The organism is Orrella sp. JC864 (assembly GCF_037026685.1).
Classification (GTDB): domain Bacteria; phylum Pseudomonadota; class Gammaproteobacteria; order Burkholderiales; family Burkholderiaceae_B; genus Orrella.
Genome location: NZ_JBANET010000001.1, coordinates 224757 through 335159, shown reverse-complemented (window position 1 = coordinate 335159; position 110403 = coordinate 224757). Strand labels below are relative to the sequence as shown.

Genomic DNA, 110403 nt, shown 5'->3' with positions numbered 1-110403 from the left:
CCGCGCGGTCCCCCACAGCGCCAGCACGTTGGCCAGCGCCAATGCGGCAAAGATCGCCGGCACGCTCAGCCAGCCGAGCCAGACGAGCAGGCCGGTGGCCGCCAGGACCGCCGCGCCATAGCGCAGGTCGATGCCCAGCACCTGCCTGGCTTTTTCGTCGATGAATAGGATGCTGCGCCGGTACTCGCGCATGGCATTGGTCTTGACGTACAGCGCGAAGGCCGCCCCCAGGGCCACGGCCTGCGGCAGCTGCAGCAAATGGACGGCCAGCATGCAGCCCAGGCCGAACAAGGCCGCGATGCCCCAGCTGAGCCGGCCCTGGAAGCGGTCCATGTGGGCGATCATCGCCGCCCGTCGGGCGGGCGTGTATTGCGAGGCCAGCGTGGTCAGCGGATTGGTGATCAGCGCCTCGGCGATGGTGGCGGCAAACAGCCCCGCCGCGTACAGCTGGGCGTAGGTGCCGTAGTCCTGCTTGGCGGTCAGGCGGATCAGGACCAGGCCCACCGCCAGGTTCAAGGCGCTCAGCCATGCCTGGTCGATGATGGACGTGGCGGCGTTCCAAAGCAGGCCGGGACGTCGGGGCGGGGATGCCGGTGCCATCGGGGCTTCCTGGCCGTGCTAGCCGCAGGCCGGCGGCGCCGCGCTGCCGGCCGGCTCGCCGGGCGTCTGCCGGACGATTTCGTACCAGGGGCTCGGCCGCGCGCCGGGGCGGGGCGAAAGATCCAGGGCGAAGCCGCCGTCGGTGGCGCCGACCTGTTCGGCCGGCAAGGCCGGCAGGCGCCGGCCCTGTTCGTCCAGGGGATAGACCGTGATCGCGCCGGGCTCGGCCGTCCAGCGCACGCAAAGCGGCGCGCGCCAGAGCCAGGCCGGGGCCTTGGCGTAGCGCGCGCCCGAGGGCGCATCCGGACGGTCGGGATCGGGCTCCAGGGTCCAGCGGTCCAGGGTGTCCTTGTAGCGTTGCAACTGCTTGGGCCGGGCCGGCACCGAGCCGGGCTGCGTGCCGACGGTGCCGCTGCCCACGCTCAGCAGCAGGCGCGCGGCGCGTGCCAGCGGCGCCTCGTCCAGCGAGGCCAGCAGCAGTTGTGCGCTGCCGTGCGCCGCGGCCGGGCTGCGCGCCTGCAGGCTTGCCCCGCGCCAGGCGGCGTCCAGCGCGCCGAAATAGCCGGCGATGCGCGGCGCATCGATGTCCAGGCGCTGCTGTGCGCGGTCGTACAGCAGCTGCTGGCGCGCCGGGGCGTCCGGGCGCGGCGGCAGGGGGCCGGCCCCGGCGTCCCCGGGCAGCACCCTGGAAGCGAGCTGCCAGCGCAGGCCGTCCTGCGGCGCAATGCCGGCCCGGGCCGCAGTGCGTTCCAGGCCGTCGCCCAGGCCCGAGGCCGCGATGCCGTAACGCATGGCCGGCGTCAGCGGCAGCGCGATCCGGCCGGGCAGGGGCGCGAGCGCGCCGCCGCGGAAGATCTGCGCGCCGGGCCCGGCCATCACGTACTTGCCCCAGTCGCCGCTCAGCGTGAAGTTGCCCGGCGCCTTCAAGCCCTCGGGCTGCGTGGCGTAGTCGAAGAAGAACAGGCCGTCCCAGTCCTGCACCGCGGCCACCGCGGCGACGATGGGCAGGATCTCCGCGCCGTGCGGATTGGGATGGGGCAGGTTGAATTCGCTCAGCACGAAGGGCTTGCCCTCCTGGCGGCGCAGCGACAGCGCCAGCAGCGTGTCGATCTGGCCGCGGCTGGGCGCCAGGGCGCGGATGCTCCAGTCGCGCTGCTCGTCATGGCCGCCGGGAAAGGCGGGATGGTCGATGTACTGGTGCTCGTCGATGTAGTCCATGGCCGCGTGCGAATCGAAGTTCAGCACGCCGCCGTAGCTCATCTGGGTGCCGGTCACCGGGACCCGCGGATCGGTCTCTTCATGGACCACCTGCCGCAGGCGGTCCAGGTAGGCGCGGTCGGTATCGACCAGGAAAGCCAGGAAATCGCGCAGCCGCAGCGACTCGCCGGCGAGCTCGGGCGGTTCGCCGGCGGCCGGCAGCACGGACCTGAGATTGTCCTGCAGCCGCGCCAGCAGCCGTTCGAAGCGGTCGGCGATGCGTCCGCCGTCGCTGCGCGCCAGCAGCGGCAAGGACTGGCCATCGTCGGCCCGGCACGTTCCCCAGGCCTGGCAGGCTTGCCGGGAGCCGCCGTACTTGCGCGCCAGCCAGGCGTTCCAGCGCTCGCGCAGGAAGGGCTCGTAGGCCGACGGCACGGCCTGCTCGTTCCAGCGCATGCGCACCCAGGAGGCCATCAGCGAGGATTCGTTGTTGATCTCGACCATCGCCAGCGCGGGGTTGTCCTTCAGGCCCAGCGCCTGGATCAGCTGCCGGGCGTTCTGCTCTTGCAGCGCGATCATGCGCGGGTGGTACACGTGCACGGCATTGCCGATGGGCATCCGGTTCGAGGGGGCGTCGAAATCTGGCAGGCCGTCGATCTCGGGCCGGAAGCGGTAGCTGACGTACAGGTTCAGGTTGATGTAGATGCCTTCGGCCGCCAGGGCCGCGATCAGCCCTTTAAGGCGGCGCACCGCCTGCGGATTGAAGGTGGGATAGGGCCCTTCGGCAAGGATGCTGCGTGGATCGGGCTGCTGCCCGGGCGCGAAATCCATGTGGTGCAGCCGCACCGCGTTAAAGCCCGCCTTGCTCAGGCGGCGCGCCAGCCGGTGCGCCTGCTGCGCGTCGGGAAAGTTGGCGCCGAAACTCAGGTTCACGCCGTACAGCCGCACGCGCCGGTCGTCCCGGGTGCCGGGCCGCAGGTCCGGCCCCACGCGGTAGAAGTGCCCGTCGCGCACCACCAGGCGGTCGGCCGGCCCCAGCGGGCGGTTCAGCGCCGACTGCTCGGGTGCGCCAGCCAGCGCGTCCTCGTCGATGGTGAAGGGATACCACTGGCCGCCAGCCGGCTCCTGGCCCAGGCCGCAGGCCGGCGCGCCGGCCAGCAGCGCGCCGGCCGCCAGCGCGATGGCAAGGGCCCGCGCGCGGGCGGGACGGCCTGCGCCCCGCGCGCCGCGGTATCGGCCCTGGGGGCGGCCCGGCGGCCTCATGGACGCGCGTCCGCCAGCGCCTGGCGATGCAGCCGCAGGCGCGCGGACACCATCGCCGAGGAGCAGATCAGCCAGAAATACTCGAATTGCACGCCGCGAAACAGGATGCTCTCGGAGATGTTGGCGATCACGATGAGGACGAAGAAGGCCCAGTGGAAGGCACCCTCGGCGCGGTCTATGCGTATGAGCCGCGCCAGCTGCCAGGCATGCCAGGCCAGCATGGCGGCCACCAGCGCCAGGCCGATCAGGCCCAGTTCGTTGAGCACGTCCAGATAGCCGTTGTGCGCCTGCAGGGGAATGTAGTGCAGGATGTCGATGGCGTATTGCGAAGGGCTGCCCACGCCCAGCCAGTAGGCGCCGTAGCCGATGCCCTGCCAGGGGTGCTTGGCGATTTCCAGCGCCACCAGCTGCCAGATGTCCATGCGGCCGGTCAGGTCGGCGCTCTTGTTGAAAAGGCCGGCTATCGGCCCGACCAGCTCTTCCCAGTAGGGCAGGCGGCCCATCACGGAATAGAACAGGTGCAGCCCCAGCATGGCCAGCAGCGCCGCGCCCAGCACGGCGATGGCCGTGACGTGGCGCCCGCGCACATAGTCCCGGGCCAGGAACAGGTACAGCGCCGAGCCGGTCATGGCGATGATCAGCGAGGTGGTGCTCTTGGCCAGCACCAGCATCATCAGGGCGAACAGGCCGCCGGCCAGGCAAACCCGCCAGTCCAGCCGGCTTTCGCGCCATTGGCGCAGCCACAGCAGGACGGTGAAGGCGCTGACGATGCCCATGATGTTCTTGTGCCAGAAGATGCCTCGCCAGGCGCCGCCCAGCTGGTAGTCCACGCCGACCTGCGGGAGGGCCAGCGCGACCAGCAGGCACAGGAACAGCAGCACGGTGAAGGTGCTGAGCACGGTGCCGGCAAAGCGCGCCAGGTTGCCCAGCGGCGGCGCCACGGCCAGGCCGATCAGGATCAGGCCCGCCAGCTGCACGGTGCGCTTGACGGTGGTGACCGGGTAGGGCGACCAGAAGGCCGTGCACGCGCACCAGAGCAGGATCAGGAGCAGGAAAGGATTGAGCGCGCGCAGGTTGCGCAGCGCGGTCTGGCGGTTCATCCACAGGACCCAGGCCGCCAGCATGAAGATGCTGCCGAACACCACGGGCAGCAGGACCGAGCCTTCGGCATAGTTCGTGTCGCGCACGGTCGAGGCCGAAAACAGGTTGGAGGTGCGGATCAGCGGAAAGCCCGCCGCCACGGCCACGACGATCGTCGTGGCCAGCGCCTGCCGGCGCTCGCGCGCCCGCAGCCGCGCATCGTGCCTGAGCGTGCTGGCCGGCGCCAGGTCTATCGCCAGCCTAGCCATTTGCGCCACCCCGATCGCGGCGGCCCGGCCTGCGCGCCGCCGTATCCGTTGTAGACCGCCCCCACCAGCTGGGCGCCGGCCCTGCGCATGCGTTCCTGCGTCTGGAGGTAGTCGCTCAGCAGCGTCATGTCCTGGCGGGCCACCAGCAGGCAGACGTCGGTCTGGCTGGCGATGATCTGCGCGTCGGACGAGCGGTTGGCCGCCGGCGTATCGACCACGATGACGTCGAACTCGTCGCGCAGGCGGTCGATGAAGCGGCGCAGGGCTGGATTGCCCAGGATCTCGGTGGGGTTGGGCGGCTTGGGCCCGGCCTCCAGCACGTGCAGCAGGGGAAAGCCCGAGACCGGCACCCCGGCGGCCGGCGGCGCCAGCCCGGCCAGCATGGCGGACAGGCCCGCCGTGGATTCGAGCTTGAAGAGCTTGCGCGTGTCGGCCGCCCGCAGGTCGGCATCGATCAGCAGCACCCGCTGGCCCGATTGCGAATAGGCCAGCGCCAGGCTGGCGGCCAGGTAGGACTTGCCCTCGCCCTGGTTGGGGCTGACCACCGACAGCGAGAATCGCCGCCGCTCGCCCAGCCGCAGCGAGATCTCGGCGCGCACCTGCCGCACGGCCTCGGCTTCGCGGCCGAAGGGCGCGTGGGCGATCGCCAGGCTGCGGTCCACGCCGCGCTGCGCCTGCAGGGCGTTGGCATAGTTGAACTGTTCGGAGAGCGCCGACTGGATGTCGCGCTCGGTCAGGTAGCCGAGCCGGATCGCCGCCTCGCCAAAGCGCAGGCCCTGGCTTTGCTGCAAGCCGATGATCCGCTCGACCTGCTCGGCATTGAGCAGGCCGGCGCTGACCAGCCGTTCGCCCATCTTGCCCCCGGTGCGCCCGCCCGCCGCATCGCGCGGCATGGCCGGCGCCTCGGACGGCGCGGCCTGCGGGGCGGCGGGCGCCACCGGTTCGGGCGCGAGGGGCGCCACCGGTTCGGTCGTGGGCCGCGCCACGGGCTCCGGCGCGGCCGGCACCACTGGTTCCGGCGCGGCCGGCTCCACCGGTTCCGGCGCGCCGCCAGGAGAGCTGCCGTCGGCGAACAGCGGGGGCAGGCTGCGGTACGGCGGGGCGGGCTTGTCGTCGCGGTCCGTCATGCGCGTGCTCCGGCCGGTTCGGCGCCGCCGGGATGGCCGATCCGCCCGATCAGGGGCGGGCCGTCGGCGCGGTCCATGTCGTCGGGGCAGCGCACGCGCCGCTGGCGCAGCTCGGCCAGCAGCGCCAGCATCAGGCCGGCCACCAGGCCGACGATCGCGCTGGCGACCAGGCTTTGCACCTTGCGCGGCCGGGCCGGCACGGTGGGCAGTTCGGCGGCGCGCAGCACGGTCAGGTTGGGCGTGGTGACGTTGCTGGCCATCAGCAGGCCATCGTATTTCTGCAAGGCGGTGTTGTAGATCTGCTGGACGCTGGCCAACTGGCGCTGATAGGCCGCGATGCGGTCGCGGTGCTGCTTTTCCTCGAGCAGGGCGGTGCGTTCCTTGGCGATGGCCGCCTGCAGCGCGTCCTCCTGGGCCGCGTAGCGGGCCGCCTCGTTGCGGTTGCGCTCGAGCGCCGCGCGCGCCTCGCTGTCGATGCGCGCCTGGATGCCGCTGCGCTCCTGCGCAAGCCCGCGCACGGCGGGATGGTTGCTGCCGTACACGGCCTGCGCGTCGGCCAGGCGCCGGTTGACGTCGCTGAGCTTGGACTTCAGGTCGTTGATGCTGGGCAGCTGCGCGATTTCGGGCAGCTCGTCGATCCGCGCTCCCTGGGCCACCAGCTTGGCGGTGATCTCGTTGTTGGCTTCGGCCTCCTGGCGCCGGTTCTGCAGCAGGGCAAGCTGGGTCGTCAGTTCGTTGAGCTGGCGCAGGCCCAGGTCGTCGCGTTCGCCGATCTCCAGGATGCCGGTCTGGCGCTGGTAGCGGGTCATCTCGTCCTGGATGCGGTCCAGTTCGGCGCGCAGCTGCTCGAGCTGGATGTTGTACTGTTCGCTGCGCGAGCGGGCCGCCTTGAGCGCGATGTCCTGGGTGATGCGGATGTACGATTGCACGATGGCGTTGGCGATGTCGCGGGCTTGCTCGGGGCTGTTGCCCGAATAGGCCACCCGGATGACCCGGCTGCCGCCGGGACGCTCGATCTCGGTGTTGCGGATGATGGATTCGATCATGCGGCTGACGGCGCGGGCCTCGCCTTCGCTGGCGGCCGTGTCGAGATAGGCCTGCTCGCGGCGCAGCCCCTGGCTGTCGAGCACGGCGCTGGCCACGACGTGGCTGCGCAGCATGTCCATCTGCGTCTGCACGTAGCTGTCGTCCAGCGCCGCCGAGAACATGCGGCCCATGATCGGGTCGTTCTCGCGGTAATCGATGTACAGGTCGGAGTAGGCCGTCCAGGTGCGCGGCACTACCAGGACGATGACCAGCGTCAGCAGCACGATGAGGGCGGCGGTGCCCAGCACCAGCCGGCGGCGCGCCAGGATCATGGCGGCGATCTGGTTCAGGGTGAAAAGGCCAGAATCGGCGCGGGGCTGGGTCACGGCAGGGGGGATCTCTACTAGTCCGACACCGGATTTTAGCGGACTTGCGCCCGGGCCGTGGGGCCGCGCGCCGCCGTCCGGGCCAGGATACATTGTGTCATGCGGGCGGCGGCCGGCCGCCCCGCGTGGGCATAATGCAACGATACGAATCCAACGATACCGGCCCCGCGTCCCGTGCGGCGGCCGGATCTCCTGCGAGACAGCCCATGGCCCAAACCCTGTACGACAAGCTCTGGAACGCCCACGTGGTGGACCAGGAATCCGACGGCACCTGCCTGGTGTATATCGACCGGCACCTGCTGCACGAGGTGACCAGCCCGCAAGCGTTCGAAGGCCTGTCGCTGGCCGGGCGCAAGCCCTGGCGCGTGAACGCCAACCTGGCGGTGGCCGACCACAACGTGCCCACCGAGGGCCGCGCCCGGGGCATCAGCGACCCCATTTCCAAGCTGCAGGTCGACACCCTGGATGCCAACTGCGAGAAATACGGGGTGACCGAATTCCGCATGAACGACCTGCGCCAGGGCATCGTGCACGTGATCGGACCCGAGCAGGGCGCCACGCTGCCGGGCATGACCGTGGTATGCGGCGATTCGCACACCAGCACGCACGGCGCGGTCGGCGCGCTGGCCTTCGGCATCGGCACTTCCGAGGTCGAGCACGTGCTGGCCACGCAGACCCTGCTCATGAAAAAGAGCAAGAGCCTGCTGATCAAGGTCGAGGGCGAACTGCCCTTCGGCTGTTCGGCCAAGGACGTGGCGCTGCACATCATCGGCGTGATCGGCACGGCCGGCGGCACCGGCTGCGCCATCGAGTTCGCCGGCAGCACCATCCGGGCCTTGTCCATCGAAGGCCGCATGACGCTTTGCAACATGTCCATCGAGGCCGGCGCGCGCTCGGGCATGGTGGCCGTGGACGACAAGACCATCGACTACTTTCGCGGGCGGCCGTATTCGCCGGTGGGCCCGCTGTGGGACCAGGCGGTGGCGTATTGGCGCACCCTGCACTCGGACGAGGGCGCGCGGTTCGACCGCGTGGTCGAGATCGACGCGCGCCAGATCAAGCCGCAGGTGACCTGGGGCACTTCGCCCGAGATGGTGCTGCCGGTCGATGCCCGCGTGCCCGATCCCGACAAGGAAAAGGACGACGTGCGCCGCAACGGTATGGAGCGCGCCTTGCAATACATGGGCCTGAAGCCCAACACGCCGCTGGTGGACATCAAGGTCGATCGCGTGTTCATCGGCTCGTGCACCAACTCGCGCATCGAGGACCTGCGCGCGGCGGCCGAGGTCGCGCGCGGCAAGCGCGTGGCGCCCAACGTGCGCCAGGCCATGGTGGTGCCCGGTTCGGGCCTGGTCAAGCAGCAGGCCGAGCGCGAGGGCCTGGACCGCATCTTCCGCGAGGCGGGCTTCGAATGGCGCGAGCCGGGCTGTTCGATGTGCCTGGCCATGAACGCCGACCGTCTCGAGCCCGGCGAGCGCTGCGCCTCGACCTCCAACCGCAATTTCGAGGGCCGCCAGGGCCAGGGCGGGCGCACCCACCTGGTCAGCCCGGCCATGGCCGCCGCCGCCGCGGTGGCCGGCCATTTCGTCGACGTGCGCAATTTCCGCTAAGGAGCCGGCCATGCAAGCATTTACCACCCACGAAGGCCTGGTCGTCCCGCTCGACCGCGAGAACGTCGACACCGACCTGATCATTCCCAAGCAGTTCCTCAAGTCGATCAAGCGCACCGGTTTCGGGCCCAACCTGTTCGATGAGCTGCGCTACCTGGACCACGGCGAACCCGGCATGGACAACAGCCGCCGCCCGCTCAATCCCGATTTCGTGCTGAACCAGCCCCGCTACCAGGGCGCGTCCATCCTGCTCGCGCGCAGGAACTTCGGCTGCGGCTCGAGCCGCGAGCACGCTCCCTGGGCCCTGACGCAGTACGGCTTTCGCGCGATCATCGCGCCGTCCTACGCCGACATCTTCTTCAACAACAGCTTCAAGAACGGGCTGCTGCCCATCGTGCTGTCGGAGCTCGAAGTGACCCGCCTGTTCGACGAGGTGCGGGCCTTCGTCGGCTACAAGCTGACGATCGACCTGGACCGCCAGGTGGTGATCACGCCCCAGGGCAGCGCGCTGCCGTTCGACATCGAGCCTTTCCGCAAGTATTGCCTGCTCAACGGCTTTGACGACATCGGCCTGACGCTGCGCCGCGCCGACAAGATCCGCGCCTTCGAGGCCGAGCACCTGGCGCGCTATCCCTGGCTGGATCTCAAGCCGGTGGCCTGAGGCCGCGCCTTCGGCCGGGCCGCCCCCGAGGGGCGGCCGGCGCGCGGCGCATTCTTTTTCTTCATTCATACTTTCAAGCAGGAACACGCTCTGATGGCTCACAAGATCGCGGTATTGCCCGGCGACGGCATCGGCCCGGAAATCATCGAACAGGCGGTAAGGGTGCTCGGCGCCCTGGGCCAGTCCTTCGAGCTGCAGGAGGCCAAGGTGGGCGGGGCGGCTTTCGACGCCTTCGAGCACCCGCTGCCGCCGGCCACGCTGGCGCTGGCCAAGAACGCCTCGGCCGTGCTGTTCGGCGCCGTGGGCGACTGGAAATACGACAGCCTGCCGCGCGAGTTCCGCCCGGAGCAGGCCATCCTGGGCCTGCGGCGCGAGCTGGGCCTGTTCGCCAACTTCCGGCCGGCCATCCTGTATCCCGAACTGGCCAGCGCCTCCAGCTTGCGTCCCGAGATCGTCTCGGGATTGAACATCCTGATCCTGCGCGAGCTGACGGGCGACATCTATTTCGGCAAGCCGCGCGGCGTGCGCACGGCCGAGGACGGCCCCTTCAAGGGCGAGCGCGAAGGCTACGACACCATGCGCTATGCCGAGCCGGAGATCCGCCGCATCGCGCACCTGGGCTTTCAGGCCGCGCAAAAGCGCAGCAAGCGCCTGTGCAGCGTGGACAAGGCCAACGTGCTGGAGACCTCGCAGTTATGGCGCGACATCGTGATCGAGGTCGCGCGCGAGTATCCCGACGTCGAGCTCTCGCACATGTACGTGGATAACGCCGCCATGCAGCTGGTGCGCGCGCCGCGCCAGTTCGACGTGATCGTCACCGGCAACCTGTTCGGCGACATCCTCTCGGACGAGGCCGCCATGCTGACCGGCTCGATCGGCATGCTGCCCTCGGCCTCGCTGAACGCCTCGGGGCAAGGGCTGTACGAACCGAGCCACGGTTCGGCGCCGGATATCGCCGGCAAGGGCCTGGCCAACCCGCTGGCCACCATCCTGTCGGCGGCCATGATGCTGCGCTACTCCCTGGACATGGCGCCGCTGGCCGACCGCATCGAGGCCGCCGTGGGCAAGGTGCTGGCCCAGGGCCTGCGCACCGCCGACATCTACGAGGAAGGCACCACCAAGGTGGGCACCGCGCAGATGGGCGACGCCGTGCTCAAGGCGCTGGCCTGAGGCAGCGCCGCTTCGGGGCGCGCGCCGCTCGCGGCCGCGCCATCGCGCAGGCCACAGGCGGCCGTGCGCCGCAAGCCCCGGGGCGGGCGCTTGCGGCGCACGGCCGTTGCAATAACGCCCCTGGTGCGGGGCCGCCCCCCTGTTTCTGATAAATTGTGGGGTTCCAACGTCACTTTCCGACGGATTCTTTCATCTGGATGCAAGGCAAATAGAAATGGCTCAAGCAGTAGGCTTGGTCGGCTGGCGCGGCATGGTGGGCTCGGTCCTCATGCAGCGCATGCGCGACGAGAACGACTTTTCCCTCATCGAACCGGTTTTTTTCTCGACCAGCAACGCGGGCGGCAAGGCCCCGGCCTGGGCCGAGGGCGCCGGCGCGCTGCAAGACGCCTACGACATCGAAGCCCTCAAGAAACTGCCCATCATCCTGACCGCCCAAGGCGGCGACTACACCACGGCCGTCTACGGCAAGCTGCGCGAGGCCGGCTGGCAAGGCATCTGGATCGATGCGGCCAGCACGCTGCGCATGGCCGATGACGCCATCATCGTGCTCGATCCGGTCAACCGTCCCGTCATCGACGCGGCGCTGGCGCGCGGCGTGCGCAACTTCGTCGGCGGCAACTGCACCGTCAGCTGCATGCTCATGGGCCTGGCGGGCCTGTTCAAGCAGGACTTGGTCCAGTGGATGACCAGCATGACCTACCAGGCCGCCTCGGGCGGCGGCGCGCAGCACATGCGCGAGCTGCTCACCCAGTTCGGCCTGATCAACGCGCAAGTCAAGCCGCTGCTGGACGATCCGGCCTCGGCCATCCTGGAGATCGATCGCGGCGTGCTGGCCTTGCAGCAGGGCGGCACGCTGCCGGTCGAGCATTTCGGCGTGCCCTTGGCCGGCAACCTCATCCCCTGGATCGACAAGGACCTGGGCAACGGCGTCTCGCGCGAGGAATGGAAAGGCGGCGTCGAAACCAACAAGATCCTGGGCCGCGGCCCGGGCTTTGACGCGCCCGCCACGCCCATCGACGGCCTGTGCGTGCGCATCGGCGCCATGCGCTGCCACAGCCAGGCCCTGACGATCAAGCTGCGCCGCGACGTGCCGCTGGACGAGATCGAGGCCATGGTGCGCGAAGGCACGGCCTGGGCCAGGTTCGTGCCCAACGACAAGGAGTCCTCGGTGCGCGCGCTCAGCCCCGTGGCGGTCACCGGTACGCTGGACATCCCCGTGGGCCGCATCCGCAAGCTGGCCATGGGGCCGGAATACATCAGCGCCTTCACGGTCGGCGACCAGCTGCTGTGGGGCGCGGCTGAGCCTTTGCGCCGCATGCTGCGCATCGCGCTGGGTGAACTGTAAAAGGGTATGAGCCAAAACATCCGTCGTGTCGCCCCGCTTGGGGGCAGCCGCGCCCGCGTGCTGGGCGCGTTGCTGGCTGCCGCCAGCTGGAGCCAGCCGCTTGCCGCCGCCGAGGTCGGGCATTCGCGCCTGGTCTCGGGTCCGGGGGCGCCGCTGCAGGCCGTCGTGCCCCTGCGCGGCCTGAGCGCCGAGGAAGCGGCCAGCCTGCGCGCGGCCGTGGCGCCCGAGGCCGCCTGGCAGGAAAGCCGGCTCTCGCCGCCCGTCCCCCTGTCCAGCCTGAACCTGCGCATCGAGCCCGGTCCCACGGCGGCCCAGCGCGTACTGCGCGTCTATGCCGACCGTGCGCCGGCCGAGCCGGTGGTCGACCTGCTGCTGGACGTGTCCACGTCCGCCGGCCAGCGCCGGGTGCAGGTCAGTTTCATGGCGGCGAGCTCGGCCTTGCCCACCACTGCCGCGCCCGTGGCCGGGCCCGCGCCGGCAGGCACGGCGGCGCCCGGCGCCGGTCCCCGGGCTGGCCGGGGCAGTGTCGCGGTGCGGCGCGGCGATACGCTCTGGGGGATCGCCCAGCGTAACGGCGTCGATGGCGCGACGGTGTTCCAGATGCTGGTCGCCCTGTGGCGGGCCAATCCCGATGCCTTCATCCAGAACAACATGAACCTGGTGCGCGCCGGCGCGACCCTGGTGTTGCCCGATGCCGCCACGGTGCGCGCCATCGATCCGCAGCAGGCCCACCGCATCTACCTGCAGCAGGTCGAGGCCTTCAACCGCGGCCGCGGCGGGCGCGCCAGCGCCAGCGCCGGCGCAGCGCTGGGCGCCGCCCAGGGCGGCGACCCTGCTGCGGGCCGCGTGGACCAGGCTCCGGCGCAGGCCGGGCTGGCGCCCACGGCCGGCGGCGACCGCGTCCGGCTGTCCTCGGCGCAGGACGCGCAGCAAGACGAGCAGGCCGCCGTCGATGCGGCCACGCGCGAGGCTGGCGGCCGGGTCAGCCAATTGCAGGGCAACGTGGATGACCTGAACCGCGCCTTGGGCCAGGGCGTCTCGGCCAGGGCGGCCGCGGCAGGGGATACGCCGGCGCAGGCCGGCATATCCGCAAGCCCCGGCGCGGCGCAGGATGGACAGCAGGGCCAGGCCGGCCAGCAAGGCCTGGCGGGCGGGCAGGGCGCCGCAGGCCAGGCAGAGCAAGGCCAGGCAGAGCAAGGCCAGGCGGAGCAAGGCCAGGCGGAGCAAGGCCAGGCGGAGCAGCCCGGCGCGGCGGCGCAGGCAGGCGAAGCCGCCCGCTCCGGCGCTGCGGGTCAAGCCGATGTCGTGTCGGGACAAGCCGGCACGGCGGCACAGCCGGGCGCCGCGGGGCAAGCTGGTGTAACGGGCCAGCCCGGTGCGGCGGGCGAGTCCGGCCCGGCCGGGCAAGCCGGCACGCCCGGCCAGCCTGGGCAACCCGGGGGCGTTCCCGGCCTGGGCGCCGGCCCGGCGGCCACGCCCGGCGCCGGACAGGCCGTTCCCGATCCCGAGGGCGGGACGCAAGACGGCGCATCGGCCGTTTCGTGGCTGAAAGAGAACCTGCTGGTCATCGTCACCGGCATACTGGCCATCATCGCCTTTATCATTGCCTGGGCCATGCGCCGGGCGGGCGCGCGCCGTGACGAGGAAGAACTCTACGACGACGAGATGCCCCGGCCCATGGACCCGGCGCAACAGGCGGCGTTCAACGAGAAGCTCGAGCGCATCGACCTGGACCTGGACGAGGACCGGCGTCCCGACGGACGAGGGCGCTAGGCGCAGCATGTTCCGCTTGGCGCTGGGCATCTCCTACGACGGGTCTGCCTGGCAAGGCTGGCAGACCCAGCCGCACGGACGCACGGTGCAGGATGCCTTGCAGGCGGCGCTGGGCGAGTTCACCGGCCAGGGCCTGCCCGTGCCGGTGGTGTGCGCCGGCCGCACCGACACCGGCGTGCATGCCGCCATGCAGGTGGTGCACCTGGATACGCCGGTTTCGCGCCGCCTGGAGTCCTGGGTGCGCGGGGTCAACCGCTACCTGCCGCCCAGCATCGCGGTGCAATGGGCGCATCCGGTGCCTGGCGATTTCCACGCCCGCTTCTCGGCCCAGGCCCGCAGCTATACCTATCTGCTCTGGAATACGCGCGCGCGCGTGCCGCTGTGGGCGGGCAGGGCGGGCTGGTGCTTCCAGCCGCTGGACGTGGCGCGCATGCGCCTGGCGGCGGACGTGCTGCTGGGCGAGCACGATTTCAGCAGCTTTCGTTCCGCGCAATGCCAGGCCGCGCATCCGGTGCGGGTCATGCATGCATTGCACATCGACCAGCAGGGCGAGCTGATCGTATTCCGGCTGCGCGCCAATGCCTTTTTGCATCACATGGTGCGCAACATCGTCGGCCAGCTCGTCCAGATCGGCCAGGGCCGCCAGCCGGTTTCCTTCATGGCCGAACTGCTCGCGCGGCGCGACCGCACGGTGGCCGCGCCGACCTTCATGGCCGACGGGCTGTACCTTACCGCCATCGACTACCCGCCGGCCTACGGGCTGCCGGAGACGGACGGCTCGCGCCGGCTGCCCTGGCCGGGCATGGCGGCCGGTTAAAATCCGCCCATGCGCACCCGTATCAAGATCTGCGGCCTGACCCGCGAAGAAGACATCCTGGCCGCCGCCGACGCCGGCGCCGATGCCATTGGCATGGTGTTCTATCCCCGCAGCAAGCGCAGCCTGAGTCCGGCCCGCGCGGCCGAACTGCGGCGCGTGGTGCCGCCGCTGGTCAGCGTGGTGGCCCTGTTCGTCAATGCCAGCGAGCAGGAGATCGAGCAGGTGCGCCAGGCCGTCAGGCCCGACTGGCTGCAGTTCCACGGCGACGAGACGCCGCAGCAATGCCGTGCCGCAGGCTTGCCTTATTGGCGCGCCTTCCGGGTCGGCGCGCCCGGCCCGGATACGCCCGCGGCCCTGGCGGCCGCCTGCCAGGCCTACGAGGACGCCGGCGCCTGGCTGTTCGACAGCTATAGCGCCGGCTACGGCGGCAGCGGCCTGGCCTTCGACCACGGGCTGCTGCGGGAACTGCCTGCGCAGCGGCGGCGCCATCTCGTTCTTTCGGGCGGCCTGACCGCGCAGACCGTGCGCCAGGCCATCCTGCGCAGCCGGCCCTGGGCGGTGGACGTAAGCAGTGGCGTCGAAAGCGCGCCGGGCATCAAGTCTGCCGAGAAGATCCAGGCTTTCGTGGCGCAGGTCAGGGCGGCCGACGAAAGCCTGCGCGCCGGCTCGGCACCGGCCTGAACGCGGACGACAGGCCGAAAAAAAGCCGCCAGGTCATGGCTGGCGGCTTTTTTCACCTGGGCCTCATGGCCTGCGGCGTGTCGCAACCGTCGATGGACGATTGCAGGGAATTTGGTAGGCGGTATTGGCATCATACGATGGCCTCCAAATTACGTATTCATGCGGGTGTCCAGGCCCCGACCTTGTCATTCTACCCAAAAGTAATCGGCTGGAGTAAACATTCAGCGATGTAGACCACAGGTCTTGCTTGTCCCTTGGGACAGGTGCGGGACACCCTGGGGAGCGACGCTACCGGAACTGGAACCAGAACCGGATCCAAAAAAAACGAACGGCGATGCGAGCGCGAGACGAGTTTGTTTCCAGCGAAGAACAGCTTAAAAAACTTCCAAAACCAGCGGGTTTCGAGTTGAACGTGCTTGGGACGGCAGACACGGTATTCACACCTGCAACCCTTGAGCACATTTCATGGTCACAATTCTTCAACTGCCCGCCCTGCCTCAACCACTGATTCTGGAAGGTCTGATCCCTCAGTCTGAGCTCCTCAGGCATCTGCGAGTATCGCGTCAGACGCTTTGGCGGGCCGAGCGCAGCGGCGAGTTCCCTTCCCACGTCGTCGTACTTGGCCGGAAGATGTGGCCGGCCCAAGCAATCGCATCTTGGGCGGAAGCACGTGGCATCCCCGTCTTTTGCGCTCCGGGTCTACGCCATACGACAGCCTGAGGGGTGCCATGATGGATGACCCTCCGTACCCGGCCGATACAAGAGCCAAGGGATGGCGTCATAACATGGACTACGAGCGCTTACGCCAATCCGATACCTGGGCATTGGCTACACCTGAGACTCGGCCTTGGCTACGGTACCCACCGCAAGCAGGCCACCTGCATACGCAGCTCCTGCCGCGACCGCTGCCCCCTTACGTATTGAGTCGTTGACCTTGGACGGGTCTTGAATGCTCATGCAATGCTTCAAATTCAATTTCAGTGAATACCGTGGGTTCAAAAAGCCGCAAACTTCCAACTCTGCGTAGCTACAACTTCGGCGCACTTCAATTTGCCTGAATCCTAATGTATTCTACTAGAATACAACAAGAAACATGTTTTCATTACCTAGTACTGAGGGTCGCGGTATGCATGCGTGGGAAAGACGTTTGAGAGATCTATCAGCATTGCTGAAAAACTGCGGCGAAGCTTATTTCTCTCCGGACTTGTTCCGAAGAAATTTGAACCAATTTCTTCAAACCTCCAGAACTGTCACATTCATCATTCAAAAGAACAAGGGCGAGATACGAGATTATGAAAATTGGTACTCCGTCAATGTTCTGAAGCCTTGGGCAGCAGATGAAATAATGACATGGGCTAAAGATGCTAGAAATGTCGTGGAGAAAGAGGGGGATCTAGAAATGCACAGTACCCTCTCTCCCTCTGTTATTTATTCTCATTTTTCAGAAGAAGATTTTGTTATCACGGTTAATCGGCCAATGTTGCTGCGCGCCGACGTGAGCATGATTGCAAAAATGGTGAAAACCTTATTGCCGCCTGGCATCGCCGATGCTGCTGTTCTTTGTATTCGACGTCGATGGGTCGCGAATACATTGCCAAAACACGAGTTGATTTGGGCATTGACTTACATATACGCAAGCCTTTACAGGGTTTGCAATGATCTATCTCGCCATTTGGGAGGGGGGATGGACCCATCTGTACCGAACCCGACTCATCTAGATCCAGACATGAATGACGTGTCCAGGACACGCTACATCAAGCTAGGCAAGCCGCACGTACATAGCATGGCCTCGCATGTAATACGCCGAGACGAAGACTTCGTTCCACCAGCTAGGCTCCTGAGCCTTCGTAACGAGCTTCAAAGGCAAAGTAAACCGACTAATATCGAAGAGACTGTCGAGCTAATAGCCAGAATGGCTGAGGCTAATTTTTTAGAATACGGAAATCATGTTCCGATGACTTTTTTGTATAACGATCAGTGGGATATTATCGATAATCTCACCACTAGCTTCGCTGATCAGTCTGATAAATTCCTTTACGCTCGCTACGTTGCTAGCAGAGCAAGCTATCTCAGAGCATTTGCAGTCGTCTCAGTTGGCGAAGCGTGGATCCGGGATTTAAAAAGCGGTCCAGATCAGCCTATAAGAAATATGAAAATCATTGGGGAACGGCTTACTGTCGTAGGAGCAGCCATTGATGAATCCTCGAAATCTATTGAATGGAACATCGTTAGGCCCGATGACAAAGGGGCTCCAACGTTAGAGCGGATTGGCCAGGCTACCGAGCAGCAAACCCCGTTCTTCATTCAGCCCATCGTGGAAGCTATGCAAAACGCAAGGCTCCCGAAGTCTTAGTCCGTCTGGTCGCATATGTATTGACCCAGTGAAATCCTGCTCACGTCATAATCGAGGAAACGACGTTGAGCACGAAGATGGAAGAGGACATCAAACGCTGGACAGCCAAGCGCAAGAGCGCGCTGGTGCTGGACATCATTCAGGGCAAGACCACCGTGGCCGAGGCGAGCCGGCAGTACGATCTGTCGCCGTCGGAGGTGGAACAGTGGGTCGATGACGGCAAGCGGGGCATGGAGAACGCCCTGCGCGCCAATCCGCAGGACGTGCGCGAACAGTACGAACGCCAGCTCAAGGCGGTAGGCAGCAAGTAAAGAGTAAGTCCAAAGTAAAAAGAACTTTGGAACTCCCGGCAACGCGATGGAACGCGCTGAACCAGTGAGCAACGGCAAATCTACCGTAAGGTACTAAGCAGACTGAATATTTTTGTACTACCAGGGCCGTGTTGAGATCCGTGGGAACGGATCTCAACAGGAAATTGGTAGGCGGTATTGGGTTCGAACCAACGACCTCCACGATGTCAACGTGGCGCTCTAACCAACTGAGCTAACCGCCTGCAGAGAAAAAGATTCTAACACGGTCATTCCGTTCTTGTCAAAAAGCAGATGCTATCCCGCCACCGCCATCGCGATGCCGACTGCTGCGGCCAGCGACAGGACCAGGGCGGCAGCGGCCAGCACGCCGTCGCGGGTGGTCAGCGCCAGGCCGAACAGGGCCAGCGCCCCGCCGCAGGTGGAATTGGCAAGCGGCACCAGCTCCAGCGGCGGCATGGCGATGCAGATCGCCAGGCACAGCGCGGCGATCACGCGGGTGCCGGCTTCGCCTGTCATCCAGCGCATGCGCGAGCGGAAGACCGCCTCGCTGGCGCGGGCCAGCGGACGCATGAAGCGGATGGCCCGGACCATCAGCGCCGGCCGCGCGCAGCGATCGAGCAGCCAGCGCGGCAGCCAGATGTAGCGCCGCCCCGCGAGGATCTGCAGCGAAGCCATGCCCACCAGCACGGCCACCGTGGTGGGAATGCCGGGCATGCCGCCGACCGGGGAAAGCACCAGCAGGCCAGGCACCAGCAGCAGCGGACCGAAGGTGCTGCGGCCGGTGGCGGCCAGCATCTGTTCGACGCGGACCGGGGCGTCGCTGTGGGCCAGGGCCTCGAGCCCGTCCAGCATGTCCGACAGGCTGGGGCTGCCCGGGCCGCCGCGCGGCTTGGCAGCCCCAGGCTGCGGCGCAGGCGTGGCGGAGTCCGGGGCAGCCATGGCTCAGGCCTGGCCGGCACGCTTGGAGCGCTTGGCGGCCGGCTTGGCGGCCTTCTTGGCCGTCGTCCCGCCCGCTGCACGCTTTGCGGCCTTCTTGGCCGGTTGAACGGCCGAGCGCTTGACCGCCCGCTTGGCCGGCCGCGCCGTTGCGGTTTTGGCCGCAACCTTGGCGGGGGCGCGGCTCAGTGCGGCGAATTCCCTGTCTTCCTGGGCCTCGATCTGGGCCAGCCGGGCCTCGAAGCGGGCCACGGCCTCGGCCAGGATCTCTTCCTTCTGTTGCGTACGCAGGTTGGCCTGCTGTCCGCGCGTCCCGCCCTTGGCGCCGGTGGCCGCGCGCAAGTCCAGGCGCTGGCGCCGGTGCAGGTCGCGGTACTTGTCGCGCAGCTTGCGGCTGCGCTCGAGCTTGCTGCGCAGCTCGGCCTTGCTGTGCTTGCGGATCTCGGTGCTGCGTCCCGCATCGAACAGGGCCAGTTCAGAGGCGGTCAACAATTTCTGGGCCTGGGTACGCTGATAAGCCATGCTTGCAATCCTCCTTGTCGTGCGAAAGCGGCCTCAAGCCTAGCAAGCCAAGCCGGGACAAAGGTCTCCAAACATGACCAGGCGCATGCGTGCGCTACGCGGCCCGTCTCGTTCAGAACAGCGACGAGCGGGCGTTCTTGGCATCGGGCTTGGGCTTGACGTTGTCGGCCCAGTTCGAGTCGTGGCCGGTGTCCGCTCGCGGCTTGCCATACTGGGCGGCTTCGTCGGGCGTGCCTTCGGTCGGCGGGGCGGGCATGCGCGGCACTTGCACCGGACTGGAGGGCGGCAAGACCTTGCCGGCATCTTGCGCCTGCGCGGCGTTGCCGCTGCCGGCCGAGCCGCCGGTGGCGGGCTTTTTGACCGGATCGGGACGGGCGCGCGCATCGTCCGGCCGCGCAGGAATCGAAGGCGCCGGCTCGGGCGAAGGGCTGTCGGGACGCTCCGGCTCCTGGTCGTGCGGCGGGATTTGCGAGGTGGCGGTCATGGGTTTCTCCTTGGTCGTGCGAGGACGGGGCAGGGCAGGCGCCTGTCGCGCCCGCCGTGATGCATTTGTTCACTTGACGCTCATCTTCCGGAGCATGGCCTGGGTCAGGGTCACCCGCGCCGCTTCGTAGTCCTTCCAGGGATCGTCGCGGGCGGTGGGCTGCACGGCGTTGCGCACGTTAAAGGCCTTGCCGCGCAGATCGCGCTTTTCATCCAGCACTTCCCAGGGCACGGGCATGGACACGGGCGCGCCTTCTCGTGCGCGGGCCGAGAAGGCGGCCACGGCGGTGGCGCCTTCGCCGTTGCGCAGATAGTCGACGAAGACCACGCCCTTGCGGCTGGATTTGCTGGCCTTGGCGATGAAATGCCCGGGCAGCGTCTCGGCCAGGTGCCGCGCCACCGCGTGGGCGAAGGCCTTGACCGTATCCCAGCCGTGGCGCCCCTTGATCGGCACCACCAGGTGCAGGCCCTTGCCGCCGGTGGTCTTGAGCAGCGGATCCATGCCCAGTTCCTGCAGCAGCGCCCGGGTGATCTGCGCGGCATCGGCCAGCCGCCGCCAACCCAGGCCCGGCCCCGGATCCAGATCGAAGGTGATGCGGTCCGGCGTATCGGACCTGGGGCTGCGCGAGCCCCAGGTATGGAACTCGATGACGCCGCGCTGCACCAGCGCGATCAGCCCTTCCAGGTTCTGGACCACGATCATGCCGCCGTCCAGGGCCAGGCCGGCCGGCGGTTCCTCGCTCAGGTGCTTCTGAAAGAAGCACGCCCCTTGCGTGCCGTCGGGGCAGCGCAGCAGCGCCAGCCTGCGCTGGAGCAGGTGAGGCAGGATCAGTTCGCCGGCCGATTCGTAGTAGCGGGCCAGGTCCAGCTTGGTCAAGGCCGGCCGCACGTAGATGCGCCGCTCCGGATGGGTGATCGATACGCCGGCAACTGCATTGGATTTCTCCGCATCGGCCTGACGCGGCCCGGCCTGCCCGCCGCCGGCCGCGGGCTTGGCGGGCAGCTCGCGCCTGACCTCGCGGGCCTTCTTGTCCTGCCGCAGCCCCAGAAAGGAGGCTTGGCGCAACATATGGTCCCCGGTCCAGTTGGCGAACTGGATCTCCGCGACCAGGGTGGGCGATAGCCAGCGTATGTCGGCCGGGCGCGTGCCCAGCGGGCGCACCGTGCCGGCAAAGGGGCTCTTGTCCTGGCGCAGCGCGTCCATCTGCTGCTTGAGCAGGCCGATGGTGGTGTCGTTAAAGCCGGTGCCGACCTTGCCGGCGTACCGCAGCTTGCCCTTGTCGTCGTACACGCCCAGCAGCAGGGCGCCAAAGCCCTGGCGCGCGCCGCGCGGCAGGGTGTAGCCGCCGATGACCATCTCCTGGCGCGGGCGGCACTTGAGCTTGATCCAGCTGCGTTGCCGGCCCACGCGGTAGGGCGCGTCGCGCCGCTTGCCGATCAGGCCTTCGAGCTGCAGTTCGCAGGCCTGGCGCCAGATGTCGGCGCTGGCCTGCGCGTCCTCGGGAGCCAGCAGTTCGCTTATCTGCAGATAGCGGCGGTCGGCCTGGCGCGTGGGCGCGATGGCTTGCAGCGCGGCGCGGCGCTCGGTCCAGGGCAGTTGGCGCAGGTCGTGGCCGTTCCAGTACGGCAGGTCGAACGCGACGAAGCTGGGCGCGGGAGCCTTGCCGTCCATCGAGGCCTGCAGCAGCTGGAAGTCCGAGCGGCCGTTCTCGTCAAAGACCAGCACTTCGCCGTCGAGCCAGCCGTAGCCCAGCTTCATCGCGGCGATCCGGACGGGCAGCTGGCCCAGCTTGTCCGTCCATTCGCGGCCCGTGCGGCTGAAAAAGCGCGCACCGTCCTTGTCGATGCGGCACATCATCCGGTAGCCGTCGTACTTCAGTTCGTAGACCCAATCGGCGCCCGGCGGCGGCGCATCGACCAGCGTGGCCAGCTGGAACCCCAGGCTCTTGGGGCCGGCCTGGGCCGCCTGGCCGGCGGCGGGCTTGGCCGCCAGCGCGGCAGCAGCCTTCTTGCTGGCGGGCGCGGCATGGGCGGGCCGCGCAGCCTGGGCCGGGGCCTTGCCGGCGCCCCGGCCCAGGGGCTCGTGGTCTTGCGCATCGTGGCCGGGCTGGCTGTAGCCGTCATCGAGCTTGCGCAGCAGCCATTGCTGGCGCTTGTCCTGCTGGCGGGTGCGGATCAGTATCCATTCCCCGCGCAGGTAGCCGCCCTCGAGCCGGAAATGGAAGCGGCCCTGCTTGAGCGCGGTGCGCGCATCGTGCTCGCTGCTCCAGGTGCCGGCGTCCCAGATCCATACCTGGCCGGCGCCGTAGTTGCCAGCGGGGATGGTGCCTTCGAAATTGCCGTAGTCCAGCGGATGGTCTTCCACCTGCATGGCCAGCCGCTTGTTCTGCGGGTCCAGGCTCGGCCCCTTGGGCACGGCCCAGCTCTTGAGCACGCCGTCCACTTCCAGGCGAAAGTCGTAGTGCAGCGCGCGCGCGGCATGGCGCTGCACGACGAAGCTGCCGCCAAGCTGGCCGGCGCGCCCGGCGCGCGCGCGCCCGCCGGCCGGCTCGCTGGTGGCCGAGAAGTCGCGCTTTTGCCGATAGGTCGTCAGGGCATCCTTGGCCATGGGGCTCGCCTTGCGTACGCGTCAAGCCGCCTTGCGGGCGGCGGTCTTGCCGGCGCGCTTGGCGGCGGTTTTCCGGGCGCCCGCGCGTCCGGCGCCGCTGGATTTGGCCGCCTTGGACGGTGCCGGGCTGCGCGTCTTGCGGGCGGTCTTGGCCGGGGCACGCTTGCGCGCAGGCTTGTCGGCCGGCTCGCCGCCGCGCGCCTTCAGGCTTTTCTGCAGCACCGCCACCAGGTCTATCACCTTGGCCGAGCGGCGCGGCGCGCCGTCCTCCTGCGCCTCGGTCAGCTCATGCGTCTTGCCCGAGCGGATCTTCTTGTCGATCATGGCCAGCAGGTCGTCGCGGTAGGTGTCGTGGTATTGCTCGGGATCCCAGGGCTCGCTCATGTCCTCGACCAGGCGCATCGCCATCTCCAGCTCGCGCGCGGTCGGCTTGTCCCGCTTGGCGCCCTGGCCGTCCTCGGCTTGTTCGATGGGCAGCATCTCGTGGGCGTAGCGCATGGTGATCAGCAGCAGCCCCTCGTCCAGCGCCATCAGCGCGGCCAGGTGCTGGCGGGTGTGCAGCACCACGCTGGCGATGCCCACCCGGCCGCTCTTGCGCAGGACCTGGTGCAGCAGGGCGTAGCCCTTGCCGCCGCGCCGGTCCGGCAACAGGTAGTAGGGCGTGTCGTAGTAATAGATGGGCACCTCGGCCGCGTCCACGAAGCTCAGGATGTCCACCGACTGGGTGGCGGCGGTATTGGCCTGGCGGAAATCCTCGTCGCTCAGGAACACGTACTCGCCTTTCTCGTACTGGTAGCCCTTGACGATGTTCTCGCTGTCTATGGGCTTGCCGGTGCGCTTGTTGATGCGCTGGTAGCCGACCGGCGCGTTATCGCGCCTGTCTATCCAGTCGAAGTCCAGGCGCGAGCTGCGCGTGGCCGGGTGCACGACCACGGGCACGTGCACCAGGCCGAAGTTGATGGCGCCTTTCCAGATGACGCGGGGCATGGCGATGTATCCTCGGGTGCTTTGCTGGACCCAGTCTGCGCCTGCGCGCGGCGCTTGCCTGTAAGAAAGTGCCAATAGCTGCAACGCCGCCGGGCGGCGACTGTGACCGGATTTATCCATTCGGTGCTACACTCGGCCTGGATTCCAGTCTCATTCACCCTTGCAACGCCTGCCGACATGACCCCCGCCACGCGAACTACCACGGGAAGCCCCCGCCACTGACCGCGTCGGTTTTGTCTATTCGGCCGCATCCCCGATGGATGCAAGGTGAAATCAGTCAACAGCAAACGCGGCCCGCAACGCCGCGTTTTTTATTTTCAGGATGGCATCAATGGTACAGATCACGCTGCCCGACGGGTCCAAGCGAGAGTTTCCCGGCCCCGTGACGGTGGCCGAGGTGGCGCAGTCCATCGGCGCCGGCCTGGCCCGCGCGGCGCTGGGCGGACGCATCAGCCAGGACGGCGGCGAGCCCCGCCTGGTCGACACCTCGTACCGGATCGAGCGCGATGCGCAGCTGGGCATCGTCACCGCCAAGGATCCCGACGGGCTGGACATGATCCGCCATTCCACCGCGCACCTGCTGGCCTACGCCGTCAAGTCGCTGTTTCCCGAGGCCCAGGTCACCATCGGGCCGGTCATCGACAACGGCTTCTACTACGATTTTTCGTACAAGCGGCCCTTCACGCCCGAGGACCTGGCGGCCATCGAAAAGAAGATGGCCGAGCTGGCCAGGAAGGACGAGCCGGTCACGCGCGAGGAATGGAAGCGCGACGACGCGGTGGCCTTCTTCAACAGCATCGGCGAGAAGTACAAGGCCGAGATCATCGCCTCCATCCCCGGCAACGAAACCATCAGCCTGTACCGCGAGGGCGATTTCATCGACCTGTGCCGCGGCCCGCACGTGCCTTCGACGGGCAAGCTCAAGGTGTTCAAGCTGATGAAGGTGGCCGGCGCCTACTGGCGCGGCGACAGCAACAACGAAATGCTCCAGCGCATCTACGGCACGGCCTGGGCCAGCAAGGAAGACCAGGACGCCTACCTGAAGATGCTGGAGGAGGCCGAAAAGCGCGACCACCGCAAGCTGGGCCGCGAACTGGACCTGTTCCATTTCCAGGACGAGGCGCCCGGGCTCATCTTCTGGCATCCCAAGGGCTGGCAGCTCTGGCAGCAGGTCGAGCAGTACATGCGCCGCGTCTACAACGAGAACGGCTACCAGGAAGTGAAGGCGCCGCAGATCCTGGACCTGTCGCTGTGGAAAAAGACCGGGCACTGGGAAAACTACCGCGAGAACATGTTCACCACCGAATCGGAGAACCGCGTGTATGGCCTCAAGCCCATGAACTGCCCGGGCCATGTGCAGATATTCAATTCGGGCCTGCACTCCTACCGCGACCTGCCGCTGCGCTACGGCGAGTTCGGCCAATGCCACCGCAACGAGCCGTCGGGCTCGCTGCACGGCATGATGCGCGTGCGCGGCTTTACCCAGGACGACGGGCACATCTTCTGTACCGAGGACCAGCTGCAGGACGAATGCGCGGCCTTCACGGCGCTGCTGCAGAAGGTCTATGCCGATTTTGGCTTTACCGAAGTGCTGTACAAGGTGGCCACCCGCCCGGAAAAGCGCATCGGCGATGACGCCATCTGGGACAAGGCCGAAGAGGCGCTGATGGAAAGCCTGCGCCGCACCGGCTGCGAATTCGAGATTTCGCCCGGGGAAGGGGCCTTCTACGGCCCCAAGATCGAGTACACGCTCAAGGACGCCATCGGCCGGCACTGGCAGTGCGGAACCATCCAGGTCGATTTTTCCATGCCGGTGCGCCTGGGCGCCGAATACGTGGACGCCAACGACCAGCGGCGCCCGCCGGTGATGCTGCACCGCGCCATCCTCGGTTCGCTAGAGCGTTTCATCGGCATGTTGATCGAAAACCACGCCGGCGCCATGCCCGCCTGGCTGGCGCCCGTGCAAGCGGTGGTGTGCTGCATTTCCGAACCTTCCGCCGATTATGCGGCACAAATCACGCAAATCCTGAAAAAACAAGGCTTTAGAGCAGAATCGGATTTGCGTGGTGAAAAAATCACTTATAAAATCAGGGAGCACAGCCTGCAAAAGGTGCCGTACATTCTGGTCGTGGGCGAAAAGGAACGCCAGGCCGGGGCGGTCGCCGTGCGCGGGCGCGGCGGGCTGGACCTGGGCGTCATGCCCCTGGACGACTTCACGGCCAGGCTGGCCCAGGAAGTCGCCGAACGCCGCGCCGCCGTGCCAGTCCAGCAGTAATCGCTGCTCAATCTTTAGGAGTCTTGAACATCGCAACCGATAAGCCCAATCGCATCAACGGTGAAATCCGCGTCCCCGAGGTGCGCCTGATAGGTCTGGACGGGGAACAGCTCGGCATCGTCAAACTGGCCGAGGCCTTCCGCCTGTCCGAGCAAGCGGACGTCGACCTGGTCGAGATCGCGCCCAACGCGACGCCGCCGGTGTGCCGCTTGATGGACTACGGCAAGTTCAAATACCAGGAACAAAAGCGCCAGGCCGAGGCCCGTACCAAGCAGAAAGTCATCCAGGTCAAGGAAGTCAAGTTCCGGCCCGCGACCGACGAGGGCGATTACCAGGTCAAGCTGCGCAACCTGCGCCGCTTCCTCGAAGAGGGCGACAAGGCCAAGGTGACGCTGCGTTTCCGCGGCCGCGAAATGGCCCACCAGGAATTGGGCATGCGCGTGCTCGAGCGCGTGCGCGACGACCTGACCGAACTGTGCCAGGTCGAGGCCATGCCCAAGCTGGAAGGCCGGCAGATGGTCATGGTGCTGGCCCCGCGCAAGAAACCCGCGCAGGCCGGCGGCAAATCGGCCGACGCCTCCTGACCGGCCCGGCGCGCGCGCCGGTCGGTTAATATCGATCGCTGCGTGGTGTCGCCCCCGGGTGGGCGCCGCCCGCAGCGATTTTTCCATGCCGGCCGGTGCAGCCGGCAACGCGCCCGCAAGGGCGTTTTTTCCTCCTGGCTGGTGCGCCCCGCATGCATATCCTCTTCATCATCGATCCCCTGCCTGGCCTGAAGGCCTACAAGGACAGTTCCGTGGCCATGATGCGCGCCCTGGCCGCGCGCGGGCATAGCCTGTCGTTCGCCCTGCAGGGCGACCTGTATGCCGACCAGGGCCGCGTGATGGCGGCCGCCACCCCCTTCGCCCTGCGCCCGGACGCCGACCTGCACGGCCACGACTGGTGGCAGGAAACCGGCCCGCGCGCCGAGCAGGGCCTGGAGCGCTTCGACGCCGTGCTCATGCGCAAGGACCCGCCCTTCGACATGGAATACGTCTACGCCACCCACCTGCTCGAATACGCGCAGGCGCAGGGCGCGCGCATCTACAACGGCGGGGCGGCCATCCGCAATCATCCCGAGAAGCTGGCCATCATGGAGTTCGCCCGCTACGCCGCGCCCACGCTGGTCACGCGCGACATGGCGCGCCTGAAGGCGTTTCATGCCGCGCAAGGCGACGTCATCGTCAAGCCGCTGGACGGCATGGGCGGCACCGGCATCTTCCGGCTGCAGCCGGGCGAGGCCAACCTGAACGCCATCCTCGAGACGCTGACCGACAACGGCCGGCGCAGCATCATGGCGCAGCGCTACATCCCCGAGATCGCGCAAGGCGACAAGCGCATCCTGCTGATCGGCGGCGAACCCGTGCCTTATGCGCTGGCGCGCATTCCCATGGCGGGCGAGACGCGCGGCAACCTGGCCGCGGGCGGGCGCGGGGTGGCCCAGCCGCTGTCCGAGCGCGACCTTGCCCTGGCGCGAGCCATCGGACCCGCGCTGGCCCCGCGCGGCCTGTTGCTGATCGGCCTGGACGTGATCGGCGATTACGTGACCGAGATCAACGTCACCAGCCCGACCTGCTTCGTCGAAATCGCCGAGCAGACCGGCTTTGACGTGGCCGGCATGTTCGCCCAGGCGCTCGAGCGCGCCGCCGCCGGGACCGGCGTGGCGGCATGATCGGGGTCGTGCTCGTGGCGCATGCCCCGCTGGGCCAGGCGCTGTCCCGCTGCGTCGACCACGTCATGGGCCCCGGCGTGGCGCTGCAGGTCTGCGACATCGAGGCCGACCAGGATACCGAGGCCGACATCGTCCGCGTGCTGCGGCACATCCGCGCGGCGGACCAGGGCGGGGGCGTGGCCATCCTGGCCGACATGCTGGGCGCCACCCCGGCCAACATCGCCACCGAGGCGATGCGGCGCGCGCGCGCCGAAGGGCTCCAGTGCTGCATGGCCACGGGCATGAACCTGCCCATGGTCCTGCGTACGATCAACTACCGGAAGCAGCCCCTGGCCGACGTGCTGAGCAGCGCGCTGGTCGGTGCCTCGCAAGCCGTATTGCGTGTAGACTGAATCGGCGGCACGCCGCCTCTCCACTGAAAGACATGGCCTCGATCGACATCACCATCATCAACAAGCTCGGCCTGCACGCGCGCGCCGCGGCCAAGCTGACCCAGCTGGCCGGCAAGTTCAACAGCGAAATCCACATCTCCCGCGGCGCCAAGCGCGTCAACGCCAAGAGCATCATGGGCGTGATGATGCTGGCCGCCGGCATGGGCTCCACGGTCACGGTCGATGCGGCCGGGCCCGACGCCGAACAGGCCCTGGCCGAGATCCAGGCCTTGTTCAATGACCGTTTCGGCGAAGGCGAGTAGATCCGCCATGAGTCCGCCGCTCAGACAAGACGACCTGTCCGCGGCGGCCCCGGGCGCGCCGCCGCTTGCGCCAGGCCGCCGGCCCGCGGCGGGCGACGCGCTGCTGTGCCTGCTGGGCCAGGGCGTGGCGCGCGGCTACGCGATCGGCCGGGCCGTGGTGATGGGGGCGGCCGCCCTCGAAGTGGCGCACTATCGCATCGCGCCCGAGGACGTGCCCGCCGAATCGCGGCGCCTTACGCAAGCCCTGGAAGCCGCCCGCGCAGACCTGCTGGCCCTGGCCGAGAGCCTGGGCCCGGATGCGCCGCGCGAGCTGGGCGCCATGCTTAACGTGCACCGGCTGATCATGTCCGATCCGCTGCTGACCGAGCAGACGCTGGCGCTGATCTCCGAGCGCCACTACAACGCCGAATGGGCGCTTACCACGCAGGGCCAGATCCTGGCCGAGCAGTTCGCCGCGATGGAGGACGAGTACCTGCGCGAACGGGGCGCCGACGTGCGCCAGGTCATCGAGCGGGTGCTTAACGTGCTGGCCGGCTCCTGCACGCTGGCGCCGCTGTCCGAGCCGCCGGCCGACGAGACGCTGGTGGTGGTGGCGCACGACATCTCGCCGGCCGACATGATCCGCTTGCGCGGCGCGCGCTTCTCGGCCTTTGTCACCGATCTGGGCGGGGCCACTTCGCACACGGCCATCGTGGCGCGCAGCATGGGCGTGCCCGCCGTGGTGGGCGTGGGCAACGCCCGGGCCCTGATCCGCGACGGCGATACCCTGGTGGTCGATGGCCAGGCCGGCGTGCTGCTGGTCAATCCCTGCCAGAGCGTGCTGGCCGAATATCGCGCCAGGCAGCAGGCCTATGCGCAGGAGCGGGCCGAGCTGGCGCTGCTGCGCAACGAGCCGGCGGTCACCCTCGATGGCGTGGACATCGCGCTGTACGCCAACATCGAACTGCCCGAGGAGGCCGAGGCCGCCTATGCCGCCGGCGCGCAGGGCATCGGGCTGTTTCGCAGCGAATTCCTGTTCCTGGGCCGCACCGAGCTGCCCGACGAGCAAGAGCAGTACCTGGCCTATGCCCAGGCCGTGCGCGCCATGCAGGGGCGGCCGGTCACCATCCGCACGCTGGACGTGGGCGCGGACAAGGCGCTGGATGGCGAGGTCACCGTGGCCACCAATCCCGCCCTGGGCCAGCGCGCCATTCGCTATTGCCTGGCCCGGCCCGAGATGTTCGCCACCCAGCTGCGCGCCATCCTGCGCGCCTCGGCCCACGGTCCGGTGCGCATCCTGCTGCCCATGGTGGCGCACCTGCACGAGGTGCGCGCCACCCGCGCGGCGCTGCAGGCCGCGTGCCGCGAGCTGGACGCGCGCGGCCAGGCCTACGCGGCCGGCATCGAGCTGGGCGCCATGGTCGAGGTGCCGGCCATCGCCATCGCCATCGAGCCCTTTGCCCAAGAGCTGGACTTCTTCTCCATCGGCACCAATGACCTGATCCAGTACACCCTGGCCATCGACCGCGGCGACCACGACGTGGCCGCCCTGTACGATCCGCTGCATCCGGCGGTGCTGCGCCTGATCGCGGCCACCATCAACGCCGGCGAGCGCGCCGGCAAGCGCGTGGCGGTCTGCGGCGAGATGGCGGGCGATGCGCGCCTGACGCGCCTGCTGCTGGGCATGGGCCTGACCGAATTCTCCATGCATCCGCAGCAGTTGCCGGACGTCAAGCGCGAGGTGCGCTCGGCCCACACCAATGCGCTGCGGGTCAAGGTCGCGGCGGCGCTGAACCGCGCCGTGCCCATCGACCTGGACGACCTGGCCCACTGAACCGGGCGGCGGTGCGGCGACACGGGCCAAGGACAACGAATGGAATGGGTATACGCGGTGGTGGCGCTGGGCGCCGTGCTGGCCGGTTTCGTGCAGGGGCTGGCGGGCTTCGGCTTCGGCCTGGTCGCCATGTCCTTGTGGGCCTGGGTGCTCGAGCCGCGCCTGGCGGCCACGCTGGCGGTGTTCGGGGCGCTGGTGGGGCAGGTCCTGGCCGCGGTCACGGTGCGGCGCGGCTTCGACCTGCGCCGCCTGCTGCCTTTCGTGCTGGGCGGGCTGCTGGGCATTCCGTTGGGCGTGGCGCTGCTGCCGCGCCTGGATGCGGACTGGTTCAAGGCCATCCTGGGCACGCTGCTATGCCTGTGGTGCCCGGCCATGCTGTTCTCCGGCCGGCTGCCCCGGGTCACGGCAGGCGGGTGCCTGGCCGACGGCGTGGTGGGGCTGGGCGGGGGCATGCTCGGCGGGCTGGGGGGCTTTACCGGCGTGCTGCCCACCCTGTGGTGCACCCTGCGCGGCTACGAGAAGGACGCGCAGCGCGCCGTGGTCCAGAACTTCAACCTGTCCATGCTGCTGGTGGCCTTCGGCAGCTACCTGGCCAGCGGGCTGGTCACGGCGCAGATGCTGCCGCTGTTCGCGCTGGTGGCCCCGGCCATGCTGGTGCCCACGCTGCTGGGCGCCAGGCTGTACATCGGCATCAGCGAGACCCGCTTTCGCCAGATCGTGCTGGGCCTGCTGACCGCCTCGGGCGCCGCCATGCTGGTCAGCGCCTTGCCGCGGCTGATAGGCTGATATAGAAAAAGCGGCGGGCGATGAACCGGCCAGGCTTGGACCGCCCGGCGCAGGCCCATCGCCTTGAGGATGGCCACAAAAAAGGCCCGCCGGATCGGCGGGCCTCTTCCCCTTGGGGGCATCCTGGCGCGGGTTCGAGCCCGCGCTCCGTGCCAGTTAACTGTGATAGGCGGATTCGCCGTGCGAGGTGATGTCCAGGCCTTCGCGCTCGACGTCCTCGGACACGCGCAGGCCGCACACCATGTCGGCGATCTTGTAGGCGATGAAGGCCACGATGCCCGACCAGACGATGGTCAGCAGCACGCCTTCGATCTGGGTCCAGAGCTGGCCGGCGATCTCGCCCGCGCTTTCCAGGCCCGGGCCGCCCAGGGCCTGGGCGTTGAAGATGCCGGTGAGCAGGGCGCCGACGATGCCGCCCACCGCGTGCACGCCGAACACGTCCAGGGAGTCGTCGGCCTTGAGCATGCGCTTCAGGCCGTTCACGCCCCACACGCAGATCACGCCGGCGGCGATGCCGATCAGCAGCGCGCCGACCGGGCCGACCAGGCCGGCGGCGGGCGTCACGCCCACCAGGCCGGCGACCGCGCCCGAGGCCGCGCCCAGCATCGAGGGCTTGCCCTTGGCGGCCCATTCGGTCAGCACCCAGGCCAGCACGGCGCCGGCGGTGGCGATCAGCGTGTTGAAGAAGGCCAGCGTGGCGGTTTCGTTGGCGCCCAGGGCCGAACCGGCGTTAAAGCCGAACCAGCCCACCCACAGCAGCGCGGCGCCGATGAAGGTCATGGGCAGGTTGTGCGGCTGCATGGCTTCGCGGCCGTAGCCCAGGCGCTTGCCCACCACATAGGCGCCGACCAGGCCGGCGATGCCGGCATTGATGTGCACCACCGTGCCGCCGGCGAAGTCCAGCGCGCCGGCCGCGAACAGCAGGCCTTCGACCTCGCCGCCGTGCCAGACCATGTGCGCCATCGGGACGTAGGCGAAGGTGAACCAGATCACCGTGAAGACCAGGACGGCCGAAAAGCGCACGCGCTCGGCGAAGCTGCCCACGATCAGCGCGCAGGTGATGCCGGCGAAAGTGGCCTGGAACGAGGCGAACAGGATCTCGGGGATCGAGCCGGCCATGGCGAAGCCCTCGGGCGGGGTGAACATGCCCGAGAAGAACAGGCGCGAGAAGCCGCCGAAGAAGGCGTTGCCGTCGGTGAAGGCCAGCGAGTAGCCGTAGACGAACCACAGGACCACCGCCAGGCAGAAGACCGCCAGCACCTGCATGAGGACCGACAGCATGTTCTTGGCGCGGACCATGCCGCCGTAGAACAGCGCCAGCCCGGGGGCGACCATGAGCAGCACCAGCATGGTGGAGACCATCACCCACGCGACATCAGCTTTATCCATTTCTTACTCCAGAGTTTTATGCCGAAAGGTTCGTTGTTCTTGGTATTTCAGAGTGCAGCCTCGCCCGCCTCGCCGGTGCGGATGCGGATGACTTGTTCGAGAGGAGCGACGAAGATCTTGCCGTCGCCGATCTTGCCCGTGCGCGCCGCCGCCTCGATGGTCTCGACCGCCTGTTCGATCAGGTTGTCGGGCACGGCTGCCTCCACCCGCAGCTTGGGCAGGAAGTCCACGGCGTATTCGGCCCCGCGGTAGAGTTCGGTGTGGCCTTTCTGGCGGCCGAAGCCTTTGACTTCGGTGACGGTCAGGCCCTGGACTCCGATGCCGGACAGGGCCACCCGCACTTCGTCGAGCTTGAAGGGCTTGATGATGGCGATGATGAGTTTCATGGGGCTTTCCTCTCGTGGTTGCACGTTGGCTGTCCTGCATCAAGCAATAACCGTGCCACGGTGGCCGCGGCCCCGGCGCCGGTTGCGATTGCTTGCAATGCGCTGGCGTTGCACCATGGCGGTGCGACGCGTCATGGTGCATGGGTCCATCTTGGTGCGCGCCGCCCAGCCCTGCCCAGGACCGGGACAGACGCCGCACCAGGCCCTACACTGTGGGCTTGTACCGAACAACGATGGCGAGGGCATCATGATCAACCGCACCCAGTGGCTCGAGGATTTCCAGAAGAACGTCTCCGATCTCATCGCGCGCAGCCCGGCCGCCGATATCGAGCGCAACGTGCGCGCCCTGGTGTCGCAGACGTTCGCCAGGCTCGACCTGGTCACCCGCGACGAATTCGACATCCAGGCCGACCTGCTCACGCGCACCCGCGCGCGCGCCGACGCGCTCGAGGCGCAGGTGCGTGCACTGGAAGCGCGCCTGGATGCACTGGAAAAGCCCCAAGCCGGCCAGCCCCAGGCGGTCCCGCCGCAAACGGAGCTGCCACAGGGCTAGGGCAGGGCTAGGGCAGGGCAGGCGCTTTTTATCCACCGCCGCGCTGTCCGGCGGCGCGCGGCAGGGCCATACTGGATGCAGCGAATCGTCCTGGAGCTGCCGTGACCCTAGCCGTTCTTGCCAGCCGGGCGCTGTCGGGGCTGCAAGCGCCCGCCGTGCGCGTGGAGGTGCACCTGGCCGCGGGCCTGCCGGCCTTTCACGTGGTGGGCCTGCCCGACGCCGAGGTGCGCGAAAGCCGCGAGCGGGTGCGTGCGGCCCTGCTCAACAGTGGCTACGAGTTTCCCGCCGGTCGCCTGACCGTCAACCTGGCGCCGGCCGACCTGCCCAAGGAATCGGGCCGTTTCGACTTGCCCATGGCGCTGGGGGTGCTGCTGGCCTCGGGCCAGCTGGCCTTGCCCGAGCTGCGCGTGCGGCCGGGACAGGCGGGCGAGCCGGCGCTGGCCGGCATGGTGCTGGCCGGCGAGCTCTCGCTCACGGGCGCCTTGGTGCCGGTGGCCGCGGCCCTGGCCATCGCGCTGGCCGTGGCGCGCAGCCAGCCGGGCGCCACGCTGATCCTGCCGAACGAAAGCGCCGCGCAGGCGGCCTGCGTGCCGGGGCTGACGGTGCTGGGCGCCGGGCAGCTGCGCGAGGTGGCCGAGCATCTGGCGGGACGCGAGCCCCTGCGGCCGGCGGCCGCGCGTCCGGCGCCTGTTGCGGCCGCCGCGCCTTGCCTGTCCGACGTGCGGGGGCAGCCGGCGGCCCGCCGGGCGCTGGAGGTCGCCGCCGCCGGCGGCCACGGCCTGCTTCTGGTGGGGCCGCCCGGCACGGGCAAGAGCATGCTGGCGCAGCGGCTGCCGGGGCTGCTGCCGCCGCTGGCCCAGGACCAGGCCCTGGAGGCCGCCGCCGTGGCCAGCCTGGGCGGGGCCGAACCTGTCGTGTCCCCGGTGCCGCCGTTTCGCGCGCCGCATCATGGCGCCTCGGCGGCGGCCATCGTGGGCGGCGGCGCCCGGCCGCGGCCGGGCGAAGTCTCGCTGGCCCACCTGGGCGTGCTGTTCCTGGACGAACTGCCCGAATTCGACCGCCGGGTGCTGGAGTCGCTGCGCGAGCCCCTGGAGAGCGGCGTGGTTTCGATTGCCCGCGCCCTGTGGCGCGTGGATTACCCGGCCCGCTTCCAGCTGGTGGCGGCCATGAATCCCTGCCCCTGCGGCTGGCAAGGGCATCCGGTGCGGGCCTGCCGGTGCTCGCCGGAAACCGTGCAGCGCTATCGCGGCCGCATTTCGGGGCCCTTGCTGGACCGCATCGACCTGCAGGTCACCTTGCCCGCGCCCGAATCGCAGTGGCTGGACCTGCCAGAGGGCGAACCCTCGGCGCCGGTGCGCCAGCGGGTGCTGGCATGCCGCCGGCGCCAGCTGGCCCGGCAGGCGCGGCCCAATGCCGCGCTGCCCGGCGCCGAGCTGGCGCGCCACTGTCCCATGCAGGACGCGGCCCGGGCGCTGCTGAACCGCGCCATGGACCGGCTGGGCTGGTCGGCCCGTTCGGCGCACCGGGTGTTGCGCGTGGCGCGCACCGTCGCCGACCTGGATGGCAGCGAGAGCCTGGCGCTGCCGCACGTGGCCGAGGCCATCCAGTACCGGCGGCCGCTGGGTTGACGGGAGTTATTTCAGTATGTCCCCGACGCACAGGTACTTCATTTCGAGGTATTCCTCCATGCCGTGGCGAGAACCCTCGCGGCCCAGGCCCGATTGCTTGATGCCGCCGAAGGGCACGTGCTCGGAGGCGATGATGCCCACGTTCACGCCGACCATGCCGTATTCCAGCGCCTCGCCGACGCGGAAGATGCGGCCCACGTCGCGCGAATAGAAATAGGCGGCCAGGCCGAACTCGGTGGCGTTGGCCGCGGCGATGGCCTCTTCTTCGGTATGAAAGCGAAACACCGGGGCCAGCGGGCCGAAGGTTTCCTCGCGCGCGCACAGCATCGAAGCCTTGGCGTCGGCCAGCACGGTCGGCTCGAAGAACTGGCCCTCCAGCGCCTTGCCCCCGGCCATCACGCGCGCGCCCTGGGCCAGGGCGTCGTCGATGTGGCGCTGCACCTTCTGCACGGCGGCCGGCTCGATCAGCGGGCCCTGGGTGACGCCTTCGGCAAAGCCGTTGCCCACCTTCAGCGTCTTGACCCGCTCGGCGAACTTGGCCACGAAGGCGTCGTAGACGCCGTCCTGCACGTACAGGCGGTTGCTGCACACGCAGGTCTGCCCGGCATTGCGGTACTTGCTGGCCACCGCGCCCTCGACGGCCGAATCCAGGTCGGCATCGTCGAACACGATGAAGGGGGCGTTGCCGCCCAGTTCCAGCGCCAGTTTCTTGATGGTGGGCGCGCTCTGGGCCATCAGGATGCGGCCGACCTCGGTGCTGCCGGTAAAGCTCAGGTGGCGCACGATGTCGCTTTCGCACAGCACCTTGCCCACGGCGATGCTGTTGTCGCTGTCGGCGGTCAGCACATTGAGCACCCCGGCCGGAAAGCCCGCGCGCTCGGCCAGCTCGGCGGCGGCCAGCGCGGTCAGCGGCGTCAGCTCGGCCGGCTTGATGACCACCGTGCAGCCGGCCGCCAGGGCGGGCGCGACCTTGCGGGTGATCATGGCCAGCGGGAAGTTCCACGGCGTGATGGCCGCGCACACGCCCACCGGCTGGCGCAGGACCAGCAGGCGGCGGTTGTTGTCGAACTGCGGCAGGGTCTCGCCGTTGGCGCGCTTGGCTTCCTCGGCATACCACTCGACGAAGCTGGCGCCGTAGGCCACTTCGCCGCGCGCCTCGGCCAGCGGCTTGCCTTGTTCGGCGGTCATCAGGCGGGCCAGGTCCTCCTGGTGCTGCATCAGCAGCTGGAACCACTTGAGGAGGATCGCATGGCGCTCCTTGGCGGTCTTCTGGCGCCAGGCGGGCCAGGCCTTGTCGGCCGCCTCGATGGCGCGCCGGCAGTCGGCCGGGCCCAGGTTGGCCACTTGCGCCAGCAGCTGGCCGGTGGCCGGGTCGGTGACGTCGAAGCGGCCGGCTGCATCGGTCCAGGCGCCGTCGATATAGGCTTGGGTCTTGAGCAGCGACTTGTCTTGCAGCAGGTCCAGCGGGGATTGATGTGCGGTCATGACGGCTTTCCCTTGTTGTCAATGGCGCGATGCGGCGCAAACGCCAGCGGGGCGCCGCTTGCGGCGGCGCCCCGCTGGCCCGGGGTACTGCGGGCCTAGCCCTGGCGGGCGGCCTTCACGCTTTGGGCGATGATCTCCAGGCCTTCGTCCAGCAGCTCGTCCGAGGCGGTCAGCGGCACCAGCACGCGGATCACGTTGCCGTAGGTGCCGCAAGACAGCAGGATAAGCTTACGCTTGCCCGCCTCGGCCACGATGCGGCGGGTCAGCTCGGCGTCGGGCTTGTGCGGGTCGCCGTCCTGGCACAGCTCCATGGCCACCATGGCGCCCAGGCCGCGCACTTCGGCGACGACGCCGGGATGCTGCCCGGCGATGGCGCGCAGGCCCTGGACCAGGCGCTCGCCCACGGCCTTGCTGCGCGCCAGCAGGTTTTCCTCGCGAAAGGCCTTGATCACGGCCAGGGCGGCGGCGCACGAGACCGGGCTGCCGGCGTAGGTGCCGCCCAGGCCGCCGGGCGCGGGGGCGTCCATCACATCGGCGCGGCCGATCACGCCCGAGAGCGGAAAGCCGCCGGCCAGCGACTTGGCGGTGGTGATCAGGTCGGGCGCCACCGGCCATTGCTCGCTGGCGTAGAACGTGCCGGTGCGGCCCGCGCCGGTCTGCACTTCGTCGGCGATCAGCAGGATGCCGTGCTGGTCGGCGATGCGCTTGATGCCGGCGATGAATTCGGGCGGCGCGATGTTAAAGCCGCCTTCGCCCTGGACCGGCTCGACGATGAAGGCCGCCACGCGGGTGGGCTCGATGGCGTTCTTGAAGATCTGCTCGACCGAGTTCAGGGCGTCCTGCACGCTCACGCCGTGCAGCGCGTTGGGGAAGGCCGCGTGATAGACGTCGCTGGGGAAGGGGCCGAAGCCGATCTTGTAGGGAGCGACCTTGCCGGTCAGGGCCAGGGTCATGTTGGTGCGGCCGTGGTAGCCGCCCGCAAAGGCGATGATGCCGGGGCGGCCGGTGTGCGCGCGGGCGATCTTGACGGCGTTCTCCACCGCTTCGGCGCCGCTGGTCAGAAACAGCGTCTTCTTGGGGAAGTCGCCCGGCGCCATGGCGTTGAGCTGCTCGGCCAGCTCGACGTAGGGCTCGTAGGCCAGGACCTGGAAGCAGGTGTGGGTGTAGCGGTCCAGCTGCTGCTTGACCGCCTCGATCACCTGCGGATGCAGGTGGCCGGTGTTCAGCACGGCGATGCCGCCGGCGAAGTCGATGTAGCGCTGGCCTTCGACGTCCCACGCCTCGGCGTTGCGGGCGCGTTCGACGAAGATTTCGTGGGACTGGCCTACGCCACGGGGAATCGCGGCGCGGCGGCGCGCCATCAGGGCTTCATTGGTCTGCTGGGTCATGGCTAACTCGATTGGCGGGAAAGTTGGCTTGGGAAAGGTGATAATCTCGCAATGTAAAAACCGTCGCCGGCCGTGTCCATGTACAGATGGGCCTGCCCGCCGCCCTACTGTATGGGTTGCCGGCCCGGTACAGAACTGTTCTTCCCGGATGCTCACGCTCAGGCCCGATTCTGCCACGCCGCTGGTCAACCAGATTGTCGAGGGGCTGCGCGCGCTCATCGAGACGCAAGCGCTCAAGCATGGCGCCAAGCTGCCGTCGATCCGCGCTTTCGCCGCCAGCCACGCGGTCAGCGCCTTTACCGTCGTCGAGGCCTACGACAGGCTGGTGGCGCAGGGGCTGCTGACCAGCCGCGCCAACATGGGCTTTTTCGTCAACCGGCCGGCGGGCGGCGCGGCCGGGACCGCCGAGGCCGCGCCGGCGCAGCCCGAGTTCAATACCGATTGGTATCTGCGCCAGATCTTCGAGAACCGCGAGCTGGCCATCAAGCCGGGCTGCGGCTGGCTGCCGCACGACTGGATGTTCGAGGAAGGCGTGCGGCGCGGCATGCGGCAGGTGGCCGCGGGCAGGCTGCCGCTAAGCGGCTATGGCGATCCCATGGGGCTGCCGGCGCTGCGCACGCTGACCGCGCAGAACCTTGCCACCGACCAGCGCATCGCCGCCAAGCCCGGCCAGGTGCTGCTGGCGCACGGCTCCAGCCAGGCGCTGGACCTGGCCGTGCGCGCGCTGGTCAAGGCCGGCGACGTGGTGCTGGTGGACGATCCCGGCTATCCGAACCTGATGAGCATCCTGCGTTTCCAGGGCGCGGTGCTGGTGGGCGTGGCGCGCACGCCCGACGGCTACGACATGCCCGCCCTGGAGGCGCTGCTGGCGCGGCACCGGCCCGTGGCCTTCTTCACCCAGCCGCGGCTGCAAAGCCCCACCTGCTCGCGCGCCTCGCTGCCGCAGCTGCACCAGCTGCTGCAGCTGGCCGCAAAACACGATTTCCGCCTGGTCGAGAACGATATCTATGCCGACATGGACGCCGACCACCAGCCGTCGCTGGCCAGCCTGGACCAGCTGCAGCGGGTGGTCTACCTGGGCAGCTATTCCAAGACCATCTCGCCTAACCTGCGGGTGGGCTACATGCTGGCCCATCCCGAGCTGGCCAGCCAGCTGCTGAGCCTGAAGATGCGCGCCGGGCTGACCAGCTCCGAGGTGATGGAGCGGCTGGTCTACGGCGTGATCACGGACGGGCGCTGGAGAAAGCACCTGAAGTCCCTGCGCCAGCGGCTGGCGCAGGCGCACGGCGAAGTGGCCCAGCGGCTGGCCGCCCAGGGCTTCGAGCTGTTCAACCAGCCGGGCGAGGGCATGTACCTGTGGGCGCGGCATCCGGACATCCCGGATAGCGCGGTCATCGTCAACGACGCGGTCAAGGAGGGCATCATGCTCGGGCCCGGGCAGCTGTTCCTGGTCGAGCCCCGGCCCACCGGCTGGATGCGCTTTAACGTGGCCTTCAGCCTGGATGAGGCCCTGTGGGACTGCCTGGCCCGGCTGCTGGAGCGCCAGAGAGGCGAGGGCCTGTACAAGACCGGAAAAATCATCATATAATCAAGGGCTTTTTACGGCTTTGCCTTGTTTGGCCTGCCGGGGTGTCACCGGATGCGGCTTGCCGCGGCACGGATGCCAGCCCGGGCCGGCGCTGCAAAGGCCTGCGTGCGCGAGAGCGGCGGCAGGCGGGCAGTGCTGGCCGCGCCAGTCCAAGGCCTTCAAAAAGCCCGAAAAAAAGCAAAAAGCGAGCAGGTAATAGCTAAGATCCGGGGCGATGAGCGCTTCGGGCACCTCTTGCTTAACCAGGAAGTCGTCATGCCCAAGATGAAGACCAAAAAAAGCGCTGCCAAGCGCTTCAAGGTCCGCGGCAGCGGATCGATCAAGCGGGGTCAGGCGTTCAAGCGCCACATCCTGACCAAGAAGACCACCAAGAACAAGCGCCAGCTGCGCGGTTCGGCCGCGGTCCACGAAACCAACGTGGCGTCGGTTCGCGCCATGATGCCTTTCGCCTGACAGGAGATAGAACATGCCTCGCGTCAAACGTGGTGTAACGGCACGTGCCCGTCACAAGAAAGTCATTGCCGCAGCCAAGGGCTACCGCGGCCGCCGCGGCAATGTGTTCCGCGTCGCCAAGCAGGCGGTCATGCGCGCCGGGCAATACGCCTATCGCGATCGCCGCAACAAGAAGCGCACCTTCCGCGCCCTGTGGATCACCCGTATCAACGCCGCCGTGCGTGAGCATGGCGTGACCTACAGCGCGTTCATCGCCGGCCTGAAGAAGGCGGCCATCGAGCTGGACCGCAAGGTGCTGGCCGACATGGCCGTGCACGACAAGGCCGGTTTCGCCGCCGTGGTCCAACAAGCCAAGTCCGCCTTGGCCGCCTGATCGCCGACGACGCTGCGCGATCGATACACGTGCAACACCGCAAACGGGGCCGTCATGGTCCCGTTTGCTTTTGAGGTTCTATCCATGACATCGATGGTCGAAGACCTGGTCTCCCAGGCACAGGCGCAGTTTGCCCAGGCGCCCGACGCCGCCTCGCTCGAAAACGCCAAGGCCCGTTTCCTGGGCAAGCAGGGTGCGCTGACCGGCCTGCTCAAGGGCCTGGCGCAGCTGCCTGCCGAGCAAAAGCGCGAGGAGGGCGCCCGCATCAACGAGGCCAAGCAGCGCATCGAGGCGCTGCTCAACGCCCGGCGCGCGGCGCTGGCGCAGGCCGAGCTCGATGCCCGCCTGGCGGCCGAGACCATCGACGTCACCCTGCCCGGACGCGGACGCGGCCAGGGCGGCATCCATCCGGTGATCCGCACCTGGCAGCGGGTCGAGCAGATCTTCCGCTCCATCGGTTTCGATGTGGCCGACGGCCCCGAGATCGAGGACGACTGGACCAACTTCACGGCGCTGAACAATCCCGAGAACCATCCGGCGCGCTCCATGCAGGACACCTTCTACGTCGACATGGACGACGCCCGGGGCCTGCCGTTGCTGCTGCGCACGCACACCAGCCCCATGCAGGTGCGCTATGCCCGCATGCACGAGCCGCCCATCAAGGTGATCGCCCCGGGCCGTACCTACCGGGTGGACAGCGACGCCACGCATTCGCCCATGTTCCACCAGGTGGAGGGCCTGTGGATCGCCGAGGACATCTCCTTTGCCGATCTCAAGGGCGTCTATACCGATTTCCTGCGCTGCTTCTTCGAGACCGACGACCTGGAGCTGCGCTTTCGCCCCTCGTTCTTTCCCTTTACCGAGCCCTCGGCCGAGATCGACATGCGCTTCATGTCCGGCCCCAACAAGGGGCGGTGGCTGGAGATTTCCGGCGCCGGCCAGGTCCATCCCCAGGTCGTGACCAACTTCGGTCTGGATCCAGAGCGCTACATCGGCTTTGCCTTCGGCTCGGGCCTGGAGCGCCTGACCATGCTGCGCTACGGCGTGAACGACCTGCGCCAGTTCTTCGAGGGCGACCTGCGCTTCCTGCGTCAATTCAACGATTAATCCGGACGGCTGATCATGCAATTTCCTGAATCCTGGCTGCGCGCGCTGGTCGATCCGGCCATCTCGTCCGAAGAACTGGGCCATCGCCTGACGATGGCCGGCCTGGAAGTCGAGGACGCCGTGCCCGCGGCCCCGCCTTTCTCGGGCGTGGTGGTGGCGCATATCGTCGAGATCGCGCCGCATCCGGATGCCGACAAGCTGCGCGTGTGCAAGGTGGACGACGGTTCGGGCGAGCCGCTGCAGATCGTCTGCGGCGCGCCCAACGCGGCGGCGGGCCTGAAGGTGCCGCTGGCGCGCGTGGGGGCGCAGCTGCCCGGCGGCATGCAGATCGGCGTGGCCAGGATGCGCGGCGTGCAGTCCTTCGGCATGCTGTGCTCGGCCCGCGAGCTGGGGCTCTCGCAAGACCATGCCGGCCTGCTGGAGCTGGCGGCCGACGCGCCCGTGGGCCAGCCGCTGCGCGAGGCGCTGGCGCTGGACGACACCCTCTATACGCTCAAGCTCACGCCCAACCGCGCCGACTGCCTGTCCATCCTGGGCGTGGCGCGCGAAGTGGCCGCGCTGACCGGCGCGCCGCTCAAGCCGCCGTCCGCGCGCCCGGTGCCGGTGCAGATCGAGGACCGGCTGGCGGTGCAGGTGCAGGCGCCGGAGCTGTGCGGACGTTTTGCCGGGCGCGTCATCCGCGGTGTCGATGCCCGGGCGCAAACGCCCGCCTGGATGAAGCAGCGCCTGGAGCGCGCCGGCCAGCGCAGCATCTCGGCCCTGGTCGATATTTCCAACTACGTCATGCTCGAACTGGGCCGCCCCTCGCATGTGTTCGACCTGGACAAGCTGCCTGCCGATGGCCTGACCGTGCGCTGGGCGCGGCCGGGCGAGTCGCTGGTGCTGCTCAACGGCCAGCGCGTCGACCTGGACGGGACGGTCGGCGTGGTGGCGGCAGGCGAGCAGGTCGAGAGCCTGGCCGGCATCATGGGCGGCGAAGCGACCGCGGTCTCGCTCGATACCCGCAACATCTACGTCGAGGCGGCCTTCTGGTGGCCCGAGGCGATCGCCGGCCGGGCGCGCCGCTACCGGTTCAGCTCCGAGGCCAGCCACCGCTTCGAGCGCGGGGTGGACTATGCCAGCATTGCCGAGCACCTGGACTACATCACGGCGCTGATCCTGGAGATCTGCGGCGGCCAGGCCGGCCCCGTGGACGACCAGGTGCTGCGCCTGCCCGAACGGGCGCCGGTACGCCTGCGCGCGGCGCGCTGCCGCCGGGTGCTGGGCGTGGCCATCCCGGGCAGCGAGATCGCCGCCGTCTTCACCCGCCTGGGCCTGCCTTTCGCGCAGGAAGGCGAGGATTTCGTGGTGACGCCGCCCTCGTACCGTTTCGACCTGCAGATCGAGGAAGACCTGATCGAGGAAGTGGCGCGCATCCACGGCTTTGACAATATTCCCGACCTGCCGCCGCTGGCGCGGGCCAAGATGCTGGCCCAGCCCGAGCACGAGCGCGGCCCGCACGCGGTACGCCGCGCCCTGGCCGCTATGGACTACCAGGAGGTCATCAATTTCAGCTTCGTGCAGGCCGAATGGGAGCGCGACTACGCCGGCAACGAGCAGCCGATCCGCCTGCTCAATCCCATCGCCAGCCACCTGGCCGTGATGCGCAGCAGCCTGCTCGGCGGGCTGGTGGCCAACATCGTGCACAACGCCAACCGCAAGCAAAGCCGCGTCAGGGTGTTCGAGCTGGGCCGCGTATTCGCGCGCGACGCGCGCATCCAGGCCGGCGACCTGGAAGTGGGCGGCGTGCACCAGCCGCTGCGCGTGGCCGGCGCGGCCTGGGGCTTTGCCGCCGACGAGCAATGGGGCCTGCCCAGCCGCCAGGTGGACTTCTACGACGTCAAGCGCGACGTCGAGCTGCTGTTCGGCGCGCGCCTGCCGGCCGTGCGCTTCGTGGCCGACGCCCATCCCGCCCTGCATCCCGGGCGTTCGGCCCGCATCGACGTGCAAGGCGCGCCGGCGGGCTGGATCGGCGAGCTGCATCCGCGCTGGGTGCAGCAGGCCGGGCTGGCCCATACCCCGGTGCTGTTCGAGCTGTCGCTCGATGCCGTGCTGCCCACGCCGGTGCCCGAGGCGCGCGAGCTGTCGCGCCAGCCCGTGGTGGTGCGCGACCTGGCGGTCTGGGCGCCGGCCCGGGTGCAGGCCCAGGACCTGCTCGACACGGTCGCCCGGACGGCTCACAATGACCCTGCCTTGTCGGTGCTGCAGGATGCGCGGCTGTTCGACGTCTGGCGCGATCCGGCCGCCGGCCCGGGGGCCGAACGCAGCCTGGCGCTGCGCTTCTGGCTGCAGGATCCCGAGGTCACGCTCGATGATGCGCGGGTGGACGACTGCATGGCGCGCATCCGTGCGGCCCTGGCCGAGCGCCACGGCGTGCGCTTGCGTGCCTGACCGCATCCCTGAACGCCGACCGAACAAGCTGACTGGACAGGAGACCGCCATGACGACGCTCGCCGATAACCGCACCACCTTGACCAAGGCCGAACTGGCCGAACTGCTGTTCGAGCGGGTAGGGCTGAACAAGCGCGAGGCCAAGGACATCGTCGACACCTTTTTCGAGGAGATCCGCGATGCCCTGGTCAAGGGCGACACGGTCAAGCTCTCGGGGTTCGGCAATTTCCAGGTGCGCAACAAGCCCCCGCGCCCGGGCCGCAATCCCAAGACGGGCGAAACCATTCCTATCGCGGCGCGTCGCGTGGTAACGTTTCACGCCAGCCAGAAGCTCAAGAGCACCGTCGAGCAGACCGGCATGCCGGCGCCGGCCAGTGCGCCGGAAAGTGGCGAGCAGGCGCCGGGCAAGTCCGAGGCCTGATACGCTTTGTTGGCTTTTGTCATCCCTGCATACCCGGGCCTCGCGGCATAAAATCCACCAATGACTCGACCCGAATCTCCCGTCGTCCTGCCGTCCATTCCTGCCAAACGCTATTTCACCATCGGCGAGGTGAGCGAATTGTGCGGCGTCAAGCCCCACGTGCTGCGTTACTGGGAGCAGGAATTCACCCAGCTCAAGCCGGTCAAGCGGCGCGGCAACCGCCGCTACTACCAGCATCACGAGGTGCTGCTCATCCGCCGCATCCGTTCGCTGCTGTACGAGCAGGGCTTTACCATCAGCGGCGCGCGCAACCGGCTCAGCGACGGCGGGCGCGACGCGGCCTACGACCAGGACGCGGCCGTGCGCCTGAGCGCGCAAGAGCTGCAGGCCCTGCGCGCCGAGCTGACGGGCGCCTCGGAAATCCTGCGCGAGGCGCTGGCGGCCGTGCGCGTATAAAAACGGCCGTCCGGTCCGGCACGCGGTAAAAACCGTGCTATAATCTTTTTCTTTCGGAGCGTAGCGCAGCCTGGTAGCGCACTTGCATGGGGTGCAAGGGGTCGCGAGTTCGAATCCCGCCGCTCCGACCAGTACAAACAAAGGGTTAGCAGCTTTAGGCTGCTAACCCTTTGTCCTTTCTGGGCGTCCCCCGTTTACGATGAAGAGCCCACGGTGTCCGCGTTGCGGACGCGGCATTGCTGGCCGCGCCCGATCTCGTTTAGCGCGGCCCCGTCGAGGTGGAGGTCGGCTCGGTGGGGTTGGTCGAGGGCGTGCCGTCGTTGCTGGCGGGCATGGCCGGCTCGGCGGGCGAGGTGGGGCCGGCGCCCGGCGCATTGTTCGACGTGCCAGCCGAGGCGGGCGGGTTGGCGGCCGCCGCGCGCGAGTCGTAGTCGTGGTCGTCCACGGTCTTCTTCAGCGCCTTGCCTTGCTCCAGGTGGGTCTGCAGCTTGGGCAGGCCCTGCGCGGCGAAGGCCTTGATTTCTTCGTCCTTGGCATCCTTGGAGGCATCCTCGAAAAGCTCCACGGCGTCCTCGTGCGCGTCCACAGCGATCTTCTCGGCGTATTCCTCGTCGAAGTCCTTGCCGGGCTTCTCGTCGGCCAGGTCGTCCAGTTTGTCCTGCACGTCCTTATGGATCTCGGCCGGCAGCTCCACGCCCTTGCGCGAGGCCAGCTCCTTGAGGGACTTGTCCATGGCCGTGTGGTCCTGGACCATCATATCGGCGAATTGCTTGACCTCGGGATGGGTGGCGCGCTGCTGCGCCAGCTTGCTGGCTTCGATCTCCAGCTGTCCCGACAGGGCGGCCTTTTCCAGGAACTCGCGGTCGTCGTCGTCGATCTGCTGGGCGGCATGGGCCGCGCCCATGGCCAGGAGCGTGGACATGGACAGCATCATGGCCAGGCGGGTGGGGCGAAACGTTTTCATGATTCCTCCTATCCGTAGAGGCTTCAGCCTACCGCGCCGGCGGCGCGAAAACGCTTCAAATGATTGGCACTTGAAAAGCCCTGTCGCGCGCTGGCAGGCGCCGCCCCGCCGACGCGGGGCGGGGGCCAGCAAAGCGTTACAGCTTGGGCGCCAGGTCGGCTTGCAGCAAGCCGGCCAGGCCGGCGGCCGTGGCCGCCGACAAGGTCCAGCCCAGGTGCCCGTGGCCGGTGTTGTAGTAGACGCCGCGGCGCTTGCCGCGCTGCACGCGCGGCATCATGTCCGGCATCATCGGGCGCAGCCCCGCCCAGGGCACCACGCGCGAGGTGTCCATGCGGAAGTTGGCGCGGGTCCAGCGCAGCAGCGGCGCGATGCGGTCGGCGCGGATGTCGCGGTTCTCGCCGTTGAACTCGGCCGTGCCCGCCACGCGAAAGCGCTCGCGGCCCAGGCGCGAGGTAACGATCTTGGCGCGCTCGTCCAGCAGGCTGGTCCAGGGCGCGCCCTGGACGCTGGCCTCGTCGTCCAGGTGCACGGTGATGGAGTAGCCCTTGACCGGATAGACGTTCAGCCGGTCGCCCGCCATGGCGGCCAGGCGGCGGCTGCCCACGCCGGCGCAGATGACCACGGCGTCGGCCTGCAAGGTTTCCTGTTCGTCCAGGAGCCGGCCGGTGCCGGCATCGAGCGGCGCCAGGCGCGCCTGCACGCCTGGGCCGCCGAAATCCAGGCCCATGATTTCGCGGCCGTGCATGAAGCGCACCCCATGCCGCTCGCAGGCCCGCGCCAGGCCGCGGGTGAACTTGTGGATGTCGCCCGTGGCGTCCGAGGGCGTGTAGTAGCCGCCGTAATAGCGGCCTTGCAGGGTCGGCTCGATCCGGCGGATTTCCTCGGCAGTGACGGCATGGCGTTGCAGGCCGCCTTCGCGCAGCAGCGCGTTGCCGCGGGCGGCGGCCTCGAAGCCGGCCTTGTCGTGATAGAAGTGCAGGATGCCGCGTTGCTGCAGGTCGAAGTCTATGCCTTCGCTTTCGGCCATGGCGTACAGGTGCTGGCGCGCCTCGATGGCCATGCGGGTCGTGGCTATCGTGTTGCTGCGGTACTTGCGCACGGCCCACAGGAATTCGCCCAGCCAGGCATATTTGTGCCACGAGGGCAGGGGGTTGAGCAGCAGCGGGGCATCCCGCTGGAACATCCAGCGCAGCCCCTTGGCCAGGGTGGATACCTGGTTCCAGACTTCGGCGTTGCTGGCCGAAAGCTGCCCGCCATTGGCGTAGGAGGTGTCCATGGCGGGGTAGAGCTGGCGGTCGACGACGGTGACGTCGTGGCCGGCTTGATTGAGCAGATAAGCGGTGGTGACGCCGGTGATGCCGGCGCCCAATACGGCGATACGGGGCATGGTCGCTCCAGGAGGCATGGGTGGCAAAGGCCCGATGGCCATTGCGCCCCATCTGTCCCGGTACCTGAGAGCTTGCGCCGCGCGGCCAGTGGCCGGCGGCTTCCCCTTCGGTGGGCGCGCACGGCGCCTCTCTCCAGATCGTCCAGCTTCGCGCAGTCCTGTGGCCTGAGAGTTTCCGGGGCGGTTGCTCCGTCGGCGCCAGCCCGCGGGCTGGACTCTTCTGCGCGGCTATGTATCGACCGCCACAGGATAGCGGCAAGTCGCGCGCCGGGCAAGGTGCTCAGCGGCGCATGCGCTGCCGGCGCCGCCAATCGATCCAGAGCGCCACCGCGATCACCGCCAGCGTGGGGCACAGCGCGTCGGCCCATTTGTCGAAGGACCAGCCCAGCAGGCCGTCCCAGGGCCGGATGTGCTCGCGCGACTGGCCGAACACAAAAAGCTTGTATTCGCGCTGGGTGTGCTCGCGCGAGAAGAACCAGCCGATGGCGAAGGTCGCGCCCAGCCAGTGGCCCGGCGCGCGGCGGCGCAGGGCCAGGATGAAAGCGGCCTGCATGGCCAGCGCGTACAGCACGTGCTCCAGGTGCGTGATGTTCATGGCCGGTCCTGCCCGTGGGCCGCGGCGTTGGCCGGCGCGTGCGCATCGCCGTCGCGCAGCAGGGCCGTGCCGGGCGGCCAGCGCACCTCGCGCGTGTAGCGCTGCAGCTCGCGTTCCAGGTCCACGCCGTAGGGCGCCAGCCGCGGCGCCCAGCGCCGCGCATTGCGCTGCAAGGCGGCGTCCTCGGGCAGCGGGCCGTTGACCGCGAAGATCACGCGGTTGTTGGAGCGGGCGTTGAAGTAGGGGCCGAACACGCTGGCGTAGGTGGCCGATTCGCGGTCGTACAGGCCGCTGCTGGAAAAGGTGTTGGCCGCCAGCACGCCGGCCGGCGCCAGCAAGGCCTTGGCCTGCGACAGGAACTCGACGGTGGTCAGGTGGCGCGGGATGTAGTTGTAGTCGAAGGCATCGAGCAGGATCAGGTCGTATTGCCGCCCGTCGCGCACGGCCTGCTCGACGAAGGCGCGGCCGTCGGCTTCGTGCACCCGCACACGCTCGGAGGTCTGGAAGCCAAAGTACTGGCGCGCCACCCGGGTGACCGCCGGATCGATTTCCACGGTGTCTATGCTGGCCTGCGGCAGCAGCGCGGCCAGCGCCATGGGCAGCGTGCCCCCGCCCAGGCCGATCACCAGGATGCGGCCCGGTTCGGGCTGCACCGCCAGCGCGCTCATCATCATGCGCGTGTAGTTCAGCACCATGCGCGGCGAGCCATCGGTGGCCTGGCAGCTCTGGCGGCCCAGGTTCTGCGCGTTCTCGAAGGTCAGGCAGCGCTCGCCGCCGGCTTCGTAGACGACCACGGGCGAGAAGCTGGAAGCCTCGGTGTGCAGGACTTGCAAGGCGGCGGCCTGGCCCGCGGACAGCGCCAGCAGCAGGCAGGCCAGCCCGCGCGGCAGGGTGCGCCGGAGCCGGCGCGCGCCTTCGTGCAGGCCGGCCAGGCGCAGGCCGGGGCGGGCATGGGGCGCGCCAAAGGGCTGGTATCGGTTCATGCCGGGTCCGCCAGTCGTTTTTCCATGAAGATGCTCAAGGGGTCGGGCCGATAGGGGCCGTAAGGCCCGCGTTCGACGTAGCCGTGCTTGCGGTAAAGGCCCAGCGCCTCGGGCTGGCGCACGCCGGTCTCCAGCAGCACGGTGGCCACGCCGTCGCGCGCGGCCTGCCGCTCCAGCGCCAGCAGCAGGCGGCTGCCCAGCCCGGCGCCGCGCGCCGGCTCGTCCACGTATAGCCGCTTGATCTCGGCCCGGCCCGGCTGCAAAGGCAGCAGGGCGCAGCAGCCTACCGGCCGCGCGCCCTGGCGCGCCACCCAGAAGCGGGCGCCGGGGGCCAGCAGGGCCGGCTCGTCGGCCAGGATGCAGCTTTCGGGCGGATACAGCGCCATCAGGTAGTCGGTCGAGCGTTGCAGCAGTTGCCGCACATCGGGCTGTTGCGGCGATTCCAGGTTCAGAAGAATTTGCATCGGTGGCATCGGTGCGGGGCGGGTCGTCCAAGGGCCTGCGCAGCAGTGTGCCACGGGGCAGGCGCCGGGTGCAGGGAATCGAAACCGGGCGCGTCCCGACCGGGACGGACATTCCCACGCCATCGGTAACCCTCTGAGACCTTTGCCGCAAGGAAGGTTCCTACACTGGAATTTCCGTACTTCGTGTACTCGCGCAGGAGGAATCGCCATGATCGACTGGACACTGGCCGCAAGGGTCGAAATGGAAGAAGGGCAGGCCGATATCCAGACCGCGCCGGTAGAAGGCGGCTATATCGGGCGGGCGCTTCTGCCCGGCTGGCCGCCCTTGGAAGACCCTACCTTCGTCAGCCAATCGCCCAGGGCGGCGGCCGAGCACGTCATGGCGCTGATCGGCGAGCTGGCCGACGACGCGCGCCACCATTGAGGGCCGCCGGGCCTAGCGCGGCAGGGCGGCCAGCGCCTGCATGAAGCCGCTGGCGTTGCGCACGCCCTGGTCGCGGTAGTTGGTGTTGAGCACCACATGCAGCTTGCCCGCGCGCAGCCGGTCCGCCAATTGGCCGGCGCGCCGGGCCAGCTCGGCCAGTTCCTGCTCGCTGTATTCATAGCGGAACCGGCCCGAGGACGCGCCGCTGGCCGGCGCGTTCCAGTTGGCCGCATTGCGGCCATGCAGGCGCACCACGGCCAGGTCGTCCCGGGTAGCCTGCCAGACCGGCGCCACGGTGTTCTCGAAGCCTTGGGGACTGTCCACCACCACGTGGGCCGCGCCCAGCTCGCGCTCGAAGGCCAGGGTGGCGGCCTGCTGCGCGCCCGCCAGCCACTCGTGCCGCCGCAGTTCGATGGCGCAGTCCAGCCCCTGGCTCATGGCCACGCAGTGGGCGATATGGGCCCGCCCGGCGGCGTCCGGGCGCACCCAGGGCGCGAACTGGAACAGCAGCACGCCCAGCTTGCCCGCCTGGCGCAGCGGCTCCAGGGCCAGCAGAAAGCGCGCCCACAGCTCGCGGCGCACGTCCGGCGGCAAATGGCGGTAATAGAGGGTGCCTGGCACGCGGGCGGGCAGTTCGCGGCGCAGGTCGGCCGGCAGGGCTTGCGGCGGCGCGCCGTGCCCGGTGAACAGGCGATGCGCCTTGACGTTGAAGACGAAGCCCGGGGGCGTGCGCTGCGCCCACCGGTAAGCGGTCATGGGGTCGAACAGGGCATAGTAGCCGGCATCGACCTCGACCATGGGAAACCGCGTCGCGTAGTAGGCCAGGCGGGCCTGGGCGTGCTGCGCGGCGTGCGGCGGGTAAAAGCGCCCGCAGGCCAGCAAGGTCGGATCGGTCCAGGAGGCGGTGCCCACGAGTATGGGGATGGCATGCATGGTCTGTATGAATATACAGTATAGTTTCGGCGTCATGGATACGGTTCGCCACTCTTCTCTTTTCGATACCCTCAACGCCGAGCAGCGCGAAGCCGTCGGGCACGGCCTGCAGGCCGTGCCCGATGCCCGGGCCTTGCTGGTCATTGCCGGCGCCGGCTCGGGCAAGACCAGCACGCTGGCGCACCGGGTGGCCAATCTCGTGCTGCACGGCGCCGACCCGCAGCGCATCCTGATGCTGACCTTCTCGCGCCGGGCCGCCCAGGAGATGGAGCGGCGGGTGGGCCAGGTGCTGCTGCGCGCGCTGGGCCTGCCTGCCGGCTCGCAGCCGCCCGCGCTGCCGTGGGCGGGCACCTTCCACGGGATCGGCGCGCGGCTGCTGCGCGAGTACGCCCCGCGCATCGGCCTGCCGGAAACCTTCACCATCCATGACCGCGGCGATGCCGAGGATCTCATGGGCATGGTCAGGCACGAACGGGGCCTGTCCAGCACCGAGACGCGCTTCCCGCTCAAGGGCACCTGCCTGTCGATCTATTCGCGCGCGGTCAACAGCCAGGCGCCGCTGGGGCAGGTGCTGGCGCAGGCCTTTCCCTGGTGCGCGGCCTGGGAAGACGCGTTGCGCGGCCTGTTCCAGGCTTATGTGGCGGCCAAGCAGGCCCAGCATGCGCTGGATTACGACGACCTGCTGCTGTATTGGGCCGAGATGCTGGGCGATGCCGGGCTGGCCGCGGAAATGGGCGCGCGCTTCGACCATGTGCTGGTGGACGAATACCAGGACACCAACCTGCTGCAGGCCCGCATCCTGCTGGCGCTCAAGCCCGATGGCCGGGGCCTGACGGTGGTGGGCGACGACGCGCAGGCGATCTATTCCTTCCGCGCCGCCACGGTGCGCAACATCCTGGATTTTCCCGGCCAGTTCCCGCAGCCGGCGCGCGTGGTCACGCTCACGCGCAACTACCGCTCGACCCAGCCCATCCTGGATGCATCCAACGCCGTCATCGCCCAGGCCGCCGAACGCTATGCCAAGGCGCTGTGGACGGACCGGCAGGCCAGCGCCAAGCCGCAGCTGGTCTCGGTCAGCGACGAGGCGGGCCAGGCGCGCTGGGTGGCCGACCGCGTGCTGGCGCATCGCGAGAACGGCGTGCGCCTGACCTCGCAGGCGGTGCTGTTTCGTGCCGCCAGCCACAGCGCGGCGCTCGAACTCGAACTGGCCCGGCGCAACATCCCGTTCGTGAAGTTCGGCGGGCTCAAGTTCCTGGAAGCGGCGCACATCAAGGATGTGCTGGCCCTGCTGCGCTGGGCGCAGAATCCGCGCAGCCGCCTGGCGGGCTTTCGGGTGGCGCAACTGCTGCCCGGGGTGGGGCCGGCCACCGCGGGCAGGCTGCTCGATGCCGTGGGCCAGGCCGCCGATCCGGTCGCGGCCATCGCCGGCCACGCGCCGCCGCCGCAGGCCGACGCGCAGGCCTGGCGCGGTTTCGTGCAGGCCTACCAGGCATTGGCCTCGGGCCGGGCGGGCTGGCCGGCCGAACTGGAGCTGGCCGTGCGCTGGTACCAGCCGCACCTGGAGCGGCTGCATGACGACGCGCGCGTGCGCCAGGGCGACCTGGACCAGCTGCTGCGGCTGGCCGGCAGCTACGCCTCGCGCGAGCGTTTCCTGACGGAACTGACCCTCGATCCGCCCGATGCCACCAGCGCCGAATCGGGGCCGCCGCTGCGCGACGAGGACTATCTCATCCTGTCCACCATCCATTCGGCCAAGGGGCAGGAATGGAAGGCGGTCTACGTGCTCAATGCCGTGGACGGCTGCATTCCCTCGGACATGGCCACCGGCACCAAGGAAGAAATCGAGGAAGAGCGCCGCCTGTTCTACGTTGCCCTGACCCGTGCCCGCGACAGCCTGCACGTGCTGGTCCCGCAGCGCTTCTATGTCACCCAGCAGGGCGGCATGGGCGATCGGCATGTCTACGGCAGCCGCACCCGCTTCATTTCCGAGGCCATGGCCGATCTGTTCGAGGCCCTGCCGCGGCCCGAGCCCTTGCCGCCGGCGGGGCAGGGGCGCGCGCCGGCCGGCGCCCAGGTGGACGTGGCCGCGCGGATCCGCGCCCGCTGGCTGTAGCAGGGGCCGCCGGCTGTAGCATAATGACCGGCATCTAGTGCTGGAGAATCCGATGTTCAAGATGTTGGCGGCAGGCGCCGCCGCCGCGATGCTGGCCGGCTGCGCCCTCGGTGTCGATGACGGCGGCAGGCGCAACTTCGAAGAGGCGTTCCAGGCGCCGGTGGGCGCGCAGGAGGCCCTCGCGCGCGCGCAGGCGCAGATGCAGCAGTGCCTGCGCGGGGGCAACGACAATGCCGTGCGGGTGCTGCCCGAGCAGCCGGGCGGCGGCGGGCGGGTCGAGGTGTTCGCGCCGATGACCAACCGCGTGCTGGCGCGCACCGAGATCGGCGAAGCCGGCGCGGGCCGTGCGCAGGTGCGCATCACCATGCTCAACGTGGGCCTGTACGACGCCGATTCGGCGGCCGCGCTGCGCGAGTCCATCGAGTTCGGCGTGCCGACCTGCCGCAGCTACATGCCGCGCGTGCCGGCGGACAAGCAGGCTGGCGCCCGATGAGCGGCCAGGCGGCTGGCTTGCCGGGCCATTTCGGCCTGGACATCCCCTACATGGACCTGATCGGCCTGGAGCCCGAGCACCTGGAAACCGACCTGGTGCGCACCCGCCTGCCTTATGCGGCGGCGCTGCGCAACAGCCGCGGCGACGTGCATGGCGGCGCGCTGATGAGCGCGCTCGACTTCACGCTGAGCGCGGCCGGCCGCAGCCACGATCCGCTGAACGTGGGCATGGCCACCATCGACATGAACACCCATTTCATGGAGCCGGGCCAGGGCGATCTGCTGATCGAGGCCCGCTGCCTGCGGCGCGGCAAGACGCTGGCCTTCTGCGAGGGCGAGGTGCGCCGCGCCGACGGCACGCTGGTGGCCAAGGCGGCGGCAACCTTCAAGATCATTCCCTTGCGCGCGGGCGGCGACTAAGGCCCGCGGCCTCCGGTTCGCCGGCCCCAAGGGCCGTACTATTACGTTTTTTCCCCAAGCAAGGACAAGGTTCCGCCATGAGCACAGATTCGCTCAAGCTCCGTATCTCCGAGGCCGTGAAGGCGGCCATGCGCGCCAAGGCCACCGACAGGCTGGGCACCCTGCGCCTGCTGCAGGCCGCCATCAAGCAAAAGGAAGTGGACGAGCGCCGCGAACTGGACGATGCCGAGGTCACCGCCATCATCGAAAAGCAGGCCAAGCAGCGCCGCGAATCCATTGCCGCCTTCGAGCAGGCTGGCCGGCTCGAAACCGCGGCCAGCGAAAAGGCCGAATTGCAGGTGCTGCAGGAATTCCTGCCCCAGCAGGCCACCAGCCAAGAGATCGAGGCCGCCATCGACGCGGCCCTTGCGCAAGCCCGCGGCGAGGGGGCCGGCGGCCCGGCCCTGATGGGCAAGGCCATGGCGATCATCAAGCCGGCGCTGGCCGGCCGCGCCGACATGTCGGCCGTCTCGCGCCGGCTCAAGGAAAAGCTGGGCTGAAGGCCAGCGCCTGCTGCGCCGCGCTTGGCGCCCGCTCTTCGAGAGGGCGGGCGGCCCGCGCGGAGCCGATTGATCCGGCCCGGCGCAGCAGGGACAATGGCCATTGCTTTCCGAAAAGGTCCGTCCCATGCATGTATGCGTGATCGGCGCCGGCGTGGTGGGTGTGACGACGGCGTATTTCCTGGCCCGCGAAGGCCATTGCGTCACCCTGGTCGATGCGCGCGCCCAGCCCGCCGAGGTGGCCAGCTATGCCAATGGCGGCCAGCTCAGCTATAGCTATGTCGCCCCGCTGGCCGGGCCGGGCGTGCTGCCGGCCGTGCCGGGCTGGCTGCTGCGGGCCGATTCGCCCCTGCGCTTTACCCCCAGGCTGGATCCGCAGCAATGGTGCTGGGCCTTGCGTTTCGTGCAGGCCTGCACGGCGTCGGCCTCGCAGCGCTCTACCGCGCAGATGCTGACGCTGTCCTACCTGAGCCGCGACACGCTGCACGCGCTGCTCGAACGCGAGCCGCTGGCTTTCGGCCACCAGCGCAATGGCAAGCTGATCGTCTACCGCACACCGGGACTGCTGGAGAAGGCCCGCGCGCTGGTGGCCTACCAGGCCGGCCATGGGGCGCGGCAGCAGGTGCTCGATGCCCGGCAGTGCCTGGCGCGCGAGCCCGCCCTGGCGGCGCTGGAGCCGCAGCTGGCAGGCGGCATCTACACGGCCGGCGAGGAATCGGGCGACTGCATGGCTTTCACGCGCGCGCTGTTCGAGCGTCTGCGCGCGCTGCCTGGCGCGACGGTGCGCATGAATACCGCCGTGCAGCGCCTCAAGCGCCTGGGCGGACGCATCGTGAGCGCCCAGACCGGCGAAGGCGGCATCGAGGCCGACGCCTATGTGGTGGCCACGGGGCTGGGCAGCCGCGACCTGCTGCGCCCGCTGGGCCAGAACCTGCCACTGTACGGCCTGAAGGGCTATAGCCTGAGCGTGCCGCTGGCCCAGGACGAGCCCGGTGCGCCGGCCATCAGCGTCACCGACTACGAGCGCCGCATCGTGTATGCCCGCCTGGGCAATGTGCTGCGCATCGCGGCGATGGTGGACATGGGCGTGCAGGACAGCCGGATCGATCCGCGCCGCATCGCGCTGCTCAAGCGCCAGGTGCGCGAAGTCTTTCCGCGCCTGGACCTGGACCAGGCGCTGCAATGGGCCGGGGTGCGGCCGGCCACGCCGCACGGCAAGCCCTTGATCGGGGCTTGCCGCGCGGCGGACAATGTGTGGATCAACGCCGGGCACGGCGCCTTGGGGTTCACGCTGGCCTGCGGCAGCGCGGCGCTGCTGGCGGACCTGATGGCCGGGCGCCGGCCGGCCATCGACCCGGCGCCGTTCGCGCCCTAGGGCTGGCGGCGGCAAGCGCCACGGCGCGTCACTGGAAGTCCCGGCTGCGCGGCGCCAGTTCTTCCAGCATCGGCGAGCAATCGAGCAGCCGCCCGGCGATCAGGTGCCGCACGCCGCTGTGCGTCTGCCAGACGCCGTACACCCCCAGCAATTGCGCGGCCACGGTCTCGCGCCGCTGGCGCTCCTGCAGCGCGGTGCGGATGACCACGTTCACCGGCCCGGTCTCGTCTTCCATGGTCAGGAACAGCGTGCCCTTGGCGGTGGGCGGGCGCTGGCGCACCGTGACGATGCCGCAGGCGCGCGCGATGCGGCCATCGGGATAGTCCCGCAGCTGCGCGGCGGTGGCAAAGCGCATGGCGGCCAGGCGAGGCCGCAGCAGCGCCAGCGGATGGCGCTCCAGCGTCAGGCGCATGCTGCGGTAGTCGGCCGCGATGTCCTGCATCTCGGTGGGCGGCGGCAATGCGGGCGTGCCGGCCTCGGGGCGGCTCGCCCCATGCAATAGCCCGCGTTCGGGCAGGGCGCCGGCCGCCTCCCAGCGCGCCCGGCGCCGATGGCCGGCCAGCTTGCGCAGGGCGCCGGCGGCCGCCAGGGCGTCCAGTTCGCGGCCGGTGAGACCGGCGCGCCGCGCCAGGTCGGCCGTGTCGGCGAAAGGGGCCTGGCGGCGCGCCTGCACGATGCGCCGCGCCGCCTCCTCGGACAGGCCGGCGGTCTGCAGGCCCAGCCGCACGGCCGGGCGCGGGCCGGCCGCCTGCAGGGTGCACGGCGCATCGCTTTGGCAGACATCCACGCCCCATACCTTGACCGGCAGCTGCGCATGGCGCTGGGCATCCTGCACCAGTTGCCAGGGCGCATAAAAGCCCATGGGCTGCGAGTCGAGCAGGGCGGCCAGGAAAGCCTCGGGCTCGTGGCGCTTGATCCAGGCGCTGGAATACGCCAGCTTGGCGAAGCTGGCGGCGTGGCTCTCGGGAAACCCGTATTCGCCAAAGCCTTCGATCTGGCGAAACAGGCTTTCGGCGAAGTCCTGCGCATAGCCCTTGCCCCGCAGGCCGTCGATCAGCTTCTGCCGGAATTTTTCCACGCCGCCCTTGCGTTTCCAGGCCGCCATGGAGCGGCGCAGCTGGTCGGCCTGGTCGGGCGTGAAACCGGCCGCCTCGATGGCGATCTGCATCACCTGCTCCTGGAAGATGGGCACGCCCTTGGTGCGCGCCAGCACCTTGCGGATTTCCTCGCCGGGCGGGTCGGGGTCTTCCAGCCCGTGGCGGCGGCGCAGATAGGGATGCACCATGCCGCCCTGGATGGGCCCGGGCCGCACGATGGCCACCTGCACCACCAGGTCGTAGAACTTTTCCGGACGCAGGCGCGGCAGCATGGTCATCTGCGCGCGCGACTCGATCTGGAACACGCCGATGGTGTCGGCCTTGCAGATCATGTCGTAGGTGGCCGGGTCTTCGCCGGGAATGTCCTGCAGCCCGAAAGGCCGGCCGCGCCGCCAGGCGATCCAGGCCAGCGCGCGCCGCAGCACCGTCAGCATGCCCAGCGCCAGCACGTCCACCTTCATCAGCTTGAGCGATTCGAGATCGTCCTTGTCCCACTGCACCACGCTGCGCCCGTCCATGGCGGCGTTCTCGATGGGCACCAGGCGGTTCAGCGGCCCGCGCGAGATCACGAAGCCGCCGGGGTGTTGCGAGAGATGGCGCGGAAAGCCCAGCAGCTGCTCGGCCAGCTTGGCCCATAGCGTGGCGGTGAGCGAGTCGGCCGCCAGGCCGTGGCGGGCGATGGTGTGGATCAGCGCCTTGCGCCCGTCCCACCATTGATGCTGCTTGGCCACCGCGTCGATGATGGCCTCGTCCACGCCCAGGGCGCGGCCGGTGTCGCGCAGCACGCTGCGCGGGCGGTAGCAGATGACCACCGCGGTCAGCGCGGCGCGCGCGCGGCCGTATTTTTCGTAGACGTACTGGATGACCTCTTCGCGGCGCTGGTGTTCGAAGTCGACGTCGATGTCCGGCGGCTCGTTGCGCGAGGCGCTGATGAAGCGTTCGAACAGCGTGTCGATCTCGGCCGGGTTGACCTCGGTGATGCCCAGGCAGAAGCACACCGTGGAGTTGGCCGCCGAGCCCCGGCCCTGGCACAGGATATTCTGGCTGCGGGCAAACTTGACCAGGTCGTAGACGGTAAGAAAATAGGCTTCGTACTCGAGCCCGGCGATCAGTTCGAGTTCCTTCTCGATCTGCGCCGCGATCTTGGCGGGCACGCCTTGCGGGTAGCGCCGCCGGGCGCCGGCCAGCGTTTCCTGGCGCAGGTAGGAAGCCGGCGTGTGGCCTTCGGGCACGATTTCCAGGGGGTACTGGTAGCGGATCTCGTCCAGCGAGAACGGGCAGGCCCGCGCGAGGCGCACGGTCTCGGCCAGCGCCTCGGGCGGATAATCGGCGGCCAGGCGCGCGCGCAGGCGCAGGTGCTGCTCGGCGTTGGGCGCCAGCGCGTAGCCGCATTCGGACACGGGCCGCTTCAGGCGGATGGCCGCCAGCGTGTCGTGCAGCGGCTTGCGCGCCTGCTGGTGCATCTCGACCTGGCCGGCGGCGGCCACCGGCATGCCGTGGCGGCGCGCCGCCTGGTCGACGATGCTGCGGTGCAGGTCCTCGCCGGGACGGTTCAGCAGCACCAGGCCCATGCGCGCGCGCGTGCCGAAGGTGGCGGCCGTCCAGGCCGCCTGGGCCATCAGGGTGGGCAGCGGCGCGTCCAGGGCCGGGCACAGCAGTACGAAGCAGCCGGGCAGGCCGCGCAGGTGCGCCTGGGCGGGCGGCGGATCGGCAAAGTCCGAGGGGCGCAGCAGATACTGGCCCTTGGGGCTGCGGCTGCGCGCCAGGGTGATGAGCTCGGCCAGGTTGCCATAGCCCTGGCGGGTTTGCGCCAGCGCCACCAGCACATAGGGCGGCTGGCCGTCTTCGGGCGTGACGCGCAGCTCGCTGCCCACCAGCAGCTTGAAGGCGGGCGCGGCCTCGGGCGCCAACCCGTGCTCGGCGGCCAGCTGGCGGCGCGCCTCGTTCTGGCGCTGCACCTCGGCATGGGCGCGCACCACGCCCGCCAGCGAGCATTCGTCGGTGATGGCCAAGGCTTCGTAGCCCTGGGCCGCGGCCGTATGCACGAGCTCCTCGGGATGCGAGGCGCCGCGCAGGAACGAGAAGTTGGACACGCAATAAAGCTCGGCATAGGCCGGCAGCCGGGCGGATGCGGCGGGCGATGCGGTCGTCATAAGATCAGCCGAACAGGCCGTGCAGGAACCAGCGGGCCGCCTCGAGGCGGCGCTCGCGGAAGATCCAGTAACGCGCGGCGCCCGCATCCTGGGCGATGAAGTAGTCGCGCTTGACGTAGTGGCCGCTCCACCAGCCGCTTTCGATGCGCTCGGGGCCGCGCAGCAGGGTCAGGGGCGTGCCGTAGACGGGCTTGTGCCGGTGCAGGGCCAGCGGTATGGGCTCGGCCAGCAGCCAGAACGGCCGCTCGCCGGCGGCGGGCAAGGACGCCGGGAAAGCCAGGGACGGCGGCGCGGCCGCTCCGGCAGGCCCTGGCCCGCGTCCCGAGGCAGTCCCAGGCAAGGCGGCTTGCGGCGGCAGCGGCCCCCACAGGTTGGCCTGCTCGGGGCGATGGTCGGCCCGGCCTTGCGGACCCAGCACGCCTTCGGGCCCCAGGCGCGCGCGCAGCAGGTCCAGCAGGCGGCGGTAATCCGCGGGCGCGCTGCCCGGTTCGGGAAACAGCTGGCCGCAAACGGCCGGCTGCTCGGCCAGCTCGAGCGTGCGCAGGCGCACGCCCGCCACGGGCCCGCCCCAGGGCAGCCGGCTGCAGTGTTCCTGCAAGGGGCCTTGCAGGTGCTCGTGCCGCCAGGCGGGTTCTGCCAGCGCCAGGTGCAGCGTGGTGGGCGCACGGGCGTGACGGCCGCGCTCGTGTTCGAGCTCGATGAGCAGACTGCGCACCGCCAGCCGGCTGGCGGCCAGCCACCGGTACAGGCCCTGCAGCAGGCGTTCGATGACGGCCTGCACGGCTTGCAGGTGTTCGAGCCGCTCGATCAGCTCGGCCCGCGCCTGGTAGCGCGCCGGCGGCACGAACCAGGCCAGCGCGGGCGGTCCGTCGGGCTGGTAGGCCTGGTCCAGCGCATGCAGCAGCGCCGGGCTGCTGCGCCGGGCCAGGCCGGCCCGCGGCAGCCGGCGCAATTGGCCCAGGTTGGCGCAGGCGATGCCCTCCAGCCAATCCTGCACCGCCCGCGCCTGCGGCAGCAGGGCGCAGGGCAAGGCATCGAGCCGGCGGGCCAGGGTGGCGCGCTGGAGGACATGGCGGGCGGGACGGCGGCCCGCATGGCGCGCCAGCAGCCAGGCGCCGTGGGCGGTGGGCGCCATGGCGGCGCGGGCCTGCACGCCGCAGGCGGCCACGTCGGCCTGCAGGCGGCGCAGCAGGCGGCGCGGGCCGCCGAACAGCCGCAGGCTGGCCTGCACTTCCATCAGCAGGGTGTGGTCCTCGTATTGGGCGCTGTATGGGGTATAGGCCAGCGTGGCCAGCGCCGCCTGGTCGAACAGGGCCTGCTCGGCCCGCCGGTCGCGTTCGATCAGGCAGGCTTGCGGGGCCAGCGCGTCGGCCCCGCTGCGGCGCAGGCCCGGCTCCACGCCCAGTTCGCGCGCGCCGGCGTTGGCGGCCACCACGCGGTCGCGCTCGAGCAGGGCCCAGGCGTGCGGCTCGTCAAGCCAGCGCGTGCGGCAGGCGTCCAGCATCAGCTGGTGCAGGTGCAGGCAGATCCAGAGGGGCATGGGGCAGGGGGCCGGCAAGGCCGGGCAAGCGGGTGTCCAGGTCGATGAACAGGGTTTTTTCGCAAGGCGGGCCGCGCCGCTTGAGGACGCGGGCCAGCAGCCCGCCCGCGGCCGGGGCCAGCGCCACGCGCAAGGGCGCGGCCGAAGCCAGCGCGCCCGCCTGGGGCGGGCGCACCAGCAGGCACAGCATGTCCCCGCCTTGCGCGGCCAGGTGCAGGCGGCGCAAGGCGGGCAGGGCGATGGGGTGCTGCCAGAGCAGCAGGGCGCCGCAATGGCCGTTCTTGAGCACCTGCTCGGCCGCCCACAGGGCGTCGGCGGCCGTGCGGGGGCGCAGCCACAGCAGGGGATGGTCTTGCAGCCCCCAGTGGCGCCAGGCCGCCTGGTTCGGCACGTAGGGCGGCTGGATCAGGACCACCGGCCGCTGCGGCGCCAGCCGGGCCAGGGCGGGACGCAGCAGGCGGAGCTCGCCGATGCCCGGCCGCTGGGGCAGCAGTTCGGTCAGGCTGCCCAGCGGCCAGCCGCCGCCCGGCAGTTCGGCGGCCAGCGGCGCGTGTCCGGCGGGCAGGCACGGCTGGCGCGCGGCGGACCATTGCGAGCCGCGCCACAAGGCGGGATGGATGTGCTGGGGGGATGGCGTGGGACAGACCATGGCGGCAAACCTTTATACTGTATAAATATACAGTAAATGGAATCGCCGCAAAGAGGGACGCAAGGTTACACAATCGCGCGCCGCGATACGGACGGGAACCGGCCGGCCGGCGGGGCGATGGTACGCTGGCCCGGTCCCTACTTGCCCGTCTTGCATGGACCTTGTCGTTGCCCGCCCCGAAGGCCTGTACTGCCCGCCCGGCGATTTCTACATCGATCCGTGGCGGCCGGTCGAGCGCGCCGTCATCACGCATGGCCACGGCGACCATGCCAGGCCGGGCAGCGGCCATTACCTGGGCAGCGCCGAAGGCGCCGGCATCCTGCGCGCGCGGCTGGGGCCGGTGCGCATGGATGTCCTGCGCTACGGCCAATACCTGGTGCACCGGGGCGTGCGCATCAGCCTGCATCCGGCCGGCCACGTGCTCGGGTCGGCGCAGGTACGGCTCGAATACCGCGGCCAGGTCTGGGTGGCCTCGGGCGACTACAAGCTCGAGGCCGACGGCACCTGCGCCCCTTTCGAGCCGGTGCGCTGCGATACCTTCATCACCGAATCGACCTTCGGGCTGCCCATCTACCGCTGGCAGCCGCAGGCGGTGCTGGCCGCGCAGATCAACGCGTGGTGGCATGCCAATGCCCAGGCCGGCCGCGCCTCGGTGCTGTATTGCTATGCCTTCGGCAAGGCCCAGCGCCTTTTGCACGACCTGGATCCGGCCATCGGGCCGATCGTCGCGCACGGCGCCATCGAGCCGCTGAACGCGCTCTATCGCGAGGCGGGGGTGGCGCTGCCGGACACCTTGCATCCCTCGCAGGTCAGCGATCCCGCGCTGTACCGCCGTGCCCTGGTGCTGGCCCCGCCTTCGGCCCAGGGCACGGCGTGGCTGCGCCGTTTCGGCGAGCACGCCGACGCCTTCGCCAGCGGCTGGATGCGCGTGCGCGGGGCGCGCAGGCGGCGCGGCGTGGACCGCGGCTTCGTCGTTTCGGACCATGTCGATTGGCCGGGGCTGCAGGCGGCCATCCAGGCCACCGGGGCGCAGCGGGTCTTCGTCACGCACGGCCAGGTCCCGGTACTGGTGCGCTGGCTGCAGGAGCGCGGCCTGCAAGCCGAGCGTTTCGAGACCGAATACGGCGACCAGGCGCAGGAGGCCGAAGCCCCATGAAGGCCTTTGCCGCCCTGTACGCCGAACTGGATGCGACCACCTCGAGCAAGGCCAAGCTGGCCGCGATGGTCTCGTATTTCCGCCAGGCCCCGCCCGAGGATGCGGCCTGGGCCGCTTATTTCCTGGCCGGCGGCAAGCCGCGCCAGCTGGTGCCCGCCAAGCTGCTGCGCCTGTTCGGCGCGCAGGCGGCGGGCATCGAGCCCTGGCTGTTCGAGGAAAGCTACCAGGCGGTGGGCGACCTGGCCGAAACCATCGCCTTGCTGTTTCCCGACGAGGACGCCGGCCCGCAGGCCGATACCGGGGAGCAGGGACTGGCCTTGTGGATGCGCGAGCGCCTTTTACCGCTGCGCGGCCTGCCGCCCGAGGCATGCCTGCAGGCGCTGCATGCCCTGTATGCCTTGCTGGACACCCAGGGCCGTTTCGTCTGCGGCAAGCTCATCACCGGCAGCTTTCGCGTCGGCGTCTCGCGCCTGCTGCTCACGCGCGCCCTGGCCGAAGTGGCAGGGCTCGATCCCAAGCTCGTGGCCCAACGCCTGATCGGCTATACCGACTTGCGCGCCCAGCCCGATGCCCAGGCCTACCTGGCGCTGTTCGCGCCGGTGCAGGCCGGGCAGGCCGGCCGCGGCGACGGCATGCCGTATCCCTTCTTCCTGGCCCATGCGCTGCCCTGGCCGGTGGACCAGCTCGACAGCCAGCTCGGGGCGCCCTCGCACTGGCAGGTCGAATGGAAATGGGACGGCATCCGGGCGCAGCTGGTGCGCCGCGCCGGACAGACCTGGATCTGGTCGCGCGGCGAGGAACTGGTCACCGACCGTTTTCCCGACCTGCTCGAAGAGGCGGCCCGGCTGCCCGACGGCACGGTGATCGACGGCGAGATCGTCGTGTGCAAGCAGGGCGCGGTGCAGCCTTTCGCGGCTTTGCAAAAACGCCTGGGCCGCAAGACGGTGAGCCCGCGGCTGCGGGCCGAGGCGCCGGTGGCGATGCTGGCCTACGACCTGCTCGAATGGCAGGGCGAGGATTGCCGCGCCTGGCCGCAGGCGCGCCGGCGCGGGCAGCTCGAGGCCGTGCTGCGGCAGGCCTTGCCCGGGCAGGCCGATGCCTGGCCGCCGGCCGCCGGCGGCGACACCGCGGCGCTGCGCCTGTCTGCCTTGCTGCATGGCCAGGACTGGCAGGCGCTCGATGCCTTGCGCGCCCGTTCGCGCGAGCGCGGCGTCGAGGGCATGATGCTCAAGGCGCGCCAGGCGCACTACGGCGTGGGGCGCACCAAGGACGTGGGCGTGTGGTGGAAGTGGAAGATCGATCCCTATTCCATCGATGCGGTGCTGGTCTATGCCCAGCGGGGCCACGGCCGGCGCGCCAGCCTTTATACCGATTACACCTTCGCCGTCTGGGACGGCCCGCCCGAGGCGCCCGGGCGCAAGCTGGTGCCTTTCGCCAAGGCCTATTCGGGCTTGACCGATGCCGAGATCCGCCAGGTCGACGCCATCATCCGGCGCACCACGCAGGAACGTTTCGGGCCGGTGCGCAGCGTCGTGCCCGAGCAGGTCTTCGAGCTGGGCTTCGAGGGCATCGCGCGCAGCCCGCGGCACAAGAGCGGCATCGCGGTGCGTTTCCCGCGCATCCTGCGCTGGCGCCAGGACAAGCCCGCGCACGAAGCCGACACCCTGGACAGCCTGGCGCGGCTGCTGCCGCCATGAGCACGCGTAAGCCGGCTTCAGCCCGTGCAGTCGGCCCAGCAGTTGGGCGTTTCGTACAGCCTGACGCGGGCCAGGCGCAACTGCTTGCCGTAGTGGCCTTCGTATCGCGGGGCCAGGATATCGTAGGCGATGCGCGCCAGGTTCTCGGCGGTGGGGATGCGGTCGAGCACCACGGTCTTGTGCTCCGGCAGGCTTTCCAGAAAGCCGCGCACGGCGCGGTCGCCCTCGTAGACCAGGAAGGCATGGTCCCAGGGTTCGACGATGTGGGTGTGGGCGATGGCCTTGATGTCGGCGAAGTCCATCACCATGCCGTTGTCGGACTGGCCGGGCGCATCGGCCACCACGCCTTCGAGCGTGATCTCCAGCACGTAGCGGTGCCCGTGCAGGTTGCGGCACTGGCTGCGGTGGTCGGGAATGCGGTGGCCGGCATCGAAATGCAGGCGGCGGGTGATGGAAATCATGGGATGCCTATGTATTTGTGCGTCTGCAGGCTCAGCCGCCATTGCGGATGCGCCAGGCAATACGCCACGGCTTGCTCCGTATGGGCCGCGCGCGCCGGCCCGTCCATGGGCTGCAGCCAGAAATGGCGAAAGTCCAGGCCGGCATAGGCCTGGGGCTGGGCATCGGCCTGCGGATAGACCAGCTTGAGCTCGTGCCCGGCGGTGACCGCCAGGGGCGCGGTGCTCTTGGGACTGACGCAGATCCAGTCCACGCCGGCCGGCACCGGCAGGGTGCCGTTGGTCTCGATGGCGATCTCGAAGCCCTGGGCATGCACCGCCTCGATCAGGGGCGCATCCAGCTGCAGCAGCGGCTCGCCGCCGGTAAAGACCACGTAGCGGCGCGCGCGCGCCGGGCCCCAGCAGGCGGCCAGGCGCTCGGCCAGTTGCGCCGGCGTGGCGAACTTGCCTCCGCCGGGGCCGTCGGTGCCCACGAAGTCGGTATCGCAAAAGCGGCACACGGCCTGGGCCCGGTCGCTTTCGCGCCCGCTCCAGAGATTGCAGCCGGCAAAGCGGCAGAACACCGCGGCGCGGCCCGCATGCGCGCCTTCGCCCTGCAGCGTCTTGAACAGTTCCTTGACGGCGTAAGCCATGTAGCCAGAAAAGAAAAAGGGGATAAGCCGGCATTTTACGGCCGCGCACGTCCGCCAAGACCCTGCGGCACGCAGGGTTGTATATCGGAAAATCCCGATTTAAGATGCCCGGCATGCCTGCCGATCCCGGCAGGCGCCTCGTAGCGATCCTCCGTCCGGATATCCGCGTGGACATCGACGCCATACACAAAGCCCTGGCCAATCCGGTCAGGAGACAGATCCTCAATTGGCTGAAAACGCCGGCGCAAAGCTTCGAGCCCCAGGAGCATCCCTGGGAGCTGGGCGTGTGCGCCAGCCGGATCGACCAGCGCGCCGGCCTGTCGCAATCGACGGTCTCGGGGCATCTGGCCGTCTTGCAGCGCGCAGGGCTGGTCACCTCGCAGAAGGTGGGGCAATGGGTGTTCTTCCAACGCAACGAGGCGCTGATCCAGGCTTTCCTGGAGCACAGCGCCAAGGAACTCTGAACGGGCCGCCTCCCTAGAAGGAAGTTTCCGCATGACCTCTTTGTTCGATCCCCTTGTCGTGGGCGAGCTCACGCTGCCCAACCGCGTCGTCATGGCGCCGCTGACCCGTTCGCGCGCCAGCACCGGCCGCGTGCCCAATGCGCTGATGGCGCACTACTACGCGCAGCGCGCCTCGGCCGGCCTGATCCTGTCCGAGGCCACCTCGGTCACGCCGCAAGGCGTGGGCTATGCCGATACGCCGGGCATCTGGTCGGCCGAGCAGGTGCAGGGCTGGAAAGGCGTGACCTCGGCCGTGCACGAGCAGGGCGGGCGCATTTTCCTGCAGCTCTGGCACGTGGGCCGCATCTCCGATCCGATCTTCCTGGACGGCGAGCTGCCGGTCGCGCCCAGCGCCGTCAAGCCGGCCGGGCATGTCAGCCTGGTGCGGCCGCAGCGCGAATACGTCACGCCGCGGGCCCTGCGCACCGACGAGATCCCGGCCATCGTGCAGGCCTATCGCGTGGGCGCCGAAAACGCCAAGGCGGCGGGCTTTGACGGCGTGGAGATCCACGGCGCCAACGGCTACCTGCTCGACCAGTTCCTGCAGGACAAGACCAACCTGCGCACCGATGCCTACGGCGGCAGCCTGGAGAACCGCGCCCGCCTGCTGTTCGAGGTGACCGATGCCTGCATCGACGTGTGGGGGCCGGGCCGCGTGGGCGTGCACCTGTCGCCGCGCGGCGATTCGCACGACATGGGCGATTCGGACCCGGCCGCCACCTTCACCTACGTGGCGCGCGAACTGGGACGGCGCGGCGTGGCCTTTCTGTGCGTGCGCGAATCGCTGGGCGAGAACCGCCTGGGGCCGGCGCTCAAGCAGGCCTTCGGCGGGGTCTACATCGCCAACGAGAAGTTCGACGGGCAAAGCGCGGCGCAGGTGCTGGAAAACGGCGAGGCCGACGCGGTGGCCTTCGGCAAGCTGTTCATCGCCAATCCCGACCTGCCGCGGCGCCTGCGCGAGGGCGCCGGCTTCAACCCGCCCGACACCGCCACCTTCTACCAGGGCGGCGAGCAGGGCTACGTCGATTACCCGGCGTTGTAGGATCCCATCCCCAGGCGTTCCCGCGCTTTTCCTGGAGGGCGGCGCCCGCGGGCGGCAGATAAATTTGATGAATATGCAGAATTAGAAATCATCATTTTTCTTATGGGGCCAAGCCGGCTTATAAACCTCGCCCATACACCAACTGACTCTCAGCGAGGACCGCCACATGTCCAGGGGAAATCCGGACCCGCGCATGCACCAGCCGGTGCGCGCCTCCACCGCCGCCTTCGTCGGCACCATGATCGAATGGTATGACTTCTACATCTACGCCACGGCCGCCGCCCTGGTGTTCGGCAAGCTGTTCTTCCCGCAGGTGGACGGCTTCTACGGCACATTGGCCGCCTTCGGCACCTTTGCCGTAGGGTTTTTCGCCCGCCCGCTGGGCGGGGCGGTGTTCGGCCACATCGGCGATCGCATCGGCCGCAAGAAATCGCTGGTCATCACGCTGCTGATGATGGGCGTGGCCACCGTGCTGATCGGCCTTTTGCCCACCTACCAGACCATCGGCGTCTGGGCGCCTGTGCTGCTGGTGGTGCTGCGCTTCATCCAGGGCATTGCCGTGGGCGGCGAGTGGGGCGGGGCGGTGCTGATGGCCGGCGAGCATTCGCCCGACCAGAAGCGGCGCACCTTCTTCGCTTCCTTCGCGCAGCTGGGCAGCCCGGCCGGCCTGATCCTGTCCATGGTGATGTTCAAGCTGGTGACGGCCCTGCCCGACGAGGACTTCCTGTCCTGGGGCTGGCGCATTCCCTTCCTGTTCAGCGCCGTGATGCTGGTGATCGGCTTTGCCATCCGCGTCAGCGTCAAGGAGTCGCCCGACTTCCTGAAGGAGCAGGAGCGCCGCCTGCAGCAGGCCAAGGCGGCGCAGCCGCCGCTGTGGGAAGTGCTGCGCGGCGCGCCCGGGCTGCTGGCCATGGCGGTGTGCGCCAACGTGCTGGGCATCGCGGGCTTTTACTTCACCAATACCTTCATGATCGCCTATACCACCAGCTACCTGGGCATGGACCGCGCGCTGATCCTGAACTGCCTGCTGATCGTCTCGATCATGCAGTTCTTCATCACGCCGCTGTCGGCCTACGTGGCCGAGCGGGTGGGCGTGCACCGCTTCCTGGTCGCGGCCGCCGCCTTCTCGGTGGCCACGCCCTACGCCATGTTCACGCTGGTGGACCAGGGCTCGCTGACCAGCGTGGTGCTGGGCGTGGGCCTGGCGGTGGCCGGCCTGGGCGCCTTCTATGCGGTGATCGCAGGCTACGTCAGCGACAGCTTCCCGACCCGGATCCGTTATACCGGGATCTCGATGGCCTACCAGCTCAGCGGCGCGATCTTCGGCGGGCTGACGCCCATCGTCGGCACCATCCTGGCCGAGCAGTACAAGGGACAATGGTGGCCGCTGGCGCTGCTGTTCAGCGCGATTTCGCTGATTTCGCTGGTGTCGGTCATGGGCCTGCGCCGCCCCCGCGAGCGGGTGATGGCCGCCCAGGCCGATCCCCACGCCGCCTGATGCCGCAACCGACAGACAGCAAGAGGACCCCTTGAAGACCTACTACCATCCCGACCAGCGCCTGCACCATCCGCGCACCTATTTCTCGCGCGGCAAGATGCGCGCCCCGCAGGAGCTGCCCCAGCGCCTGGACGCGCTGCTGCAGGCCATGCAGGAGCTGGGCTATCCCGTGCAGACGCCACCGGACGCGGGCGCCGGCGCGATCTCGGCCGTGCATGCCATCGACTACCTGCGCTTTCTGCAGAACGCCCACGCCGACTGGATGGCGCTGGGCCAGGACTGGGGCGAGGAAGTCATGTCCAACGTGTTCGTGCGCGAACCCAACGCGCTGCGCGGGGTGCTGGCCCAGGCCGGGCGCTACCTGGCCGACGGCAGCGCGCCCATCGGCCCGGATACCTGGAAGGCCGTGTACGCGGCCGCCCAGTGCGCCATCGCCGGGGCCGACGCGCTGCTGGCCGGCGAGCGCCAGGCCTATGCGCTGTGCCGCCCGCCCGGCCATCACGCGCGCCGCGACGCGGCCGGCGGCTTCTGCTACCTGAACAACGCCGCCATCGCGGCCGAGCGCCTGCGCCAGCGCTACGGGCGCGTGGCCATCCTGGACACCGACATGCATCATGGCCAGGGCATCCAGGAGATCTTCTACGAGCGCAGCGACGTGTTCTACGTGTCGATCCACGGCGACCCCACCAACTTCTATCCCGTGGTGGCCGGCTTCGAGGACGAGCGCGGCGCCGGACCGGGCCTGGGCTACAACCTGAACCTGCCCATGCCGCACGGCTCGGACGAGGCGGTGTTCTTCGACCAGCTCGAGCAGGCCCGCCGCGCGCTGGCGCTGTACCAGCCGGACGTGCTGGTGCTGTCGCTGGGCTTTGACATCTTCGAGAAGGACCCGCAGGCCAAGGTGGCGGTGGGCGAGGGCGGCTTCGCCAGGCTGGGCGCCATCGTCGGCGGCATGCAGCTGCCCACGCTGATCGTGCAGGAAGGCGGCTACTACATCGAAGGGCTGGGCGCCCTGGCCAGGCAGTTCTTCGGCGGATTCGACCAGGCCCGGGCCTGAGGCGTGCGCGCCGGCGGGTTTTGCTAAGCTGGCTGCTTTGCCAGACACCGCACCTTGCATGGAGCGCCCGCCGTCCGCACCGCCTTCGTCCAGCCACGCCCGCCAGCGCATGGACTGGAACCTGCTGCGCACCTTCCTGTTCGTGGTGCAGGAGCGCGGGGTGGGCCGGGCCGCCGCCGTGCTGCACCTGAGCCAGCCGGCCGTCAGCCAGGCCTTGCGGCGCCTGGAGGAAAGCGTGGGCGGCCAGCTGCTGGTGCGGCGCCATGGCGAGTTCCGGCTGACCCCGCTGGGCGAGGACGTCTACGCCATCGCCTGCGAGGTCTACGGCACGGTGGCGCGCATCGACGCGGTGGCCGCCGGCCACCAGGACGAGGTCGCCGGACCGCTGCGGCTGCTGGTCATGAGCCGCATCCACAGCCTGCCCTACGACGAGTTCCTGGCCGACTTCCACCGCCGCCATCCCCGCATCGAGTTCCAGGTCGAGGTCATGCCCAGTTCGGCCATCCTCGATGCCCTGGCCAAGCGCCAGCCGGGGCTGGGCATTTGCCTGTGCCGCAAGCCCGTCGAAGGGCTGAACCGCCGGCTGTTCATGCGCCAGCGCTACGTCGTGGTGTGCGGGCGGCACCACCCCCTGTTCTCGCGCGGCCAGGTCAGCCTGCACGCGCTGCAGGACCAGGATTTCGTGCGCTTTGCCAGCGACCAGATCGGCGATACGCTCTCGCCGCTGACCATCTTCCGCGACCAGCGCGGCTTTACCGGCCGCATCGTCGGCACCTCGTCCAACATCGAGGAGATCCGCCGCATGGTGATCGCCGGCATGGGCCTGAGCTGGCTGCCCGAGCACATGATCGTGCGCGACATCGAGGCGCAGCTGCTGCGCCGCCTGCCGCCGGACGAGGGCGTGGCCGAGATCGACGTGTTCTTCGTCTGGAACGCCCAGCGCAAGCTGACCGCGCCCGAGGCGGCGTTTCGCAGCGCCTTCGAGGCCTTTCTGCGGCGCACGCCGCTGGCCTCGCGGGCCTTCTAGCCCTTGCCCAGGCTGGCAAGCAGCAGATAGCCGGCCCCGGCCGACAGCGCCAGGCCCACCGACACCAGCACGCCGTCGCGGCTGGTCAGGCCCAGGCCGAACAGCGCGATGGCGGCCATCGGCGCGCTGCTGGCAAAAGGCACCAGTTCCAGGAAAGGCACGGTCAGGCATAGCGCCAGGCAAATCGCCCCGATCGCCATGCGAAAGGGCTTGCGCGTCAGTTCCATCCAGCGCGGCTGGATGTAGCGGTCGATCCAGTCGGCCGCCGGGCGGATCTTGCGCATGCCGCGCGCCAGCTTCTGGCCCTGCACGGCGCGGTGTTCGATGAAGCCGGGCAGCCACAGGTGCTTGCGCCCGCACAGGATCTGCGCCGAGAAAATCGCCAGCACCAGCGCGATGGCGGTCGGCACGCCGGGCACGGCCCCCAGGGGGCTGATCTCCAGCAGGGCCGGAATGGTCAGGAAAGGGCCCACGCTGCGCTCGCCGACGCTTTCGCGGATGTCGCCCACGCTGACGTGCCGATGGGCCTGGCCTAGCTCGCTCAGTGCATCGAGCATGTCCGCCAGGTCGTGCTGGTGCGCTTGCCGTTCCTGTTCCAGCTCCTGCCGTGCCGTCACGTGCCTTTCCTTGCAGAGTCCACGACAGCCACCATGCTAAGGGCGGGCGTGGCCGGCTAGGGTAAGCAAACCGAACCGTCTGTAGCGCTTATGCGGTGCGCCGGGCCCTTGCGCAAGCGCCAGCCCGCCTCGTGCACCGCCGCGCCCTGCGGGTCGTACTGCCGTTCATACAGGCTGATCGCGCCGTCCGGCCCGGCCAGCACGACGGTGGTGCAGCGTGTGCCGTAGTCCGGGCTGGCGATGAAGGGGCTGGCCAGCATGCGTTCGCGCGCCAGGCCCACGCCGGTGTCGGGCAGTTCCCCGTCGGGCGCGCCGCGCCGGTCGGCGAACACTTCCATCAGGGCCTGCACCGCGGGCGCGTGCGGTTCGCGCAGCAGCGCGGCCACGGCCTGGCGGGTGCGCCGCACCTTGGGCCAGGGCGTGTCCAGCAGATGATTGGACAGGCCATGCACGCCGTCGGCCAGCCGGCGCGGGCCGCCCTGCGGATCGCGGTTGCCGGCGTACCAGGCGCCTTGCGGGTCGCCCACGATGAGATTGAAGCCGTTGTAGCGCTGCTGGCGCGCCGCCAGTTCGCGCAGGTATGGCTCGGGCCCGAGCGCGCCTTGCAGATAATCCTGCACCAGCGCGCCGCGCGAGGGCGCATCGGGCATGAGCCGCCGCGGGTCGCGGTAGTTGGTCACCAGGGCATAGCGCCCGCCGCGCGCGATGCCCAGCCAGGTGCCGCCGGCCGACAGGTCGCGGCCGGCGACGATGTCCGGATGCCCGGGCCAGGGGCCGGCCGGCAGGCTGGGGCGCGCGTGGTATTCGTCGCGGTTGGCCACCAGCAGCAGCGGCAGGCGGGGATGGGCGTTCAGGGCAAGGACGGCTAGGCACATGGCGGGCAGGCGGCAGGGCCCGCCAGGCGGATCGCCAACGGGCTGCAAGACGGGCAGGCATCAATGGTGGTCATGGTAATCCTGCGCGCCCTGTTTCCAGTAGCCGGTGGCGTGCATTTGCACGACGTCCCAGCCGGGCCGGCTTTCGCCCTGGCGCGGAAAAAGCGCGCGCAGGCCGCGCACGGCCGAGGATTCGGCCGCGATGAAGACCTGGACGGGGCCGTCCGGCAGCGCCGCCGCGTGCAGGGCCTGCTCCAGCGCGTGCCCGGTCGACGCCGGCGTGCCGTCCTGGACGTGGACCCACCGCAGCTGGAGCTGCGCGGCGGTCTCGATGGGCTGCTCCTCGGCGGCGTCGCGCACCGCGATCAAGGCCAGCGCGCGATCGCCCGCCGGCAGCGATTCGAGCATGCTGGCGATGGCCGGCAGCGCGGTGGCATCGCCGATCATCAGCTGCCAGGCCGCGCCGGGCGCGCGGGCGAAACCGGCGCGCGGCCCGGCCAGTTCGATGTCTTCGCCGGCCTGGGCGTGTTGCGCCCAGCGCGCCGCCGGGCCGTCGCCGTGCAGCAGGAAATCCAGGTCCATTTCGCGGGCCGCGGCGTCGTAGCGGCGGATGGTATAGGTACGCGCCACGGTCTGGCCCTCGTGCGGCACGAAAAGCTTGACCGCGTGGGCCGGATAGCGCCAGGCCATGTCGGGCAGGCGCGAGGTGTCCATCGTCAGCCGGACCATCAGCGGCGTGATCATGCGGCGCGATTTCACGCGCACCGGGCCGCGGGACAGGACAGGGCGTTCGGGCTTCATGCTTGAGAATGCTTATCAGTATTGAAAACGCCCCACTATAGCGCAAGCGCCGGCACGGCGTAGACTTGGCGCATGATCGCGATTACCCCCCAATTGTTGCTCGATCCGCGCGACCTGCACTACACCATGATCCGCGCCCAGGGGGCGGGCGGGCAGAACGTCAACAAGGTTTCCAGCGCCGTGCACCTGCGCTACGACCTGGCCGGCGCGCGCCTGCCCGAGGCCTACAAGGCGGCGGTGCTGGCGCTGGGCGACCGGCGCGTCACGCAGGACGGCCAGGTGGTGATCAAGGCCCAAAGCTACCGCAGCCAGGAAAAGAACCGCGCCCAGGCGCTGGAGCGCCTGCTGGCGCTGCTGCGCAAGGCCGCCGAGCCGCAAAAGCCCCGCCACGCCACGCGCCCCACGCGGGCCTCGCAGCGCCGCCGGGTGCAGCGCAAGCTGGCGCATGGCCAGCTCAAGCGCGGGCGCGCCGCCCGGGTGCACGAGGAGTGAAAGCGGGGCGAACGCCCGGCCGGCGGGGCCGCGCGGCGTCGGCTGGCGCGCGCCGGCGCGTTGCCCATTGCATCGATTTGAATGCTTTGGACAAGCCAGCCGCGGCCCGCACCGGGCATGATGGGTCTACGGCAACACGTAAAAGGAGACGCTCATGCGCGGCATCTTGCTTTGGCTTATCGGCATTCCCCTGCCCATCATCCTGCTGCTCTGGCTGTTCGGGGTGTTCTAGGCCGCATCGGGGCGGGCCAGCAGGGCGGCATAGCCGGCCCGGCTGTCCGGCCAGCGCAGCACATAGCCGCTGGCCCGCAGGCGCGCGTTGGACAGGCGCTTGCTGCCCACGCCCGCCGGGGCCGGTCCGTCCGGCGGCTCGGGCCCGCCCACCAGGGCCGCCAGAGCGCCATACAGCTCGTGCAGCGGCAGCGGCGTATCGTCGCAGCCGATATAGCACGGCTGCGGGCAGGGATGCAGCAGCAGGTGCGCCAGGGCGCCGGCGGCGTCCTGGACGTGGATGCGATTGGCCCAGTGCGGCCGATGGCGCGGGGCGGCCGCCTGGCCCCGGCGCAGCCGTTCGAGCAGCCAGCCGCGCCCCGGCCCGTACAGCCCGGCCAGGCGCAGCACGACATGGCTGCCCGGCTGCCGGGCCAGCCATTGCTCGGCCTGCAGCAGGACGTGGCCGTTGGCGCCGGCCGGGGCCGGCGCGGTGGCCTCGTCCACCCAGTCGCCGTGGTGCTCCCCGTAGACGGCGGTGGACGAGACCAGGACGGTGCGCCGCAGCGCCGAGGCGTCCAGGGCCCGCAGCAGGTTGCGCAGGCCGTGCAGGAAGATCTCGGTGTAGGCCGCAACGCTGCGCGCTTGCGGCGTGGGCAGGTAGGCCAGCCGCGTGATGCCCTCGGGCAGCGCCCCCAGCGTGGCCGGATCGCGCAGGTCGGCGGCGATCCAGCGCATGCCGGCCGGGGCCGCGCCGGGCTCGGGCACGCGCCGGCGCAGGCCCCACAGCTGCGCGCCCCGGGCGGCCAGCAGGCCGGCCGCGCGCAAGCCCACGTCGCCGCAGCCGGCGATCAGTATGCGTTCGTGCGCCAGCCTGTCCACGGTGCTTGCTCCTGTCGCTGCGATAGATTCCTGTGCAACCATAACGCATGATCGAACAGGGCGGCGCCCACCAAGCCGAAGATCCGAAGATGAAACCCTTACTTCCCGAACGCACCGCGCGCGGCCCCCTGGCATGCTGGCTATTGCGCAGCGGCGGCTATCAGGCCTGGGTGGCCGAGCAGGGCGCGCAGGTGCTCGAATACGGCCGTGCCGGCGGCCCGCCGGTCCTGTGGCTCAGCCCCCAGGCGCAATACCTGCCCGGCGTCTCGGTGCGCGGCGGGGTGCCGGTGTGCTGGCCCTGGTTCAACGACCTGGCGCGCACCAATCCCGAAGCAGTGCGCCAGTCCTGGCCGCGCCAGGCCGGCGAGGGCGCCGCGCCCGCGCACGGCTTTGCGCGCGGCCTGCCCTGGCACGTGCTGGGCAGCGGCGCCGATCCGCAGGCGTGCTGGCTGCATCTGCGGCTGCCGCGCACGCAGGGGCCGGACTGGCCCCAGGCCGTCGAGCCCGAAGTCCGGATCCGGCTCTCGGCCGACGGGCGCCTGCGCATCGCCTTGCGCAATCACAATGCCGGCGCGCACAGCGTCACGATCGGCCAGGCGCTGCACACCTACTTCGCGGTGGGCGACGTGCGCCGCGCCAGCGTGTCGGGCCTGGACGGCAAGACCTATCTCGACACCGTGGGCGCCTGGCAGCAGCGCGTGCAGCACGGGCCGGTGCGGTTCGAGGGCGAAGTGGACCGCATCTACCAGGACGTACCCGCCGAGCTGGCCATCGACGACCCGGTGCTTGGGCGGCGCGTGCACCTGCGCGCCGAGGGCTCGCGCTCGGCCATCGTCTGGAATCCGCACGTCGAGAAGGCCCGGCGGCTGTCGCAGTTTCCCGATGAGGCCTGGACCGGCATGCTGTGCGTGGAAACCGCCAACGTGATGCAGGACGCCCTGGCGCTGGCGCCGGGCCAGGCCCATGAACTGGCCGTCTCGCTATGGGAGACGCCAGCCGGGCATCTTCGGGACTAGAATCGCGGCTGGCTTCCTTATTTCGACCGCCATGAGCGCAGACCAAGATTCCCTCGTCCTGGACCGGACCCGGCAATGGCTGGAGCGGGCCGTCATCGGCCTGAACCTCTGTCCGTTCGCCAAGAGCGTCCATGCCAAGCAGCAGATCCGCTACGTGGTCAGCGCCGCGCGCACCGGGCAGCAGGTGCTGGCCGACCTGCATGCGCTGCTCGAGTCGGTGGCGCAGGCCGATCCCGAGGCGGTCGATACGGCGCTGCTGATCCTGCCGCACGCGCTGGCGGACTTCATGGACTACAACGATTTCCTGGACGTGGCCGACGAGCTGCTCGAGCGCATGGAGCTGGACGGCATCCTGCAGATCGCCAGTTTCCACCCGCAGTACCAGTTCGCCGGCAGCCAGCCCGACGATATCGAGAACTACACCAACCGTTCGCCCTATCCCATCCTGCACGTGCTGCGCGAGGCCAGCCTGGACCGCGCCATCGAGGCCTATCCCGATGCTTCGCAGGTCTATCTGCGCAACCAGGAAACCCTGCGCAAGCTCGGCCACGAGGGCTGGCGGCGGCTGATGCGCGACGAGCCCGCGCAATCCTGAGACTGCCCGGCAGGGCGGCGCGATCGGCTCAGGCCGGATCCGGCCCGCCGTGCTCGGCCACGAAATACCGCTCGGCCATCTCCGGCACGCCCAGCATTGCCAGCAGGTCCTGCAGGCGCCGCGCGGCCTGTGCGCGCGGCCGGCCCGGCTTGCGGCTGGCGATGATCAGCTCGTTCTTCATGCTGTGCTCCCAGCCGACCAGTTCGGTCACCGTGACCTGGTAGCCGTGCGCTTCGAGCTGCAGGGTGCGCAGCACGTTGGTGGCCTGGCTGCCGAACTCGCGGGTATGCAGGGGATGGCGCCACAGCTCGGCCAGCGCCGAGGCGCCCAGGGACATGGCCTTCTTGCGCCGCAGCACGCCCGCGAGCTCGGCCTGGCAGCAGGGCACCACCACGATGTGTTCGGCCTGCTTGTGCAGGCCGAAGCGGATGGCGTCGTCGGTGGCGGTATCGCAGGCGTGCAGGGCGGTCACCATGTCCACCCGGGCGGGCAGGGCGGGGCTGCCGATGGATTCGGCCACCGACAGGTTCAGGAAACGCATGCCGTCAAACCCAAGGCGCCGGGCCAGTTCGCGCGCCCCGGCCACCAGGGGCTCGCGCGTCTCGATGCCGTAGATCGTCGAGCCGCCGTCCAGGGACTTGAAGAACAGGTCGTAGAGGATGAAGCCCAGGTACGACTTGCCCGCCCCGTGGTCGACCACGCTGAGCGCGCCGCGCCGCGCATGCAGCTCGGCCAGCAAGGGCTCGATGAACTGGTAAAGATGGTTGACCTGCTTGAGCTTGCGCCGGCTGTCCTGGTTCATCTTGCCCTCGCGCGTGAGGATGTGCAGGGCCTTGAGCAGTTCGATGGATTGGCCGGGACGGATTTCGGTGGTGGCGGGCATGGCGCGGCAGGAGCAGGACGCGGGAAAGGGGCACAAGTGTACCCAAGCGCGGGGCGTCCCCGTTTGCGCCTGCCCGTGCGCCGGGGTGCGTGCGGCTTACAAACGGACGCGTTCGCACGCGCTTGGAACAGGCCGCCGGGCCGCGCCGTCCCCTACCATGGAACAGTCCATGCCAGGAGGCCGGCCATGCCCGATTTCGCCAACCATCCCCTGCCGCGCGAGCTCGTGCAGAGCGAATCGCGCCACAGCCACGCCGCCGGCGCACCGCCGGCCCTGGTGCCGGTGACGCTGACGGTCAACGGCAAGGAAATGAAACTGTCGCTGGATGTGCGCACCACGCTGCTCGATGCCTTGCGCGAGCACCTGCGCCTGACCGGCACCAAGAAGGGCTGCGACCACGGCCAGTGCGGCGCCTGTACGGTGCACGTGAACGGGCGGCGCGTGAACGCCTGCCTGAGCCTGGCCGCCGCCCACGAAGGCGACCGGATCACCACCATCGAAGGCCTGGGCTGCCCGGCTCGCCTGCATCCCATGCAGCAGGCCTTCGTCGAACACGACGGCTACCAGTGCGGCTACTGCACCGCGGGCCAGATCATGTCCGGGGTGGCCCTGCTCGGCGAGCCTTGCGGCCCGGCCGACGCCGACGTGCGCGAGGCCATGAGCGGCAACATCTGCCGCTGCGGCGCCTACCGCAACATCGTGGCCGCAATCCAGGACGTACGCCGGCGCTAGGGAGGCGGGCATGCAACCGTTCGAACTGACCCGCGCGCAGGACCTGCAGCAGGCCCTGCAGGCGGCCGCCCGCGCCAGCCAGGCCGGCCAGGGCGCGTCGGTGCGTTTCCTGGCCGGCGGCACCACGCTGCTGGACCTGATGAAGCTGGAGGTGGAAACCCCGCAGGCGGTGGTGGACATCAGCCGCCTGCCGCTGGACGCCTTGCGGGACACGGCCGCGGGGGGCCTGGAGATCGGCGCGACCGTGCGCAATGCCGACCTGGCGCAGCACGAACGCGTGCGGCGCGACTATCCGGTGCTCTCGCAAGCCCTGCTTTCGGGCGCCTCGGGGCAGCTGCGCAACATGGCCACCACGGGCGGCAACCTGCTGCAGCGCACGCGCTGCGTGTATTTCCGCGACACGGCCATGCCCTGCAACAAGCGCGAGCCGGGCAGCGGCTGCGGCGCCATCGACGGCTATCACCGCAACCTGGCCGTGCTGGGCACCAGCGCGCATTGCGTGGCCTCGCATCCCTCGGACATGGCCGTGGCGCTGGCCGCGCTCGATGCGCAGGTGCTGCTGCAAAGCGCATCGGGCCGGCGCCAGCTGCCGGTGCAGGATTTCTATCTGCTGCCGGGCGATACGCCGCACAAGGAAAACGCCATGCGCGCTGGCGAGCTGATCACCGGCGTGGTGCTGCCGCCGCCCGTGCCCGGCGCGCGCTCGGCCTATGTCAAGCTGCGCGACCGGGCGTCGTTCGAATTCGCGCTGGCCTCGGCCGCCGTGGTGGCGGCCGTGGAGCGGGGCGTCATCGGGCACCTGCGCATCGTGCTGGGCGGGGTGGGCACGCGCCCCTGGCGCGCGCACCAGGCCGAGGCCGCGCTGCAAGGCCGCCGGCCCACGCGCGCGCTGTACGGCCAGGCCGCCCAGGCGGCGCTGGAGCAGGCCCGTCCCCTGCCGGGCAACGCCTTCAAGATCGAGCTGGCGCGCCGCTGCGTGGCCCATGCGCTGCAAAGCGTGGTCCCCGCCGACTGAGGAGAGAGCAACGATGCAATCCGCAGTTCCGCATGCCCCGGCCCAGCCCGCCATCGGCGGCGCCCATGCGCGCGTGGACGGCCCGCTCAAGGTCAGCGGCCTGGCGCCCTATACGGCGGACCGTCATTTCGAGGGCATGGTCTATGCCATGCCGGTGCGCGCCACCATCGCGCGCGGCCGCATCCTGCGCATCGACAGCGGCCAGGCCGCCGCCATGCCCGGGGTGCGCAAGATCTACACGCGCGAGAACATCGGCCCGCTTTACCGGGTCGCGCCCGGCAGCGGCGTATCCATCGACGAGAAGCGCCCGCCCCTGAGCGATGACCGGGTGCATTACTACGGCCAGTACGTGGCCCTGGTCGTGGCCCGGACCCTGGAGCAGGCGCAGGCGGCCGCCGAGGCGGTGCGCGTCAGCTATGCGGACGAGCCGCCGGACGTGTCCATGGCCCTGCACGCCGAACAGGGCCGCAAGACCGAAAGCGAGCGCGGCGATCCGGATGCCGCGTTCCAGCTGGCGCAGGTGCGGATCGACCATACCTACACCACGCCCGTCGAAACCCACAACCCCATCGAGCTGCATGCCACGGTGGCGGTGTACGACGGCGAGCAGTACACCTTGTACGAGACGTCCCAGGCGGTGGTGAACCACAGGGCCGTCATCGTGCAGATGCTCGGTGTCGAGCCCCGGCGGGTGCGCGTGATCACCGAGTACCTGGGTTCGGGCTTCGGCGGCAAGCTTTGGCCCTGGACCCACGCCGTGCTGGCGGCCGCGGCCGCGCGCGACCTGAAATGCCCGGTGCGGCTGGAGATCACCCGCAAGATGATGTTCGAGACCGTCGGGCACCGCAGCAACACCAGCCAGCGCATCCGCCTGTCGGCCTCGCTGGAAGGGCGCCTGACCTCGATCCGGCATGACTACCTCTACCATGCCTCGCGGCTGGACCACATGAAGGAGAACTGCGGCGAGGCCACGCCGTATCTGTACAGCACGCCGAACCTGCGCGTGACTTCGGGCTTCTCGCGACGCGACATCGCGCCCAATACATCGATGCGCGGGCCCGGCGCGGTGCCGGGCATGTTCGCGCTGGAGTCGGCGATGGACGAGCTGGCCGTCAAGCTGCGCATCGACCCGGTCGAGCTGCGCCTGCGCAACGAGCCCCGCATCGACGAGAGCCGGGGCGTGCCGTTCTCGACCCGCCACCTGGCCCAATGCCTGCGGGAAGGCGCCCGGCGCTTCGGCTGGGCGCGGCGCGACCCGCGCGTGGGCGCGATGCGCCGCGACGGCCAGGTCCTGGGCTGGGGCATGGCCTGCGCCTCGTGGCTGGCCAAGCGCCTGCCCGCGCAGGCCGAGCTGTGGCTGCAGCGCGACGGGACGGTACGCATCGCCAGCGCCACGCAGGACCTGGGCACCGGCACCTATACCGTGATGGCGCAGATGGCCGCCCACGCCACCGGCCTGCCGCTGGCGCGCATGCGGGTGGAGCTGGGCGACACCGCCTTGCCCGAGGGACCCGTCTCGGGCGGGTCCATGGCCACCGGCTCCATGGTGCCGGCCGTGCTGGGCGCGGCCCGCTCGGCGATCGGGCAGCTGCTGGCCTGCGCGGCGCAAAGCCCGGCCTCGCCCTACCAGGGACAAAAGCCCGATGCGCTGGTCTACGAGCAGGGCAAGGTGCGCGCCCGCGGCGAGCCGGCGGGCGAGGGCGTGCCCTTCGAGGCCATCATCCAGGGCGCCGGGCTCAGCCACCTGGCCGGGCAGGGACGCGCCGGCCCGAGCGATGCCGATGACGGAGCGGACCAGCGCTCCATGCATTCGTACGGCGCGCATTTCGTCGAGGTGGGCTGGCGGCCCGAGCTGGCACAGCTGCGGGTGAACCGGATCGTGACCGTGATCGACGCCGGCAGGATCATCAATCCCCGGACCGGCCGCAACCAGATCGAAGGCGCGCTGGTCATGGGCCTGGGCATGGCGCTGCTGGAAGAGACCGAGTACGACGCGCGCCACGGCGCGCCCATCAACAGCAACCTGGCCGATTACCTGGTGGCCACCCATGCGGACACGCCGGAGATGGACGTGGTCTTCCTGGACCACCCGGACACCGCGCTGAACGAGCTGGGCGCGCGCGGCATCGGCGAGATCGGCCTGGCGGGCGTGGCGGCGGCGGTGACCGCGGCGGTGCACCATGCAACCGGGGTGAGGGTGCGGGACCTGCCGGTGCGGATCGAAGACCTGCTGGGCGGCTAGCGCCGGGCCCGCCCCGGGGGCCGCGGCGCATGCGCTATGGCGCGATACCCAGGAACTGCCGCAGCTCGGCCGTCCTGGGCCGGCTGAAGACTTCTTGCGGCGGACCGGCTTCGTGGATGCGTCCTTCGTGCATGAACACCACCCGGTCGCAGACCTCGCGCGCGAAACGCATTTCGTGCGTGACCATCAGCAGCGTCATGCCGTCGGCCGCCAGCGCGCGCACCACGCCCAGCACCTCGTTGACCAGTTCGGGATCCAGCGCCGAGGTCACTTCGTCGCACAGCAGCGCCATCGGCTGCATGGCCAGCGCCCGGGCGATCGCCACGCGCTGCTGCTGGCCGCCGGACAGTTCGGCGGGCCAGGCGTCGAAGCGGTGCGCCAGCCCGACCCGATCGAGCATGGCGCGGGCCAGCGCCTGGGCTTCGGCCTGGCCGAGCTTTCTGGTGACGATGGGCGAGAGCATGACGTTGCGCCCGACGGTCAGGTGCGGAAAAAGATTGAACTGCTGGAAGATCATGCCGACCTTCAGGCGCAGGTTGCGCAACTGCAGCTCGGTCTCGCCCAGCTTGGCATCGGCCACCATGATCGAGCCGCCGTCGATGGATTCCAGCCCGTTGATGCAGCGCAGCAGGGTGCTTTTGCCCGAGCCGCTCTTGCCGATGATGGCCACCACCTCGCCGGGCTCGACGCGCAGGGTGATGCCCTTGAGGACTTCGTTCGGGCCGTAGCGCTTGCGTACGTCTTCAAGTGCGATGAGGGGCATGCAATCTCCTTTCCAGCCGCAGCGACAGCCGCGAGAGGGGCCAGCACAGCGCGAAGTAGAACAGCGCCGTATAGGCGTAGACGGTAAAGGGCTGGAAGGTCGCGTTGGTGATGATGGTGGCGGCCTTGGACAGTTCGGTAAAGCCGATGATCGAGGTCAAGGCCGTGCCCTTGACGATCTGCACGGCGAAACCCACGGTCGGCGCCACGGCGATGCGCAGGGCCTGCGGCAGGATGACGTAGCGCAGCTGCTGCGTATAGCCCATCGCCAGGCTGGCCGAGGCTTCCCACTGGCCCTTGGCGATGGCCTGCACGCAGCCGCGCCAGATCTCGGCCAGGAAGGCCGCCGACCACAGCACCAGCGCCGTGCCCGCCGCCAGCCAGGCCGGCACCTGCATGCCCAGCAGCGCCATGCCGAAAAAGGCCAGGAACAGCTGCATCAGCAGCGGCGTGCCCTGGAATATCTCGATGTACAGGATGGCCACGCGCCGCAGCGCGGGCACGCGCGCGCTGCGCAGCCACAGCAGGACGGCGCCCAGCACCGCGCCGCCGGCGAAGGCCGCCAGCGACAGCACGACGGTCCAGCGCGCGGCCAGCATCAGGTTGCGGGCGATGTCCCAGTGCGAAAACTCGATCACAGGCCAGGCCCCCGGAACAGTTGGCGGCCCAGCAGGGCCAGGCACTGGCGCACCAGCAGCGCCAGCGCCAGGTAGATGGCGGTGACCACGAAGTAGGCCTCGAAGGCGCGGAAATTGCGCGACTGGATGAAGTTGGCGGCAAAGCTCAGTTCCTCGACCGCGATCTGCGAGCACACGGCCGAGCCCAGCATCACGATCACCACCTGCGAGGACAGGGCCGGCCAGATGCGCGCCATGGCCGGGGCCAGCACGACGTGGCGAAAGACCTGCAGGCGCGACATCGCCAGGCTGGCGCCGGCCTCGTACTGGCCGCGCGGGGTGGCCTGGATGCCGGCGCGGATGATTTCGGCGCTGTAGGCGCCCAGGTTGGCGATCATGGCCAGGCAGGCGGCCTGCAGCTCGCCCAGCTGCACGCCCGCGGCCGGCAGGCCGAAGAAGATGAAGAACAGCTGGATCAGGAAAGGGGTGTTGCGGATCAGTTCGACATAGGCCGCCACCGGCGCGCGCAGCCAGGGCGCGGCGAAGCTGCGGATCCAGGCGCACAGCAGGCCCAGGGCGAGGCCGCCGGTCCCGCCCACCGCGATCAGCAGCAGCGTCAGGCCCACGCCCTTGGCCAGCACGGGCCAATAGTCCAGGATGGCGTCGAAGGCGAATACGTAGCCCACGTGCGCGCGCCCCTCAAAGACCGGCGGGCAGCCCTTCGCCCAGCCATTTGAGCGCGATGGCGTTGAGCGAGCCGTCCTGCTTGGCCTGCGCGAGGATCTCGTTGACCTTGGCCTGCAGGGCGGTCTCGCCCTTGTTCAGCCCGATATAGCAGGGCGAGTTCTTGATCAGGAACTTGGTCTCGGGCTTCTTGGGCGGGTTCCTGGCCAGGATGGCGGCCGCCACCACGTTGCCCGTGGCCACCACCTGCACCTGGCCCGACAGGAAGGCCGTGATGGTGCCGTTGTTGTCCTCGTAGCGGCGGATGGTGGCCGTGGACGGGGCGATCTTGGACAGCTCGATGTCCTCGACCGAGCCGCGCGTCACGCCCACGGTCATGCCGGCCAGGTCCTCGGCGCGCTCGACCTTCAGGTCCGCCGGCCCGAATACGCCGTTGAAGAAGGGCGCGTAGGCGTCGGAAAAGTCGATGGCCTTTTCCCGCTCCGGGTTCTTGCCCAGGCTGGAGATCACCAGGTCGGCCTTGCGGGTCTGCAGGAAGGGAATGCGGTTGGCGCTGGTCACCGGCACCAGTTCCAGCTTCACGCCCATGCGCTGGGCGATCAGCGCGGCGGTATCGATGTCGTAGCCTTGCGGCTTGAGGCTGGCGTCGACCGAGCCGAAAGGCGGGAAGTCCTGGGGCACGGCCACCTTGAGCGTGCCTGCCTTCATGATGTCCTGCAGGGCGTCGGCCCGGGCGAGGGGGCTGGCCAGCATCGCCACGGCGGCGAGGGCGGACAAAAGCAGGGTTCTGCGTCGCATTGGGTTTCTCCTGGACTGCGCGGTTAGTCGTGCACACCAATCCGGTATACAAAACATAACGAAGCAATCGGCATGCCAGTCATGCGGGCGACGCTGTGCCGGCCTGCTTGCACGGCAGGGCAGCCAGTGCAGGCAGAGCTCGTGCACCCCAGGACCCGTCCATCATGGTGCGCACGCACCGTGCCGGCGCATCCGCGCACCGAGCAGGCGCGCCCGCGCCAGAGCGCCTCGGGGGCGGGCTACGTCAACAAGGCCATCACCAGGTCGGCGTCGCCGGCCTTGCCTTCGTCCGAGAAATCCAGGGCATCCTCGACGTGGTGCAGGTGCTCCAGCATCAAGGCCACCGCGCCGTCGGCATCGCCCGCCTTGGCGGCCTTCAGGAAGGCATGATGTTCGTCCGAGGAGCACACCGCGTCCAGCGTGGACTGGTACAGCGCCGTGATGACGGCGCTGCGCGCGGACAGGTCGCGCAGCATTTCGGTCAGCACCGAGTTGCCCACCACCTCGGCCAGCAGGATATGGAAGTCGGCCAGCAGGCCGTTGCGCAGGCGCGCGTCCGGTCCGGTCACGGCGCGCCGTTCCTGGCGCAGGTGCTGCTCGAGCCGGCGGTAGTCGGCCGGCTTGGCGCGCGCCACGAATTCGCGCGCCAGCGCGGCCTCCAGGATGCGCCGCACCGAGAACACCTCGCGCGCCTCGGCCGCGCTGGGCTTGCTCACGAAGGCGCCTTTCTCGGGCACGGTGCGGATCAGCTTGTCCTTGGAAAGCATCAGCAGCGCGGCGCGCACCTTGGTGCGGCTTACGCCGTAGGCCCGCGCCAGCGCTTCCTCGCGCAGGCGCGTGCCGGGCGGCAGGCGGTGGCCGACGATGGCCGAGGAAATATTCAGCGCGATCTGCTCGGCGCTGATGTCCGAATTCGGAGTGGGGCGGGCGCTCATGATGGACGTAGTCTAACCAAAAATGCGGCACCGCTATTGCATACAAAAATTACATCCACTACAGTGCGCTAGATTCCCCCGCCCGGGTCCTCCTTCCACCGTCGTTTTTCCGCCGTTGCGCGGCGGCTTCCGCGCCTTTATCCATGTCTTTCGATATCCAGGCCGTCATCGACGGCTACCTGGCCGGCCAGCAGGCCCAGCAAACCGCGTTCCTGGCCGAACTCGTGCGTGTTCCCTCGGACAACCCTCCCGGCGATTGCGCCGCGCATGCCCGGCGCGCCCAGGCGTTGCTCGAGCAGCTGGGCCTGGCGGTGCAGGCCTATCCGGTGCCGCCCGCGCTGGTGCTGGCCGCGGGCATGCGCTCGGCCACCAACCTGGTGGTGCGCCTGCAGTTCGGGCAGGGCGGGCCCACCATCGCGCTGAACGCGCACGGCGACGTGGTGCCGCCGGGCCAGGGCTGGCGCCATGACCCCTATGGCGCGCAGGTCCAGGACGATCCGGTCCACGGACCGGTCATGTACGGGCGCGGGGTGGCGGTGTCCAAGTCCGATTTCGCCACCTATACCTGGGCCGCGCTGGCCTTGCGCCAGGCCCATGCGCAGGGCGCCGCGCTGCGCGGCGCCATCGAGCTGCACTTTACCTACGACGAGGAAACCGGCGGCCAGATCGGCCCGGCCTGGCTGCTGGAGCAGGGCCTGAGCAAGCCCGATTACGCACTGTCGGCGGGCTTCTCCTATGGCATCACCTCGGCGCACAACGGCTGCCTGCACCTGCAGGTGACGGTCAACGGCCGGCAGGCGCACGCGGCCATGCCCCATACGGGCGTCGATGCGCTGGAGGCCGCCACGCACATCCTGCGCGCGCTCTACGATTTCCGCGCGCGCCTGGCCGCCAGGCGCTCGGCCACTCCAGGCATCGATACGCCGGGCCTGACGGTGGGGCTGATCCAGGGCGGCATCAATACCAACGTGGTGCCCGACCAGGTGGTCTTCCGGCTCGACCGGCGCATGATTCCCGAAGAGGCGGACCACGATGCCGAAGGCGAGCTGCGCAGCCTGATCGAGGCGGCCGCGGCCCAACGCCCGGGCATCACCGTGGCTTGCGAGCGCGTGCTGCTGGCGCGGCCGCTGGCCGAGCTGCCGGGCGCGCGCCCGCTCATCGAGGCGCTGCGCGCGCGGGCGGCCGCCGTGTTCGGCCGGCAGATCCCGGTGCATGGCGTGCCGCTTTATACCGATGCCCGGCATTATGCGCAGGCCGGCATTCCCACCGTGCTCTATGGCGCCGGGCCGGCCAGCCTGCTGGAGGCGCGCGGCCACAATTCGGACGAGAACCTGCGGCTGAACGACTTGTACCGCGCCACGCGGGTGGTGGCGCTGGCCCTGGCGGACCTGCTGGGCGCGCAGGACGGCCAGGACGCTTAGCAGGCCGGGGCGCCCGGCCCGCCGTCCACCTCGTGTAGGAAAGCCCAGGCCGTGGCCAGCGCCGCGGCCACGTCGGCCTGGCTGACGGTTTCCTGGGGATGATGGCTGATCCCGCCCGCCCCGCAGCGCACGAACAGCATGCTGATGGGCGCGACGCGCGCCATCATCATGGCGTCGTGCCCCGCCCCCGAGACCAGGGTGTGCACCGGCAGGCCCTGGGCCGCGATGGCGCCGGCCCAGGCCGCCTGTCCGGCCGGATCGCAGGCGGCTGCGGGCGCGCGCAGCAGCTCCTCGGCCCGGCATTGCACGCCACGCCGCGCGCACACCTGCGCGACATGGGCCTCGATGTCGGCCAGGGCCGCGTCGCGCAGCTTGTCATCGGCGGCGCGCACGTCCAGGCTGAGCGTGCACAGGCCGGGGATGACGTTGACCGAGCCGCCGGGCACTTCCAGCTGGCCCACCGTGCCCACCAGGCCCTGCTGCGCGCCGCAGCGCGATTCGACGTACAGGGCGATCTCGGCGGCCGCGCAGGCCGCGTCGCGGCGCAGCCGCATGGGCGTGGTGCCCGCGTGCCCGGCCTGGCCCGCCAGGCGCAGGCGCCGGCGCACGCTGCCGGCGATCGCGCCGACCACGCCCACCGGCGCGTCCAGATCCAGCAATACCGGGCCTTGTTCGATGTGGATCTCGAAATAGTGGGCAATGCCGCCGGGCGGCGCCGCCGCCTGGGCGATGGCCTGCGGGTCGCGGCCGGCCTGGACGATGGCCTGCGCCAGCGTCGTGCCCTGGGCGTCGCGGCGATCGAGCAGGGCCGTGTCGAAGCAGCCGGCGTAGGCCGAGGAGCCCAGGAAGGTGCTGCCAAAGCGCACGCCTTCCTCCTCGGCGAAGGCGACCACTTCCAGGTCGTGCCGCAGCCGCAGGCCCGCCTCGCTCAAGGCCTGTACAAGCGCGATGCCGGCCAGGATGCCCAGGCGGCCGTCGTACTTGCCGCCGTTGCGCACGGTGTCGTAGTGGCTGCCGGTGACCAGGCAGGGCGCCTGCCGGCCGGCCGCGGCGCGGCCCCGGTAACGGCCCGCCACGTTGCCCAGCGCGTCGATGCGCACGCTGTCGAAGCCGGCCTGGCCCATCCAGTGCGCCAGCTGCCGGGCCACGGCCAGGTGGGCCGGGCCCAGGTAGGTGCAGGTCAGCTCTCCCGGCACGTCGGTGTGGCGGGCCAGCTCGTCCGAGCGGTCCAGCAACTGGCGGGCGGCGGCAAGGGCGGCGGAAGGCGTCATGGCATCGGGCGGGCAGGAAAGACGGACGGCGCAAACGGCGGGCGGACACAGGCACCCGGGCGGGGCGCAAGCAGCATTAAACGATAATGCACAATTTTTGTATACCGGAATAATTATCCCTGGCAGCGCGCAGGGTTGCTGCGCGAATTTCATAACGGAATGCCTATAATTCCCGCCAGGCTTATATCCGGGATCCGCAGGCGCATGTCGGCGCGCCTGGCCCCGGGCGTTCCAAGGAGGCTGCGTGCAGCCGGTCATCTCAGTCAAGAACCTTTCCAAAACCTACGCCTCCGGGCATGCGGCGCTCAAGCGCATCGACCTGGACATCCACCGCGGCGAGATCTTCGCGCTGCTGGGCCCGAACGGTGCCGGCAAGACCACGCTGATCAGCATCATCTGCGGCATCGTCAACGCCAGCGAAGGCACGGTGCATGCCGATGGCCACGATATCGTCAAGGACTACCGCGCTGCGCGCTCGCGCATCGGCCTGGTGCCGCAGGAGCTGACCACCGATGCCTTCGAAAGCGTGTGGAACACGGTCAGCTTCAGCCGCGGGCTGTTCGGCAAGCCGGCCAATCCCGCCCATATCGAGAAGGTCCTGCGCGACCTGTCGCTCTGGGACAAGAAGGACGCGCGCATCATGTCGCTGTCCGGCGGCATGAAACGCCGGGTGATGATCGCCAAGGCGCTGTCGCACGAACCGCAGATCCTGTTCCTGGACGAGCCCACGGCGGGCGTGGACGTCGAGCTGCGCCGCGGCATGTGGGACATGGTGCGGCGGCTGCGCGAAGAGGGCGTGACCATCATCCTGACCACGCACTACATCGAGGAAGCCGAGGAAATGGCCGACCGCATCGGGGTGATCCGCCAGGGCGAGATCATCCTGGTCGAGAGCAAGGCGGCCTTGATGGCCAAGCTGGGCAAGCGGCAGCTCGCGCTGGAGCTGCGCGAGCCCTTGCAGGCCGTACCCGATGCGCTGGCCGGCTTCGCGCTGGAGCTGACCGGGGACGGGCACGCGCTGGTCTACACCTACGACGGCGCGGGCGAGCGCAGCGAAATCCCCGAGCTGCTGCGGCGCATGCAGGAGCTGGGCATCGAGTTCAAGGACCTGCGCACCTCGCAAAGCTCGCTGGAAGAAATCTTTGTCGATCTATTGAAGAAGCCCTCATGAACCTGCACGGCATCCGCGCCATCTACCTGTTCGAGCTTGCGCGCACCTGGCGCACGCTGATGCAGAGCATCGCCTCGCCGGTGATCTCCACCTCGCTGTATTTCGTGGTGTTCGGCTCGGCCATCGGCTCGCGCATGATCGAGATCGACGGCATCAGCTACGGCGCCTTCATCGTGCCGGGCCTGATCATGCTCTCGCTGCTGACCGAAAGCATCTCCAATGCCTCGTTCGGCATCTACATGCCCAAGTTCTCGGGCACCATCTACGAGATCCTGTCCGCGCCGATCTCCTACCTGGAGATCGTGATCGGCTACGTGGGCGCGGCCGCCACCAAGTCGGTCATCCTGGGCACCATCATGCTGTGCACGGCGCGGCTGTTCGTGCCCTTCAGCATCGAGCACCCGCTGTGGATGGCCTTGTTCCTGCTGTTGACGGCCGTCACCTTCAGCCTGTTCGGCTTCATCATCGGCGTGTGGGCGCAGGGCTTCGAGAAGCTGCAGATCGTGCCCATGCTCATCGTCACGCCCCTGACTTTCCTGGGCGGCAGCTTCTATTCCATCGACATGCTGCCGCCGTTCTGGCAGAAGCTCACGCTGCTCAACCCGGTGGTCTACCTGGTCAGCGGCTTTCGCTGGAGCTTTTACGGCGTCTCGGACGTCAGCGTGGGCATCAGCGTGGGCATGACCCTGGCCTTCATGCTGGCGTGCATCCTGGTGCTGCGCTGGATCTTCAAGACCGGCTACCGGCTCAAGTCCTAGCCTGGCCGGCGTCGGCCGGCGCCCGCAGCCAGTGCACGCTGAACAGCGCCTGCGGGTCGGTCCACGCCGGCCCCGGCTGCAGGCCCGCCTCGCGCGCCAGCTCGCGCAGCCCTTGCACCGTGAACTTGTACGAGTTCTCCGTATGCAGCGTGTCGCCGGGCTCGAACGCGAAGCGCCGGCCGGCCACGGTCACGCTCTGGCGGCGCAGGCTGACCAGGTGCATCTCGATGCGCCGCGCCTGCGGCTGGTACAGCGCGTAATGGGCAAAGCCCTGCAGGTCGAAGTCCGCGCCCAGCTCTTCGTTGGCGCGGCGCAGCAGGTTCAGGTTGAACTGGGCCGTCACGCCCCGGGCATCGTTGTAGGCCGCATGCAGCATGGCCGGATCCTTGAGCAGGTCCACCCCCAGCAGCAGGCCGCCGCCGCGCAGCAGGCGTGCGGACTGGGCCAGGAACGCCCGGGCCTGGCCGGGCGGGAAATTGCCCAGCGTCGAGCCGGGGAAAAAGCCCACGCGCCGGCAGCCCGGCAGCGGGGCGGGCAAGGCAAAGGGCTGGGTATAGTCGGCGATCACCGGCAGCACCTGCAGGCCGGGATATTGCCGGCGCAGGTCTTGCGCCGAGCGCTGCAGATGCTCGCCGGCGATGTCGATGGGCACGTAGCGCACCTGCGCGCCGCGCCGCGCCAGGGCATCCAGCAGGATGCGCACCTTGGTCAGCGAGCCCGCGCCGAATTCCACCAGGTCCACCGGCGAGCCCAGCAGCTCGGCGATGACCCCGGCCTGAGCGTGCAGGATGGCCAGTTCGGTGCGGGTGGGATAGTACTCGGGCAGCTCGCAGATGCGGTCGAACAGCGCCGAGCCCCGGCTGTCGTAGAAATACTTGGGCGCGATGCTGCGCGGGCTGCTGGACAGGGCCTGCACCAGGTCGGTTTCGAAATCGCTGGCTGCGGCGGCGGGGCCGCGTGCAAGGGCTTGGACGGGCGTCATGGTCGATGGCTCCTGGCGGCAAGGCCAAACGCGCCGGCTGGTTCAGGCGTCGCGCGCCAGGCGCAGGCCGCTGAACTGCCAGCGGGCGGCAGGTGGAAAGAAATTGCGGTAGCTCGGCCGGAAATGTCCCGGGGGCGTGGCCAGGCTGCTGCCGCGCAGCACCATCTGGCCCACCATGAACTTGCCGTTGTATTCGGCGGCGATGCCCGGCAGCGGCCTGAAGCCCGGATACGGGTCGTAGGACGATCGCGTCCATTGCCATACCTGGCCGCTCATGCCGGCCAGGCCCGGCGCGCCGAAAGCCGCCTCCCATTCGAACTCCGTGGGCAGGCGCGCGCCGGCCCATTCGGCATAGGCGGCCGCCTCGTAGAAGCTCAGGTGGCAGACGGGCTGTTCCGGGCGCAGCGGCTGCACCCCGTCCAGGCCGTAGACATGCCAGCCCGGCCCGGGCGAGCGGCCCTGCAGCCGGGGATCGTCGTGCCGCAGCCAGTAAAGCGGACAGCGCCAGCCTTCGCGCTGCACCATCGCCCAGCCGTCCGAGAGCCATAGCTCGGGCCGCTCGTAGCCGCCGTCGGCGATGAAGGCGGCGTATTCGGCGTTGCTGACCAGCCGGTGGGCCAGCTTATGCGGATGCAGCAGCACCGTGTGGCGCGGGGTTTCGTTATCGAAGACGAAGCCTTCGGCAGCCGTCTCGCCGCCCACTTGCGCCAGCCCGCCCGGATGCTCGACCCAGCGGATCGGGTCGGGCTCGCCGGCGCGCCGCACCGCCGGCTCGTCCTCGGGCCGGTAGGCGGGCAGCAGGGGATTGCATGACAAGGCATGCAGGATGTCGGTCAGCATCAGCTCCTGGTGCTGCTGCTCGTGCTGCAGGCCCAGCATCAGCGCGCCGGCCAGCTGGGCCCACAGGCCCGGGCCGGCGTCCTGCAGCAAGGATTGCATCGCCGCATCCACGTGCTGGCGGTAGGCAAGGACCTCCTGCAGCGCAGGCCGCGTCAGCAGGCCGCGCAGCGGCCTGGGATGGCGCGGCCCCAGCGCCTCGTAGTACGAGTTGAACAGGTAGTGAAAGTGCGGATCGAACACGGCGTAGCCGGGCAGATGGGGCTGCAGGATGACGGTCTCGAAGAACCAGGTGGTATGCGCCAGGTGCCATTTGGTGGGGCTGGCGTCCGGCATCGACTGCACGCACTGGTCTTCGGGGGAAAGCGGGGCGGCCAGGGCCAGGCTGTATGCGCGCACGGCCAGGTAGCGTTGCTGGCCTTGCCAGGCTGGCCCAGCCTGCCGGGAACGGGGAAGGGAGGACATGCAAGCTCTTCTTCGGGCTTGGCGCCGGGGGCGGCGGGATAAGCCTAGAGGCTACGCGAATGGCGGCGCGCCATGTGTCACGAAAGGAAAATTCGGCTTGCTGCTTACCGAGAGGGCCGTTCTTGCCCTGGGGCGGCCCGGCGGCAAAAAACAGAAAAGCCGCTTCCTGGCAAGCGGCTTTTCCGAGGGCGGATCTTGCGATGCCGCCCGGTTCTGCGGTCTGCCAGCCGTGGGGTTCCGTCTGGCAGACCGGACGGCCCGGGCAAGCGCCCGGGCCGGGCACTGGCTTAGAAGCGGTGACGCACGCCCACGCCCACGGCGGTGCTCTTGACGTCGTCCAGGAACGCCCAGTTCTTCGCATACGAACCGTAGGCGTAGAGGTTGGTGCGCTTGGACAGGTCGTAGGTGTAGCCCAGGCTGTAGATGTTCATCGTGGCGTCGTCGCCGGTCAGGTTGTCGTTGCTGGGATCGGCGCGCTGCCACGAACCGAACAGGCTGCCGGGGCCCACGGGGGCCGACAGGCCGACCAGGTAGGACTTGACCTTGGACTTGTTCACGTCCTTGCCGTTGGCCAGGCCGAAGTAGTTGCCGGCCGAACCGCCGCCGGGCAGGGTGAAGGACTGGCCGCTTTGCAGGCCGGGCGAACCGAACCAGCCGTCTTCGGTCTGGCCATAGGCCAGCGCCAGCTTGACCACTTCGAAGTCGTACGAACCGCCGACCATCCAGCCGAAGGTGCGGGTCGGGCCCTTGCCGCCGGTGGCGTTGTTGGGCGGGTTCAGGTAGTCGGCCGTGGCCGCCAGGTTCAGCGGGCCGTTGGCATAGCGCACGCCGCCGGTGATGGCGCGGGTCTTGTTGCCGGTGGCCCAGGTGTTCGAATCGTCGCCCAGATCGCCCGCCAGGCTGTCCTCGCCGATGTCGAAGGAGTAGCCGATACCGGCCTGGAAGCCGCCGAAGCTGGGGGTGATGTACTGGATCAGGTTGTCATAGCGCAGCGTGTTGGCTTGCGAGAAGACCGAACCGATGTTCGACTGGCCGAACGACGCGGCGAACGGGTCGATGCTGGAGAAGAACTGCGAAGTGACGTTGGTCTGGCGACCGGCGGTCAGCTGACCCCAGGAGTCGCCGGCCAGGCCGATGGTGGCCTGGCGGCCGAACAGGCGGCCGCCTTGGGCCGAGCGGCCGGTGCGGGGGTTGAAGCCGCTTTCCAGCTGGAAGATGGCGCGGTTGCCGTTGCCCAGGTCTTCCGAGCCGCGCAGGCCCCAGCGCGAACCGCTGTTGACGCCGTCGATCAGGCCGGTGCGGCTGTTGTTCACGCCTTGGCCCTTGATCTTCTGATAACCGATGCCCACATCGACGATACCGTACAGGGTCACCGAGGTTTCCGCTTGCGCCACACCGGCGGTGGCGACCAGGCCCGCGGTGGCAGCCAGTAGGGCGGCGGGCAATTTGCGCATCTTCATCATTTCGTCTTCCTTATTGAGGCTTGCGTGATCTCTTCATGCCTGGACGGGGCTCGCGTGCTGGGCCGCGGGCGTTTGCCCAGGTTTGAATGGATTATGGATCAAGGCCATTTTAGGACAGCCCGTCAGGATGTGAGGAAAGAATAACGATGCTACAAAAAGAAACTCGCACCGGTATTCAGGCGCATCAAAAAGGGGGGCCGCCACGCCCTGGGCCGGCGCATCCGCCCTCTCGGGCCAAGGGCGAAAAGCCCAGGCGGGCGGGGGCGCCGGCCAAGCATGCGGGTTTTACCGCATGGTTACGAAATGGTTTTTTTTCGCCCTATTCCGGCCGGGGCTGCCTGTTGTATTTGCGCCGCAAACTCGGGCAGGGGCGGGCCGATCTGCTCCAGGCGACAGGGCTGCGATCGGGCCGATAATACGCTTGGTGGACTCAATAAACGCCTATATGCGAACTGGAAACGCCCGGGTTCGACGCTTTTGCTTGAACGCCCAGGGGCGTGACTTTGCCGTGGGCGACATCCACGGCCATTTCAGCCGGCTGGGGGCCGCACTGACGGCCGTCGGGTTTTCGCCTGAACGCGACAGATTGTTTTCCGTAGGAGACCTGGTGGACCGTGGGCCGGAGTCTCTCGATGTCCTGGCGTGGCTGGACCGCCCCTGGTTTCATGCCATCCGTGGCAATCACGAGCTGATGACGCTGCGGCGGGCAATGAGCGACCCGATCCCGGACATCGATCATCTTGCTCATGGAGGCGCTTGGCTGGACGCCTGCGATAGCGATACCCAGTCGCGTATCGCGGCCCGCCTGGGCGCCTTGCCGTTGGCCATCGAGGTGGAAACGGCGCAGGGCCTCGTCGGCCTGGTTCATGCCGACTTTCCCTATGACGATTGGCAAGCCATCCACGGCGCTGCCTTCAGCCAGCAGGATGAGGATGCCTGCCTGTGGTCCATAGACCGCTATCGGATGAAATATGTCCAGCCTGTCCGCAATGTGCGTGCAGTGGTCCATGGGCATATGACGCTGCGCAAGCCGGCGCAGCTCGGCAACGTCTACTACATCGATACGGGCGGATGGCAAGACAGCGGCCGGTTCACGCTGCTGGATCTGCACACGCTCAAGCCTTGGCGGCGTCGTTCCTGACTTGTTCAGCCCGCGGCCCTGTAGACGCAAGAAAGCCTTGGACCTTCAACCGCAAGCGGAGCCACTTGGGCAAGAGCATCAGATGTCGTCATCCCGGCATCCACGCGCAGCTTGATCCGGGGGAGCAACGCAGATCGTTGCACAGGCCTTGGCATCGCTGCCGTCTGACCGCTGCATCCGCGCCACCGGCCTACTGGCCCGCCAGCTCGTAGCCGGTGCTGCGTCCGCCGCCCGGCGTTTTTTTCAACACGCCCAACTCCAGCAACTGCGTGATGTCGCGCAGCGCGGTGTCGGGCGAGCACTTGGCGATGGCGGCCCACTTGCTGCTGGTGAGCTTGCCCTCGAAGCCGTCGAGCAGGCGGTTGAGCAGCTTCACCTGCCGTTCGTTCAGCGGCGTACCTGCCCAGCGTTGCCAGAAACGCGCCTTGACCAGCACGGCGTCCAGCGTTGACTGCGCGCTGGTGACGGCGCGCCCGAGCGTGCCAAGGAACCACGACAACCAGCCGGTGGCGTCGAGCGTGCCCTTCTGCGTGCGCTCCAGCACGTCGTAGTAGTCCTTGCGTTCGCGCTGGATCTGGGCCGACAGGCTGTAGAAGCGTTGCGGGCTGCCATCGGCGCGGGCCAGGAACAGGTCGCCCACGGCGCGGGCGATGCGGCCGTTGCCATCGTCGAAAGGGTGCAGCGTCACGAACCACAGATGCGCGAGGCCTGCCTTGACGAGCGCAGGCTCGCCCGTGTCCGCGTTGGCCCATGCCAAAAACCGCGCCGTCTCGGTAGGCAGCACGTCGGCGGGCGGAGCCTGGAAGTGAACCTTGCGTCGCCCCACCGGCCCGGACACCACTTGCATCGGCCCGGCCGCATCGTCGCGCCACTGGCCCACGGTGAGCTTGCTCATGCCGGAGTAGCCGGTCGGGAACAGCGCCGCGTGCCAGCCGAACAAGCGCTCGGCGGTCAGTGGCTCGGCGCTCTGGGAGGTGACGTCAAGCACCATCTCGACCACGCCTTCGGCGTGCCGATCCACCGGTGCCACCGCGCCGATGTCCACGCCCAGACGCCGAGCGATGGACGAGCGCACCGATTCCACGTTCAGCACTTCGCCTTCGATTTCGCTGGTCTTGACCACGTCCTCCGTCAGCGCGGCAAGGCTGGCCTGACCGCGCAGCACCAGCCCGACGTCGGCCAGCCGGCCCAGCAGCACGCCTTGGGCGCGGCTGACCTCGGTCAACGGCCCAGCGAGCGCCGACAGGTCGTAGCGCCACTTCGGCCAGTCGTCGGCCTGCCAGATGTAGCATTTTTCTCCGCTATTCATGCGGAGATTAAACACCCAACTCGCCGCAAGGGCAAATCATTCTCCGCGTCATGTGCGGCGAATGAGGCCACTAATCACCGCATCGGGCTTGTGAGCGCGTGGCTTCCGATTTGGTTGGTCGGCCACGTCTGAAGCGACTTCCGCACGCGGCGCCGCCAGGGCGCAACTTCTTGCGCTGGTGGCGGTTTAGGCAGGAGGGTGCTTCTTTAAGCATCAGTCTGTCCTTGTGCATGCCGGGTCGATGGGGGAGTGTCGGAATTTCTGTGTTTGAGCCATACACTGCCCGCTGGGCAAGGAAGGACGTATGGCGAAGAAAGACGCTTGGCCGTTCCCGGCCGAATTGCTCGATAGCCTGCTGGCAGGGCGAGATCCGAAGACGGCTCTCGATTCCTCGGGACTGATCGGAGATCTGAACAAGGCCTTGGCCAAGCGCATGCTCAACGCCGAGATGGACGTTCACTTGTCCAAAGCTGACGGCGCAACTGGGAGGCCATCACGCCGTTCTTCGCCTTCATCAACCGGCTCACACACAGAATTTCCGACAGTCCCCAGCAATGAGCTATTCAGGATCCCGAACCGGCGGCGCGTATGTTGTCGAGAGGCACCCATCCTGTCGCGCCATCAGAGATACGGGTTGCCCATAGCCAGCCGTTCAATCGGCGCGCGCCATATAGCAACTCGCCTTCCGCGACATTGAGCTCCCGATTGGTGAAATCCTCCAGCATCGTGCCGGTCCCATCGGCATGTCGATCAAGGATTTGCTCCGGCACGAAGCCAGCCGCCTGCCCTGGCGCCGTACAGAGATACCAACCGGGCCAACTTTCGGGGCCGTCGTATAGTTCGCCAACCGAAACCCAATCCCCCTTCTTCAATGTCATCGGCTCGGGAAACTCACTGGCATGCGGCAGGACGACGATGTATTGATGATCGGGCTTCATTGAGTTCTCATCGGTTATCAATAGCTCAGGAAAACTCCAAGACTCTCGTGCGTCTAGAAGGCACGCACAGAATTACCCCCACGACGCGCTAGCAGTCAATGGAAATAGGGAGACGACCGCAGCCGTAAACCCAAACAAAAACAGCGCCTTAGGGCGCTGTTTTGAGCTTCTTGTGGGGTTAAGCATAAAGCTGCCGGAGAATAAGACATAATGCTTAACGCCACACTTCTCTGGATCACTCCGGAACTTGAAATGGTGGAGCGGAGGAGGATCGAACTCCCGACCTTCGCATTGCGAACGCGACGCTCTCCCAGCTGAGCTACCGCCCCAAAGACGCAAAAGTATAGCATGTTTTTGCGCCGCCGTTCCTGGGCCCGGCAAACGCCGGTCATCGCCTTATCGGCCGTTCATGCCCCAGTCGGCCGGCAGCACGCTTTGCGTCAGGGTGGAGACGAAGGCCGCCGTGCGCGCGTCGCGCGGCTGCGTGAAGACCTGGCGCGGCGCGCCGGCCTCGACCACCGTGCCGCCTTCCAGGAAGATGACCTGCTGCGCGATGCTGGCGGCCAGGCGCAGGTCGTGGGTGGCCATCAGCATGGTCATGCCTTCCGCGGCCAGCTGCTGCAGCACTTCCACCACCTCGCCGGCCAGGGTGGGGTCCAGCGCCGAGGTGGGCTCGTCGCACAGCATGACGCGCGGCGAGGGCGCCAGGGCCCGCGCGATGGCCACGCGCTGCTGCTGCCCGCCCGACAAGGTGGCCGGCCAGGCGTCGGCCTTGGCGGCCATGCCGACCTTCTCCAGCAATTCCATGGCCCGGGCGCGGGCACGCGGCCTGTCCCACTTCTGCACCGTGACCAGGCCTTCCATGACGTTGTCCAGCGCGCTCTGGTGCGGAAAGAGCTGGAAGTTCTGGAACACCATGCCGGTCTGGCGGCGCATCTGCTGCACGGTCTCGCGCGGCGGCCGGGCATCGGCGCGAAAGCGCACCTGCACGTCGCCCAGCCGCAGCGTGCCGGCCTCGGGCACCTCCAGCAGGTTCACGCAGCGCAGCAGCGTGCTCTTGCCGCTGCCCGAGGGGCCGACCAGCGCGGTCACGCTGCCTTCGGCGATGTCCACGTCCACCTCGCGCAGCACCGGATTGCCGTCGAAGCTTTTGACGATGCCTTGCAGCCGGATCATCGCAGCCTCCCGGCAAAGACGGCGTGCTGGCCGTAGCGGCGCTCGAGCCGGCTTTGCAGGGCCGAGAGCACCGAGCAGAACACCAGGTAGATCAGCGCCGCCTCCAGGTACAGCACCAGCGGCTCGTAGGTGACGGCGGCGATGCGCTGGGCGGCCTGGAACACCTCGGGCACAGTAATGACCGCCGCCAGCGAGGTATCCTTGACCAGCGAAATGAAGGAGTTGGCCAGCGGCGGCACGGCCACGCGCGCGGCCTGGGGCAGCACGGTGCGGCGCATGGCCTGCGCGCGCGTCATGCTCAGCGAATAGGCGGCCTCCCATTGGCCCTTGGGGATGGACTCGATCGCCGCGCGGATGACCTCCGAGTTATAGGCGCCCACGTTCAGCGTGAAGCCGATCAGCGCGGCGGGCAGGGGATCGAGCACGATGCCCAGCGTGGGCAGGCCGTAGAAGATGACGAACAGCTGCACCAGCAGAGGCGTGCCGCGGACCAGCCAGACGTAGAAGCGCACCAGCAGCACCAGCGGGCGCGGCCCGAACAGCCGGATCAGGGCCACCACGAAAGCCAGCGCCAGGCCGGCCGCAAAGGACAGCAGCGTCAGCGGCACGGTGAACTTCAGCCCGGCCTGCAGCAGCGGCCAGAACGAGTCGGCCATCAGTTGCAGCCAGCCGGGCATCCATGTCGTGTCCTGCATGCTTGTGCGCCGGCCGGAAGCTTACTGTTCGGCCGACAGATCGACGCCGAAGTATTTTTCCGAGATCCGCTTGTAGGTGCCGTCCTGCCGGATCTCGGCCAGGGCCTTGTTGATGGCCTCGCGCAGCTCGGGATTGTTCTTGCGCATCAGCACGCCGGAGGCGTTCAGGTCCTGGCCTTGGGCATAGGCCACGGCCTTGACCGGCGCATCGGGTTTCTGCTTCTTGAAGTCCAGGTACGACAGCTTGTCGTTGACGGTGGCCTCGACCCGGCGCGAGAGCAGCAGGTCCACGGACTCGTTAAAGCCCTGCACCGGCACGATCTGCGCGCCGTAGCGCTGGGCCAGCTGGCCGAAGTTGCTGGTCAGGGTATTGGCCGAGCGCCGGCCCTTGAGATCCTCGAAGGTCTTGATGCTGTCGTTATCGTTGCGCACGATCAGCGCGGCCGGCGAGGTGATGTACGGATCCGAGAAGTCGTACTTGGCCTTGCGGGCATCGGTGATGCCCACCTGGTTGATGACCACGTCGTAGCGCTTGACGTCCAGCCCGGCGATCAGGCCGTCCCATTTGCCCTCGACGAACTGGGCCTTCACGCCCAGCTTCTCGGCGATGGCGCGGCCGATTTCCACGTCGAACCCCGTCAGGCCGTTGGCGCCGTCGTGGTAGGTGAACGGGGCGTAGGTGCCTTCGGTGCCGATCTTGATGACGCCGGCGCGCTCGATGGCGTCCAGCTCGGACTGGGCCTGGGCCGTGCCCAGGGCGGCGAAGGGCAGCAGGCCCGCGATCAGCAGGGCACGCAGCGGTTTGTTCATGGTCGGACTCCGTATAAGAGACTTTGCATAGCAATATGCCGACACGGTATCAAGGACGCCTTTGTTTCGACAAACAATATTAAATGCTGACTGGATTTCCTTTGGTTATATAGCGTGACCCGGTGCGCCGGCGGCTCGGGCCGTCAAAAATCCAGCGTGGCGACGACCGGCGCGTGGTCCGAAGGCTGCTCGTTGCCGCGCGGGCCCTTGTCGATCACGCAGGCGCTGCAGGCCTGGCGCAGCGGCTCGGACAGCAGGATGTGGTCGATGCGCAGCCCCGCGTTGCGGCGAAAGCCCAGCATGCGGTAATCCCACCAGCTGAAGGACTTGGGCGGCTGCTCGAACAGGCGGAAGGCATCGCTGAACCCCAGGTCCAGCAGGTCGCGCAGCGCCTTGCGCTCGGGTTCGGAGCACAGCACCTGGCCTTCCCATTTGGCCGGGTCGTGCACGTCCTCGTCGGCCGGCGCGACGTTGTAGTCGCCCAGCACGGCCAGGCGCGGATAGCGCACCAGTTCTTCGCGCAGCCACTGGCGCAGGGCCAGGAACCAGGCCAGCTTGTATTCGTATTTCTCGCTGGCCACGGCCTGGCCGTTGGGGCAATACACGCAGACCACGCGGATCTCGCCAGCCGGCGAGGGCAGCGTGGCCGCGATGACGCGGCGCTGCGCATCGGTGTAGTTGCCGATGTCGCGCACGGTGTCCTGCGGCATTTCGCGGGCGATGATGGCCACGCCGTTATAGGTTTTTTGCCCGGTCCATACCGCGTGGTAGCCCATGTCGGTAAAGGCCGACAGCGGGAAGTTCTCGTCGGTGAGCTTGAGCTCCTGCAGGCACAGCACGTCCACGGGGTTGGCCTGCAGCCAGGCCAGCACCTGCGGCAGTCGGACTTTCAGGGAATTGATGTTCCAGGTGGCAAGACGCACGCTTTTTTCCAGGTCGGTCGGGGGACGGGGGTGCCGCGATTGTACCGACGCCGCGGCGGCGGGCGGGCCGGCCCGCCGCATCCGATGCTCACCATCGCTGCCTTCCTGATACAAGCGGGCCGGGGCGCCTGGGCATAATGGTTTCATGCAACGTCGGAGCCCCATGCATGAACGGATTTGCCATCGTCGCCATCGCGCTGCTGCTGGGCGGCTTCGTACTGGCCGCCTTCGGAATGTCCACTGGCCATAACGGGCTGCTGGCCGCGGGCTTCGTGCTGCTGGTTGCCGGCGTGCCTGCGCTGGTGGTCAGCCTGGCGCGCAAGCGGGCCCGGCGCCATCCCAGGGACGGCTAGGGGCGCGCGTGCCCTTGGCGCTGGTCCAGCGCGCCGTGCAGGGCATGCGCCCAGGCCAGCAGTTCGTGGTCCTGCTCCGGTTGGCCCACCCACTGCACGCCTACCGGCATGCCGTGGCTGCCCCAGCCGGTGGGCAGGTGTACGCAGGGCCAGCCCAGCAGCGACCAGACCCGGTTGAGCACGGACGAGCCGGTGGAGGCGTGGCCGGCGGGCGCTTCGCCCGGCGCGCTGGGTGTCAGGATGAAATCGTACTGCTCGAAACGTTCGCGCCAGCGCGCGGCCAGCGCACTGCGCCGGCGCTGAAGGTCCATGTATTGGGCGTGGGAGATGGCCAGGCCTTCTTGCAAGGCCTGGCGCAGCGCGGCGCTCAGTTGCGGCCCGTGCACCGCCAGCGTGGGCAGCAGGCCGTGCGCCAGTTCGGCGTTCATGATCCGGGTGTGCAGGAACAGCAGTTCCTGCAGCGCCTGGTCGCAGGCATGGGTGCTCAGGCTGGCCCCGGTCCGGGCCAGGGCATCCTGGGCGGATCGCAAGGCCTGCGCGGCCGCAGGGCTCAGCGGCGACAGGGCCTGGCAGGGCAGCACGGCCACGCGCGCGGGGCGGCCGCCCACGGGCGGCGCCAAGGTCCGCGGCATCAGCGCCTGGGCGATCTCGGCCGCCCGGCCTACGCCATCGGCGAACCAGCCGATGGTATCCAGGGTTTCGCACAGCACATGCATGCCTTGGCGCGGGACGCTGCCGAAGCTGGGCTTGAAGCCGACCACGCCGCAAAAGGCGGCGGGCCGGATCATCGAGCCGCCGGTCTGGGTGCCCAACGCGAAGGGCACCATGCCCGCGGCCACCGCGGCGGCCGAGCCGCTGGACGAGCCGCCCGGCGTGTGGGCCGGATTGTGGGGGTTGCGCGTGGGGCCGGGCGCCGAATAGGCGAATTCGGCCGTCACGGTCTTGCCGATGGGCACGGCGCCGGCCTGCCTGAGCAGCAGGACACAGGTGGCATCGAGCGGCTTGGGCTCGCTCGGGGTCGCCGGCGACCCCGAACGCGTCGGCATGCCCGCCACGTCGATGACGTCCTTGACCCCGAAGGGCACGCCGGCCAGCGGGCTGGCGACGGATGTGCCGGGTACGGCGCCGGCGGGGCGCCCCAGCCAGGTCCAGGCGCGCAGCTGCTCGTCGGCCGCGCGCACGCGCCCCAGCAGGGCGTCCAGGCACATGGGGCCGGCATCGGCGGGCGGGCCGGCCGGCGCGGGCAGGGAAGGGTCGGACGTCGCTTTCAGGGACATGGTGTTCCAGACAGTGCATCCGGCGTGCGCGGCGGCGCGCCGGATAGGCGAGGCCGCGGGCCGTGGCGGCCCGCCGGGGTTATTGCACACTGATGTTCTGCTGCGCGATCAACTGGCGCCAGCGTTCGCTCTCGCTGGCGATGAAGGCCTTGAAGTCCTGCGGCGAGCCGCCTGCCACTTCGCCGCCCTGCGATTCCACGATCTTGCGGTAGTCCGGGGCCTGCAGGGCCTGGTTGATGTGTTCGTTCAGGGTCTGGATGATTTCCTGGGGCACGCCGGCCGGCGCGACGACGCCGAACCAGTTGGACATCACCATGCCCGGCAGGCCCAGTTCCTTGAACGTGGGCACGTCCGGCAGGCCCGGCACGCGATTGTCCGAGGCCAGCGCCAGCATCTTGATGCGCGGCGCAGCGCCGCTGGCGTGGGGCAGGAACAGGCTGGGCAGCTCGACGTAGAAATCGACGTTGCCGGCGATCAGGTCGTTGACCGCGGGCGCGCCGCCGCGATAGGGCACGTGCGTGGCGTGAAAGCCCGCCAGGCTCTTGAGCAGCTCGGTGCCCAGGTGCGAGGCGCTGCCCGCGCCGGTCGAGGCGTAGTTCAGCTTGTCCGGGTTGGCCTTGGCGTCCCGCACCAGCGCGTCGGCGTCGGCATAGGGCGATTGGCGGCTCACGCCCAGCGCCAGCGGTCCGCGTTCGATCAGCGCGATGGGCGCCAGGTCCTTGACCGGATCGAAGTTCAGCGTATAGAGCGCGGCGTTGACCGCCATGGGCGCGAAATTGCCCAGTCCGATGGTGTAGCCGTCCGGCTTGGCGTTGGCGATCTGGCCCGTGCCGATGTTGCCGCTGGCGCCGGGCTTGTTGTCGACGATCACCGATACGCCCAGCGAGGCGGAGAGCTTTTGCGCCAGCTGGCGCGCGCGCGTGTCCGAGCTGCCGCCGGCGGCATAGGGCACGACGAAGGTGATGGGCTGCGAGGGGTAGGACGCTTGGGCGGCTGCCCCGGCGCTGGCGGCGGCCAGGACGCCGGCGGCCAGGATGCCGGCAAGCAGGCGGACCGGATGGGTATGGGCGGGCATGATGTTCCCCTTTTGTTGGTTGACGGACGCCGGTGATGGCTAGGGGGCATCTTAGGAAGCCGGTATTGTGTTGTCTAATACTGTCTTTCTTTGATATTGATTTGTCCGGCGACATAATCATGATCGATAGCCGCTTGCTGCAGGTGTTTGCCGTGGTGGCCGACGAACTGCATTTCGGGCGCGCCGCGCAACGGCTGCACCTGAGCCAGCCGCCCCTGAGCCAGAGCGTGCGCCGCCTGGAGGAACTGCTGGAGGTCAAGCTGCTCGAGCGCACCACGCGCAGCGTGCGCTTGACCGCCGCGGGGGCCGAGCTGCACCGGCGCATCAAGCGCCTGGCCGACGATAGCGATGCGATGGTGCGGGCGGTACGCCAGGCCGCCAAGGGCCAGACGGGGCAGCTGCTCATCGGCCTGACGCCCAGTTCGGCCTATTCGAACCTGCCGCAGGCCCTGCTGGGGTTTCGCCAGCGCTATCCAGGCATCCTGGTCGATCTGCAGGAGATGAATTCCAGCGAAATGCCCGAGGCGCTGCATACGCGCCGGCTGGACCTGGCGCTGCTGCGCCCGCCTTTTGCCGACGCCGACCTGGCGCCCGAGCCGGTGTACGACGAGCCCATGGTGCTGGCGCTACGGCGCGACCATCCGCTGGCGCGGCGGCGCTGGGTCACGATGGAGCAGGTGCTGGCGCTGCCCCTGGTCGGCTATGCGCGCAGCCGCTCGCGCTACTTCAGCCAGGTATTGCGCCTGATGATCGAGGCGGCCGGCAAGCCGGCCGACATCGTGCAGGAAAGCATGATCCCGACGATCCTGCTGCTGGTCGAGGCGGGCATGGGCGCGGCCGTGGTGCCGGCCTCGCTGGCGCGCATGCGCATGGACGTGCTGGCCTATATCGGCATCAGGGGGCCGGGCGCGATGCGGGCCGCCCTGGTGGCGGCCCGGCACCCGGACAACGGCAACCCGGCCATCGGCGCTTTCCTGGAAGTCATGCGCCAGGCCGGGCGCGGCCCGGCAGCCTAGCCGGCGCGCCCGGGCCGCGTGCTCAGTGCTGCCTGTCGGCCGGGCGCTGGCCTTCGCGCTTGCCGCTGAATGGATAGGCGCCGCCCGTCTTCTCGCCGCTCTTGGCGGGAACCATCACCGACAGGATCATGGTGACGGCCAGGATGGACACCGTGCCCAGCAGCGACCATGCCACCGGGATCTTGTACAGGTCGATCAGCAGCATCTTGGTGCCGATGAACACCAGCACCAGCGCCAGGCCGTAGGGCAGCAGGTGGAAGCGCTCGTGCATGCCGGCCAGCAGGAAGTACAGCGCGCGCAGGCCCAGGATGGCGAAGACGTTGGAAGTCAGCACGATGAACGGATCGAGCGTGATCGCGAAGATGGCCGGGATCGAATCGACCGCGAAGACCACGTCCACGATGCCGATCAGCAGCACCACCAGCAGCATGGGCGTGGCGATCTTCTTGCCGTCGATGCGGGTGAAGAAGCGTTCGCCGTCGTAGTCCGGCGCGATCTTCACGCGCTTGCGCACCCATTGCAGCGCCGGGTTGGTTTCCAGGTCGGGCTCCTGGCCGGCGGCCCACCACATCTTGATGCCGGTAAAGACCAGGAAGGCGCCGAACACATACATGATCCAGTGGAACTGCGCGATCATCCAGGCGCCGATCAGGATCAGGATGGCGCGCAGCACCAGGGCGGCCAGGATGCCGATCATCAGCACGCGCTTCTGGAACTCGGCCGGCACGGCGAAATAGGTGAACAGCATCAGGAAGACGAAGATGTTGTCCACCGCCAGCGCCTTCTCGACCAGGTAGCCGGTGATGAACTCCAGCGCCTTGTCGTTGGCCAGCGCGCGCGCGGCCGCATCGTCGCCCAGGCCGCCCAGGCCCCACCAGAGCAGGCCGACGAACACGAAGCTGACCGCCACCCAGATGGCCGACCAGATGGCGGCCTCGCGCATGGTGACTTTGTGGGTGCCCTGGCGGTTGAGCGCGAAGAAGTCGATCAGCAGGGCGATGATGACGAAGCCGGCGAACGCCGACCACAGCAAGGGGGTACCGATGGATACCATGGATAGCCTTTGTGAGAACGGATGGTTGATGGATAGCCAATTCCGGTCTCGCCAGGCCTGCAACGGATGTTGCGAGGTCCGCAGTGCCGGGAGCCGAGGCGGCGATACGGGATCGCTACCGTTGCTTCCGTGCTGACGACACTGCGGGAGCTTCGTAGAAAGCTCCGGCTACTCCCCGTGAGAGCGCGTGCATTACATCAAGAGCCATCCTTACTGTCAACTGAATGATTGTTGCCGGTTCCGTCCTGCGCGCCTGGCTGCCTGGCGTTCTTGGCCTGGCCGCCGTGGCGCGCCGTGGGGTTGACGTCGATCTTGCGTTCGAAGCGGTGCAGCACGCCGAGGATGAACAGCGCGAACAAGGTGCTGACCAGCGCCAGCATCTCGCGGCCCATGCCGGCGGTGATGCCCACCGCGGCGGTCAGCCAGATGCTGGCCGCCGTGGTCAGGCCCTTGACCTGTTCGTGGCTGTGCGCCTTGATGATGGCGCCAGCGCCCAGAAAGCCGATACCGGCGATGATCCCTTGCAGCACGCGGCTCTGGTCGCCGATCTCCATGCCGCTGACGCTGGGCGCGAGCACGAACAGCGCGGCGCCCACGGCCACCAGCATATGGGTGCGCAGGCCGGCCGACTTGCCCGATGATTCCCGTTCGAAGCCGATCAGCCCGCCCAGCACCATCGCCACGAACAGCCGCACCAGGATGCGCACGGCATCCTCGACGTCGTTCATGTCGGAGAATTCCTGCTGCAGGGCGCCCAGGGCGACGGTCCAGAAATCGTTCATGCCGAAAGGGACGGGTTCCGATCGCCCCAGCATAAGCAAAAGCGGGCCGGCATGGCCCGCTTTTCAGATGCGCTCACCTTGCTTACAGAATCGAAACGCCTGCCCCTGCACGCTCAGGCCGGCTGCCCCAGGGGACCGGGCGCCCGCGGGCGCGGCGCGTCGGCCGGGCCGGCATGGCGGCTGCCCAGCAGGCGCAGGCCGTTGGCCACGACGATCAGGCTGGCCCCCACGTCGGCGAACACCGCCATCCACAGGCTGGCGTGCCCGCCCAGGGCCAACAGCAGAAAGACCAGCTTGATGCCCAGCGCCAGCGCGATGTTCTGCACCAGCACGCGGTGCGTGCTGCGCGAGAGCCGCACGAAGGTGGCGATCTTGCCCAGCTTGTCGTCCATCAGCGCCACGTCGGCCGTCTCGATGGCGGTGCCCGAGCCGGCCGCGCCCATGGCAAAGCCCACGTCGGCCGCCGCCAGCGCCGGGGCATCGTTGATGCCGTCGCCCACCATGCCCACGCCCGCGCCCTGGCCGCGCAGCCGGGCGATCTCGGCCTGCTTGTCCTCGGGCAGCATGTCGCCGCGCGCCTGCTCCATGCCCACCTGCCGGGCGATGGCCTGCACCGCGGCGCCGTTATCGCCCGAGAGCATGACGGTGCGCACGCCCAGCCGGCGCAGCGCCTGGAGCGCCGCGGCGCTGTCCTCGCGCACCGTGTCGGCCACGGCCGCCACGGCCAGCGCCCGCCCGGGCTGGCACAGCACGACCGTGGACTTGCCTTGCGCCTCGTAGGCGTCCAGGCGTGCGGCCAGCGCCGCATCGAGCAGGCCCAGCTCCTGCGCCAGGCGGCGGTTGCCCAGGTGATAGGCCGCGCCGTCGATCTCCCCGCGCACGCCGCGCCCGGGCAGGGCGGCAAAGCCGTGCACCGGCAGCAGGGCCAGTCCGTCCTGGCCGCCCGCGCGGGCCAGCGCCTTGGATACCGGGTGGTCGGAGCGCTCGGCCAGGCTGGCGGCGATCTGCCGCGCGCGGGCCGCGTCGGCATCGCCCAGCGGCTCGAAGTCGGTCTGGCTGGGCCGGCCGTGGGTCAGGGTGCCGGTCTTGTCCAGCGCCAGCCAGCGCAGCTTGCGGCCCATCTCCAGATAGGCCCCGCCCTTGACCAGGATGCCGCGGCGCGAGGCGGCGGTCAGGCCGCTGACCACCGTGACCGGCGTGGAAATCACCAGGGCGCAGGGGCAGGCGATGATCAGCAGGGCCAGCGCGCGGTAGACCGCCTCCAGCCAGCCGACGCCAAGCACCAGCGGCTGCAGCACGGCCACGGCCGCCGCCGCGGCGATCACGGCCGGCGTATAGATGCGCGCGAAGCGGTCGATGAAGCGCTGGGTGGGCGCGCGGCTGCCTTGCGCCTGCTCGACCGCGTGGATGATGCGGGCCAGCGTGCTCTGGCCGGCGGCGGCCGTGACGCGATAGTCGAAGCTGCCATAGGTATTGACGGTGGCGGCAAAGACGCTGTCGCCGGCCGCCTTTTCCTGGGGCAGGCTCTCGCCCGTGATGGCCGACTGGTCTACCGCCGAGGCGCCGCTTTCGATGATGCCGTCGGCGGCGATGCGCTCGCCCGGCTGGACCCGCACCCGCATGCCGGGCGCCAGCGCCTGCGCCGGCTGGCGCAGCCATTGGCCGTCGGCCTGCTGCACCAGCGCGGTCTGCGGCGCCAGGTCCAGCAGGCCGCGGATGGCGTGGCGGGCCCGGTCCAGCGAGCGCGCCTCGATCAGCTCGGCCACGTTGAACAGCACCATTACCATGGCCGCCTCGGACCATTGGCCGATCAGCACCGCGCCGGTGACCGCGATGCTCATCAGGGCATTGATGTTCAGGTTGCCGTGGCGCACCGAGATCCAGCCCTTGCGGTAGGTGGTGCCGCCGCAGGCGGCGATGGCCGCCAGGGCCAGCACGGCGCTCAGCCACGGGGCCGCGCCGGCGAAATGCGCCGCCTCGGACAGCAGGGCCAGCAGGCCAGCGGCGCCCAGCAGCCACGCCTTGCGCGGCGAGGGCGCGGCCGGCGCCGGCGGCCCGGCATGGTCGCCGATGGGCACGGGCGTCATGCCCACCGAGCCGATTGCCTGGCGCACGCGCGCTTCGGCGGCCGGCTCGTGCAGCACCGTGAGCTGGCGCTGCATCAGGTTGAAGGACAGCCCGTGCACGCCCGGCAGCGGCTCGAGCACGCCGCGGATCAGGCCTTCCTCGGTGGGGCAGTCCATCTGCTCGATGCGGTAGCGGCTCAGGGTCTGGTCCGGGCCGGCGCGCAGCTCGGCCGCCGGGCGCTGCGGCGCGCCAGGCGGGCTATGGGTGTGGCTGCAACATGCTTTCGCCATGGCGGCAGGTCCTGAAACGAAAAAAACCAGCCCTTATTGCACACCCTGGAGTTACTATAGGGTCAATGCCCTTGCGGCGTTTTTTACCCGGAGCTTCGCATGCGTATCGGAGAACTGGCCCAGGCTGCCGGCACCACCGTCGAGACCATACGCTATTACGAAAAAGAAGGCTTGCTGCCCGAGCCCGACCGCGGCGGGAACAACTACCGCAGCTACGGCCAGGCCCATCTGGAGCGGCTGCGCCTGGTGCGCAATTGCCGCGCCCTGGACATGAGCCACGAGGAGATCCGCGCCATCCTGGCGCTGGCCGACGACGAGCGGGCCGGCTGCGGCGGCATCAACGACCTGTTCGATGCGCACATCCGCCACGTGGACGAGCGCATCGACGAATTGCAGCAGCTCAAGGCGCAGCTGCTTGCCTTGCGCCAGCGCTGCGGCCCGGCCCGCTCGACGGCCGAAGACTGTGGCATCCTGCATGGCCTGTCGGCCATGCAGGCCGAGGAGCGTCCCGAGCGCCACACGCACCTGGGCTAAGGCCCGTCTCTTTCCTGAAACGAGTTTTCGATGAGCGTATCCACACTGGACGGCCTGCTGGGCCGTCGTTCCTGCAAGTTCGTGACCGCGCCCGGGCCCGATGCCCAGGCCTTGCGCAAGATGTTCGAGGCGGCCGCCTGCGCCCCCGACCACGGCGCCCTGCGGCCCTGGCGCTTTGCCGTGATCCAGGGCCAGGCGGTGTCCCGCCTGGCCGACGTGGCCTTGTCGGCGGTCAAGGCCAGCGGCGATCCGCGCATGACGTCCGAGAAGGAGAAGTCCACGCGCCAGTGGCTCTCCAAGGTGCCCACGCTGATCGCCGTGGCCCAGAAGATCGACCACGACAACACCAAGATCCCCGAGCAGGAGCAATTGCTGGCCGCCGGCGCGGCGGCCATGAATCTGCTCAACGCGGCGCACTTGCTGGGCTACGCCGCCTTCTGGAGCACCGGCCTGGGCACTTATGTCGAAGCGGTGCAGGAAGCCCTGGGCTTCGATCCGCTGGACTACCGTTTCCTGGGCTTCATCGCGGTGGGCACGCCGGCGGCCGAGCTGCCCCCGGCGCACCGGCCCGATCCCGACAGCTTCGTGCGCGCCTGGACGGGAGACTGAACGGGCCTAGCGGTTTTCCTGCCGCGCCGGGTCTGCGTCGTAGCAGGCGAAGGCCAGCTTGTTGCCGTCGGGGTCGCGCACATAGGCCACGTAGAAAGTCGGCCCGTATTGCGGGCGCAGCCCCGGCGCGCCTTCGTCGCTGCCGCCGTGCGCCATGGCGGCGGCATAGGCGCGGTCGACCTGCCCGGTGGTGGGCAGCTGGAACGCGATCATGGTGCCGTTGCCTGCCGAGGCGGGCCGTCCGTCGAAGGGCAGGCCGATGAAAAAGCGCGGCACCCGCTTGTCGTTCTCGCGGCCCCACGAAACCGAGCGTTCGTCCCGCCAGCAAGGCTGCATGTCGAGCGCCTGCATCAGCGGCTCGTAGAAGCGCAGCGCCCGCGCCAGGTCCGCGGTGCCAAGCATGGCATAGCCGATCATGCGATTCTCCTTAAAATCAGGCGGCGCCGGCCACGCAAGGCAGGCGGCCGCATCCATACCGTACAACAGGGAGACAAGATGGATAAGGTAATGATCGTAACCGGAGGCAGCCGCGGCATCGGCGCGGCCACCTGCCTGCTGGCGGCGCGCCGCGGCTACGCCGTCTGCGTGAACTACCGCAGCGACCGCGAGGCGGCCGAGAAGGTGGTGGCCTCCATACGCGAACAAGGCGGGCAGGCCGTCGCCGTGGCCGCGGACGTGGCCAGCGAGGAACAGGCCGTGGCCCTGTTCGAGGCCGTGGACCGCCAATGGGGCCGCCTGGACGTGCTGGTGAACAATGCCGGCGTGCTGGAGCGCCAGATGCGCGTGGCGGACATGGACGCGGCCCGGATCGGCCGGATACTGGCCACCAACGTGGTGGGCGCTTTCGTGTGCGCGCGCGAAGCCGTGCGGCGCATGGCCCGCTCGCGCGGCGGGCGCGGCGGGGCCATCGTCAATGTTTCGTCGGTCGCCGCGCGCCTGGGGGCGGCGGGCGAGTATGTGGACTATGCCGCGTCCAAGGGCGCGCTCGATACGCTGACCGTGGGCCTGGCCAACGAGGTGGCGGGCGAGGGCATCCGCGTCAATGCCGTGCGGCCGGGTTTCATCTATACCGATATGCACGCCAGCGGCGGCGAGCCCGGGCGCGTGGACCGCGTCAAGGCCAACGTGCCGCTCAAGCGCGGCGGCCAGGCCGAGGAGGTGGCCGCCGCCATCCTGTGGCTGGCATCGGACGAATCGGCCTATACGACGGGCGGCTTCATCGAGGTGGCTGGCGGGCGCTAGGGCCTTGCCAGCCGGCCGGGCCAGCCGGGGGCCAAGGCGCCGCCGGCCAGCCACTGCAGGGCCAGGGGCCATAGGGTGTCCTGGAAGCGGGCATGGAAAAAGGCGAAATGCCCGATCTGCGGCACGCCGATGTCCGCGGGCGCGATGCGCAGGTGCCAGCGCTCGCTGCCCGGGTACAGGGCCAGCATCCTGTCGGTGGCCGCCGGGGTGCCGAACGGGTCGTCGGCCAGGCTGATGGCCAGCCATTGCGCGCCCACCCGGGCAAAGGGCAGCTCGATCCCTTGCCGCGCCAGCCGGCGCGCGCTGGGCCGGTCCGGGTAGCGCGGCGCGCGAGCCGTCCAGTCGTACACCACGCCGGCGGGCGTGTCCTCCAGCCAGCCCAGCCGCTTGCCGGGAAAATAGCCCAGGCAGCGCGTGACCAGCGGCATGGCAAGGTGCCACTTGCACAGCATCGCTGCGCGCTGGCGGCGGTCGTAGTCGCGCCAGTAGGCGAACTGCGCGCCCACCGTCACGGCGCGCCGGATGCGGTCGGCAAAAGGCGCCATGCCGATGGCCACGCCGCCAAAGCTGTGGGCCACGACATCGACGGGACTGCCGGGAAACCGTTGCAGGGCCCAATCGAGCGCCGCCCCGAAATCGAGCCGCCCCCAGTCCGTCCAGGAGGCGGCAAAGCCGCGCAGCCGACGCGGGCGCGACAGGCCGATGCCGCGATAGTCGTAGGCCAGCACGTGCATGCCGTGGGCATGCAGCCAGGCCGCGAAGCGGGCGTAGTAGCGGCATTGCACCGAGGTGGCGGCATTGATGATGACCACGGGCGCCGCCTGCCGGGCCGCAGGCTGCGGCCACAGCCGCGCGCCCAGGGCGTAGCCGTCGGCGGCCTCGAGGGTGAAGGCCAGGCCGTCCGGCGGGCAGGAGTGCGAAGCATGCTCGGTCATCGTGCACGCATTGCAATGCATCGCGGCGCCCGCTTCAAGCGGAATTTGCGCAAGGCTGGCATGCCGGCCGGGAATGCGGGCCAGGCGGCGGGCGCCGGGCCGGCTGCGCCTGGCTCTGGGCCATGGCCTGCGCCAGCCAGTCGCGCAAGGCCTGGAGCGCGGCGTCTTGGTCGCGGCCGGCGCGCGCCAGCAGCCAGGCGCGCTGGCCGGTGCGCACGAAGCCCAGCGGCGCGGCCAGCCGGCCTTCGCGCAGTTCCTGGCTGACCAGCAAGGACGGGGCGATGCCCACGCCCAGGTCGGCGATGGCGGCCTGG

Annotated in this window: 106 protein-coding genes, 3 tRNA genes and 2 riboswitches (2 of these 111 running past the window's edge); of the genes, 54 read left to right on the top strand and 55 right to left on the bottom strand. The window is 69.2% G+C overall.

What is annotated here, in order from left to right:
- The 5 genes in view from V8Z80_RS01510 to V8Z80_RS01490 are tightly spaced (at most 18 nt apart) and all read right to left on the bottom strand, a layout consistent with a single transcriptional unit that may run on beyond the window.
- Positions 1–600, bottom strand: the 5' end (the start) of a protein-coding gene (locus V8Z80_RS01510; protein WP_336060791.1) for a lipopolysaccharide biosynthesis protein. Its footprint begins 678 nt before the window's first position; the window shows 600 of its 1278 coding nt (coding positions 1–600); it begins with the start codon at positions 598–600; its stop codon lies beyond the left edge, outside the window.
- An 18-nt stretch (positions 601–618) separates the two neighbouring features.
- Complete coding sequence (locus V8Z80_RS01505; protein ID WP_336060790.1) at positions 619–3060, bottom strand: capsular biosynthesis protein; 2442 nt, start codon at positions 3058–3060, stop codon at positions 619–621.
- Entirely contained in the window at positions 3057–4409 is a 1353-nt protein-coding gene (locus tag V8Z80_RS01500; protein WP_336060789.1) for an O-antigen ligase family protein, read from the bottom strand. The genes V8Z80_RS01505 and V8Z80_RS01500 overlap by 4 nt, the downstream gene beginning before the upstream one ends.
- Complete coding sequence (locus tag V8Z80_RS01495; RefSeq protein WP_336060788.1) at positions 4391–5536, bottom strand: polysaccharide biosynthesis tyrosine autokinase; 1146 nt, start codon at positions 5534–5536, stop codon at positions 4391–4393. The genes V8Z80_RS01500 and V8Z80_RS01495 overlap by 19 nt, the downstream gene beginning before the upstream one ends.
- The gene (locus tag V8Z80_RS01490; RefSeq protein WP_336060787.1) at positions 5533–6948 is read right to left on the bottom strand and encodes a GumC family protein; all 1416 of its coding nucleotides are present in this window, start codon (positions 6946–6948) and stop codon (positions 5533–5535) included. Before V8Z80_RS01490 ends, V8Z80_RS01495 begins: the two co-directional genes overlap by 4 nt.
- Positions 6949–7154: 206 nt before the next feature.
- Between V8Z80_RS01490 and leuC the strand changes: the two genes are divergently transcribed.
- The 9 genes from leuC to V8Z80_RS01445 all read left to right on the top strand — a co-directional run bounded on the left by leuC (position 7155) and on the right by V8Z80_RS01445 (position 17669).
- Positions 7155–8558, top strand: a complete 1404-nt coding sequence (gene leuC / locus V8Z80_RS01485) for a 3-isopropylmalate dehydratase large subunit (protein WP_336060786.1) — start codon at positions 7155–7157, stop codon at positions 8556–8558.
- A 10-nt stretch (positions 8559–8568) separates the two neighbouring features.
- Positions 8569–9219: a 3-isopropylmalate dehydratase small subunit gene (gene leuD / locus V8Z80_RS01480; RefSeq protein WP_155192464.1), complete on the top strand. Its 651-nt coding sequence runs from the start codon at positions 8569–8571 to the stop codon at positions 9217–9219.
- Between the two features lie 93 nt (positions 9220–9312).
- Entirely contained in the window at positions 9313–10389 is a 1077-nt protein-coding gene (leuB, locus tag V8Z80_RS01475; protein ID WP_155192462.1) for a 3-isopropylmalate dehydrogenase, read from the top strand.
- Between the two features lie 214 nt (positions 10390–10603).
- A complete protein-coding gene (asd, locus tag V8Z80_RS01470) occupies positions 10604–11734 on the top strand; it encodes an aspartate-semialdehyde dehydrogenase (RefSeq protein WP_155192460.1) in 1131 nt (376 codons plus the stop codon).
- A 6-nt stretch (positions 11735–11740) separates the two neighbouring features.
- On the top strand, positions 11741–13507 hold the full coding sequence (locus tag V8Z80_RS01465; protein WP_336060785.1) for a FimV/HubP family polar landmark protein: 1767 nt from the start codon (positions 11741–11743) through the stop codon (positions 13505–13507).
- Between the two features lie 7 nt (positions 13508–13514).
- Complete coding sequence (truA, locus tag V8Z80_RS01460) at positions 13515–14324, top strand: tRNA pseudouridine(38-40) synthase TruA (RefSeq protein ID WP_336060784.1); 810 nt, start codon at positions 13515–13517, stop codon at positions 14322–14324.
- 9 nt (positions 14325–14333) lie between these two features.
- Entirely contained in the window at positions 14334–15005 is a 672-nt protein-coding gene (locus V8Z80_RS01455) for a phosphoribosylanthranilate isomerase (protein ID WP_336060783.1), read from the top strand.
- Positions 15006–16152: 1147 nt separating this feature from the next.
- Positions 16153–17358: a hypothetical protein gene (locus tag V8Z80_RS01450; protein WP_336060782.1), complete on the top strand. Its 1206-nt coding sequence runs from the start codon at positions 16153–16155 to the stop codon at positions 17356–17358.
- 65 nt (positions 17359–17423) lie between these two features.
- Positions 17424–17669, top strand: a complete 246-nt coding sequence (locus V8Z80_RS01445; RefSeq protein ID WP_336060781.1) for a DUF1153 domain-containing protein — start codon at positions 17424–17426, stop codon at positions 17667–17669.
- Positions 17670–17834: 165 nt separating this feature from the next.
- On the opposite strand, the gene V8Z80_RS01440 is transcribed toward V8Z80_RS01445, so the two are convergent.
- The 6 genes from V8Z80_RS01440 to ku all read right to left on the bottom strand — a co-directional run bounded on the left by V8Z80_RS01440 (position 17835) and on the right by ku (position 23205).
- Positions 17835–17911: transfer RNA gene (locus tag V8Z80_RS01440), tRNA-Val, on the bottom strand.
- 52 nt (positions 17912–17963) lie between these two features.
- Positions 17964–18608 (bottom strand): exopolysaccharide biosynthesis protein, encoded by a 645-nt coding sequence (locus V8Z80_RS01435; protein WP_155192454.1) that lies wholly within the window; start codon positions 18606–18608, stop codon positions 17964–17966.
- A gap of 3 nt (positions 18609–18611) precedes the next feature.
- Positions 18612–19127: a hypothetical protein gene (locus tag V8Z80_RS01430; protein ID WP_336060780.1), complete on the bottom strand. Its 516-nt coding sequence runs from the start codon at positions 19125–19127 to the stop codon at positions 18612–18614.
- 112 nt (positions 19128–19239) lie between these two features.
- The gene (locus V8Z80_RS01425) at positions 19240–19611 is read right to left on the bottom strand and encodes a hypothetical protein (RefSeq protein WP_336060779.1); all 372 of its coding nucleotides are present in this window, start codon (positions 19609–19611) and stop codon (positions 19240–19242) included.
- A 69-nt stretch (positions 19612–19680) separates the two neighbouring features.
- A complete protein-coding gene (gene ligD / locus V8Z80_RS01420) occupies positions 19681–22218 on the bottom strand; it encodes a DNA ligase D (protein WP_336060778.1) in 2538 nt (845 codons plus the stop codon).
- Positions 22219–22239: 21 nt separating this feature from the next.
- Complete coding sequence (gene ku / locus V8Z80_RS01415) at positions 22240–23205, bottom strand: non-homologous end joining protein Ku (protein ID WP_336060777.1); 966 nt, start codon at positions 23203–23205, stop codon at positions 22240–22242.
- 331 nt (positions 23206–23536) lie between these two features.
- Here ku and thrS point away from each other — a divergent pair, with 331 nt between their 5' ends.
- The 7 genes from thrS (at position 23537) to V8Z80_RS01380 (ending at position 30484) form a co-directional block, all read left to right on the top strand.
- Positions 23537–25480: a threonine--tRNA ligase gene (thrS, locus tag V8Z80_RS01410; protein WP_155192446.1), complete on the top strand. Its 1944-nt coding sequence runs from the start codon at positions 23537–23539 to the stop codon at positions 25478–25480.
- Between the two features lie 23 nt (positions 25481–25503).
- Positions 25504–26064: a translation initiation factor IF-3 gene (gene infC / locus V8Z80_RS01405; protein WP_155192445.1), complete on the top strand. Its 561-nt coding sequence runs from the start codon at positions 25504–25506 to the stop codon at positions 26062–26064.
- A 152-nt stretch (positions 26065–26216) separates the two neighbouring features.
- The gene (gene gshB / locus V8Z80_RS01400) at positions 26217–27191 is read left to right on the top strand and encodes a glutathione synthase (RefSeq protein ID WP_336060776.1); all 975 of its coding nucleotides are present in this window, start codon (positions 26217–26219) and stop codon (positions 27189–27191) included.
- On the top strand, positions 27188–27583 hold the full coding sequence (locus V8Z80_RS01395) for a PTS sugar transporter subunit IIA (RefSeq protein WP_155192442.1): 396 nt from the start codon (positions 27188–27190) through the stop codon (positions 27581–27583). Before gshB ends, V8Z80_RS01395 begins: the two co-directional genes overlap by 4 nt.
- 32 nt (positions 27584–27615) lie before the next feature.
- On the top strand, positions 27616–27885 hold the full coding sequence (locus V8Z80_RS01390) for an HPr family phosphocarrier protein (RefSeq protein ID WP_155192441.1): 270 nt from the start codon (positions 27616–27618) through the stop codon (positions 27883–27885).
- 109 nt (positions 27886–27994) lie between these two features.
- On the top strand, positions 27995–29698 hold the full coding sequence (gene ptsP / locus V8Z80_RS01385; protein ID WP_336060839.1) for a phosphoenolpyruvate--protein phosphotransferase: 1704 nt from the start codon (positions 27995–27997) through the stop codon (positions 29696–29698).
- A 39-nt stretch (positions 29699–29737) separates the two neighbouring features.
- Complete coding sequence (locus V8Z80_RS01380) at positions 29738–30484, top strand: sulfite exporter TauE/SafE family protein (RefSeq protein WP_336060775.1); 747 nt, start codon at positions 29738–29740, stop codon at positions 30482–30484.
- 156 nt (positions 30485–30640) lie between these two features.
- Here the strand turns inward: V8Z80_RS01380 and V8Z80_RS01375 are convergent, their stop codons facing one another.
- Together V8Z80_RS01375 and V8Z80_RS01370 are read right to left on the bottom strand one after the other, a co-directional pair.
- Positions 30641–31873, bottom strand: coding sequence for an ammonium transporter (locus V8Z80_RS01375; protein ID WP_155192437.1), 1233 nt, complete (start codon positions 31871–31873; stop codon positions 30641–30643).
- Between the two features lie 47 nt (positions 31874–31920).
- The gene (locus V8Z80_RS01370; RefSeq protein WP_155192436.1) at positions 31921–32259 is read right to left on the bottom strand and encodes a P-II family nitrogen regulator; all 339 of its coding nucleotides are present in this window, start codon (positions 32257–32259) and stop codon (positions 31921–31923) included.
- Between the two features lie 247 nt (positions 32260–32506).
- Between V8Z80_RS01370 and V8Z80_RS01365 the strand changes: the two genes are divergently transcribed.
- Together V8Z80_RS01365 and V8Z80_RS01360 are read left to right on the top strand one after the other, a co-directional pair.
- On the top strand, positions 32507–32812 hold the full coding sequence (locus V8Z80_RS01365) for an accessory factor UbiK family protein (RefSeq protein ID WP_155192434.1): 306 nt from the start codon (positions 32507–32509) through the stop codon (positions 32810–32812).
- A gap of 101 nt (positions 32813–32913) precedes the next feature.
- On the top strand, positions 32914–34440 hold the full coding sequence (locus tag V8Z80_RS01360; protein ID WP_336060773.1) for a YifB family Mg chelatase-like AAA ATPase: 1527 nt from the start codon (positions 32914–32916) through the stop codon (positions 34438–34440).
- Between the two features lie 6 nt (positions 34441–34446).
- Here V8Z80_RS01360 and V8Z80_RS01355 read toward each other — a convergent pair whose 3' ends face one another.
- A complete protein-coding gene (locus V8Z80_RS01355; protein WP_155192431.1) occupies positions 34447–35925 on the bottom strand; it encodes an NAD-dependent succinate-semialdehyde dehydrogenase in 1479 nt (492 codons plus the stop codon).
- A 95-nt stretch (positions 35926–36020) separates the two neighbouring features.
- Positions 36021–37313, bottom strand: coding sequence for a 4-aminobutyrate--2-oxoglutarate transaminase (gabT, locus tag V8Z80_RS01350; RefSeq protein ID WP_155192429.1), 1293 nt, complete (start codon positions 37311–37313; stop codon positions 36021–36023).
- A 148-nt stretch (positions 37314–37461) separates the two neighbouring features.
- On the opposite strand from gabT, the gene V8Z80_RS01345 reads away from it, so the two are divergent.
- From V8Z80_RS01345 to V8Z80_RS01310, 8 genes are all read left to right on the top strand, one after another.
- Complete coding sequence (locus tag V8Z80_RS01345) at positions 37462–38901, top strand: aminotransferase-like domain-containing protein (RefSeq protein WP_336060770.1); 1440 nt, start codon at positions 37462–37464, stop codon at positions 38899–38901.
- A 255-nt stretch (positions 38902–39156) separates the two neighbouring features.
- The gene (rpmI, locus tag V8Z80_RS01340) at positions 39157–39354 is read left to right on the top strand and encodes a 50S ribosomal protein L35 (RefSeq protein ID WP_155192578.1); all 198 of its coding nucleotides are present in this window, start codon (positions 39157–39159) and stop codon (positions 39352–39354) included.
- A 13-nt stretch (positions 39355–39367) separates the two neighbouring features.
- The gene (gene rplT / locus V8Z80_RS01335) at positions 39368–39727 is read left to right on the top strand and encodes a 50S ribosomal protein L20 (RefSeq protein ID WP_155192425.1); all 360 of its coding nucleotides are present in this window, start codon (positions 39368–39370) and stop codon (positions 39725–39727) included.
- 84 nt (positions 39728–39811) lie between these two features.
- Entirely contained in the window at positions 39812–40834 is a 1023-nt protein-coding gene (pheS, locus tag V8Z80_RS01330; protein WP_155192423.1) for a phenylalanine--tRNA ligase subunit alpha, read from the top strand.
- Between the two features lie 15 nt (positions 40835–40849).
- The gene (gene pheT / locus V8Z80_RS01325) at positions 40850–43264 is read left to right on the top strand and encodes a phenylalanine--tRNA ligase subunit beta (protein ID WP_336060769.1); all 2415 of its coding nucleotides are present in this window, start codon (positions 40850–40852) and stop codon (positions 43262–43264) included.
- A 49-nt stretch (positions 43265–43313) separates the two neighbouring features.
- Positions 43314–43685, top strand: a complete 372-nt coding sequence (locus tag V8Z80_RS01320) for an integration host factor subunit alpha (protein WP_155192419.1) — start codon at positions 43314–43316, stop codon at positions 43683–43685.
- Between the two features lie 60 nt (positions 43686–43745).
- Positions 43746–44141, top strand: coding sequence for a MerR family transcriptional regulator (locus V8Z80_RS01315; protein ID WP_155192417.1), 396 nt, complete (start codon positions 43746–43748; stop codon positions 44139–44141).
- 54 nt (positions 44142–44195) lie between these two features.
- Positions 44196–44272, top strand: a tRNA-Pro gene (locus tag V8Z80_RS01310).
- A gap of 128 nt (positions 44273–44400) precedes the next feature.
- Here V8Z80_RS01310 and V8Z80_RS01305 read toward each other — a convergent pair.
- The 5 genes from V8Z80_RS01305 to V8Z80_RS01285 form a co-directional block, all read right to left on the bottom strand.
- Entirely contained in the window at positions 44401–45105 is a 705-nt protein-coding gene (locus V8Z80_RS01305) for a DUF4142 domain-containing protein (protein WP_336060768.1), read from the bottom strand.
- A gap of 136 nt (positions 45106–45241) precedes the next feature.
- Positions 45242–46492: a D-amino acid dehydrogenase gene (locus V8Z80_RS01300; RefSeq protein WP_155192410.1), complete on the bottom strand. Its 1251-nt coding sequence runs from the start codon at positions 46490–46492 to the stop codon at positions 45242–45244.
- A gap of 50 nt (positions 46493–46542) precedes the next feature.
- Positions 46543–46631: riboswitch (glycine riboswitch) on the bottom strand.
- Between the two features lie 4 nt (positions 46632–46635).
- A riboswitch (glycine riboswitch) is annotated at positions 46636–46725 on the bottom strand.
- 47 nt (positions 46726–46772) lie between these two features.
- Positions 46773–47087: a hypothetical protein gene (locus tag V8Z80_RS01295; protein ID WP_155192408.1), complete on the bottom strand. Its 315-nt coding sequence runs from the start codon at positions 47085–47087 to the stop codon at positions 46773–46775.
- Positions 47084–48070, bottom strand: coding sequence for a spermidine synthase (locus V8Z80_RS01290; protein WP_336060767.1), 987 nt, complete (start codon positions 48068–48070; stop codon positions 47084–47086). Before V8Z80_RS01290 ends, V8Z80_RS01295 begins: the two co-directional genes overlap by 4 nt.
- On the bottom strand, positions 48067–48534 hold the full coding sequence (locus V8Z80_RS01285) for a GNAT family N-acetyltransferase (protein WP_155192404.1): 468 nt from the start codon (positions 48532–48534) through the stop codon (positions 48067–48069). Before V8Z80_RS01285 ends, V8Z80_RS01290 begins: the two co-directional genes overlap by 4 nt.
- A gap of 208 nt (positions 48535–48742) precedes the next feature.
- Here V8Z80_RS01285 and V8Z80_RS01280 point away from each other — a divergent pair, with 208 nt between their 5' ends.
- Positions 48743–48958, top strand: coding sequence for a hypothetical protein (locus V8Z80_RS01280; RefSeq protein ID WP_155192403.1), 216 nt, complete (start codon positions 48743–48745; stop codon positions 48956–48958).
- Between the two features lie 12 nt (positions 48959–48970).
- On the opposite strand, the gene V8Z80_RS01275 is transcribed toward V8Z80_RS01280, so the two are convergent.
- Positions 48971–49927: a DUF72 domain-containing protein gene (locus V8Z80_RS01275; protein ID WP_336060766.1), complete on the bottom strand. Its 957-nt coding sequence runs from the start codon at positions 49925–49927 to the stop codon at positions 48971–48973.
- Between V8Z80_RS01275 and V8Z80_RS01270 the strand changes: the two genes are divergently transcribed.
- From V8Z80_RS01270 to V8Z80_RS01250, 5 genes are all read left to right on the top strand, one after another.
- Positions 49926–52004, top strand: coding sequence for an ATP-dependent helicase (locus V8Z80_RS01270; protein ID WP_336060765.1), 2079 nt, complete (start codon positions 49926–49928; stop codon positions 52002–52004). The two genes, V8Z80_RS01275 and V8Z80_RS01270, sit on opposite strands and share 2 nt — an antisense overlap.
- Positions 52005–52056: 52 nt before the next feature.
- Entirely contained in the window at positions 52057–52497 is a 441-nt protein-coding gene (locus V8Z80_RS01265) for a BPTD_2524 family lipoprotein (RefSeq protein WP_336060764.1), read from the top strand.
- Positions 52494–52916, top strand: a complete 423-nt coding sequence (locus V8Z80_RS01260) for a PaaI family thioesterase (RefSeq protein WP_155192395.1) — start codon at positions 52494–52496, stop codon at positions 52914–52916. The genes V8Z80_RS01265 and V8Z80_RS01260 overlap by 4 nt, the downstream gene beginning before the upstream one ends.
- 77 nt (positions 52917–52993) lie before the next feature.
- Positions 52994–53455 (top strand): GatB/YqeY domain-containing protein, encoded by a 462-nt coding sequence (locus V8Z80_RS01255; RefSeq protein WP_155192393.1) that lies wholly within the window; start codon positions 52994–52996, stop codon positions 53453–53455.
- Positions 53456–53582: 127 nt separating this feature from the next.
- Positions 53583–54830, top strand: a complete 1248-nt coding sequence (locus tag V8Z80_RS01250) for a D-amino acid dehydrogenase (RefSeq protein ID WP_336060763.1) — start codon at positions 53583–53585, stop codon at positions 54828–54830.
- A 28-nt stretch (positions 54831–54858) separates the two neighbouring features.
- Here V8Z80_RS01250 and V8Z80_RS01245 read toward each other — a convergent pair whose 3' ends face one another.
- Genes V8Z80_RS01245 through imuA form a run of 3 tightly spaced genes read right to left on the bottom strand, consistent with a single transcriptional unit; the run spans position 54859 to position 60269 of the window.
- Positions 54859–58080, bottom strand: a complete 3222-nt coding sequence (locus V8Z80_RS01245; protein ID WP_336060761.1) for an error-prone DNA polymerase — start codon at positions 58078–58080, stop codon at positions 54859–54861.
- Between the two features lie 4 nt (positions 58081–58084).
- On the bottom strand, positions 58085–59620 hold the full coding sequence (locus V8Z80_RS01240; protein ID WP_336060760.1) for a Y-family DNA polymerase: 1536 nt from the start codon (positions 59618–59620) through the stop codon (positions 58085–58087).
- The gene (gene imuA / locus V8Z80_RS01235; protein WP_336060759.1) at positions 59553–60269 is read right to left on the bottom strand and encodes a translesion DNA synthesis-associated protein ImuA; all 717 of its coding nucleotides are present in this window, start codon (positions 60267–60269) and stop codon (positions 59553–59555) included. Before imuA ends, V8Z80_RS01240 begins: the two co-directional genes overlap by 68 nt.
- Positions 60270–60423: 154 nt before the next feature.
- On the opposite strand from imuA, the gene V8Z80_RS01230 reads away from it, so the two are divergent.
- Both V8Z80_RS01230 and V8Z80_RS01225 read left to right on the top strand, forming a co-directional pair.
- Positions 60424–61425, top strand: coding sequence for a ligase-associated DNA damage response exonuclease (locus tag V8Z80_RS01230; protein WP_155192382.1), 1002 nt, complete (start codon positions 60424–60426; stop codon positions 61423–61425).
- Positions 61422–63122 carry an ATP-dependent DNA ligase gene (locus V8Z80_RS01225; RefSeq protein ID WP_155192381.1) on the top strand — a complete coding sequence of 567 codons (1701 nt, stop codon included), beginning with the start codon at positions 61422–61424 and terminating at the stop codon, positions 63120–63122. Before V8Z80_RS01230 ends, V8Z80_RS01225 begins: the two co-directional genes overlap by 4 nt.
- Before the next feature lie 17 nt (positions 63123–63139).
- Here the strand turns inward: V8Z80_RS01225 and queD are convergent, their stop codons facing one another.
- Both queD and queE read right to left on the bottom strand, forming a co-directional pair.
- Complete coding sequence (gene queD / locus V8Z80_RS01220) at positions 63140–63583, bottom strand: 6-carboxytetrahydropterin synthase QueD (RefSeq protein ID WP_155192379.1); 444 nt, start codon at positions 63581–63583, stop codon at positions 63140–63142.
- Positions 63580–64212: a 7-carboxy-7-deazaguanine synthase gene (gene queE / locus V8Z80_RS01215; RefSeq protein ID WP_155192377.1), complete on the bottom strand. Its 633-nt coding sequence runs from the start codon at positions 64210–64212 to the stop codon at positions 63580–63582. Before queE ends, queD begins: the two co-directional genes overlap by 4 nt.
- A 113-nt stretch (positions 64213–64325) precedes the next feature.
- Between queE and V8Z80_RS01210 the strand changes: the two genes are divergently transcribed.
- The 5 genes from V8Z80_RS01210 to V8Z80_RS01190 all read left to right on the top strand — a co-directional run bounded on the left by V8Z80_RS01210 (position 64326) and on the right by V8Z80_RS01190 (position 69339).
- Positions 64326–64676, top strand: a complete 351-nt coding sequence (locus V8Z80_RS01210) for an ArsR/SmtB family transcription factor (protein WP_155192376.1) — start codon at positions 64326–64328, stop codon at positions 64674–64676.
- A 31-nt stretch (positions 64677–64707) separates the two neighbouring features.
- Complete coding sequence (locus V8Z80_RS01205) at positions 64708–65757, top strand: alkene reductase (protein WP_336060756.1); 1050 nt, start codon at positions 64708–64710, stop codon at positions 65755–65757.
- Positions 65758–65923: 166 nt separating this feature from the next.
- A complete protein-coding gene (locus V8Z80_RS01200) occupies positions 65924–67255 on the top strand; it encodes an MFS transporter (RefSeq protein WP_336060755.1) in 1332 nt (443 codons plus the stop codon).
- 31 nt (positions 67256–67286) lie between these two features.
- Positions 67287–68312 carry a histone deacetylase family protein gene (locus tag V8Z80_RS01195; RefSeq protein ID WP_155192369.1) on the top strand — a complete coding sequence of 342 codons (1026 nt, stop codon included), beginning with the start codon at positions 67287–67289 and terminating at the stop codon, positions 68310–68312.
- A 58-nt stretch (positions 68313–68370) separates the two neighbouring features.
- The gene (locus tag V8Z80_RS01190) at positions 68371–69339 is read left to right on the top strand and encodes a LysR family transcriptional regulator (RefSeq protein ID WP_336060754.1); all 969 of its coding nucleotides are present in this window, start codon (positions 68371–68373) and stop codon (positions 69337–69339) included.
- Here the strand turns inward: V8Z80_RS01190 and V8Z80_RS01185 are convergent.
- From V8Z80_RS01185 to V8Z80_RS01175, 3 genes are read right to left on the bottom strand one after another with little or no spacing between them, the layout of a single operon-like run.
- The gene (locus V8Z80_RS01185) at positions 69336–69956 is read right to left on the bottom strand and encodes an exopolysaccharide biosynthesis protein (protein ID WP_336060753.1); all 621 of its coding nucleotides are present in this window, start codon (positions 69954–69956) and stop codon (positions 69336–69338) included. The two genes, V8Z80_RS01190 and V8Z80_RS01185, sit on opposite strands and share 4 nt — an antisense overlap.
- 56 nt (positions 69957–70012) lie before the next feature.
- A complete protein-coding gene (locus V8Z80_RS01180) occupies positions 70013–70831 on the bottom strand; it encodes an NRDE family protein (RefSeq protein WP_336060751.1) in 819 nt (272 codons plus the stop codon).
- 60 nt (positions 70832–70891) lie between these two features.
- The gene (locus tag V8Z80_RS01175; RefSeq protein WP_155192365.1) at positions 70892–71632 is read right to left on the bottom strand and encodes a siderophore-interacting protein; all 741 of its coding nucleotides are present in this window, start codon (positions 71630–71632) and stop codon (positions 70892–70894) included.
- Between the two features lie 72 nt (positions 71633–71704).
- On the opposite strand from V8Z80_RS01175, the gene arfB reads away from it, so the two are divergent.
- A complete protein-coding gene (gene arfB / locus V8Z80_RS01170; protein ID WP_155192362.1) occupies positions 71705–72124 on the top strand; it encodes an alternative ribosome rescue aminoacyl-tRNA hydrolase ArfB in 420 nt (139 codons plus the stop codon).
- A 228-nt stretch (positions 72125–72352) separates the two neighbouring features.
- Here the strand turns inward: arfB and V8Z80_RS01165 are convergent, their stop codons facing one another.
- Positions 72353–73216: an NAD-dependent epimerase/dehydratase family protein gene (locus V8Z80_RS01165; protein ID WP_442951919.1), complete on the bottom strand. Its 864-nt coding sequence runs from the start codon at positions 73214–73216 to the stop codon at positions 72353–72355.
- 89 nt (positions 73217–73305) lie between these two features.
- Here V8Z80_RS01165 and V8Z80_RS01160 point away from each other — a divergent pair, with 89 nt between their 5' ends.
- Together V8Z80_RS01160 and V8Z80_RS01155 are read left to right on the top strand one after the other, a co-directional pair.
- A complete protein-coding gene (locus V8Z80_RS01160; RefSeq protein ID WP_155192358.1) occupies positions 73306–74232 on the top strand; it encodes a D-hexose-6-phosphate mutarotase in 927 nt (308 codons plus the stop codon).
- Positions 74233–74263: 31 nt separating this feature from the next.
- Entirely contained in the window at positions 74264–74827 is a 564-nt protein-coding gene (locus V8Z80_RS01155) for a DUF1415 domain-containing protein (RefSeq protein ID WP_336060750.1), read from the top strand.
- A 28-nt stretch (positions 74828–74855) separates the two neighbouring features.
- On the opposite strand, the gene V8Z80_RS01150 is transcribed toward V8Z80_RS01155, so the two are convergent.
- Positions 74856–75710, bottom strand: a complete 855-nt coding sequence (locus V8Z80_RS01150; protein WP_155192355.1) for a class I SAM-dependent methyltransferase — start codon at positions 75708–75710, stop codon at positions 74856–74858.
- A 186-nt stretch (positions 75711–75896) separates the two neighbouring features.
- Here V8Z80_RS01150 and V8Z80_RS01145 point away from each other — a divergent pair, with 186 nt between their 5' ends.
- Genes V8Z80_RS01145 through V8Z80_RS01135 form a run of 3 tightly spaced genes read left to right on the top strand, consistent with a single transcriptional unit; the run spans position 75897 to position 79699 of the window.
- Entirely contained in the window at positions 75897–76442 is a 546-nt protein-coding gene (locus V8Z80_RS01145; RefSeq protein ID WP_336060749.1) for a (2Fe-2S)-binding protein, read from the top strand.
- A gap of 10 nt (positions 76443–76452) precedes the next feature.
- Positions 76453–77457, top strand: a complete 1005-nt coding sequence (locus tag V8Z80_RS01140) for an FAD binding domain-containing protein (protein ID WP_336060748.1) — start codon at positions 76453–76455, stop codon at positions 77455–77457.
- 13 nt (positions 77458–77470) lie between these two features.
- On the top strand, positions 77471–79699 hold the full coding sequence (locus V8Z80_RS01135) for a xanthine dehydrogenase family protein molybdopterin-binding subunit (protein ID WP_155192348.1): 2229 nt from the start codon (positions 77471–77473) through the stop codon (positions 79697–79699).
- A 34-nt stretch (positions 79700–79733) separates the two neighbouring features.
- Here V8Z80_RS01135 and V8Z80_RS01130 read toward each other — a convergent pair whose 3' ends face one another.
- The 5 genes from V8Z80_RS01130 to V8Z80_RS01110 all read right to left on the bottom strand — a co-directional run bounded on the left by V8Z80_RS01130 (position 79734) and on the right by V8Z80_RS01110 (position 83495).
- On the bottom strand, positions 79734–80462 hold the full coding sequence (locus V8Z80_RS01130) for an amino acid ABC transporter ATP-binding protein (RefSeq protein WP_155192345.1): 729 nt from the start codon (positions 80460–80462) through the stop codon (positions 79734–79736).
- A complete protein-coding gene (locus tag V8Z80_RS01125) occupies positions 80443–81099 on the bottom strand; it encodes an amino acid ABC transporter permease (protein ID WP_336060747.1) in 657 nt (218 codons plus the stop codon). The genes V8Z80_RS01130 and V8Z80_RS01125 overlap by 20 nt, the downstream gene beginning before the upstream one ends.
- On the bottom strand, positions 81096–81764 hold the full coding sequence (locus V8Z80_RS01120) for an amino acid ABC transporter permease (protein WP_336060746.1): 669 nt from the start codon (positions 81762–81764) through the stop codon (positions 81096–81098). Before V8Z80_RS01120 ends, V8Z80_RS01125 begins: the two co-directional genes overlap by 4 nt.
- A 13-nt stretch (positions 81765–81777) precedes the next feature.
- Complete coding sequence (locus V8Z80_RS01115; protein WP_155192343.1) at positions 81778–82560, bottom strand: transporter substrate-binding domain-containing protein; 783 nt, start codon at positions 82558–82560, stop codon at positions 81778–81780.
- A gap of 239 nt (positions 82561–82799) precedes the next feature.
- Entirely contained in the window at positions 82800–83495 is a 696-nt protein-coding gene (locus tag V8Z80_RS01110) for a GntR family transcriptional regulator (protein WP_155192341.1), read from the bottom strand.
- A 143-nt stretch (positions 83496–83638) separates the two neighbouring features.
- On the opposite strand from V8Z80_RS01110, the gene V8Z80_RS01105 reads away from it, so the two are divergent.
- Positions 83639–84916: a M20/M25/M40 family metallo-hydrolase gene (locus V8Z80_RS01105; RefSeq protein WP_336060744.1), complete on the top strand. Its 1278-nt coding sequence runs from the start codon at positions 83639–83641 to the stop codon at positions 84914–84916.
- On the opposite strand, the gene V8Z80_RS01100 is transcribed toward V8Z80_RS01105, so the two are convergent.
- Positions 84913–86187: an allantoate amidohydrolase gene (locus V8Z80_RS01100; RefSeq protein ID WP_336060743.1), complete on the bottom strand. Its 1275-nt coding sequence runs from the start codon at positions 86185–86187 to the stop codon at positions 84913–84915. The genes V8Z80_RS01105 and V8Z80_RS01100 overlap by 4 nt on opposite strands.
- Positions 86188–86431: 244 nt before the next feature.
- Here V8Z80_RS01100 and V8Z80_RS01095 point away from each other — a divergent pair, with 244 nt between their 5' ends.
- Together V8Z80_RS01095 and V8Z80_RS01090 are read left to right on the top strand one after the other, a co-directional pair.
- Entirely contained in the window at positions 86432–87358 is a 927-nt protein-coding gene (locus V8Z80_RS01095; protein WP_336060741.1) for an ABC transporter ATP-binding protein, read from the top strand.
- Positions 87355–88116: an ABC transporter permease gene (locus V8Z80_RS01090; protein WP_155192335.1), complete on the top strand. Its 762-nt coding sequence runs from the start codon at positions 87355–87357 to the stop codon at positions 88114–88116. The genes V8Z80_RS01095 and V8Z80_RS01090 overlap by 4 nt, the downstream gene beginning before the upstream one ends.
- On the opposite strand, the gene egtD is transcribed toward V8Z80_RS01090, so the two are convergent.
- From egtD to V8Z80_RS01075, 3 genes are all read right to left on the bottom strand, one after another.
- Positions 88106–89098: an L-histidine N(alpha)-methyltransferase gene (gene egtD, locus V8Z80_RS01085; protein WP_336060739.1), complete on the bottom strand. Its 993-nt coding sequence runs from the start codon at positions 89096–89098 to the stop codon at positions 88106–88108. The two genes, V8Z80_RS01090 and egtD, sit on opposite strands and share 11 nt — an antisense overlap.
- 42 nt (positions 89099–89140) lie before the next feature.
- Complete coding sequence (egtB, locus tag V8Z80_RS01080) at positions 89141–90400, bottom strand: ergothioneine biosynthesis protein EgtB (protein WP_336060738.1); 1260 nt, start codon at positions 90398–90400, stop codon at positions 89141–89143.
- A gap of 287 nt (positions 90401–90687) precedes the next feature.
- Complete coding sequence (locus V8Z80_RS01075; protein ID WP_336060837.1) at positions 90688–91860, bottom strand: porin; 1173 nt, start codon at positions 91858–91860, stop codon at positions 90688–90690.
- 484 nt (positions 91861–92344) lie between these two features.
- Here V8Z80_RS01075 and V8Z80_RS01070 point away from each other — a divergent pair, with 484 nt between their 5' ends.
- Positions 92345–93004 (top strand): metallophosphoesterase, encoded by a 660-nt coding sequence (locus V8Z80_RS01070; protein WP_336060737.1) that lies wholly within the window; start codon positions 92345–92347, stop codon positions 93002–93004.
- Positions 93005–93194: 190 nt separating this feature from the next.
- On the opposite strand, the gene V8Z80_RS01065 is transcribed toward V8Z80_RS01070, so the two are convergent.
- The 7 genes from V8Z80_RS01065 to xth all read right to left on the bottom strand — a co-directional run bounded on the left by V8Z80_RS01065 (position 93195) and on the right by xth (position 98855).
- Complete coding sequence (locus V8Z80_RS01065) at positions 93195–94313, bottom strand: Fic family protein (protein ID WP_336060736.1); 1119 nt, start codon at positions 94311–94313, stop codon at positions 93195–93197.
- A 563-nt stretch (positions 94314–94876) separates the two neighbouring features.
- On the bottom strand, positions 94877–95251 hold the full coding sequence (locus tag V8Z80_RS01055; RefSeq protein ID WP_336060735.1) for an SH3 domain-containing protein: 375 nt from the start codon (positions 95249–95251) through the stop codon (positions 94877–94879).
- Between the two features lie 253 nt (positions 95252–95504).
- Positions 95505–95580, bottom strand: a tRNA-Ala gene (locus V8Z80_RS01050).
- A gap of 67 nt (positions 95581–95647) precedes the next feature.
- A complete protein-coding gene (locus V8Z80_RS01045) occupies positions 95648–96427 on the bottom strand; it encodes an amino acid ABC transporter ATP-binding protein (RefSeq protein ID WP_336060734.1) in 780 nt (259 codons plus the stop codon).
- Positions 96424–97104 (bottom strand): amino acid ABC transporter permease, encoded by a 681-nt coding sequence (locus V8Z80_RS01040; RefSeq protein WP_336060836.1) that lies wholly within the window; start codon positions 97102–97104, stop codon positions 96424–96426. Before V8Z80_RS01040 ends, V8Z80_RS01045 begins: the two co-directional genes overlap by 4 nt.
- Before the next feature lie 39 nt (positions 97105–97143).
- Entirely contained in the window at positions 97144–97932 is a 789-nt protein-coding gene (locus tag V8Z80_RS01035) for an amino acid ABC transporter substrate-binding protein (protein ID WP_155195415.1), read from the bottom strand.
- A gap of 143 nt (positions 97933–98075) precedes the next feature.
- A complete protein-coding gene (gene xth, locus V8Z80_RS01030; protein ID WP_336060733.1) occupies positions 98076–98855 on the bottom strand; it encodes an exodeoxyribonuclease III in 780 nt (259 codons plus the stop codon).
- Positions 98856–99022: 167 nt separating this feature from the next.
- On the opposite strand from xth, the gene V8Z80_RS01025 reads away from it, so the two are divergent.
- Positions 99023–99208: a hypothetical protein gene (locus V8Z80_RS01025; protein WP_155195416.1), complete on the top strand. Its 186-nt coding sequence runs from the start codon at positions 99023–99025 to the stop codon at positions 99206–99208.
- Here V8Z80_RS01025 and V8Z80_RS01020 read toward each other — a convergent pair.
- Together V8Z80_RS01020 and V8Z80_RS01015 are read right to left on the bottom strand one after the other, a co-directional pair.
- Entirely contained in the window at positions 99205–100485 is a 1281-nt protein-coding gene (locus tag V8Z80_RS01020) for an amidase (RefSeq protein WP_336060732.1), read from the bottom strand. The genes V8Z80_RS01025 and V8Z80_RS01020 overlap by 4 nt on opposite strands.
- 79 nt (positions 100486–100564) lie before the next feature.
- The gene (locus V8Z80_RS01015; RefSeq protein WP_336060731.1) at positions 100565–101560 is read right to left on the bottom strand and encodes a Bug family tripartite tricarboxylate transporter substrate binding protein; all 996 of its coding nucleotides are present in this window, start codon (positions 101558–101560) and stop codon (positions 100565–100567) included.
- A gap of 119 nt (positions 101561–101679) precedes the next feature.
- On the opposite strand from V8Z80_RS01015, the gene V8Z80_RS01010 reads away from it, so the two are divergent.
- Entirely contained in the window at positions 101680–102576 is an 897-nt protein-coding gene (locus V8Z80_RS01010; RefSeq protein WP_336060730.1) for a LysR family transcriptional regulator, read from the top strand.
- Between the two features lie 22 nt (positions 102577–102598).
- On the opposite strand, the gene V8Z80_RS01005 is transcribed toward V8Z80_RS01010, so the two are convergent.
- The 3 genes from V8Z80_RS01005 to V8Z80_RS00995 all read right to left on the bottom strand — a co-directional run bounded on the left by V8Z80_RS01005 (position 102599) and on the right by V8Z80_RS00995 (position 106769).
- Positions 102599–103630 (bottom strand): TerC family protein, encoded by a 1032-nt coding sequence (locus V8Z80_RS01005; RefSeq protein WP_336060729.1) that lies wholly within the window; start codon positions 103628–103630, stop codon positions 102599–102601.
- Positions 103631–103827: 197 nt separating this feature from the next.
- The gene (locus V8Z80_RS01000) at positions 103828–104412 is read right to left on the bottom strand and encodes an MgtC/SapB family protein (protein WP_155195420.1); all 585 of its coding nucleotides are present in this window, start codon (positions 104410–104412) and stop codon (positions 103828–103830) included.
- Positions 104413–104525: 113 nt separating this feature from the next.
- Positions 104526–106769 carry a heavy metal translocating P-type ATPase gene (locus V8Z80_RS00995; protein WP_336060728.1) on the bottom strand — a complete coding sequence of 748 codons (2244 nt, stop codon included), beginning with the start codon at positions 106767–106769 and terminating at the stop codon, positions 104526–104528.
- Positions 106770–106868: 99 nt separating this feature from the next.
- Between V8Z80_RS00995 and cadR the strand changes: the two genes are divergently transcribed.
- Both cadR and V8Z80_RS00985 read left to right on the top strand, forming a co-directional pair.
- The gene (gene cadR, locus V8Z80_RS00990) at positions 106869–107303 is read left to right on the top strand and encodes a Cd(II)/Pb(II)-responsive transcriptional regulator (RefSeq protein WP_336060727.1); all 435 of its coding nucleotides are present in this window, start codon (positions 106869–106871) and stop codon (positions 107301–107303) included.
- 30 nt (positions 107304–107333) lie between these two features.
- A complete protein-coding gene (locus tag V8Z80_RS00985; protein ID WP_155195423.1) occupies positions 107334–107912 on the top strand; it encodes a nitroreductase family protein in 579 nt (192 codons plus the stop codon).
- Positions 107913–107918: 6 nt separating this feature from the next.
- On the opposite strand, the gene V8Z80_RS00980 is transcribed toward V8Z80_RS00985, so the two are convergent.
- Positions 107919–108329 (bottom strand): VOC family protein, encoded by a 411-nt coding sequence (locus V8Z80_RS00980; RefSeq protein WP_336060726.1) that lies wholly within the window; start codon positions 108327–108329, stop codon positions 107919–107921.
- Positions 108330–108407: 78 nt separating this feature from the next.
- Here V8Z80_RS00980 and V8Z80_RS00975 point away from each other — a divergent pair, with 78 nt between their 5' ends.
- Positions 108408–109154: an SDR family oxidoreductase gene (locus V8Z80_RS00975; RefSeq protein ID WP_155195425.1), complete on the top strand. Its 747-nt coding sequence runs from the start codon at positions 108408–108410 to the stop codon at positions 109152–109154.
- Here V8Z80_RS00975 and V8Z80_RS00970 read toward each other — a convergent pair.
- Positions 109151–110089 (bottom strand): alpha/beta hydrolase family protein, encoded by a 939-nt coding sequence (locus V8Z80_RS00970; RefSeq protein ID WP_336060725.1) that lies wholly within the window; start codon positions 110087–110089, stop codon positions 109151–109153. The genes V8Z80_RS00975 and V8Z80_RS00970 overlap by 4 nt on opposite strands.
- Positions 110090–110123: 34 nt before the next feature.
- Positions 110124–110403, bottom strand: partial view of a LysR substrate-binding domain-containing protein gene (locus V8Z80_RS00965; RefSeq protein ID WP_336060724.1) — the final stretch only. The gene runs 674 nt beyond the window's last position; the window shows 280 of its 954 coding nt (coding positions 675–954); its start codon lies off the right edge, out of view; it ends in the stop codon at positions 110124–110126.

Coding starts and splice junctions, on each gene's coding strand:
- V8Z80_RS01300 (WP_155192410.1), bottom strand. CDS start 46,492: ATGCCCCGTATCGCCGTATTGGGCGCCGGCATCACCGGCGTCACCACC.
- V8Z80_RS01430 (WP_336060780.1), bottom strand. CDS start 19,127: ATGGCTTATCAGCGTACCCAGGCCCAGAAATTGTTGACCGCCTCTGAA.
- V8Z80_RS01130 (WP_155192345.1), bottom strand. CDS start 80,462: ATGCCCCTCATCGCACTTGAAGACGTACGCAAGCGCTACGGCCCGAAC.
- V8Z80_RS01010 (WP_336060730.1), top strand. CDS start 101,680: ATGATCGATAGCCGCTTGCTGCAGGTGTTTGCCGTGGTGGCCGACGAA.
- V8Z80_RS01365 (WP_155192434.1), top strand. CDS start 32,507: ATGATCAACCGCACCCAGTGGCTCGAGGATTTCCAGAAGAACGTCTCC.
- V8Z80_RS01255 (WP_155192393.1), top strand. CDS start 52,994: ATGAGCACAGATTCGCTCAAGCTCCGTATCTCCGAGGCCGTGAAGGCG.
- pheS (WP_155192423.1), top strand. CDS start 39,812: ATGACATCGATGGTCGAAGACCTGGTCTCCCAGGCACAGGCGCAGTTT.
- V8Z80_RS01370 (WP_155192436.1), bottom strand. CDS start 32,259: ATGAAACTCATCATCGCCATCATCAAGCCCTTCAAGCTCGACGAAGTG.
- V8Z80_RS01295 (WP_155192408.1), bottom strand. CDS start 47,087: ATGAACATCACGCACCTGGAGCACGTGCTGTACGCGCTGGCCATGCAG.
- V8Z80_RS01290 (WP_336060767.1), bottom strand. CDS start 48,070: ATGAACCGATACCAGCCCTTTGGCGCGCCCCATGCCCGCCCCGGCCTG.
- pheT (WP_336060769.1), top strand. CDS start 40,850: ATGCAATTTCCTGAATCCTGGCTGCGCGCGCTGGTCGATCCGGCCATC.
- V8Z80_RS01505 (WP_336060790.1), bottom strand. CDS start 3,060: ATGAGGCCGCCGGGCCGCCCCCAGGGCCGATACCGCGGCGCGCGGGGC.
- V8Z80_RS01500 (WP_336060789.1), bottom strand. CDS start 4,409: ATGGCTAGGCTGGCGATAGACCTGGCGCCGGCCAGCACGCTCAGGCAC.
- V8Z80_RS01115 (WP_155192343.1), bottom strand. CDS start 82,560: ATGCGACGCAGAACCCTGCTTTTGTCCGCCCTCGCCGCCGTGGCGATG.
- V8Z80_RS01390 (WP_155192441.1), top strand. CDS start 27,616: ATGGCCTCGATCGACATCACCATCATCAACAAGCTCGGCCTGCACGCG.
- V8Z80_RS01240 (WP_336060760.1), bottom strand. CDS start 59,620: ATGCCCCTCTGGATCTGCCTGCACCTGCACCAGCTGATGCTGGACGCC.
- V8Z80_RS00975 (WP_155195425.1), top strand. CDS start 108,408: ATGGATAAGGTAATGATCGTAACCGGAGGCAGCCGCGGCATCGGCGCG.
- V8Z80_RS01140 (WP_336060748.1), top strand. CDS start 76,453: ATGCAACCGTTCGAACTGACCCGCGCGCAGGACCTGCAGCAGGCCCTG.
- V8Z80_RS01190 (WP_336060754.1), top strand. CDS start 68,371: ATGGAGCGCCCGCCGTCCGCACCGCCTTCGTCCAGCCACGCCCGCCAG.
- V8Z80_RS01245 (WP_336060761.1), bottom strand. CDS start 58,080: ATGACGACCGCATCGCCCGCCGCATCCGCCCGGCTGCCGGCCTATGCC.
- V8Z80_RS01035 (WP_155195415.1), bottom strand. CDS start 97,932: ATGAACAAACCGCTGCGTGCCCTGCTGATCGCGGGCCTGCTGCCCTTC.
- V8Z80_RS01380 (WP_336060775.1), top strand. CDS start 29,738: ATGGAATGGGTATACGCGGTGGTGGCGCTGGGCGCCGTGCTGGCCGGT.
- V8Z80_RS01180 (WP_336060751.1), bottom strand. CDS start 70,831: ATGTGCCTAGCCGTCCTTGCCCTGAACGCCCATCCCCGCCTGCCGCTG.
- V8Z80_RS01000 (WP_155195420.1), bottom strand. CDS start 104,412: ATGAACGATTTCTGGACCGTCGCCCTGGGCGCCCTGCAGCAGGAATTC.
- V8Z80_RS01055 (WP_336060735.1), bottom strand. CDS start 95,251: ATGAAGCCCGATCATCAATACATCGTCGTCCTGCCGCATGCCAGTGAG.
- V8Z80_RS01015 (WP_336060731.1), bottom strand. CDS start 101,560: ATGCCCGCCCATACCCATCCGGTCCGCCTGCTTGCCGGCATCCTGGCC.
- V8Z80_RS01020 (WP_336060732.1), bottom strand. CDS start 100,485: ATGTCCCTGAAAGCGACGTCCGACCCTTCCCTGCCCGCGCCGGCCGGC.
- V8Z80_RS01105 (WP_336060744.1), top strand. CDS start 83,639: ATGTCTTTCGATATCCAGGCCGTCATCGACGGCTACCTGGCCGGCCAG.
- V8Z80_RS00980 (WP_336060726.1), bottom strand. CDS start 108,329: ATGATCGGCTATGCCATGCTTGGCACCGCGGACCTGGCGCGGGCGCTG.
- V8Z80_RS01160 (WP_155192358.1), top strand. CDS start 73,306: ATGAAACCCTTACTTCCCGAACGCACCGCGCGCGGCCCCCTGGCATGC.
- V8Z80_RS01065 (WP_336060736.1), bottom strand. CDS start 94,313: ATGAATAGCGGAGAAAAATGCTACATCTGGCAGGCCGACGACTGGCCG.
- V8Z80_RS01320 (WP_155192419.1), top strand. CDS start 43,314: ATGACGACGCTCGCCGATAACCGCACCACCTTGACCAAGGCCGAACTG.
- rpmI (WP_155192578.1), top strand. CDS start 39,157: ATGCCCAAGATGAAGACCAAAAAAAGCGCTGCCAAGCGCTTCAAGGTC.
- V8Z80_RS00995 (WP_336060728.1), bottom strand. CDS start 106,769: ATGGCGAAAGCATGTTGCAGCCACACCCATAGCCCGCCTGGCGCGCCG.
- V8Z80_RS01075 (WP_336060837.1), bottom strand. CDS start 91,860: ATGAAGATGCGCAAATTGCCCGCCGCCCTACTGGCTGCCACCGCGGGC.
- V8Z80_RS01280 (WP_155192403.1), top strand. CDS start 48,743: ATGATCGACTGGACACTGGCCGCAAGGGTCGAAATGGAAGAAGGGCAG.
- V8Z80_RS01100 (WP_336060743.1), bottom strand. CDS start 86,187: ATGACGCCTTCCGCCGCCCTTGCCGCCGCCCGCCAGTTGCTGGACCGC.
- gabT (WP_155192429.1), bottom strand. CDS start 37,313: ATGACCCAGCAGACCAATGAAGCCCTGATGGCGCGCCGCCGCGCCGCG.
- V8Z80_RS01040 (WP_336060836.1), bottom strand. CDS start 97,104: ATGCCCGGCTGGCTGCAACTGATGGCCGACTCGTTCTGGCCGCTGCTG.
- V8Z80_RS01175 (WP_155192365.1), bottom strand. CDS start 71,632: ATGAAGCCCGAACGCCCTGTCCTGTCCCGCGGCCCGGTGCGCGTGAAA.
- V8Z80_RS01110 (WP_155192341.1), bottom strand. CDS start 83,495: ATGAGCGCCCGCCCCACTCCGAATTCGGACATCAGCGCCGAGCAGATC.
- V8Z80_RS01145 (WP_336060749.1), top strand. CDS start 75,897: ATGCCCGATTTCGCCAACCATCCCCTGCCGCGCGAGCTCGTGCAGAGC.
- ku (WP_336060777.1), bottom strand. CDS start 23,205: ATGCCCCGCGTCATCTGGAAAGGCGCCATCAACTTCGGCCTGGTGCAC.
- leuB (WP_155192462.1), top strand. CDS start 9,313: ATGGCTCACAAGATCGCGGTATTGCCCGGCGACGGCATCGGCCCGGAA.
- V8Z80_RS01260 (WP_155192395.1), top strand. CDS start 52,494: ATGAGCGGCCAGGCGGCTGGCTTGCCGGGCCATTTCGGCCTGGACATC.
- V8Z80_RS01305 (WP_336060768.1), bottom strand. CDS start 45,105: ATGAAAACGTTTCGCCCCACCCGCCTGGCCATGATGCTGTCCATGTCC.
- arfB (WP_155192362.1), top strand. CDS start 71,705: ATGATCGCGATTACCCCCCAATTGTTGCTCGATCCGCGCGACCTGCAC.
- ligD (WP_336060778.1), bottom strand. CDS start 22,218: ATGGCCAAGGATGCCCTGACGACCTATCGGCAAAAGCGCGACTTCTCG.
- V8Z80_RS01205 (WP_336060756.1), top strand. CDS start 64,708: ATGACCTCTTTGTTCGATCCCCTTGTCGTGGGCGAGCTCACGCTGCCC.
- thrS (WP_155192446.1), top strand. CDS start 23,537: ATGGTACAGATCACGCTGCCCGACGGGTCCAAGCGAGAGTTTCCCGGC.
- V8Z80_RS01465 (WP_336060785.1), top strand. CDS start 11,741: ATGAGCCAAAACATCCGTCGTGTCGCCCCGCTTGGGGGCAGCCGCGCC.
- V8Z80_RS01250 (WP_336060763.1), top strand. CDS start 53,583: ATGCATGTATGCGTGATCGGCGCCGGCGTGGTGGGTGTGACGACGGCG.
- V8Z80_RS01375 (WP_155192437.1), bottom strand. CDS start 31,873: ATGGATAAAGCTGATGTCGCGTGGGTGATGGTCTCCACCATGCTGGTG.
- V8Z80_RS01045 (WP_336060734.1), bottom strand. CDS start 96,427: ATGATCCGGCTGCAAGGCATCGTCAAAAGCTTCGACGGCAATCCGGTG.
- V8Z80_RS01345 (WP_336060770.1), top strand. CDS start 37,462: ATGCTCACGCTCAGGCCCGATTCTGCCACGCCGCTGGTCAACCAGATT.
- V8Z80_RS01270 (WP_336060765.1), top strand. CDS start 49,926: ATGGATACGGTTCGCCACTCTTCTCTTTTCGATACCCTCAACGCCGAG.
- V8Z80_RS01225 (WP_155192381.1), top strand. CDS start 61,422: ATGAAGGCCTTTGCCGCCCTGTACGCCGAACTGGATGCGACCACCTCG.
- V8Z80_RS01315 (WP_155192417.1), top strand. CDS start 43,746: ATGACTCGACCCGAATCTCCCGTCGTCCTGCCGTCCATTCCTGCCAAA.
- queD (WP_155192379.1), bottom strand. CDS start 63,583: ATGATTTCCATCACCCGCCGCCTGCATTTCGATGCCGGCCACCGCATT.
- V8Z80_RS01265 (WP_336060764.1), top strand. CDS start 52,057: ATGTTCAAGATGTTGGCGGCAGGCGCCGCCGCCGCGATGCTGGCCGGC.
- leuC (WP_336060786.1), top strand. CDS start 7,155: ATGGCCCAAACCCTGTACGACAAGCTCTGGAACGCCCACGTGGTGGAC.
- V8Z80_RS01200 (WP_336060755.1), top strand. CDS start 65,924: ATGTCCAGGGGAAATCCGGACCCGCGCATGCACCAGCCGGTGCGCGCC.
- V8Z80_RS01355 (WP_155192431.1), bottom strand. CDS start 35,925: ATGACCGCACATCAATCCCCGCTGGACCTGCTGCAAGACAAGTCGCTG.
- V8Z80_RS01425 (WP_336060779.1), bottom strand. CDS start 19,611: ATGACCGCCACCTCGCAAATCCCGCCGCACGACCAGGAGCCGGAGCGT.
- V8Z80_RS01025 (WP_155195416.1), top strand. CDS start 99,023: ATGAACGGATTTGCCATCGTCGCCATCGCGCTGCTGCTGGGCGGCTTC.
- V8Z80_RS01155 (WP_336060750.1), top strand. CDS start 74,264: ATGAGCGCAGACCAAGATTCCCTCGTCCTGGACCGGACCCGGCAATGG.
- truA (WP_336060784.1), top strand. CDS start 13,515: ATGTTCCGCTTGGCGCTGGGCATCTCCTACGACGGGTCTGCCTGGCAA.
- queE (WP_155192377.1), bottom strand. CDS start 64,212: ATGGCTTACGCCGTCAAGGAACTGTTCAAGACGCTGCAGGGCGAAGGC.
- V8Z80_RS00985 (WP_155195423.1), top strand. CDS start 107,334: ATGAGCGTATCCACACTGGACGGCCTGCTGGGCCGTCGTTCCTGCAAG.
- V8Z80_RS01230 (WP_155192382.1), top strand. CDS start 60,424: ATGGACCTTGTCGTTGCCCGCCCCGAAGGCCTGTACTGCCCGCCCGGC.
- V8Z80_RS01395 (WP_155192442.1), top strand. CDS start 27,188: ATGATCGGGGTCGTGCTCGTGGCGCATGCCCCGCTGGGCCAGGCGCTG.
- V8Z80_RS01090 (WP_155192335.1), top strand. CDS start 87,355: ATGAACCTGCACGGCATCCGCGCCATCTACCTGTTCGAGCTTGCGCGC.
- cadR (WP_336060727.1), top strand. CDS start 106,869: ATGCGTATCGGAGAACTGGCCCAGGCTGCCGGCACCACCGTCGAGACC.
- V8Z80_RS01135 (WP_155192348.1), top strand. CDS start 77,471: ATGCAATCCGCAGTTCCGCATGCCCCGGCCCAGCCCGCCATCGGCGGC.
- V8Z80_RS01150 (WP_155192355.1), bottom strand. CDS start 75,710: ATGCCCGCCACCACCGAAATCCGTCCCGGCCAATCCATCGAACTGCTC.
- egtB (WP_336060738.1), bottom strand. CDS start 90,400: ATGTCCTCCCTTCCCCGTTCCCGGCAGGCTGGGCCAGCCTGGCAAGGC.
- asd (WP_155192460.1), top strand. CDS start 10,604: ATGGCTCAAGCAGTAGGCTTGGTCGGCTGGCGCGGCATGGTGGGCTCG.
- gshB (WP_336060776.1), top strand. CDS start 26,217: ATGCATATCCTCTTCATCATCGATCCCCTGCCTGGCCTGAAGGCCTAC.
- leuD (WP_155192464.1), top strand. CDS start 8,569: ATGCAAGCATTTACCACCCACGAAGGCCTGGTCGTCCCGCTCGACCGC.
- V8Z80_RS01495 (WP_336060788.1), bottom strand. CDS start 5,536: ATGACGGACCGCGACGACAAGCCCGCCCCGCCGTACCGCAGCCTGCCC.
- V8Z80_RS00970 (WP_336060725.1), bottom strand. CDS start 110,089: ATGACCGAGCATGCTTCGCACTCCTGCCCGCCGGACGGCCTGGCCTTC.
- rplT (WP_155192425.1), top strand. CDS start 39,368: ATGCCTCGCGTCAAACGTGGTGTAACGGCACGTGCCCGTCACAAGAAA.
- imuA (WP_336060759.1), bottom strand. CDS start 60,269: ATGGTCTGTCCCACGCCATCCCCCCAGCACATCCATCCCGCCTTGTGG.
- V8Z80_RS01435 (WP_155192454.1), bottom strand. CDS start 18,608: ATGGCTGCCCCGGACTCCGCCACGCCTGCGCCGCAGCCTGGGGCTGCC.
- V8Z80_RS01210 (WP_155192376.1), top strand. CDS start 64,326: ATGCCTGCCGATCCCGGCAGGCGCCTCGTAGCGATCCTCCGTCCGGAT.
- V8Z80_RS01455 (WP_336060783.1), top strand. CDS start 14,334: ATGCGCACCCGTATCAAGATCTGCGGCCTGACCCGCGAAGAAGACATC.
- V8Z80_RS01005 (WP_336060729.1), bottom strand. CDS start 103,630: ATGGTATCCATCGGTACCCCCTTGCTGTGGTCGGCGTTCGCCGGCTTC.
- egtD (WP_336060739.1), bottom strand. CDS start 89,098: ATGACGCCCGTCCAAGCCCTTGCACGCGGCCCCGCCGCCGCAGCCAGC.
- V8Z80_RS01275 (WP_336060766.1), bottom strand. CDS start 49,927: ATGACGCCGAAACTATACTGTATATTCATACAGACCATGCATGCCATC.
- V8Z80_RS01285 (WP_155192404.1), bottom strand. CDS start 48,534: ATGCAAATTCTTCTGAACCTGGAATCGCCGCAACAGCCCGATGTGCGG.